Here is a 110863-nt window from a genome sequence, read left to right on the forward strand (position 1 = left end):
ATCCTTCCCCTGCTGGCCCTCGCCCTTCTCGCCTTCGGCACGGTCGCCCAGGCGCAGGACGCCACGACCGAAGCCGCCACGTCGCCCTGGTCGACCGGCGAGCATGCGAGGTTGCGTCTCATCGCCGGCCCGACCACGCCGACCGGCAAACAGCGCGTCGGCGTCGAGATCGTGATGTCGCCGGGGTTCAAGACCTATTGGCGCACCCCCGGCGAGTTCGGCGTGCCGCCCGCCTTCGACTGGAGCGGGTCGACCAATATCGGCGGGCTCGACGTGCGCTGGCCGGTGCCGGAGCGCTTCCAGGACTCGGCCGGCTATTCGATCGGCTATGTCGGCGAGGTGGTGATCCCGATCTCGGTCCAGCCGGTCGATCCGTCGCGGCCGGTCATGGTCGTGCTCAAGCTCGATTATGCGGTCTGCGAGAAGATCTGCATCCCCGCCAGGGGCGAGGCCAGCCTGTGGCTCGAACCGGGCGTGACGACCGTGACCTCGCCGCGCCTGGAGAGCTACGAGGCGCGCGTTCCCGTTCCGGTGAAGCCGGGGCCGCATAACGGCAAGCTCGCCCTCCTCGACGTCGGGCTTGACGACACCGTCGTCGATCCCGGCCTCAAGCTCGTGCTGCAGACGCCGCCCGGGGGCAAGGTCGAGGACATCTTCGTCGAGGGTCCCGGCATGTGGTCCTTCGGCAAAACCCATCTGACGCCGGAGGCCGACGGCACCGTCACGGCCAAGATCAGGATCAACGACCGGCCCAAGGGCGTCGCCGGGCCGATCCCGCTGATCTTCACTGTGCGCGGCTCGCCCAAGCCGGTGGAGACGCGGCTCGACCTCGACATCCCCGCCGCCAAGCCGTAAGCCGTGAACCGGGCGGCGTCGATGCCGCGGGCTTTCTGGAGAACAGGCGCATGACCATCAAGGTGGGTGACAAGCTTCCGCAGGCGACGTTCCGGATCATGACCGCAGACGGCCCCGCCGCCAGGACGACGGACGAGCTGTTCAAGGGCAAGAAGGTCGTTCTCTTCGCCGTGCCCGGCGCCTTCACCCCGACCTGCCACCGCAACCATCTGCCCGGCTATGTCGGCAAGGCGGCCGAAATCAAGGAGAAGGGCGTCGACGCCATCATGGTGACCTCGACCAACGACGTCTTCGTGATGGACGCCTGGTCGAAGGCCACCGGCGGCGCCGGCGTGATCGAGTTCCTCGCGGACGGCAACGCCGATTTCGCCAAGGAGATCGGCCTGTCGATGGACGGCTCGGGCTTCGGCCTCGGCACCCGCTCGCAGCGTTACTCGATGATCGTCGAGGACGGCGTGGTGAAGGCGCTCAATGTCGAGGAAGCCGCCGGCAAGGCCGAGGCCTCCGGCGCCGAGACGATGCTCGGCCAGCTCTGAGCGGTTTTACGACCGAAAATTATCGAGCCCGCGCGATGCAATCGTGCGGGCTTTTTGTTGGGCGGCAGAGGGCAAGCCGTTCGGCAAGGCGAATGCCTGGAGCGGGATGGATGGCCGGGTTTCATGGAGCGCTGCTCGGGGTATCGCCATCGCACCAGGAACGGACCCCGGCTTTGGGCCCAAGGCCTTGCCGTAAACCCGGCTAACGGAGCTTGGCGATCCCAATTCCATCGAGTTTGGCGCGGTCCTTGATGGATTCCTCGCTACGGGTCATCGCTTTCGAAATCGCCTTCAGTGCCATGCCCTTCTTGGCGAGTAACTTTAGCTTCTCAAGTTCCTCATGTGTCCAGGGTTGGCGATGCCGTTCAAATCGCTCGGTCACAATGTGCTCCTGCTCTGCCGGGACATCTTCGGCATTCGCGCCATCTATAGCAGCGATCGCGACGAATTTGGTCGCAGGGATAGATGGTGCCGAATCCAGTGCCGCCAAGTCTGCGCCTCGCTTTCCCACAGCCGCACACCCTTCCGTTGATCCTTCCGATCTCGGCTTGTCATGAGACAAGGCACCAGGCAGGCGCTAGCTTCCTCCTTGGAGGAAGATGCCGATGCCTGAGATCACGATCCGCCCGCTTGCCGCCGCCGACCGCGCCGCCTGGACGCCGCTCTGGCATGGCTATCTGACCTTCTACAAATCGACGCTTCCCGCCGAACTCGACGACGTCACCTTCGGGCGATTGACCGGCGGCACGGAGCCGATGGGCGGCTTCATCGCCTTCCAGGGCGACAAGGCGCTGGGCATGACAAACTGGGTCATCCACCGCTCGACCTGGAGCGAACGGAACATCTGCTATCTGCAGGACCTGTTCACCGTTCCCGAGGCGCGCGGCACCGGCGTCGGCCGCAAGCTGATCGAGGCCGTGAACCAGATGGCCCGCGAGAAGAACTGCTTCCGCGTCTACTGGCAGACGCATGAAACCAATCTCCAGGCGCAGGAGCTCTACAACAAGGTCGCCGACAAATCGGGCTTCATCGTCTACCGGCAGCCGCTCGGCTGAGCGACGCCGCCGCTTGCAGGCGCGAGCATTTCGACTGCGCCGACGCAGAGCCATATTTGCGCCGGCGCAATCCCGATCTTCCACCGCTCGCCTATATGAGGGGCATGCTTTCCTGCGGCGCGTTGCGTAGCGTGTCGTCGGTCAATCCGCTCCCCGAACGCGGCATCGCCCGCGCTCCCTCAGAGGCGTGACGTCATGAAGAAGATCGGCTTCCTGTCCTTCGGCCACTGGACCCCCTCGCCTCAGTCGCAGACGCGCTCGGCCGGCGACACGCTGCTGCAATCGATCGATCTCGCCGTCGCAGCGGAGGAGCTCGGCGCGGACGGCGCCTATTTCCGCGTGCATCATTTCGCCCGGCAGCTCGCCTCCCCCTTCCCGCTGCTGGCGGCGGCCGGGGCGAAGACGAGCCGCATCGAGCTCGGCACCGCCGTGATCGACATGCGCTACGAGAACCCGCTCTACATGGCCGAGGATGCCGGCGCCGCCGATCTCATCGCCGGCGGGCGGCTGCAGCTCGGCATCAGCCGCGGCTCGCCGGAGCAGGTGATCGATGGCTTCCGCCATTTCGGCTACCAGCCCGCGGAAGGCCAGAGCGACGCCGATATGGGCCGCCGCCACGCCGAGGTCTTCCTCGACGTGCTGCGCGGCGAAGGCTTCGCTAAGCCCAATCCGCGCCCGATGTTCCCGAACCCGCCGGGGCTGCTCAGGCTCGAGCCGCATTCCGAGGGCTTGCGCGAGCGCATCTGGTGGGGCGCCGGTTCGAACGCCACCGCCATCTGGGCCGCCAAGCTCGGCATGAACCTGCAGAGCTCGACGCTGAAGAACGACGAGACCGGCGAGCCCTTCCACATCCAGCAGGCGAAGCAGATCCGCGCCTATCGCGAAGCCTGGAAGGAGGCCGGACACAGCCGCACACCGCGCGTCTCGGTGAGCCGCAGCATCTTCGCCCTCGTCGATGACCGCGACCGCGCCTATTTCGGCCGCGGCAATGAGGGCGACGATTCCATCGGCTTCATCGACGACACCACCCGCGCCATCTTCGGCCGCAGCTATGCGGCGGAGCCGGACAAGCTCGTCAAGGAGCTGGCACGGGACGAGGCGATCGCCGAGGCCGACACGCTGCTGCTCACCGTGCCGAACCAGCTCGGCGTCGATTACAACGCCCATGTGATCGAGGCGATCCTGAAGCATGTCGCGCCGCCGCTCGGCTGGCGCTGAGGCAAAAGCCACAGGCACCCCGCGCACGCACCTTCACCGCCCGCGCCGCCGCGTTCGTTCAAGAGTGAGGGCGTAGAACCGGCCGTTCGCAATGACGCCAGAACCAATCTTCGTGTGAAGCGTCATGATGCTTTCCTCGTGCGGGCGCCGATCAGCGGATCAGCGCCCTGACGCGGGACGAAACAAGGTCCGCCACCAGCACCATCGCCAGGATGACAAGGATGCAGGTCGCGGTGTCCTGGTACTTGAACAGCTTCATCGAGGAGACGAGCTCGAAGCCGATGCCGCCGGCACCGACCATGCCGAGGACCGTCGACTGCCGGACATTGGTCTCCAGCCGGTAGAAGATCGTCCCGAGCCAGGTCGGCAGGACCTGCGGCAGCACGCCGAAGAAGAAGGTCTTGAACGGGCCGACGCCAGCCGAACGGAAGGCCTCCAGCGGCCCCTCGTCGATATCCTCCATCGCCTCGGCGAAGAACTTGCCGAGCATGCCGGCGCCGTGGATGGCGAGCGCCAGGACGCCGGCGAAGGGGCCGAGACCGATGGCGGCGACGAAGATCAGCGCCAGGATGATCTCGTTGATGCCACGCAGGCAATTCAGCAGTTGCCGCGTCGCGTGGAAGATCGCCGGGCTCGGGCTGAGATTGCGCGCGGCGAAGAAGCAGATCGGCAGCGAGATGACGACGCCAAGCAGCGTGCCCCAGACCGCGACCTGCAGGCTCTCCAGCGCCGGTTTCCACAAGCGTTCGAGGAATTCCGGGTTGGGCGGCACCATCCGGACGAGGAAATCCCACATATAGGGGATGCCGTTCCAGAGGTTGCTGGCGTTGATCTGGGAGCCGACCGCGGCCCACCACAGGAAGACGAGGATAGCGAGCGCGATCGCGCCGACGCCCCACCAGCCGAAGCGACCCTGCGGCGGGCGAATGACGAGTTGCAGCGTTCCGAAGGACATGGGTCTAGCCTCCCGTCAGGCGATAGCAGGGGCGATGATCGGCGCCAGCACGGGCTGGCTCACCGGACGCGGCTTGAGCACGCGGCTGATGCCGGGATCTTCGAGGCCGGGATAGATCTGGTGGACGATCTCGGAGGTGAGGTGGTCGGGCGTATCGTCGAAGATCACCCGACCTCCGCTCAGGCCGACGATGCGCTCGCCGAACTCGACGGCGTAATCGACCTGGTGGAGGTTGCAGATCACGGCGATCCCCTCCGCCTTGCAGATCGCCTTGAGGTAACCGAGCACGATGCGCGAGGTCTTGGGATCGAGGCTCGCCACCGGTTCGTCGCAGAGAATCACCGCCGGCTGCTGCGCCAGCGCGCGGGCGATGCCGACGCGCTGCTGCTCGCCGCCGGAGAGCTGGTCGCCGCGCGCATTCGCCTTGTGGGCGAGCTCGACCCGCGCCAGGCAGTCCATCGCGATCGCGACGTCCTGCCGCGGGAAGAGCTGCAGCATGCTCAGGAAGGAGGACAGGCCGGCCATGCGGCCGACCAGCACGTTCTTCAGCACCGACAGGCGCTTCACCAGATTATGGTGCTGGAAGATCATCGCCACCCGGCGCTTGCCGGCTGCTCCGCGCTTGAGGTCGAGCACCTTGCCGTCGATGACGGTCCGCCCGGCATCGGGCTGCGCCAACCCGTTGATGCAGCGCAGCAGGGTCGACTTGCCGGCACCGCTGGGGCCGAGCACGACGAGGAACTCGCCGGCTTTGACGCTGAGGTCGATGCCCTGCAGCACCGGGCGGCCGGCATAGGACTTCTTCAGGCCTTCGATCTTGATCATGTCGCGTTCTCCGCCGGTCGCGTCCGCGACTACTTCATCTTGGTGAGATCGAGCTTCAGCACCTTCGCCGTCTCGCGAATGATGTCGTAGGCCTGATCGTTGGTCTCGACGAAGCGGTTGAGCTTGCCCTGGTCGGCCCAGGTGATGTCCCGGATGTTCAGGAAGGCGGATTTGATCTGCGCCTTCAGATCCTCGGGCAGGTTCTTGCGCCAGCAGGTCGGCGATTCCGGGATCGGGTCGGACTGCCAGACGACCTGGATGTCGGCCGGATCGACCAGCTTCTTCTGCACGGCCGTATCGAAGATGCGGTCGGCGATCGTCGCCGCATCCACGCGCTTGTTGGCGACGGCGAGCGCGTTGGCGTCGTGCGAACCGGTGAAGAGGACACGGCCGAAATCCTTCTCGGGATCGAAGCCGAGCTTCATCAGGCCGGCCTTCGGGAAGAGATGCCCCGAGGTCGAGGAGGGATCGACGAAGGCGAAGGTGCGGCCCTTGAGGTCCTTGACCTCCTTGATGCCACTGTCCTTCCGCGTGATGATCAGGCTGCGATAGTAGCTGCGGCTGGATTTGGCCGTCTCGGCGGTCGCGAAGGCCTCGATCGCCGCGACCGTGGTGCCGAGCACATAGGAGAACGGGCCGAGATAGGCGACGTCGACATGGTTCGAGCGCATCGCTTCGATCACGCCGTTATAGTCCGAGGCGACGAAGCCCTGGACGGGGATGCCGAGGTTCTTCTGGAGGGCGTCAAGGAGCTGCTGGCTCGATTCCAGCATCGCCCGCGAATCCTCGGACGGTATCAGCCCGACGCGGACCTGTTTCGTCTCTGCCCGAACCAGAGACGGCATCGCCAGCAGCGTGCCCCCGGCCAGCGAGCTCTTCAAAATCGTCCGACGCGTGATGGTCATGTCATCCTCCCAAGATGATCCGGCGATCTTTTGATCTGCCGGTGAACCGTTGCGGGCGCCGTTGCCCCTTGCTTGATCTCAGGCGGCCATGGCCGCCTGCCTTCCGATGAAGTTGCGACCGCGCTCGCCTTCGAGCGCCTTGCCAACGAGGCGGTTCCACTCGGGCGGCGAGACGCCGTAGGCGGTGGGGTCTGTCGAGACGCCGAGATTGCGCAGGAAGGCGCCGAGCCGCTCGGCGCCCGCTTCGAGGTCCGGGCCGAAGACGCGGCGCAGCGCGGCGTCGCATTGCGGCTCAGCGCCCATCGCCCAGCGCATCACGATCGGCAGCGAGAAGGAGCAGGCGATGCCGTGGATCGTGCCGCTCTTCAGCGTGATGTCGTAGGAGATATTGTGAGCGAGCGCGGTCTTGGTGTTGGAGAAGGCGAGCCCCGCCAGCAGGCTCGCCCGCATCTGCCGCGTCCGGAGCTCGACATCGTCGAGGCGCTCCAGCAGGCGCGGCAAGGTGTCGATGATCTCCCTGGCAGCCTCGACCGCATAATTGGCGGAGACCGGATTGCCATTGACGTTCCAGATGCTTTCCAGCGCATGCGAGAGCGCATCGAGCCCGGTCGCGAGCGTGAGGCCGCGCGGCGCGCCGACCGTCAGGGTGGGGTCGAGAACCGCCGTCTCCGGATAAAGCCGGGGATGGGCGAGCGAGTACTTGCTGCCATTGGCGGCGTCCCAGACCGTCGCCCAGGACGTGACCTCGCTGCCGGTGCCCGCCGTCGTCGGCACGGCGATGATCGGAAGGATCGCGCTCTCGTCGAGCGGCTTCTTCTCGACGAGATGGCGGCGCACGGTCTCGAAATCGCCGCCGCTGGCGGCCAGCACCTTCGCGGCGTCGATCATCGAGCCGCCGCCGAGAGCAACGATCACCTCGGCCGGCTCGGCCGCGCCGAACTGCTGGCAAGACAGCGCGAGGTCGGCGCAGTCCGGGTTGGTCTCGATATTGGTGATCGACACGACAGGTGCGCCGGCGACCGCCGTCAGGCGGGCGGAGAGTTCGCGGAAGATGGGCTGGTCATAGGTGACGAGGGCCCAGCGCCGGTTACCGATCAGGCTTGCGACCTCATCGAGCAGGCCGTTGCCGGACCGGATCTTCACGGGGTTCCAATACGCCCAGGTCATGCGTTTCCATCCTCGCGATGCGCCTTGCCGGCTTTGTTGCGAGGATGCTCTCCGAAGCCAGACCTTATGACAAATTGATTTTTTGATCAGATTGGATAGATTTTTACTATGCGTTACACTCAGCTCAGATCATTCCATCTCGTGGCAGGCTCGGGCGGCTTCAACGCCGCCGCCGACGCCTTCCATATCAGCCAGCCGACCCTGACGGCGCAGGTCGGCGCGCTGGAGGAGGAGTTCGGCGTCGAGCTCTTCGTCAAGCGCGGCCGGCGGCGCGAGCTCAGCGATACCGGCCGGCAGCTTCTGGCCATCACCACCCGGCTTTTCGCCGAGGAAGCCGAGGTGCTCGCCTTCCTGACGGAAACGCGGGAATTGCGGACCGGGCGCCTGTCGATCAGCGCCGTCGGGCCGTTCCACGTCACGGAGATGCTGGCCGCCTTCAACCAGGCCTATCCGGAGATCGAGCTCGCCGTGAAGCTGGGGAACTCCGCCGAGGTCCTCGACGATCTCGCCAGTTACCGATGCGACGTGGCCGTCCTCGCCTATATCGACGAAGACGACCGCCTTCTGACCATGCCCTACAGGCGTCACCCCGTCGCCGTGTTCGTGCGCCGCGACCATCGCTTCGCCGAACGCGACACCATCCGGCTGACGGAGCTGGAGGGCGAGCCGATGATCGTGCGCGAACAGGGTTCGACAACGCGACGCGCCTTCGAGGATGCACTCTCCAGAACCGGCACGAAGCCGCGCTTGATGATGGAGATCGGCAGCCGCGAAGCCATTCGCGAGGCGGTGATCCATGGCCTCGGCATCAGCTATGTTTCCGAAGCCGAATTCGTGCCGGACGAGAACCTCAAACTGATCCGGATCGAAGGTGCCGAAGTCTATACTTACGCGCATGTGGTCGTGCTGAAACAGCGTGAATCCAGCCGGATCATCAAGGCGTTTCTCAATGTCGTGCAGAGCGCCCGCGACGCTTTCGACGCCGTCGCAGCCAAACAGTGATCATCGCGAAGGCGGAATGTTGGCTTCGGCTTCGTCGCATAAAGGACGGCCATGGAGACACGGGCCCGCCCCAGGGCTTGCGAACCTCCGTTCTCGGCGCCTCGCGACCTGTGAACGTTCTCGGTCTCGAACGGCCACTTTGGGCCGAACGAGACATTGATGGATTTCCTACCAACTGACGCGCAGGCCGGCCCGCCCGGTGATGCTGTGGCTGTCGGCGAAATGGGCCAGGCTGGTCTGGGCCTCGACCTCGCCATAGAGTGCATAGCGGCCCGTTTCGTATTTGGCGCCGAGGCCAAGCCCTCCCCAGAGCCGCTGCCCCCGGCTGGTCAACGGCGTGCCGGCGACCGTTACCGTCGTCCCGTCGAGGAATTCGTAATGCAGGTTGGCGATGCCGTAGAGCGAGGCATTGACCTGCCGCCCAGCGCTGTCGCGCCAGCTCTGCCGGTAATCCGCGGAGATGCCGAGCCGCCCGCGCAGGCTGTCGCCGTCGCCGAGCGCGACGCGGGCGCCGAATGGGTCGACGAAGCTGTCCGCATCGACATGTGAGTAAGTCAGTTGCGCCTGTGGCGTCAGCGACCAGGCACCTGACAGCGCGATGCGCTGCCCAATTTCCAGCCCCAGCGCATAGCCGAAGCCGCCCTTGCCCTTGGCGAGCTGACGCCCGGCCGTCGTGGAGGACAGGTCGCTGTCGAACCAGTTCAGCTTGGTCTGCGCATCGGCATAGAAGCCTGACGCGCCGTACCAGGTCAGCGCCCCGCCGAACCCGGTGCCGGAGGCCTTGATCTTGCCGCGCCCGAAGACCGACGAGATATCGGCCAGCGCTTCGCCATGATGCAGCGTCGCGCCTCCGACGAGCGTGCCGGCATCGCCAGCGTAAACCTGCCCGTCGGCGCCGGCCTGCAGGCGCCAGCTATCGATCGCGTAGCTCGTGCCGGTGGTCGAGAAGCCCGGCGTGACGCGGCTGTGGGCTGCATCGATGCGGGCCCAGATCGCCCGGCCTGCCGCATTCGCCGTGTCGTCAGGCCGGCCGTCGAAGCGCTCGCCGACGCGCTGACGCAGCGTCTGCAGCTCGTTCAGGCTCTGCAGGACCTGGCCATAGGCTTCGTAGATGGGGGCTCCGGGCTGGTAGATCGGGCCGATCTCGGTCGGGCCGGTCGACGGTGAGGTAGGAGGCGGTGAAGTTGGAGGTGGTGAGGTAGGAGGCGGCGTCAGATAGGCGGAGCGCAGATACCAATCGCCGTCGTTCGGCGTGCTGATGCCGTTCTTCTGCAGGGTGTAGGCGTAGGCGCCGGCGACGACGGCCGGCTGCCCCTGGAAGACATAGTTGCCCTGGAGCGTGAAGACGCCGTTCGAGGCCCCGCCGACATCGACGACCTTGATGCCCTCGATGGTCTGTGCGCCGGCACCACCCTGGTTCAGCACCGTGACGAGGGTCGAGCCTGCCGTGCTGCCAGTGATGACGAGGCGGTCGGACGGCGAGGCATCGCCGCCGAGCACGGTCTCGATCTCGAGCCGGCCGCCATTGCCGAGATAGTTGCCGTTGATCGTCAGCGTGCCGATCGAATTGCCGGGCGCGATCGTGCCACCCGGCTGGTTGATCGTGGCGCCGACCGTGCCGATGCCCTGCAGGCGGCCGCCGATGACCTCCATCGTCCCGCCGAGGACGCCGTTCACGGCGAGCGTGCCCGCCAAGACGCTGCCGGCGCCGGTGTAGGTCGCGCCGCTGTTGCCGGTCAGCTCCAGCTTGCCTGCGCCATCCTTGATCAGCGCGCCCGCGCCGGTGAAGGTTGGGGAGATGCCGATATCATGGCCATCCGTGTCGATGACGAGGCCATTCGCGCCGATGGCGATGGTGCGGGTGTCGAAATTGTTGAAAAAGTTGGAATTGTTTCGCGTCGCGCGCAGGAGGCCGCCATCGAAGGTGACGCTCGCGATCCCTGAGCCGCCCCGAATGCCGCCGGTTTCCAGAACGCCGCGATTGCTCGCCAAGCCCTGCACAAGCAGCGTCCCGCTGACTCCCGCGTTAACGCCGAGCAGAACACCGCCTTCGGCGCGAACCAGCCCGCCGTTCTCGACCGTCAGCGAACCGGCTCCGAAATTGCCGATGGTGAGGTTGAATGGCGACATCACCCATTTCGACCCCGCGCCTGTCACTGTGACCGTGCCGGTGTCATTGGCGCCGATATAGCCCTGATTGCTGATGACACTCGCGCCGTCTTCGATGCGCAAGGTGCCTGGGCCGAAGCTGCCGACGGTGAACTGTCCGATGGTGGTCCAGGTCGTGCCCACGCCGGTCAATACAGCGTCGCCGCGTGTATCACTGCCGATGACGCCGTCCGCGCTCGAAATGGTCGCACCGCCCTCGGCGCGCAAAGTTCCTGTCGAACCTACTGTGCCGTACTGGCCGACGGCCAGCCGGCCAGTGTTCTGCCAGGACGAGCCAAGCCCGCTAATCAAGGCGCTGCTGCCGCCACCGACGTTGCCGGCGGCGTTTGAAACCCGGCCGCCAGCCAGAATATTCAACGTTCCGGAACCGGAGTATCCGACATAAAGATCGCTGGCATTGGTCCATGTCGAGGCCGTGCCGTTGCTGCCGACGCCCGAAACCGTGACCGTGCCTTGGCTGCCGAGATTGTATCCGATGTAGCCGGCCAGGCTGCTGACCGTGCCACCATTCAGGATGCTCAGCGTTCCGGCGCCGTCGTATCCGACATAGAGCTCGAAGGCGTTGGTCCATGTCGAGGCCGTGCCGTTGCTGCCGATGCCGGAAACCGTGACCGTGCCCCCGCCGCCTGCGCCGGAAATGTAGCCGGCAAAGTTACTGACCGCGCCGCCATTCATGATGCTCAGGGAGCCGGCCCCTAATTGACCGACGACGAGGTCACCGTTGTTGGTCCAGCTGGATGCAATGCCGTTGCTGCCGACACCCGAGACAGTCACCGAGCCGTTGCTGTTCGTACCATCGCCGATGGTGCCGTAATCATTGGTCACGGCGCCGCCAGCCGTGATGTCGAGCTGGCCATCGCTGGTATTGCCGACCTGCAGGTCGCCAGTGATCGTCCAGCTCGGTGCATCGGCAGGTTTAGGATTCAGATCGTTGTTGCCCGTGACCATTTGTGCGCGTGCCGGAAGGCCGGTGGCGCAGACCAGTGCGACGAGCGCTGTCGACAGCAGCAGGGCCTGGCGACAATCGCGAGCGGCAGCCACGCTCTTCATCGCTCGTCTCGTCAATGTTCAGCCCCCACCCGATGATGTCGCCAGATTCCCCGCACAGGCACGTGTTCACGCGGAGAATCATGCCGAGAGCGAATCGCTACCGCCGGTCGCAAAAGGCTAGCATTCAATGGTTAATCATAGTGGTAGGACGCTGCTTCTCGGGACGGTTTTCGGTTCCAGAGAGCAACCGAACGACCTCACTTGGTGGTATAGCCACCGTTGACGAGAATCGTCTGCCCGGTCATCCACCAGCCATCCGAAACCAGAAAGCGGATGAAGGGCACGATGTCCTCGATGTCGGTCAGGCCTGTCTTGGTAAACTTCGACAGAGCTGCCGCCGCCTTGTGATAGGCTTGAGCGTCGGCGGCTTCCGCCGGATAGAAGAACGGCGTGTCCATCGGGCCCGGGCCGATGGCGGTCACCGAGATGCCGCGCTCGCCGAACTCTTTCGAAGCTGCGCGGGTGAAGTGCTCGACCGGCGCCTTCGTGCCGGCATAGGCGGCATAGAAGGGGGTGTAGGCGCCGAGCAGCGAGGTCACGAGCGTGCAGATCTTGCCGTTGTCGTTGACGTGCTTGCCGGCCTCCTTGAGGAAGAAGAAGGCGGATTTCGAATTCACCGCAGTCATTTCGTCGTACTCGGCCTCGGTGATCTCGACGAAGGGCTTCTTCAGAACCTTCCCGACCGTATTGATGGCGATGTCCGGTTTACCGATGGCGACGACGGTGTCGGCGAAGAGCTTCTCGACCGCGCCGGCCGTGGTCAGGTCGGACTGAAGGGCGACGGCCTTTGCACCGGCGGCCTTGATGGCTGCAACCGTCTCATCCGCCGCGGGTTTGGTCGCACTCGTGTTGTAGTGGATGGCCACGGCCTTCGCACCGTGCGCAGCAAGATCGCGGGCAAGCAGCCCGCCGAGGTTCTTCGCTCCCCCAGCAATGAGAACCGTCTTACCCTTGATGCCGTGATCGAGCATGTTCCGTCTCCACTGGTCGCAGCAGCCAAGGCGCGATCCTCGACGGAACTGAACGGGTTTTGGATACCTGACCAGAGCAGCGACAGTATCTGCTCCTGATGTCTCTTGACGGGATGCGTATTTTAAGCCGTGCGTCGGGCGCGGAAAGCTTCACGGCTTTCCGGCTTTCCGGCTTTCCGGCTCTTTCAAGGATCGATGCGAGTATCGGTCACCGCGAACCCGGCCTTGTCCAGGCCCTCCGCGATATGAGCGATGTAATCTTCCTGGAATTTGCGCCCGCGCCAATCGATATAGAATTCAGTGGCGTAGTTGGGCCTCAAATGGCGCAGGATTTGAAGATGCATCTCCGCTTTGGCTGTGGCGCCGAGCTGCCCGCAGATGGCGGCAAGCATAACGTGCAGGAAATAATATTTCTCATCAATGCTGAAATTTGAGGCAAGCTTAAAAGCGCCTTCGTAATCGCGCTTGCGATACAATTCCAGGATCGGGACGCCATATGCCATTGCAGGATGGTAATATCCGTGCGCGTTGGCTTGCCGCACAAGTTCGGCTCCCTCTTCATAGCGCCCCATGACATAGAGGCGATTGCCCAGCATCAATTGGTGTTCTCCGGATCCGGGATTCAAAGCTATGGCCTGCCGCCCCGCCCGCTCGAACTCCTCGAACTTCCCCATGGCGAACAGCACGGTCGAGCGCATGGTGTGCGCCAGAGCCGAGTGCGGTGCCGCGCGGATCGCTTGATCGGCCATGCCGAGAGCTTCTTGTAGTATCTTGCTGCTTTCAGTCAGTTTGGCGTAGAGCCCTCGAACCTCGTTCATGTGAATATAGGACAGCATCGCCCAAGCGTCCGAATAAAGCGGCTCTTTACTGACGGCGGACTCAAGACATTTTCGGATACTAATCTGCTCCGAATCCTCGAGCGTTGTCACATATGTAAAGGCGTGAACGACACAGCTATACGCATCCTGGTGCTTGTCGGGGTGGAGCTTGCGCTCATTCACATTGATGATGCCCCAGCGCTGCCCGATCTGCCTCGCGATGGCCTCGCCGACAGCCTTCTCCGCCGCCATCATCGAGGACGCTCCGGCGGATTCGATTTCCTCGCGCGACGCCAGAATGAGACCCGACCGGTGCTCGCTCAGCATCCAATGGCATCGCAGCACTCGATCCTCGACGTCGGCGGCAATGTCGAGGACATAGAGGCTGCCCGCCCCGCTGGGGCGCAGCGACGTGACGAGCTCCTCAAACGATTTGTGAGGCTCAAGACCGGCGATGCGCAGGCCGTGATAGGGAACGAGAGCCGCAACGACCGAGCGGATCATGCGAGACGATGCCTCGCCGGGGCCGCCGCCGGCCGCGGCCCTGACCACGATGATCGGGATCTTGTGCTCGGGGCCGCGCCGGGCTTCTTCCGGCCGCGCTTCCGCGGACATCGGCCGAAGTCCCGTCCTGACCAGGGTCTCGTTGCGGCCCGAAGACCCGCTCGCTTTCGCCTGGCGACGTTCGAAGCGCGGCACGTATCCGCCGACGGGCAGAAGAATCGCCACGCTCTCCGAGGCACCATCAACAGCGTAATAAAGGGCCAGCGCCGCGCGCAGGCGGGTTGCCTCGTTGCGAACGACGGCATCCTTGGCGGGGTCGAAATCGACGCCTCTGCCAAAGACGTCCACAGCGATCGTGTAGGCCTTCAGCTGGGCGCTTTTTCCTTCGATGGCCTTTTCGACGACATATCGGAGGAAGCGCGCGCCTCGTGCCGAAATCCGCGCGCCCGGCGCATTCAAGAGGTTGTCGAGCGCCGATGCGATTTCCCTCTCTTCAACGCCGTCGATGGGCATATCGCTGCTGGACCCACCCTGCCATGCACCCCGCGTGCGGGGAGCCGATTGCCACGGGGCGCAGTAATCTTTGCCTGACTGCGCGTTACTTCACTGCAGCATAGTGCTCCGCATTCAACAATTGTCCGCCCCTAAAATTTCCGAATATTTTGCTCAGGGTCCCAAATGCGCTCCAAATGGCGCGAGACCATTTCCGCCTTAAGGCGTGCAGCCTTATGCCCCAAGCTGAGGACAGCTTAGGGCTTATCTTCCACCGGGCTTGAACGGCGCCATGCCGGCGCGTGCCAGCGCGTCGGCGCGCTCGTTCATCTCGTCGCCGGCGTGGCCCTTGACCCATTTCCACTCGATCTTGTGGCGGCCCAACGCCGTTTCGAGGCGCTGCCAGAGCTCAGCGTTCTTGACCGGCTTGCGGTCGGCCGTCTTCCAGCCGTTCTTCTTCCAGCCATGTATCCAGCCGGTGATCCCCTGCCGCAGATACTGGCTGTCGGTGTGGAGCGCGACCGTGACGGGCCGCTTCAGCGCCTCCAGCGCAGCGATCGCCGCCATCAGCTCCATGCGGTTGTTGGTGGTCTGGGCCTCGCCGCCGGAGAGTTCCTTCTCGACGCCATTGAAGGTCAGGATCGCGCCCCAGCCGCCGGGGCCGGGATTGCCCGAGCAAGCGCCGTCCGTCCAGACTTCGACCGTATCGCTCATGGCAGGCCCCGCCGGTTTTTGGTCGCGCGAATGGGGCAAGCCCCAAGCGCGCCGGGGCCAGGGCTCCCGGAACAAGCGCCATCCGTCCAGACTTCGACCGTATCGCCGCTCACCGCTTAAGCCCGTATTCGCGCGCGTCGAGCACGCGCTGGTGGAAGACGAGCTTGCGGTCGTATTCGAGCGGATCGAGCGGCTTCACCAATGCATCGGGCGGCACGTTCAGCCAGTCGACGAGGCGGGTCAGCAGGAAGCGCAGCGCCGAGCCCCGGCAGAGCTGCGGCAGCGCCTCGACCTCCGCCTGCTCGAGCGGGCGGACGCTTTCATAGCCCGCCAGAAAGGCCTGCCCCTTGGTGAGGTTGAAGGAGCTGTCGGCCTCGAAGCACCAGGAGTTCAGGCAGATGGCAAGGTCGTAGGCGAAGGCATCGGTGCAGGCGAAATAGAAATCGATCAGCCCCGAGAGCCTGTCGCCGAGGAAGAAGACGTTGTTGGGAAAGAGATCGGCATGGATGACACCGCGCGGCAGGCCATTCGGCCAGCTCGCCTCATGCACCGCGATCTCGGCGGCGACGCGGCGCGCGAGGCCCGGCGAAACCTTGTCGGCCTCGGTGCCGGCCTGCTCGGCGAGCGGGCGCCAGCCCGGCACGGAGAGCGCATTGACGCGCTCCATGGCGAAGTCCGAGCCGGCGGCGTGGAGCTGCGCGAGGCCCCGGCCGAGCTCGTGGCAATGCGCGGCGGTCGGGCGGCGCACCGACAGCCCGTCGAGGAAGGTGACGATTGCCGCCGGGCGGCCAGCGAGACGCCCCAGCATCTCGCCGCGGCTGTCCTCGACCGGCTGCGGACAGATCAGTCCGCGCGCGGCGAGGTGCTGCATCAGCCCGAGGAAGAAGGGCAGATCGTCCGGGTTCACCCGCTTCTCGTAGAGGGTGAGGATATAGGCGCCTTGCGTGGTCCGGATCAGGTAGTTCGAGTTTTCGACGCCCTCGGCGATGCCCTTGGCGGACAGCAGCTCGCCAATGCCGTAGCGCGCCACGAAGGCAGCCATCTCGTCATCGGGCACTTCGGTATAGACGGCCAAGATCGGTCGCTTTCTGGTTGGATTTATTCGGCCGCGGCCGGTGCCGCATCGCCGCGCAATTCGCGCGGCAGCGGGAAGAACACGTCCTCGCTCGCCGTCGAGACCGTCTCGACGCGGACGTCGTAGCGCTCGGCGAAGGCGTCGATGATCTCCTCGACCAGCACCTCGGGCGCGCTGGCGCCGGCGGTGATGCCGAGGCTGCGGATATTCCCGAAGGCGGACCAGTCGATCTCGTCGGTGCGCAGGACGAGGCGCGCCACCGGGCAGCCGGCGCGCTCGGCGACCTCGCGCAGGCGCTGCGAATTCGAGGAATTGGGCGAGCCGACGACGATCAGCCCCTCGACCAGCGGCGCCACGCGCTTCACCGCCTCCTGGCGATTGGTCGTGGCGTAGCAGATGTCTTCCTTGTGCGGCGCGATCAGCTCCGGGAAGCGGAGTTGCAAGGCCTCGACGATCTCGCGGGTGTCGTCGACGGAGAGCGTCGTCTGGGTGACATAGGCCAGCGGCTTGCCCGGCAGAGGCTCGAGCGCGGCGACATCGGCGAGCGTCTCGATCAGCGTGATCGCGCCCTCGGGCAATTGCCCCATCGTGCCGATCACCTCCGGGTGGCCGGCATGGCCGACGAGCAGGATGTGGCGGCCCCGCTTGTGATGGACCTCGGCCTCGCGATGGACCTTGGTCACCAGCGGACAGGTCGCGTCGATGGCGAAGAGGTTGCGCGCCTTCGCCGCCGCCGGCACCGCCTTGGCGACGCCATGGGCGGAGAAGATCACCGGCCTCGTCTCGTCCGGCACCTCGTCGAGCTCGGCGACGAAGACTGCGCCCTTCCGCTTGAGGGATTCGACCACGTATTTGTTGTGCACGATCTCGTGGCGGACATAGACCGGCGCGCCATGCAGCGTCAGCGCCTTCTCGACCGCGTCGATGGCGCGCACGACGCCGGCGCAGAAGCCGCGCGGGGCACAGAGCAGAATGTCGAGCGGCGGCTTGGTCACGCGCGGGAAGATCTCCGGTCGGGTCAGCGTCTTCTTTCGGCGGGAAGACGGCGATGTCAAGGAAACGCGATGCAGGTTTGACATACAGGTTGATATAAACTTATTTTCCCGCACGCCCAACAGAAGCTCCTGCGAGGCGACCCGGCCTGCGCTGGCGATATCCGGCATCTGCCGGCGCAGCGCCCGATATCGCACTCGTCCACGCTTCGACCAAGGGCAGCCGCCGCCCGGCAGGAATGGGCGGCAACGACGAACAGGAGAAAACGCCATGACGATCCATGTCTCCGCCTTCCGCTGGGTGCCGCCCTTCGCCCAGGGCCATGTCCGCGATCTCAGGGTGCGCTGGGCGCTGGAAGAAGCCGGCCTGCCCTATCAGGCGGCGCTGATCGGCCCGGCCGACCAGAGTTCCGAGACCTATCGCGCCTGGCAGCCCTTCGGGCAGGTGCCGGCCTTCCGTGACGGCGAGGTCGAGCTGTTCGAATCCGGGGCGATCGTGCTCTATCTCTCGCGCCAGTCCCCGGCGCTGGCGCCGAAGGACGAGGCCGGCCGCGCCCGGGTCGCGACCTGGATCCTCGCGGCGCTCAACTCGCTCGAGCCGCATGTCGGCCAGCTTGCCCTCACCGATATCTTCCACAAGGGCGAGGCCTGGACGGTCGAGCGCCGGCCGCAGATCGTCGCGATGGTCGAGAAGCGCCTGCAGCAACTCGAGGCATGGCTCGACGGCAAGGACTATCTCGAAGGCCGCTTCACCGCCGGCGACCTCATCATGGCGAGCGTCCTGCGCGACGTGCCGGACGACATCCTGTCGCGTTTCCCGCGGCTTGAGGCCTACCGCGCCCGCTGCATCGCGCGGCCGGCCTTCGTGCGGGCGCTGGAGGCGCAGATGGCGCCCTTCCGCGAGAACGCTCCGGCCGCTTGAGGCCGCTACGCACCGAATGCATGGCGCGAGACAATTCCCCCTCGCGCTCTGCAAGGCGAGCGCCTAGATAAGGGCAGTCGGCCCCCCGAGCCGGCCGTGCCCCCTACAGCGTGAGCCGCCCATGGCCGATGCCGTTTCCCATGCGAGCTACCTGCCGCCGATCCTGACCTTCTGCACTGGTGCGGTGATTGCGGTGCCGCTGTTCCGCAAGCTCGGATTGTCGGCGGTGCTCGGCTATCTGGCGGCCGGCGTCGTGATCGGCCCCTCGCTGCTCGGTGTCATCAAGGATCCCGACGCCATCCGCGGCACGGCCGAGATCGGCGTGGTGCTGCTGCTGTTCCTGGTCGGCCTCGAGCTGCAACCCTCCCGCCTCTACTCGATGCGGCGGGACATTCTCGGTTCAGGACTGGCGCAGATGGCGGTGAGCGCGACCGTCATCGGCCTGGTCGGCTGGCGGTTCGGGCTTTCGGTCGGGGGCGCGATCGCGGTCGGCGTTGCGCTGGCGCTCTCGGCGACCTCCATCGCCCTGCAATTGCTGGAGGAGCGCGGCGACAGCAACGAGACCTATGGCCGGCGCACCTTCTCGATCCTGCTCTTCCAGGACATCGCGATCGCGCCGGTGCTGGCGTTGCTGCCCTTGCTCGCCACCACCGGCGCGGAATCCGGCAGTGCGATGCGGGCGCTGGCGAGCTTCGGCATCGCGATCGCGGCCGTCGTCGCGATCGTCTTCGCCGGCCGCTACCTGCTCAACCCGTTCTTCCGCATCCTCGCCAATAGCGGCGCCAAGGAGGTGATGACCGCGGCTGCCCTGCTCATCGTGCTAGGGGCAGCGCTGCTGATGGAGCATGTCGGGCTCTCCATGGCGATGGGCGCCTTCCTCGCCGGGCTGATGCTGGCCGACTCGCATTTCCGCCACGAGCTCGAAGCCGATATCGAACCGTTCCGCGGCGTGCTGCTCGGCCTGTTCTTCATGGCGGTCGGCATGTCGCTCGATCTCAAGCTGGTCGTCGAAAACGCATTGCTGCTCGCCATCGCGGCGCCGCTGCTCGTGCTATTCAAGATTGCCGTCGTCGCCTCGATCCTGCGGGCGTCCTGCTCGTCGACGCTGGAAGCCATCCGGGCCGGCGCCCTGCTCTCGCCGGCCGGTGAATTCGCCTTCGTGCTCCTGCCGCTCGGCGTGGCGCATGGGCTGCTCAACCCGCAGCAGGCGGCCATCGTCACCGCGCTCGCCGCGATCAGCATGCTGCTCGGCCCGATCGTCGCGAAGCTGATCGACAACGTCCTGCTCGCGCGCATCACGCCCGAGACGATGGACGAGGATTTCGACGGCGTCGGCGACAGCCAGGTGATGGTGATCGGCTTCGGCCGGTTCGGGCAGGTGGTGACGCAGGCGCTGCTGCTCCAGCACGTCAACATCACCGTCATCGATTCCGATGTGGAGCAGATCCGCGCCGCCGCGCGCTTCGGCTTCAAGGTCTATTACGGCGACGGGATGCGGCTCGACGTGCTGCGCGCCGCCGGCGCGGGCAAAGCCCGCGTCATCTGCATCTGCGTCGACGACAAGAACGCCGCCCTGCGCATCCTCGAAATGGTGAAGTCGGAGTTCCCCAATGTGCGGGTGCATGCCCGGGCCTTCGACCGCATCCATGCCATCGACCTGATGAAGGCGGATGTCGACTACCAGATGCGCGAGACCTTCGAATCGGCGCTGGGCTTCGGCCGCGTCACGCTGGAGGCGGTCGGGCTGACCCGCGACGAGGCCGATCTCGTGATCGACCATGTCCGCGACCGCGACGCGCAACGCATGGAAATCCAGTTCAACGAGGGCATTGCGGCCGCCCTCAACCGGGTCCCACGCGTGACGCCGGAGCCGCTGGTCAAGCCCAAGGGCAAGTCCAAGGCGCTCACGGCCGAGACGCAGGAGGTCATCGAGGATGGCGGGGCCGAGGTCGCTGTCGGCGGCGTCGGCGAACCGGAGCGCTGAGCGCCAGCCGGCGCCGCCGTCATGCCCGGGCTCGACCCGAGCATCTCAGGAAAGAAGGGCGCTTGCTCCTGTGAGAGGCGCCCTTTTCTGCAAGAGATTCCCAAGTCTACGCTTCGCTGCGCCCGAGAATGACGCGCCTCGTTCCCAAGGCGACTTGCCGGGGCCCCGCGCGCTGCTATCGTCGCGACAGAGCCAGCAACGGCCCGGGAGGCGTCCATGATGAACCTGTTCGAGATCATGCAATCGGCCCAGAATGGCCAAGCAATGCAGAATCTCGCCCGGCAATACGGGCTGAGCCAGCAGCAGACCCAGGCCGCGCTCGATGCGCTGCTGCCGGCTTTCTCCATGGGGCTGCAGCGCCAGACGCAGAATCCCTATGCCTTCGGCTCGCTGGCGCAGATGATGACCGCCTCGCCCTATGCGCGCTTCTTCGAGACCTCGGGCGGCAGCATCCCGCAAGGCGCGCAGATGGCCGGCAACGATGTGCTGGGCCAGCTCTTCGGTTCGACCGAGGTGAGCCAGGCGATTGCGGCGCAGGCTGCGGCGACGAGCGGCGTCAGCCAGGCCATCCTCAAGCAGATGCTGCCGGTGATCGCCTCGATCCTGATGGGCGGCCTGTTCAAATCCACCAACAACGAGGGGCTCGGCGGCATTCTCGGCCAGTTCGCCGAGATGATGCGCGGCCAGATGCCCGGCATGCAGCCGGCGCCGCAACCGCAGGCCCAGCCGCAGATGCCGGCCAATCCGATGGATGCGATCCTGCGCGGCATGTTCGGCCAGGGCGCGGGGGCAGGCCAGCCTCAGCCACAGCCGCAAGGAAACCCCGGCGCCGCGGCCAACGACCCGTTCGGCGGCATGCTCGGCCAGATCCTCGGCGGCATGTTCGGCGGCGCGGCCGCGCCCGAACCCGCCCCGCAGCAGCCATCTCAGCCCCGCAGCGCGCCGCAGCGCCCCGCGCCTGCCCCGGAGCCCGCGCCGGACGAGTCCGCGCCCTCCGCCTCCGCACCCGGGCCCGGTTCGATCGGCCTCGACGCGCTGAACCAGATGTTCGAGCATGGCCGGCAGATTCAGGACGACCACCAGAGCGCGCTGAAATCGATCCTCGACGCCATGCTCGGCGGCGGCCAGCGGCGCTGAAACGACAGACCGGACGCAGCAGCGTCCGGTCCTGCATTTCCCATCGGCGGTCTCAGACGAGCTTCCGCGGCTTGCGGGCGCTCAAGCCGGCCGGCGCTGCTGCCAGTTCTGGTCCGCCTGCACCATGACCGCGGCCATGCCGCGCAGCTCGGCCGCATCGTCGCGGGTGCGGAAGCTGGCGACGAGATCGTTGAGGCGCTGGATCTGGCTGGCCAGGGCCGTCGCCGAGGCGGCGCTCTGCTCGGCGAGCGCGGCGTTCTGCTGGGTCATCTCGTCCATATGGGCGACGGCCTGGCTCATCTCGTCGATGCCATTCGATTGCTCGGCCGCGGCCGAGGAGATGTCCGAGACCGTGGCGGACACCTTCTGCGAGGCTTCGACGATCCGCTCCAGGGCGGTGCCGGCCGAGCGCACGAGGCCGACGCCCTGCGCGACCTCCGCCCCGGATTCGGTGATGAGCGTCGTGATGCCCTTGGCGGCCTCGCTGGAGCGCTGGGCGAGCGTGCGCACTTCGGAGGCGACCACGGCGAAACCCCGGCCGGCATCGCCGGCACGCGCCGCCTCGACCGCCGCGTTGAGCGCCAGCAGATTGGTCTGGAAGGCGATCTCGTCGATGACGGTGGTGATGTCGGAGATCTTGCGCGAGGCGGTCTCGATTCGCGCCATGGCGTCCACGGCATCCTTGACGATGGCACCGCCCTTGCGCGCGACCTCCATCGCCTCGTCGGCGAGCGCGACCGCCTGCATCGAGGCCTGGGCCGAGGCTTTGACGGAAGCGGCGAGCTCCTCGGTCGTGGCGGCGGTCTCCTCCAGCGAGGAGGCCTGCTCCTCGGTGCGCTTGGAGAGGTCGTCGGCGCCGGTGTTGATCTCCTGGGCGGCGTTGCCGACATCGCCCGAGGTCGACTGGATGGTGCGGATCGTCTCCGCGAGATGGGCGACCGCCATGTTGAAATCGTCGCGCAGCTTCTCGTATTCGGCAGCGAGATCGGCCTCGATCCGGCAGGTGAGATCGCCGCGCGAAAGCCGGTCGAGCCCTTCGGCCAGCGCCTCCATCACCTTGGCCTGCTCGGCGGCGAGGAGCTCGTGCTCGCGGGCGCGGGCGGCGCGCTCCTGCTCGGCGAGGCGGCGCTGCGCCTCCGTCGCGTCGCGGCTCTCGGCCGTCTCCGCCTCGAGACGCCGGACCGCCAGCCCGTTCTCCTTGAAGACCTGCACGGCCCGCGCCATGGCGCCGACCTCGTCGTGCCGGTTCTGGCCGTCGATCTCGACCGTGTAATCGCCGGCGGCGAGATCGTCCATGCGCGCCTTGAGGGTGTCGAGCGGCCTGGTGATGGACTGCCGCGCGAGCAGAATCGCCCCGATCAGGCCGAGCAGGACCCCGGCGACGGAGAGCGCCAGCAGGATCAGGTTGAGCTGCTTCGCCTCCGCGTCAAGCGCCTGCCCGTCGGCTTGGGTCTGGCTCTTGATGTCGCCGTTGAGCTTGACCGCATCAGCGACGATGGCGCCGAAGGCGCGGTCCAGCTCCGACATCACCGACAGCGCCGCCAGATCCTCGTCGCGCGCGGCCTGGGCCAGCACGTCGTCGATCTTCGGCTTCAGCTCAGAAAGCGCCCGCGCGAGCTTGTCGAACTCGGCGTGGCGCTCGGGAAAGCTGATCTTGGCGTTGACGAGCTGCTGGAGCGCGAGATCGTAATCCTTGCGGACATCCGCGATGCTCGTGGTGTTCTGCTTCATGTATTCGGGATAGGCGATCGCCTTATACAGGTCGCGCAGCACATAGCTCGTCACGAGCGTCGACTGCGCCGAATCGAGGATCGCGGCGGAGCGCTGATCGATCAGATCGGAATAGCTCTTGTTGATGCGCTGATATTCGTGCCCGGCATAGATCGCAGTACCGATGCTGATCAGTCCGATCGCAATCAATGGAATGGCGATCTTGGTGCGAATCCTCAGATCCTTGAGGCGCAGAGAGAACTTCATGCCCGTGCCCACCCCGTCAGGCGGCCGGCCGGCCGCATCCGGCGGACACATTTCAGCCAAATGCATAAAATTGCGTTAGGACATGCCTCCGCTGCTCCGGCGCATAAAAAAGGGCGGAAGCACGAAGCTTCCGCCCACAGAGACGCTGACGCCAAGGGGTCAGGCGCAGCGTGCAACCATGAAATCTGCGTTCTTCGCCAGCACCGGCTCCGGCACGGTCGGCTGGGTGCCGGCATGACGGACGGCCTGCTCGCGCCGCGCCTTGGCGATATCGGCATTGGAGCGTGACCGCGCGGCCAGCACCGCGGAGGGATCGTTGAGCCAGGACGTCGCCAGCGCGCCGGCGATATCGGAGCGGACGAGGCCGATATCCTTGAGGCCGCGCTCATCAAGCTCGGCGAGGCGCATCACCTCGCGTCGATGGATCAGGGCGCGCAGGAGGAATACGGGCTTTTGGATTCCAGCGGCGGCGATGCGCACGACACCGGCCGGAACCGATGACAGCGTCTTCGTGGCAATGGTCATGAGCAGCATGACGGCCTCCAATGGAATGCGAGAACGGATCGACGTTCCCCTTCAGCCCGGACGCGCCAACTGGCTGAAATCCCGGAGAACGATTGAACGATAGCGAGACGCTGGCCATCAGCCAAACGAATGGTTATGATGCTTGACAGCACGGATATTGATGAACGCACGACGGGGGATCGCCATGGCCCATGTGCTCGACGCCGACCAGTTGAAGACCTTCGTCGCCATTGCCGACACCGGCTCCTTCACCCGCGCGGCGGAGATCGTGTTCAAGACGCAATCGGCCGTCTCGATGCAGATGAAGCGGCTGGAGGAGCGGGTCGGGCGGCCGCTCTTCGGGCGCGACGGACGCCACGCCAAGCTGACCGAGGATGGCGAGCGCCTGCTCGACTACGCCCGCCGGATCGTCAGGCTGAACCTGGAATGCGTCGCGACCTTCACCGATGCCGATCTGAAGGGGCGCATCCGGCTCGGCGTGCCCGACGATTATGCCGACCGCTACCTGCCCGAGATCCTCGCCCGCTTCGCGCGCTCGAACCCGCGCGCCGAGGTCACCGTCGTCTGCGAGCCGACGCCGATGCTGGCCGAGCGGATCGCCACCGGCGACATCGACCTCGCCATCATCACCCATGTCGAGAGCCGCGGCCAGGGCGAGATCATCCGCATCGAGCCGCTGCTCTGGGTCACCTCCGCCCGCCATACCGTGCATGAGGAAGACCCGCTGCCGCTGGCGCTGGGGCGGCCGACCTGCAACTGGCGGCAGGCGGCGGTCGATGCGCTGGAGGCCAAGGGCCGCCGGTTCCGCGTGCTCTATGCGAGCTGGAACTCGACGGCGGTCGGCGCCGCGGTGGTCGCAGGGCTCGCCGTCTCGGTGCTGCCGGAAAGCGCGGTGAGGCCGGGCATGCGGATTCTGGGACCGTCGGAGGGCTTCGCGACCTTGCCGTCCTGCAAGATCGGCCTGCTGCGCACGCGCTTCGACCCGTCCGTGCTCTCGAATGCGCTGGCCGAGCACATCATCCAGAGCCTCGACAATCTGGCGAGCTTCAAGACCGCGGCGGAGTGAGAGGAGCTTGCGCGACGCGAAGGGCGCGCAGGATCACGGAGAGGGAAAGGCGGCGGCGACCGACTGGAAGAAGCCGAGCACGGTCTGGCCGACTTGCGTCGCCCCGGCGACGATGGAGATTGAGATCAGGACGCCGATAAGGCCGTACTCGATCGCCGTCGCGCCGCGTTCGTCGCGCAGAAAAGCGTCAAGGTTGGGGCCGATCCGATTCATGACGATAGGTTATGGCGGCGAGCTGCGGCCAAATCGTTAATCCGGCCGCTGCAATGCGCCGAATATCGCTTTTTTCCGGCGCGTAAGGGCTTTACAGCGCCAGTTCTGTGAAGACCGGCTCGACCTTGCCACCCCATGAGCCGCGATAGCGCGCTTCCAGGCGCTGCGCGAGCGTCTGCCCGCTGGCCAGGATCTCCTGCAAGGGAGCGAGGTAGACGCTCTCGTCATCGCCAGCCGCGTCGCGGCGGGCCCGGCGGGCGAGGCCGGCACGCGACAATTCCAGCACGTCGCTCGCGATCTCGCCAAGCTTGCGCCCGGCGATGGAGGCATCCAGACCCAGCTTGGGCGCCGCATCGCGCAATCCCTGCCGCTGCTCGGCGCTCCAGCCCTTGACCAGATCCCAGGCGGCGTCGAGCGCGCCGCGGTCATAGAGCAACCCGACCCAGAAGGCGGGCAGCGCCGCCAGCATGTCGGCGGGGCCGGCATCGGCGCCGCGCATCTCGAGGAAGCGCTTCAGCCGGACCTCCGGGAACAGGGTCCCGAGATGGTTGACCCAGTCCGACATCGTGGCGCATTCGCCCGGCAGCTGTTTCAGCTTGCCCGCCATGAGGTCCCGGAAAGAGGCGCCGGCGACGTCGTGATAGGTCTCGCCGCGCTTGACGAAATACATGGGAACGTCGAGCGCCCAATCGACATAGGCCTCGTAGGACATGCCCTCGTCGAAGGCGAAGGCGAGCATGCCGGAGCGGTTATTGTCGGTATCGCGCCAGATCTCCGAGCGCATCGACTGGAAGCCGTTCAGCTTGCGCTCCAGGAAGGGCGAGGAGGCGAACAGGGCCGTCGCGAATGGCTGCAGCGCAAGCGAGACGCGCAGCTTGCGCACCATGTCGGCCTCGCTGGCGAAATCGAGATTGACCTGCACCGTGCAGGTCCGGAACATCATGTCGAGCCCCATCGTGCCGACCTTCGGCATATAGTTCGCCATGATCTTGTAGCGGCTCTTCGGCATCATCGGCGTCTGCGCCCGCGTCCAGAGCGGGGAGGCGCCGAGCGCGGCGAAGCCGATGCCGTGCGGTTCGGCGACCGCCTTGACGTCGGCGAGATGGGCAGCGAGCTCGGCCTGCGTCTGATGGATGGTCTCGAGCGGAGCGCCCGAGAGCTCGAACTGGCCGCCGGGCTCGAGCGAGATCGCCCCGCCCCCGTCGGGGCCGCCGAGACCGATGACGTTGCCGGCGTCGACGATCGGTTCCCAGCCGAGACGCTGCTGCATGCCTTCGAGCAAGGCGCGGATGCCGCCCGCCCCGGCACGGCCCTCATAAGGCACCGGAGCGAGGTCCTCCCGGTAAAACGGGAACTTCTCGTGCTCCGTCCCGATCCGGAAACGCGATTCCGGTTTCTCGCCGGCAGCGATCCAGGCAATCAGCTCCTCCTTGGAGCCGATCGGAGTCGAGTCGGACACATCGCGAGCCATGGGCGCTCCGGCAGAACAGGCAATAAAGCCAAGGCTCCCGGCGGCTGGGAGGCCGCGGGTTCAAGGCGTAGGGCGAACAGACATAGGCGAGAGCCCGGCGCGCGACAACGACCCGGACCTTGCATTCGTGAAAGGGCGGCAAGCGCTGGCGGCAGGTCCGGCGCCGGAACGCTCAGCGCCGCCCCGCCCAATCGCCGAGCACCGCCTGCACGACGGCGAGCGCCGCGACGGCGGCGGTATCGGCCCGCAGGATGCGCGGACCCAGCGAAATCGCCAGCGTCTGCGGGCGCGCGGCGATCAGCCGGCGCTCGGCCTCGTCGAAGCCGCCCTCCGGCCCGATCAGCACCGCGAGCGGGCCGGCGGCATGGGCCTGCAGTGCCGCAATCGGGCTGCCCTGCTCCAGCCCCTCATCGCAGAAGATCAGCAACCGGGCCGGGTCCAGCGCCGCGAGCGCGGCCTCGAGCGAGGTCTCGGCCTCGATGCGCGGCAGGCTGAGGATGCCACATTGCTCGGCGGCCTCGACGGCATTGGCCCGCATCCGGTCGAGGTTGAGCCGCGAGACCTGGGTGCGGCGGGTGATGACGGGCTGGAGCAGGCCCGCGCCCATCTCGACCGCCTTCTGCGCCATATAATCGAGCCGCGCATGCTTCAGCGGCGCGAAGAGATAATGCAGGTCCGAGGGCGGCGGCTGATCCTTCACCCGGCGGTCGAGAATCAGCCGCGCCGCCTTGCGCCCCTCCGGCGCGACGCGGGCCAGCCATTCGCCGTCGCGCCCGTTGAAGACGAGGACCGCCCCATCGGCCTTGAGCCGCAAGACGTTGAGCAGATAATTCGACTGATCCCGCTCCAGCGGCAGTTCACCGCCGGCAGCGAAAGCGGCATCGATGAAGAGCCGATGGCGTGCAAAATCGGGGATGGACATCGGCGAAGCCGCCTCCTGCATCTACAAATTTGTTGTGAGCAGCGCGAAAACCGCCACAATCCTCGCCTAACGGCAAGTGCTTCCTCCGAGATGGCAGATGGACTTGCAAGAGTCGTTGGCGTTAACAGCGCCTGCTGTTAAGGACATGTTCACAGATCGGCGCGACAGGCCGGCAAGCGGAGAAGGGAATCATGCGGCTCAGGACGGCTTCGGGATTGGCAGCGACATTGGGCCTCGCCATGGCATCGCTCGTGATCGCCTCCCCGGCCAGCGCGCAGGTTTCCGGCTGCGAGCCGCTGCAGAAGCTGCTGACGACGCGGCAGGCGATGGTGGCCAAGATCACCGCCGCGCAGAAGGCCAAGCGCAAGATGACGCCGCAGGAGGCATGCAGCACCTTCGGCTCGCTCGTGAACAACGGCAACGAGACGCTGAAATTCGCGTCCGCCAACCAGGACTGGTGCCAGATCCCGGCCACGTTCATCGAGGGGCTCAAGAACGACAACGCGCGAATCGGGACGTTTCGCGGCCAGGCCTGCAATGCGGTGAAGCAGCAGGCGGCGATGCAGCGGCGCGCGCAGCAGCAGGCCCAGAGCGCCAACCCCTTCGGCGGCGCGGATTCGATCACCAGCGGCGCCGGTGGCGGGCTGAAGGTCCCACAGGGCGCGCTCTAAGACGGAAGGCGGGCCGGCCATGGCGGACCCTGTCCACGCCGGTCCCACGCCGGGGCGCGACGCGCTCCATTCCGGCGCGTCCTTGCCGGATGCCCCCCTCCCCGACGCGCTGAGCGGTCACTGGGTCGACACGCGCGCGCCGCGCGCGATCAGGCCCTATCTCAAGCTCGCGCGGATCGAACGGCCGATCGGCTGGTGGCTCATTCTGCTTCCGTGCTGGTGGGCGGCCGGGCTGGCCGCGATCGCGGCCGGCCAGCCATATCCCAATCCCTGGCACTGCCTGCTCTTCCTGATCGGCGCTGTGCTGATGCGCGGAGCCGGCTGCACCTTCAACGACATCATCGATCGCAAGCTCGATGCCGAAGTCGCGCGCACGCGCGGCCGCCCGCTGCCCTCCGGGCAGGTCACGGTCGCGGCGGCAGTGCTGTTCATGGTCGCGCAGGCGCTCGCTGCCCTGCCGGTGCTGCTGCAGTTCAACCGCTTCACGGTCCTGCTCGGCATCGGTTCGCTTGCGATCGTGGCGATCTATCCGTTCATGAAGCGCATCACCAACATGCCGCAATTCGTGCTCGGCCTCGCCTTCTCCTGGGGCGCGCTGCTCGGCTGGAGCGCCGTGTTCGGCCGGCTCGACGCGCCGGCCTACCTCACCTATGCGGCCGCCATCGCCTGGACGGTCGGCTACGACACGATCTATGCGATGCAGGATATCGAGGACGACGCCATCGCCGGCATCAAATCGAGCGCGCGCTATTTCGGCGACCATACGCGCGAGGCCGTCGCGCTCTGCTTCGCCCTGACGGCTGTGCTCAGCGGCATCGCGATCTGGCTGGTCAATGGCGGGGCCTTCGCCTGGCTCGGCTTTGCCGCCTTCGTCGGCCATCTCGGCTGGCAGGTGACGCGGATCGAGGGGGCGAGCGCGGCGCAGGCGCTGATGCTGTTTCGCTCGAATCGGAATGCCGGGCTGCTGCTCGCCGCGGGGCTGGCGCTCGACGCGATCAGCCGGCACGCCTTCGCTTAATCGACCAGGCGCTCATTGGCGAGGACGACCGGCAGATCGGCCAGACGGCCGGGCTTGCGGCGCGTCAGGAAGCGCGGGCGGCGCCCGTTCAGGAAGGCATGGCGGCGGCGGATCCGCACCGGCCCCAGCGCGACGCGGCCGATCTGCGGAAACGGCTCGCTCACCGTGCCGTCGACGGATTCGAGCAGCAGCGGCAAGCCGCTGCGGCGACCGCAATCGCGCCAGAGCGCAACCGCATCGGCCTGATCGGCGCTGGCGATCACGATCGAGCGCCCGTCGCCGGCCGTCAAAGCGAGCTCGAAGCGCTCATCCTCGCCCGTCGGATTGGCAAGCCGCAGCGCGACCCCGCTCCACCCCGCCGAGGCGCGCAAAATCCGCACGGAGCCGACGCGCTCGATGCCCGGCGCCGATGGCTGGCGCGGCATCGGGTTGCGGGGGACGATCGCTGTGGTGAACGGCCCACCGGAGAGATGCGGCACAAAACCGCTCTCTCCGGCGACCGGCGTGACGCTGGCCATCGGTAATAACGCCTTTCCTAATCCCTGCTGCAACGGAGTCCTCTGTCGGATGCGGGACTCTCGTGCTTGCCGGGTGAGGATGTGCCGCAGGCGTGTCCGAGCGCTTAAGGGGTTGGGTTAAAGGAGCGTGATTTCCGCTCTATCGGGGCCAGGATGGCCCCTTTTCTGCATGATGCTTGACGGAATCTTTCAGCGCGATGGCGCATTTTCGGCTTGAAACCGCGGCATTCGCATTCGATAGGGAAGCCATGAGCGCATCCACGCTACCCATCGCCGCCGACCTCCTGAAGGCGGCGAGCGAGAGCTGCCTCGAAGCCGGAAGCCTCGCCCTCGATCTGTTCCGACCGGGAGAGCAGACCGCCGCGCGGACCTGGGCCAAGAGCGGCGGCTCACCGGTGACGGAAGCCGATATCGGCGTCGACACCTTCCTGCGCGTGCGCCTCTCGGCGCTACTGCCCGAAGCCGCCTGGCTCTCCGAGGAAACGGTGGACGACGCGCTGCGCCTGACGCGCCGCTTCGTCTGGGTGGTCGACCCGATCGACGGTACGCGCGCCTATATGAGCGGCTCGCCGGACTGGGCCGTCTGCGTGGCGCTGCTCGACGAGGGCGTGCCGATCCTCGGCGTCGTGCATGCTCCGGCCTGCGCCGCGACCTACACCGCCATTGCCGGGAGCGGCGCGAAGCGCAATGGCGAAGCCATCCGGGCTTCGTCGGGCCGGACGCTCGCCGGCGCCAGGATCGCCGGGCCGAAGCCGATGCTCGACGCGCTGGCGCGGGTGCAGCCTTTCGAGGCGGTCGGCAAGATCCCCTCCCTCGCCTTGCGGCTCACCCGCATCGCCGACGGCACGATCGATGCCGGGTTGATCTCGCCCGATGCGCGCGACTGGGACCTCGCCGCGGCCGACCTCGTGCTGCGCGAGGCCGGCGGCCGGCTGAGCGGCGGCGATGGCGGGCCGGTGACCTATAACCGCCCCGTGCCGGTTCACGGCATGCTGGTCGCCAGTTCCGATGCGCTCGCGGCGCCCTTGCTCAATGCTCTCGAGCAATTGCGCGGTCAGCCGCAGCCGAGCTGAACTTTTTCATCGAAGACGCGGCCACCCGGCTCGCGCCCGCGCGCGGGATGGCTTATGGGGGCGCGGACCAATCCTGCTGGAGAGAACGATGAGCGCGGAACCGGACCAGAAGCAGCTTCTCCATCTCGTCTTCGGCGGCGAGCTCGACTCGCTCGACGGCGTCACCTTCAAGGACCTGTCGAAGCTCGACATCGTCGGTATTTTCCCGAACTACGCCAGTGCCCATATGGCCTGGAAGGCCAAGGCGCAGCAAACGGTCGACCAGGCGCAGACACGTTATTTCGTCGTGCATCTGCACCGCCTGCTCGATCCCGACGCGACCAAGGCCTGAGACCGAGATACCGATTCCCGATTCCGCATCGGGCCGAAAGCCGAAAGCGTTTTTTCGGCCCGATGCATGAGACAAGAGGCAGATGGGTTTTTCGATCCTCAAGACACGCGTGGCGCAGGAAGCGCTCGGCCGGCTTCTGGCCGGCTATCTGCGCCTGGTGCGGCGCACGAACCGGATCGTATTCGAGCCTGCCGACATCTATGACCATGTCCGGCCGGAGCTGCCGGTCATCTATGCGATGTGGCACGGCCAGCACATCATGATCCCCTTCGCGCGGCCGGATTGGATGCCGGCGGCCTCGCTGGTCTCGCGCCATGGCGATGGCGGCTTCAACGCCGTGGCGCTGCGCGAACTCGGCATCGGCTCGATCCGCGGCTCGGGCGCGCGCGGCCGCCGGAAGGTGCGCGAGAAGGGAGGCGCCGGCGCCTTCCTCGCCATGGTGAAGCGGCTCGCAGCCGGCGTCTCGATGGTGCTGACGGCCGATATCCCGAAGCAGGCCCGCGTCGCCGGGCCTGGCATCGTGGCGCTGGCGCGCGCCTCCGGCCGGCCGATCCGCGCCGTCGCGGTGGTGACCAGCCGCCGCGTCGATTTCAACAGCTGGGACCGTGCCTCGATCGGCCTGCCCTTCGGGCGCTGCGCCATCGTGGTGGGCGAACCGATCACGATCGCGCGCGATGCCGACGAGGCAACGCAGGAGGCGACGCGGCTCGCCGTGCAGGCCAGCCTCGACGCCGTCCATGCCCGCGCCTACGCGCTCGTCGGCAGCCGGGATCCCGGCGCCGGCCTGCGCGACGAGCAGGAAGCCCGGCGAACTCTGGCCGAGACGCCGGCATGAGCGGCAAGGGCGCCCTGATCCGAAGCTACCGGCTGGCGACCGCCCTGCTCGAACCGGCCGCGGCCGGACTGCTGCAATGGCGCCGCCGCCAGGGCAAGGAGGATGCGGAAAGGCTCTCCGAGCGGCGTGGCTACGCCACCGTCAAGCGTCCGAACCGCCCGCTGGTCTGGCTGCACGGGGCCAGCGTCGGCGAGACCGTGACGCTGCTGCCGCTGATCGCCAGGCTCCAGAAGCGCGGGCTCGCCGTGCTCGTGACCTCCGGCACGGTGACCTCGGCGCGGCTTCTCGCGGCGCGCCTGCCGGCCGGCGCCATCCACCAATATCTCCCGCTCGACGTGCCACGCTACATGCGTCGCTTCCTCGATCACTGGCAGCCGGAACTCTGCCTGATCTGCGAATCCGAGATCTGGCCGAACCTGCTGATCGAGGCGCAGCGCCGCAGCGTCCCGGTCGTGATGGTCAACGGGCGGATGTCGGAACGTTCCTTCGCGCGCTGGTACAAGCGGCCACGGGCGGCGCGCTTCCTGCTCTCCTGCTTCGAGGCGTGCCTGGCGCAGTCGCAGGCCGATGCGGAGCGGCTGGCGCAGCTCGGCGCGCCACGCGTCAGCGTCGCCGGCAACCTCAAATTCGACGTGCCCGCCCCGCCGGCCGACCCCGACACGCTCGCCATCCTCGACGGCATGACGACGGGGCGCCCGGTCTGGATCGCCGCCAGCACGCATCCGGGCGAGGACGAGCTCGTGCTCTCCGCCCATCTCGCGCTGAGATCCCACCTGCCGAAGCTGCTCACCATCGTCGCCCCGCGCCATCCGCAGCGCGGTGCCGAGATCGAGGCGCTGGCGCAGGCCAACGATGTCGGCGTCGCGCGCCGCGCCGCCGGCGAAAGCCCGGAACGCGATGTCGAATTCTACGTCGCCGATACGCTGAACGAGCTCGGCCTGCTCTACAGGCTCTCGCAGGTCGCCTTCCTCGGCGGCTCGCTGGTGGAAGGCATCGGCGGGCACAACCCGATCGAGCCGGCCAAGCTCGGCTGCGCGCTGCTGCACGGCCCTTACGTGCACAACAATGCCGAGATCTTCGCCGCCTTCGACAGCGACGGCGGTTCGCGCGAGGTCGCCGATGCGCAGGCGCTCGCCGGGGCGGTGCATCGCTGGCTGAGCGACCCGGCCAGCGCCCGGCAGGCGGCGCGCGCGGCGGCGCATACGGCGAGCGAGCTCGGCGGGGCGATCAACCGCACGCTGCAGGCCATCGAGCCGCTCCTGATGCGCGCCGCGCTCGGCCAGCGCGAGAGCGCGCCCTGATGTCTGGATCACAGGCGGGATCCAAGCGAAAAACCGGTTTCCACTTTTTCGCATCCCGCCTCAGTGCGCCGCGCTTCTGGTGGCGCGACCGGCCGGGGCTGCTGGCCCGGCTCTTCTCCCCGCTCGGGCTGGTCTATGGCGCGATCACGCTGCGGCGCATGCGCAAACCCGGCGCGGAAGCGGGCGTGCCGGTGATCTGCGTCGGCAATTTCATCGCTGGCGGCGCCGGCAAGACGCCGACCGCGATCGCGCTGGCCGGGCTGCTGCGCGCGCGCGGCGAGACGCCCTTCGTACTGATGCGCGGCTATGGCGGGAGCTTGCCCGGCCCGGTCGAGGTCGATCCCGCGCGGCATGGCCCCACCGAGGTCGGCGACGAGGCCGTGCTGATGGCAGGCCATGCCCGCACGGTCATCGCCCGCGACCGCATCGCCGGCGCGGCGCTGGCCCGTGCCCGTGGCGCGAGCGTGATCGTCATGGATGACGGCTTGCAGAATCCGGCGCTCGCCAAGCAGCTGCGACTGGCGGTCGTCGACGGCGCGAGCGGCGTCGGCAACGGCCTCAGCCTGCCGGCGGGGCCGCTGCGGGCACCGCTGGCGGGCCAGCTCGATTGTACCGATGCGGTGATCGTGATCGGACCGGGAGCGGCAGGCGCGCGCGTCGCCGAGGCGGCCGCAAGGCAGGGCAAGGCGGTCATCGCGGCGCGGCTCGAACCCGACGGGCAGATCGCCGGGACGCTGCGCGGACGGAAGGTCCTGGCGCTCACGGGCATCGGCCGGCCGGAGAAATTCCGGGCCACGCTGGAATCCATCGGCGCCATCATTGCGGTCGAACGGGCTTTCGGCGACCACCATGCCTATTCGGCAGCGGATGTCACGGGCGTTATCGCGCAAGCGCGGTCAGGCGACCTGCTTGTCGCCACCACCGAAAAGGACATGACCAAGTTGGCGGCGCTCTGGCCGCAGAGCGAAAGGCAGCGGCTCGTCGTGCTGCCCGTCAGGCTGGTCTTCGACGCGCCGGAGCGGATCGCAAAGCTATTGGAAACGCCCTCAGCCGCGGCCGGCGCGACGCAGCCTTAGCAGGGCCGCCTCGGGCGAGGCATAGGCTTCCTGCCACTCGACCGACCAGTAGCGCAGATCGTCCAGGCGGATCGGCGCGCCGGTGACGGCGCAGCGCACGAAGCCGCCCGGCTTGATCACGCGGAATTCGCCGTGACCGTAATCGACGACCGCTTCGGGAGCGGGAGTGGGAAGGCGCTCGCTGATATTCATCAAAATCGTATTAAATCATTGATTGCGAAACGGAAAGCCGGGATAATCACTGCGCGGTGTCATTTTCCGGTCGGCGATGTCCAGTGTCCTGCGCCTGTTGGCGCGTGTGGTGTGTCTCGTTCTGCTTGCAACCTCGGCGGTCCATGCCGGCGGCTATGAGCGTGTCTCCATCGCGATGGACGGCGGCCATCTCGACGGCGTTTTCTTCCGCCCGCCGGGGCCGGGGCCGTTTCCGGCGGTCGTCGCATTGCATGGTTGCGGCGGTCTGTGGCGCGAGCAAGGCAAGCTCTCGATACGCCATCTGGATTGGGGCGAACGGCTCTCCAATGCGGGCTTCGCCGTGCTGATGCCGGACAGCTATGGCTCGCGCGGGCTCGCCTCGCAATGCGGCGTGAAGGACCTCACCGTCCGGGCCGGGCGCGAGCGGGTCGCCGACACCATGGCCGCCCGCCTCTGGCTGCTGCAGCGCAACGACATCCGGCCCGGCCAGCTCTCCCTGATCGGCTGGTCCGGCGGTGGCTCGACGGTACTCACCGCCATCCGCAAGGACAGGCAGCCGGCAGACCAGATGCCGGATTTCACACGGGCGGTCGCTTTCTATCCGGGTTGCCGCATCCAGTCGGAATCGCCGAGCTTTGCCGTGCGGATGCCGCTGCTGATCCTGATGGGCGAGGCCGATGACTGGACGCCGGCCGCCCCTTGCGGCTACCTCGCCAAGGCGGCGCAGGCGCGCGGCGAGAAGGTCGAATTCGTGACCTATCCCGGCGCGGTCCATGATTTCGATCATCCCCGCCTCGAGGTGAAGGAGCGCGAGAACGTCGCCTTTTCCGCCAATGGCACCGGCAAGGTGATGGTCGGCACCAACCCGGCCGCGCGGGAGGATGCACTCAAGCGCGTCGACGCCTTCCTGAAGGCACCTTGATTCCCTTCAGCGAACCGCTCAACCCTCATGCTGAGGAGCCATTTCGCCGGAAATGGCTCCTCAGCATGAGGGCTCTAGGCTTTCCAACGGCCTGTCAGAACAAATCGCCCTGAGCGGATTTCGGCGGCTCCGATCGCGGCGCCTCCTTGCGCGCCGGACGGGGCTGCGGCCTCGGTGCGGTTCCGCCGCTCCCGGACACCACGGCGCCGAAGCGGCCGTCGCTGACCTCGACGGTCAAGGCCTGGCCCGCCTGCGCCTGGGTGACGCTGCGGATCAGTGCGCCGGCCTCGTCGCGGATCAGCGCATAGCCGCGGGCGAGCACCGCTTCGGGGCCGAGCGAACGGATCAGCGTCCAGAGCGAGTCGAGGCGGTCCTGCCGGCGATGCAGCCCCTGCGCGAAAGCGCGCGTGGCTCGGTCGGCGAGCAGGTTGCCGCGTTCGCGACGCTGGATCAGGCTCTGGCCGAAGGCGTTGCGCGCTCGCGCTTCGAGCGTCGCCAGCCGGTCGCGGGCATGGGCGATGCGGGTACGCTCGCTCGTGATCGCGTTGCCGCGCGCGGCGGCCAGCACGCGCGCGAAACCGTCGAGCTGGGCGCGCAGCCGGGCGAGCGCGATGCGCGGCGAGCGGGCCTCGAGCCGGCGCGCCAGACCTTGCAGGGCCTGTTCATGGGCGCGGGCGTTGCGGGCGAGCGCGGGAGCGAGCCGCGTGGCGGCGAGGTCGAGCCGCTGGCGCGGAGCGGAGAGCACCGCCTCCGGCCCCGGAAGCGCGCGCGCCAGGGCGCGCAAATCGCTGCGGCGCCGATCCGAGAGCCGGCGCATGGCGCCGCCATGCCGGCGGGCGAGGTCGGCGACCAGCGCCATCAATTCGGCGCGGACCGGCACGACCTTCTCGGCCGCGCCGGTCGGGGTGGGCGCACGCAGATCGGCGGCGAAATCGATCAGCGTCGTATCGGTCTCGTGACCGACGGCCGAGACCAGTGGGATGGTCGAGGCGGCGGCGGCGCGGACCACGGCCTCCTCGTTGAAGCCCATCAGGTCTTCGAGCGAGCCGCCGCCGCGCGCGACGATGATGACGTCGGGGCGCGGGATGCGTCCGCCTTCGGGGAGAGCGTTGAAGCCGGTAATGGCGTTGGCGACCTCGGCGGCGCTGGTCTCGCCCTGCACGCGCACCGGCCAGACCAGGACGTGGCGGGGAAAGCGGTCCTCCAGCCGGTGCAGGATGTCGCGGATGACCGCGCCGGTCGGCGAGGTGACGACGCCGATGACGCGCGGCAGATAGGGGATGAGCTGCTTGCGTTCCTCGGCGAAGAGGCCCTCGGCAGCGAGCCGCTTGCGCCGTTCCTCCAGCAGCGCCATCAGCGCGCCGATGCCGGCCGGCTCCAGCGAATCGATGACGATCTGGTAGCTCGACTTGCCGGCGAAGGTGGTGATCTTGCCGGTGGCGATGACCTCCAGCCCATCCTGCGGACGCGTCTTCAGCCGGCCGAAGACGCCTTTCCAGATCACCGCGTCGATCTTGGCGTTCGTGTCCTTCAGCGAGAAATAGACATGGCCCGAGGCGACCGGGCCGCGATAGCCGGAAATCTCGCCGCGCACGCGCACGAAGCCGAAGGAATCCTCGATGGTGCGCTTCAGCGCGCCGGAGAGGTCCGAGACGGTCCATTCGGGCGCATTGCCGGTGGGAACGGTCGATTCGCTGTTCATGGCCGGACCATAGCGGGCGGACCCGACGAGCAGAAGCGTTGCCGTCGCCGCGCCGGGCAGGTATTGCGCAAGGATCCTTTCGGCCGACCTCAGCCCTCATCCTGAGGAGCCACGTCAGCGGCGTCTCGAAGGATGGTCCAGGGGGCGCTGGAGCATCTTTCGAGACGCGTTCCTCCGGAACGCTCCTCAGGATGAGGGCTCACAAACCCGCCAACGCGGATGGGAGCCAGCATGAAGATTCTTCTGATCGGTTCGGGGGGCCGCGAACACGCGCTCGCCTGGGCGATATCGGCCTCGCCGCTCTGCGAGCAGCTCTTCATCGCGCCGGGCAATCCCGGCACCGCGCAATGCGGCGAGAACGTCGCGGTCGATATCGCCGACCATGCCGCGGTCGTCGCTTTCTGCCATCTTCAGGCTATCGGCCTCGTCGTCGTCGGCCCGGAAGGGCCGCTGGTTGCCGGCATCGCCGACGATCTCAGGGCCGCCGGCATCAAGGTGTTCGGCCCCTCGAAGGCCGCCGCCCAGCTCGAGGGCTCGAAGGGCTTCACCAAGGAGCTCTGCGCCCTGTTCAATATCCCGACCGCCGCTTTCGGCCGCTTCACCAGCGCCGACACCGCCAAGGCCTATGCCGCCCGCCAGGGTGCGCCGATCGTGGTCAAGGCCGACGGCCTCGCCGCCGGCAAGGGCGTGGTGATGGCCGAGACGCTCGACCAGGCCAATGAAGCGATCGACATGATGTTCTCGGGCGGTCTCGGCAGCGCCGGCGCCGAGGTCGTCATTGAGGAATGGATGATCGGCGAGGAGGCGAGCTTCTTCGCCATCTGCGACGGCACCAATGCGCTGGCGCTGGCCTCGGCGCAGGACCACAAGCGCGTCGGCGACGGCGACACCGGGCCGAACACCGGCGGCATGGGCGCCTATTCGCCCGCTCCCGTGATGACGCCCGCCATGGAAGAGCGCGTCATGGCCGAGATCATCCGGCCGACGCTCGTCGGCATGGCCAAGCGCGGCATGCCGTTCCAGGGCGTGCTCTTCGCCGGGCTGATGATCACCGCCGAGGGGCCGAAGCTGATCGAATACAATGTCCGCTTCGGCGACCCCGAATGCGAGGTGCTGATGCCGCGCCTCAAGAGCGACATCGTGCCGGCCCTGCTCGCGGCCTGCGACGGCGTGCTCGGCTCCTTCGACCTGCGCTGGGCGGAAGAGGCGGCGCTGACCGTCGTGCTCGCGGCGAAGGGCTATCCCGGCAAGCCCGAGACCGGCAGCGTCATCCGCGGCGTCGAGAAGGCGGATGCGCTGGACGACGTCCTCGTCTTCCATGCCGGAACCACGCTCCGGGATGGTGATCTCGTCGCGCATGGCGGGCGCGTGCTCAATGTGGTCGGCCTCGGCAAGAGCGTGCGCGAGGCGCAGGCGAAAGCCTATCAGGCCGTCGACCTGATCGACTGGCCGGAGGGCTTCTGCCGCCGAGACATCGGCTGGCAGGCGGTGAAGCGCGAGCAAGGCTGACAAAACCGGGCACCCCGCGCGCCTCAATCTCGGCGATTGCTTCTCCTACGCTCTTGCCAAATCCTTGAACGCTCCCCTGCTTTACAAGGGAGAGGATTTCGGCCGGACGGACATCGTCTCCGCCGCCACGGCAAGGGCGCAGCCATGAGCAACATCGACAGCCTGTTTCCCGGTTTCAAGGCCCATTGGGTCGACGGTCCGGTCGGCAAGATCTTCGCCCGCGTCGGCGGTGAAGGGCCGCCGCTCGTGCTGATCCACGGTTTTCCGCAGACCCATGCCGAATGGCACAAGATCGCGCCGGAGCTGGCGAAGACGCATACCGTCGTCTGTCCTGACCTGCGCGGCTATGGCTGGTCGGCGGCACCGCATGGCGATGGCGGGGCAGCGACCTACACGAAGCGCGGCATGGGCGAGGATATCGTCGCCGTGATGCAGGCGCTCGGCTATCTGCGCTTCGGCGTGATCGGGCATGATCGCGGGGCGCGCGTCGCCTATCGCCTCGCGCTCGACCATCCCGGCCGGGTCGAGCGGCTCGCGCTGCTTGATATCCTGCCGACCGTCTCGATGTGGGAGGGCATGGACGCGGCGCGTGCCATGCAGGTCTATCACTGGACTTTCCTGGCCCAGCCCGAGCCGACGCCTGAAAATCTGCTCAAGGCCGATCCGGTCGGCTGGCTCGACCACACCATCGCGAGCTGGAGCCGGGCGAAGAAGCTCGACCTCTTCGACCCGCTGGCGCTGCGCTCCTACGCCGAATCCTTCAGCGACCCGACACGCATCCACGCGTCCTGCGAGGATTATCGCGCCGGCGCCACCACCGATATCGCGCATGACAAGGCCGATCTCGCCGCAGGCAAGCGCATCCTCTGCCCGACGCTGATCCTGTGGGGCGAGGCCGGCATCCCGGCCAAGGGCGCAAGCCCGCTCGAGATCTGGCACGAGACCTTCGCGCCGCAGGCCGAGGGGCAGGCCATCGACAGCGGTCATTTCCTGCCGGAGGAGAATCCGCAGGCGACGCTCGCCGCGCTGAAGCCGTTCCTCGCGCAGCCGCTTGCCTGAAACACCGGCAATGGCCAGATTCGGCTGATGTCGCCGCGCCACGCCGCCCATCGAACCGAAGCCGCGAAGCCTGCCGGCGAATTCGCGCTGGTACTCGGCGCCGGCGGCGCGCGGGGCTTGAGCCAGATTCCGGTCCTCGAAGCGCTCGACGAGCTCGGCGTGAAGCCTTCGCTGATCGCCGGCTGCTCGATCGGCGCGATCATCGGTGCCGCTTATGCGGCCGGCATCCCGGGCTCCGCCTTGCGCGAGCATGTGCTCGGCAGCTTCCGCGACCGGGCCCGGGTCGTGGCGAAGCTGCTCGATGCCCGCGTCGGCAAGCTCGCCGATCTGGTGCGCGGCCTCGGCAACCCCGCCCTGATCGATGGCGAACGCCTGCTCGACCTGTTCTGGCCGGAGGCGGTTCCCGACCGTTTCGATGAACTCGCCATCCCCTTCAGCGCGACGGCGGCCGACTACCACCGCCATGTCGAGGTGACGCTGTCGGAGGGGCCGCTGACGCCGGCGGTCGCCGCCTCGCTCGCCATTCCCGGGCTGGTGCGACCGGTCGCGCTCGGGGGGCATGTGCTGATCGATGGCGGGGCGATCAATCCCCTGCCCTATGAGCGCCTGATGGCGCCGGGCCGGATCGTGCTGGCGATCGATGTCAGCGCGGCGCCGCTTGCCACGAGCGACAGCCGCATTCCCGGTGCGATGGAGACGATCGTCGGCGCCTCGCAGATCCTGACCCGCACGCTGGTGCAGCGCATGGTCGAGCGGCAGCCGCCGGACATCCTGATCCGCAGCGGGCTCGACGGGATCGGCGGGCTCGACTTCTTCAAGGCGAAGGCGATCCTCGCCGCCGCCGAGCCGGTCAAGGACGAGGTCAAGCGAGCGCTGGAACGGGCTCTCGCCGCAGCGGGCTGACGGAAGGCTCGGGCGCATCGCAGCGGAAACCGGGCAAGGCGGCTTCGAGCATCGCGCGCCCCTCCTCCGTCAGCGTCACGGCGCGGCTGTCCTTGCGGCGGCGCGTCCAGCCCATCTCGAAGCAGCGGCAGGCCAGCGCAGCGGCGAGATGGCCGGCGAGATGCGGCCGGCGCTCGCTCCAGTCGAGGCAGGGGCGAAGCGCCGCGCGGCGGGTCTTGCCGCTCTGGCCGGGCTCGACGCCGAGCCGGGCGAAGACCGCCTTGCCCGAGGCTGTCAGCGCATAGCCTCCCTCGCTGGCAGCGAGATGGCCCCCCGTCATCAGCGCATCGTGGATGCCGATGCCGAGCCGGCCGGCGAAATGGTCGTAGCAGGTGCGGGCGAAGCTCAGTTCCGCGCCGACGCGGGACGGCAGGCGGCGCGTCGTTCCTTCCATATTCGCCAGCACCATCAGCCCTTCCAGCGCCGTCGCGACCTCCGGCCCGGCAAGGCGGTAATAGCGATGGCGCCCCTGTGCGGTGACGGCGAGCAGACCGCCCTGCATCAGCTTGGCGAGATGGCCGCTCGCCGTCTGCGGCGCGACGCCGGCGAGCCAGGCGAGTTCCTTCGCCGTCAGCGCCCGGCCATCCATCAGCGCGTGCAGCATGTTGGCGCGGGCCGGGTCGCCCATCAGATGGGCGATCTCCGCGAGATAGGGACCAGAGTAGGCATTTGGCGTGCTCATGGCACCATGATGCGCCGTTCGCGCGCTGCCGCAAGCCAGGACGCTACGGTCAGGGCCGTAGTATCGATCCGAGACAGACCTGCCTCGGAATGCCAGAAGCGGGACATGGACAACACGGCTCTCCTCCTCTTCGTCACCGCGACCTTCGTGCTCGCCGGCTTCGTCAAGGGCGTAATCGGGCTGGGGCTGCCGACCATCGCGGTCGGCATTCTCGGCGTCGTCATGGCTCCGGCCCAGGCCGCCGCGCTGCTGGTCGTCCCCAATCTCGTCACCAATGGCTGGCAGATCGCGACCGGGCCGAAGCTCGTCAAGACGCTGCGCAGGCTCTGGCCGATGCTCGCCACCATCTGCCTCGGCACCTGGGCCGGCGCCGGCCTGCTGCAGCAGCAGAAGGACGGCAGCGCGACGCTCTGGCTCGGCGCGGCGCTGATTCTCTACGCACTGGTCGGCCTCAAGGCGGCGAAGCTGCGGGTGCCGCCCGGCTGGGAGGTCTGGCTCGGGCCGGTCATCGGCTTCGTCACCGGCGTCGTCACGGCCGCGACCGGCGTCTTCGTTTTGCCGGCCGTGCCCTATCTGCAGGCGCTCGGCTTCGACAAGGACGAGCTGGTGCAGGCGCTCGGCATCTCCTTCATCGTCTCGACGCTGGCGCTCTCCTTCGGGCTGATCGGGGCCGGCGCGCTCAACGGCACCGTCGCCTGGCAATCGCTACTGGCCCTGCTGCCGGCCCTGCTCGGCATGGGCGCCGGCCAGTTCATCCGCAACCGCATCTCGCCCGCGACCTTCAAGATCTGCTTCTTCACAGGTTTGCTGGCGCTGGGCGCCTATCTCTGCTGGCGCAGTCTTGCCTGACGGCGCGGATCTTGCTTGGCTGTCCCTGCCGCTTCGCCTGCCGTTAACCGCTCGCTAACCCTATCAGCGCAGCCTCAACCCGAAGCGACAGGAGCATGCCCCGCTATGGATGCCTTCACCATGGTCATCATGGCCTGCGTCTCGGGAGAGCCGCACTGCACCACCTCACGCATCAGCGAGATGGACTTCACCACCGCGCAGGCCTGCGAGGCGCGCATCGACGACATCACGCGCACCATGACCAAGGAATTCGGCAAGCGCCCCGAGTTCAAGGGGCGGCAGGTGACCTATGACGTCTCCTGCATGGACCGCACCCAGCTCGCCCAGAAGTTCGGCATCACCTCGTCCGATACCTGAGCGGCGTTCAGCCATCCCATAGCCCGCATCCTTCGCGACGCCGCTGACGCGGCTCCTCAGGATGAGGGCTGGGCTGTTCCCAAGCCCTACCGCCGCTCGCGGAAGAACTCCCGCAGCAGCGCCGCCGCCTCGCTCTCGCGCAGGCCGCCATAGATTTCGGGCTGATGGTGGCAGGTCGGGCTCTCATAGAGCCTGACGCCGTTCTCGACGGCCCCGCCCTTGGGATCAGCCGCCCCGAAATAAAGCCGCCGGATGCGGGCAAACGAGATCGCCGCCGCGCACATCGGGCAAGGTTCGAGCGTGACGTAGAGATCGCAGCCGATCAGACGCTCGCTGCCGATCGCTTCGCAAGCCAGCCTGAGCGCCAGCATCTCGGCATGGGCGGTGGGGTCCTTCAGCTCCAGCGTGCGGTTGCCGGCGCGGGCCAGCACCGCGCCGTCGCGCATCACCACCGCGCCGACCGGCACCTCGCCACGCGCGGCGGCCGCGCGCGCCTCGTCGAAGGCCAGCGCCATGGCATCGGTCACGGAAGGTGCTTGCGACAGAGACATCGAAAAACCCCAGCTTTGGCGCTCGCGGCGAGGAAAAGCCTCTGCTACAAGCGCCGGTCATAGCGAATAAGCGAGCCAGGCCCTTCCCGCAAAGCGGATGTGCAAAGGCCGGGCTCAGGAGCAGTCATGAAAGACGACGACAACAGCAGAGGCCGCGGCCCCCGCAAGGGCGGCGGAGCCGGCGGCCGTGGCGACGGCAAAGGTTTCGGTGGCAAAGGTTTCGGCGGCAAGAGCTTCGGTGGCAAGGGCCCGGGAAGCAGGAGCCCGGCTGGCCGCAGCGGCGAGGGTCGCGCGCCGGCCCGCGACGGCGCCGAGCGCAAGAACTTTGGCGAAGCCGGCGAGCGCCGCTCGTTCCGCGGCCATTCGGAGGGGGCTGAGCGCCCTGCCCGCCGCTTCGACAAGCCGGCCGAGGGTCGCGCTCCGCGCGCCGAGCGCCCCGCAGGCGACAGGCCGGCGCGGTTCAGGCCCGAGGGTGGGGCCCGCCCCTTCCGCGAACGCACCGGCGAGGATCGCCCCCGTCGCAGCGAGCGCGACGGCGAACGTCACGCCGAACGCCCCTTCCGCGCGCGCGGCGAGGCGGGAGACCGGGCGGAGCGTCCGGCACGGGGCGGGTTCGGCCGCCCGCCGCGCCGCAACGAGACCGGCGACGGCGAAAGGCGCTTCGAGCGTCCGCGCCCGCAACGGGCAGAGCGCGAGCCCCATCGCGAGGACCGGCCACGCCGCCCGCGCGAGGAGGCGCCCACGGAAGGCAAGCTGATCGCGGCGCAGGAGCCGGAGCGGATCGCCAAGGTGATGGCGCGCGCCGGCGTCGCTTCGCGGCGCGACAGCGAGGCGATGATCGCCGAGGGCCGCGTCAGCGTGAACGGCACGGTGCTGGAAAGCCCCGCCCTCGACGTCAAGCCGACCGACGTCGTGCTGGTCGATGGCGAGCCGCTGCCGGCGCGCGAGCGCACCCGGCTCTGGCTCTACCACAAGCCGCGCGGCCTCGTGACCACCAACTTCGACCCGGAAGGCCGCCCGACCGTGTTCGAGGCGCTGCCGGAAGACCTGCCGCGCGTGCTCTCGATCGGCCGGCTCGACATCAACACCGAAGGGCTCCTGCTGCTCACCAATGATGGCGGGCTGGCACGGGTGCTGGAGCTGCCCGAGACCGGCTGGCTCCGGCGCTATCGCGTGCGCGCCTTCGGCGAAGTCACGCAGGACAAGCTCGACACGGTTCGGGACGGCGTCGAGATCGACGGCATCCATTATGGGCCGGTGATCGCCCGCTTCGAGCGCCAGCAGGGCTTCAACACCTGGCTGACCGTCGATCTGCGCGAGGGCAAGAACCGCGAGGTCAAGACCGTGCTCGAGCATCTCGGGCTCGCGGTGAACCGGCTGATCCGCATCTCCTTCGGGCCCTTCCAGCTCGGCGAGATCGCGGAAGGCGAGGTCGAGGAAATCCGCTCGCGCGTGCTGCAGGACCAGCTCGGGATCGAGCTCGCGGCCAAGGCCGGCGCCGATTTCGAGGCGCCGCGCCGCGACATGCTGCCGACCGCCCCGCCCCGCGCCCCGGCCGGGGACGATCGTCCCCGTCGACGCCGCGACGAAGCCCGCCGCGACGACGAGAGCCCACGCCAGCTCCCGCGCGGCGACAAGCCCTGGACCCGAACCGTCTGGCGCGACGCCGAGGCCGCGCCGCAGCGCGAGCGCAAGGCGCCGCCCCGGCGCGGCGCCGATCCGAAGCTGGAACGCGAGACCCGCGAGGCGACCGGCACGGTCGCTCGCAAGCGCGACAAGGCGATCGCCGACCCCAAGGGCCGGCGCGTGCTGGTCGAGCGCATCAGCGCCGCACCGCGCGAGGAAACCGCTCAACCGGAGAGCCGGCGCAGGCCGGACCGCAAGCCCCGCAACGAGCGCGGCAGCGAGGATCGCGCGCCGCGCTCCTTCGAGCGCAGCGGCGGCGACAGGCCGGCGCGGCGCCCGCGCGAGGATGCCGGCGGACGCGACCGCTCCGATGAGCGCCCCTGGCAGGACCGCGCGCCGCGCGGCGAACGCCCCGAGCGCGCGCCGCGTGACGGCACTGAGCGCCCTGCCCGCCGCTTCAGCGAACGGCCGGCCGGCGACAAGCCGCGCGGCCGCAGCTTCGGCGACAGGCCCGGTGGCGGCGAGAAGAGCTTCGGCGCCCGCTCCTCCGAACGCCCGGCCGGGCGCAGCAGCGGCGAGCGCGGCGGCGGCAAGCCGTTCGGCGCACGCCCGTTCGGCAGCAAGCCGGGCGGCGGCGGACGTCCTGGCGGCGGCAAGGGCCCGCGTCCCGGCGGCCCGCGAGGCAAGCGCGACTAAGCGATGCGGATCGTCGGCGGACGTCTCGGCGGCCGGCCATTGGCCGGCCCGAAACCGGGGATCGGCAGCATCAGGCCGACCTCGGACCGCCTACGCGAATCCCTCTTCAACGTGCTCGTCCATGCCTATGACGAGGCGGTCGAGGGTGCGCGCGTGCTCGACCTCTTCGCCGGCACGGGCGCGCTTGGCTTCGAGGCGCTCTCGCGCGGGGCGGGCTTCGCGCTGCTGGTCGATGACGGCACCGAAGCGCGCGGCCTGATCCGCGAAAACCAGATGGCGCTGGGGCTGGCCGGCTTCAGCCGGATCTTCCGCCGCGATGCGACGAAGCTCGGGCCGATCACCGGCATGGTGCCCTTCGGCCTCGTCTTCTGCGACCCGCCCTATCGCAAGGGGCTGGGCGAGAAGGCGCTGGCCTCGGCCCGCGATGGCGGCTGGCTGGAAAAGGACGCGCTCGTCGTGCTGGAAGAGGCCGCGGATGCCGAGCTTGTCTTGCCGGAGGGTTTCGAAGAGCTGGAGCGGCGAGCCTATGGCGAGACGCAGGTGGTGATGCTCCGGGCCTTGTAACCCGCGCGAAGCGCTGAGCGGGGATTGGCGGCGACTTTATCCCCGGCCCCGCTGACGTGCTTAAGCTCCGTATCCGTCGCGGAGATCACACGCACGGATGCCCCTTCTCTCATCGATACAAGACCGGGCGCGAGCCGCTCGGCTGCGCCAAAGCAGGATCGCCAGCAATCTCGCCGGTGAGCGCATGATACGTGCGCTCGCACGGCTGGGAACGCTCGTCGGAAAGGCGGGCTTCAACGAAGATCAGCCCCGCGTTCCCGGTGGCAATGGGCGCGACAGCGGACGATGGAGGTATGTCGAGGGCTACGCACAGAGCCGGCAGCCCGGCATCGGCGACAATGGCGGCCCGTCGCTCGATCCGCCCAAGGACCCAACGAAAGATCGGTCACCGAAGATCAAGGCCGCCAAGGCGCTGGCCAAGGCAATCGCGCGCCAGGCGCTGAGACGCGCCGGCCCGATCGGCGCCGTCGTCACGGCGATCGAAGCAGGGCACTGGCTCTATACGGAGTGGCCCTCGATCCGCTCCTACCAGGACCAGCCGAAATCGCTTGAAGAGCTCAAGGAACAGGCCGGTAAGAAGCGACCAGGCTATGACGACCATCATATCGTCGAGCAAGGCGCGGGCGGACGCGAAGGTTTTCCGCGCTCCGGCATCGACGGCGTCGACAACGTTGTCAGTATTCCGCGATACAAGCATCATGAGATCACGGGATGGTACAGTCGCCCCAATCTGGAATTCGGGATGCAAGCGCCGCGTGACTACCTTCTTGGTCGAGATTGGTCCGAGCATGTCCGGGTGGGTCACCAAGCGCTACGGCAGTTCAAGGTGCTGAAATGAGCCGAAAGCACGATCTCAAGTCGCTGTCGAATGCAGAAATCCTTCAACTCTTCGAGCAGCTCTGCATCGAGCAATATGACGCCATCGAAGGCAACGAGAACGCGCGAGCCAACCGCCTGATCACAAGTACTTTTGCCATGGAAAACGAGCTCAAGTCTCGCCCGGGTGACCAAAGGCGCATCCTCATGAAGCTGTTCGGCCACCCCAACATGCAGGTTCGCTTGGCTGCCGCACGTGCCAATCTCGCCGTGGATTACCTAGCCGCGCGACGTGAGCTTGAAGCCATCGTCGACGAGCAATGGTTTCCGCAGGCCGGCGACGCCGGCATGACACTTTGGAATCTCGACCGCGGCTTCTACCGCCCGACCTGACCCTCACCCCCGCCTTGCCGCCTCGATCGCCGCCACGTCGATCTTGCGCATGTCCATCATCGCGGTGAAGGCGCGCTTGGCTTCCTCGCCGCCGGCCGCCATGGCCTCGGTCAGCACGCGCGGCGTGATCTGCCAGTTGACGCCCCATTTGTCCTTGCACCAGCCGCAGGCGCTCTCCTGGCCGCCATTGCCGACGATGGCGTTCCAGTAGCGGTCGGTCTCGGCCTGGTCGTCCGTCGCGATCTGGAAGGAGAAGGCCTCGCTCTGCTTGAAGGCCGGCCCGCCATTGAGCCCGATGCAGGGGATGCCCGCGACGGTGAAATGGACGACCAGCACGTCGCCCGCCTTGCCGGAGGGGAAATCCGTCGGCGCACGATGCACGGCCTGCACGGCGCTGTCGGGAAAGGTCTCGGCGTAGAAGCGCGCCGCGGCTTCGGCATCCTTCTCGTACCAGACGCAGATCGTGTTCTTGGCGATGGCCATGGTTCGTCCCTTCGCGTTCGATTCGGTTCCGGCCGTCCACGGCCGGGGTGGCGTTCGGCCTCCCTCAGCATGCTCATGGAATGCGCAATCGCCCGCAGCGTTCCATGAGAAGCGCGAAAGGTTGATATCATCATATTTACAACGGCGCTACCGCCGTCCGAACAGCCGCTCGATATCCGCCAGCTTGAGCTCGACATAGGTCGGCCGGCCGTGATTGCACTGGCCGGAATTGGGCGTGATTTCCATCTCGCGCAGCAGCGCGTCCATTTCCTCGGGGCGCATGCGCCGGCCGGCGCGGACGGAGTTGTGGCAGGCCATCGTCGCCAGCACATGGTCGAGCCGTCTTTCGAGCGAACCGGCCGTGCCGTGCTCGGCCAGCGCGTCGGCGACATCGCGGACGAGGCGCTGGAGATTGCCGCCGGCGAGCTGGCTGGGAGCCTCGCGGACCAGCACCGCGCCGGGGCCAAAGGGCTCGATGACGAGGCCGAGGCCTTCGAGCTCGCCAGCCGCCGTGTTGAGGCGGTCGGCATCGACCGGGTCGAGCTCGACCACCTCCGGCAGCAGCAGGGGCTGGCGGGCGATGCCGGAGCGGGCGCGCTCGGCCTTGAGCCGCTCATAGACCAGCCGCTCATGGGCCGCGTGCTGGTCGACGATGACGACGCCCTCGCGGGTCTGGGCGACGATATAGGTTTCGTGAAGCTGGGCCCGCGCCGCTCCGAGCGGCCGGTCGAGCGCATCCGCCGAGGGTTCGGCCAGATGCGCGCGGGCATCGGCCGAGGCCGCGGCGAAATCGGCGAAGCCGGCTTGCGGGGCTGAAAACGATGTCGGCTGCGGCGCGCTCCAGCCGGATGTCTCCGGGAAGGCCGGGCGCGGGATGGCGTTGCCGCTGCCACCCATCGAGAGCACCGCGCGGAAAGCGTCGAGCGTGCGGGCGCCGCCGGTCGTGGTGGCGCGGTGGCCGGCGGCGGCGAGCGCGGCCTTCAGCCCCGAGACGACGAGGCCGCGCACCAGGGCGGGATCGCGGAAGCGCACCTCGGTCTTGGCCGGGTGGACGTTGACGTCGACCGAGCGCGGATCGCAGCCGATATCGAGGAAGAGCACCGGGTGGCGGTCGGAGGGGACGACGTCGGCATAGGCGCCGCGCACCGCCGAGAGCAGGAGCTTGTCGCGCACCGGCCGGCCGTTGACGGAGAGGTGCACGCCGGCCGAGGTGCCGCGGTGGAAGGTCGGCAAGCCGGCGAAGCCGCTGATGCCGAAGCCTTCGCGCTCGGCTTCGATGCGCAAGGCGTTTTCCGGAAAGTCGCGGCCGAGCGCGCGGCCGAGGCGGCGCAGCAAACCCTCCTCGCCGATGGCTTCCGCCGGCCAGTCGAAATTCCCGGCATGCTCGCCTTCGAGCGAGAAGCGGATCTCGGGATGGGCGATGGCGAGGCGCCGCAGCATCTCGGAGACGGCCTGCGCCTCGGCCCGGTCGCTCTTCAGGAATTTGAGCCGTGCGGGGGTGAAGATGAAGAGGTCGCTGACCTCGATGCGCGTGCCGGGCGCGGCCGCGACGGGACGGACCACGCCCTTCTCGCCGGCCTCGACGACGAGGCCCGCGCCTTGCGGGGCATCGTGGCGGCGGGTCGCGATGGAGAGCCGCGCGACCGAGCCGATCGAGGGCAAGGCCTCGCCCCGGAAGCCAAGCGAGCGAATCGCGAAGAGGTCGCCATCCGGCAGTTTCGAGGTGGCGTGGCGCTCGACGGCGAGCGCGAGGTCGTCGGGCGTCATGCCGGCGCCGTCATCGACGACGCGGATCAATTCGCGCCCGCCGCCGGCGATGGTGACGGCGACCGAGCGCGCGCCGGCGTCGATGGCGTTTTCGACCAGCTCCTTCACGGCCGCAGCCGGGCGCTCGATCACCTCGCCGGCGGCGATGCGGTCGACGAGAACAGGGTCGAGGCGGCGAACGGTCATGATTTGCAGGCGATTCCAGCTCTGCCGCAGTCTAGCGCCGAACGGACCGCTCAGGCGAGCCCGACCGGCCGCCCGACCGCCTGGACCAGCAGATCCGGATGGCCGAACAGGCGCTGCGCCACCCGCTTCACATCGGCGAGGGTGACGGCGGCGAAGCGCTCGTTGCGGGTCGCGAGGAATTCCGGCGTGTCGCCGCGCAGGGCCAGATTCAGCAACTCGCCGGCGATCTTGGGCGAGGTGTCGAAGCGCAGCGGATAGGAGCCGATGATGTAGCGCTTGGCCTCCTCGACCTCGTGCTCCGTCGGTCCTTCGGTCGCGAGCTTCAGCATCTCCTCGCGGATCACGGTCATCGACTCGGCCGCGCGGTCGTTGCGGGTCGCGGTCCCGCCGACCAGCATGGCGCTCTCGCGCAGCGGCAGAAGGCTCGAGGAGACGCCATAGGCGAGGCCACGCTTTTCGCGCACCTCCATGAACAGGCGCGAGGTGAAGGCCGAGCCGCCGAGGATGTGGTTGAGCACGCTCGCGGAGACAAAGTCGGGATCGTGCCACATCAGGCCGGGTCCGACGAAGCGCAGCACGGTCTGCGGCACGTCGAGGTCGATGACATGGGTCTGGCCGAGGCCCTGGATCGGCAGCGGCTGCGCGATCTCCGGGCGCGGCTCGCCCTTCGGCAACGCACCGAACAGCGCGTCGAGCCGCCCGGCAAGCTCATCGGCGCCGATATCGCCGACGACGACGATCCTGAGTCCGCTCCGGTCGAGAAGCGTCGGGGTCAGGGCATGCAGCGCCGGGGCCTCCAGCCGTGAGACGCTGTCGATGTCGCCCTTCTCCGGGCGGCCATAGGCATGGCCGGGGAAGGCCGCCGCATAGAGCGCGTTGCGGCAGAGCGATTCCGGATTCTGCGCCTGGCGCTGCAGGCCGGCGATGACCTGCGCCTTGACGCGGGCAACCGCATCGGGATCGAAGCGCGGCTTGTTGAGCGCGAGGCCGAGCAGCTCGAAGGCGGTCTCGCGATGGCTGGAGAGCGTCTGGAGATAGCCGTGGAAATCGTCGCGGCGGGCGTCGAAGCCGAGATTGATCGCATGATCGGCCATGCGGCCCTGGAAGGCCTCGGCATCGAGATCGCCGGCGCCCTCGTCGAGCAGGCCGGAGACCAGATAGGCGCCGCCGGCGGCATCGGCCGGGTCGCGCGACGAGCTGCCGTCGAAGGCGAAATCGATGGCGATCAGCGGGAGGCTGTGTTCCTCGACCAGCCAGGCTTCGACGCCACCGGGCGAGCGCACGGTCTTGACGTCGATGGCGGGGCCGGCGGTGTTGAGCTTCGGAGTCGGAATGGGCGCGTTCATGGCGTTTCCTGTCGGCAGGGCTCGAAGCCCCACCCTTCTCGGCATCGGAGGAGCGACGTCAGGCCGGCAGCAGCAGGCCGGTGACGCTGCGGTCGGGCCTGAGATAGCGGCGCGCCGCCTCGACGACCGCCTCGCGCGGCACCGCCTCGATGCGCTGCGGCCAGGCGAGCACATCGGCGACGGTCTCGCCGACCGCCAGCGCCGAGCCGAAGATCCGGGCGAGCGAAGCCTGGTTGTCGCGGGCGAAGACCGTCTCGGCGACGAGGCGCGTGCGGGCGCGGGCAAGCTCCAGCTCGCTCGGACCGTCGGCGAGGAAGGCCGCGAGCGCGGTGTCGAGCCCGGCCTCCAGCACCGCCATCGCGACGCCCGGGCGCGGGCTCACCGAGAGCTGGAAGGCGGCGCGGTCGACCATCGAGCCCATGAAATAGGCGCTGGCGCCGGCCGCCAGCTCCTCCTCGACGCAGAGCCTGCGATAAAGCCGCGAGGTGGTGCCCCCGCCCAGGATCTCGGCGACGAGCTCGAGCGCGAAGACCTCCTCGGCATTGCCGCTGGTATAGGTGGGCGTCAGCCAGCCGCGGCGCAGGGAGGGCTGCTGCACGCGCGGATCGTTGAGCTGGACGCGGCGCGAGGCGCGCGGATCGGGCTCGATCGGGCGCTCACGCACGGGGGCAGCGCCCCGCGCGGCGATCCTGCCATAGGTCTCCTCCGCGAGGCGGCGCACCTCGGCGGCGTCGGTATCGCCGGCGACGACGAGGATCGCGTTCTCGGGCGTATAGAAGCGCTGGTAATAGGCGAAGGCGTCGTCGCGGTTCAGCCGCTCGATCTCGTGCTCCCAGCCGATGATCGGCGTGCCATAGGGATGATGGAAGAAGAGCGAGGCCGAGAATTCCTCGCCGAGCTGGGCGGCGGGGTCGGAATCGACACGCATGCGCCGCTCTTCCAGCACCACGTCGCGCTCGGGCGCCACCACGCTCTCGTCGAAGGAGAGACCGGTCATGCGGTCGGCCTCGTAATCCATCATCGCGCGCAGATGCTCCTTCGGCACGCGCTGGAAATAGGCGGTGTAGTCGTAGGAGGTGAAGGCGTTCTCCTGGCCGCCAAAGCCAGCGACGATCTTGGAGAACTCGCCCGCCGGCCAGCGCTGCGTGCCCTTGAACATCAGATGCTCGAGGAAATGCGCGATGCCGGACTTGCCCGCCGGATCATCGGCCGAGCCATTGCGGTACCAGACCATATGGGTGACCACCGGCGCGCGCCGATCCGTCACGACCACGACGTCGAGGCCGTTGCCGAGCCGGAAGGATTCGACGGGCTCGGCCAGCCCGGGCTGGCGCGCATGAATGTTCACCGGATGCCGTCTCCCCACTCGGACAGAAAAGGGCGGGCACGATGCGCCCGCCCTGAAAGGAACTTGGTCAGGCGATGCGGTTTCGGCAAGGGGTCCCCTGCCGATCCCGCAACTCGGCCTATTCGGGCTGGATTTGCATCACCGGGCCCTGGCCCGTCACGAACTCGCGCTGGCCGACGGCCTGCTTGTCCTCGACCGGGCCACCGCGGCCGGGGCCGAGCACGGCGGTGTCGGCAGGCCGGCGATACCCCATCGGCGGCTCGATGAGCGTGGTGCGCTGCGGCTCGCTGCCATAGGTGAGGTTGTCCTCGGCTGCCTGGTCGCGCCGCGCGGCAACCTCCTTGCCGACCCGGATCGGCTTGATCTGGTTGTCGTAGTTGCTGTTGTCGCCCTCACGGATCTCCGGCTGCTGCGGACCGCGCGCCGAGGTGCGGCCCTTGCGCAGTTCTTCCTGCGACAGCATCGGGTTGTTGCGCGCCTTCTCGGTCAGCACATAGGGGGTGACGTTCTTCGCGTTCCTGCGGCGCTCGACATCGGGATCGGTCGGCCAGGCGGCGTTGCGGGCGCTCCCGGCGTCCTGCGGACGCGGCAAGGCGGAGTTCGGCGGCACCACGAGCGGGGCGCGCTCGCGATAGTCGATGTCGTCGCCCGGCCCCTTGCCGCCGACGACACCTTCCAGCAGGTTCTTGAACAGCATGCCTTCCTGAGCGAGGGCAGGCTGGGCCGCAAGCACAAGCCCGCCGGCGAGCAGCAGATGCGTCACGCGGATGCGTTGCGCCATGTCATATCTCCCTTTGGACAATCTCACCCTCGCCTCAACCACAGACGAACGGCGAAAGGATGGCGAAATCGTCGTCAAGCCGTCTTTTCCCCAGCCGGCCGGAAGGACTCATACAGGAGACCCAGCACGCCGACAACGATCGCGACATCGGCGATGTTGAAGATATACCAGCTGAAATTGCCCCAGTGGAGATGGACGAAATCGACGACCGCCCCGTACCAGGCCCGGTCGAGCCCATTGCCGAGTGCGCCGCCGATGATCAGCGCCAGGCTGAAGACGGTGAAGCGGCTTTCAGTCCGCCACATCCAGCGCCAGAGCCAGATCGCGGCGACGAAGGAGATCGCCACCAGGAGCCAGCGTCCGAGATCCGTGCCCTGCTGGAAGAGCCCGTAGGAGATGCCGCGATTCCAGGCGAGCACGATCGTCAGGAACGGGGCGAGGTCGAACGGGCCGTTCTCCGCCAGCCCGACGCCGTAGAGCAGCCAGCATTTCAGGAGCTGATCCGAAATGAAGATGATCAGGACCGTGAGCAGGCCGAGGCGGCGGGCGGACGTCATCAGGCGCGCACCCCGAGTTCCTTGAGCGCCTTGGCGTCGCGCGGCGTCACCTCGGGATAGGCCGGATCGGCCGTCGCGGGATCGAAATACTTCCAGGAGCGGGCGCATTTGATGCCCTCGGCGCGATGCGGCACGACCGCGACGCCCGGCACCTCGGCGAGACGGAAGGCCTCCGCCGGCCCCTCCCCGCTCTCGATGCGGATGTCCGAGGTGATGCTGACTTCGGCGAGGTCGACGCCGGAGAGCGCCGCATAGAGATCGGCATCCGCAACGAAGACCTGCGGCGCAGCCTCCAGCGAGGAGCCGATGCGCTTGGCGGCGCGCTCCAGCTCCAGCGCGCCGGTGACGACGCGGCGGACGCGGCGGATCTTGGACCAGCGCTCGGCGAGTTCGGGATCGAGCCAGCCCGCCGGCGCCTCGGCGAAGAGCTCCAGATGCACCGAGCCGTCCTGCGCCTTGGTGTCGGGATAGCGCTCAAGCCAGGCTTCCTCGGCGGTGAAGACCAGGATCGGCGCGAGCCAGGTCGTCAGGCAGCGGAAAAGATGGTCGACCACGGTCAGCGCGCTGCGGCGGACATGGCTCGACCGGGGATCGCAGTAGAGCGCGTCCTTGCGCACGTCGAAATAGAAGGCCGAGAGCTCGGTGTTCATGAACTGCGAGAGCAGGAACACGACCTTCTTGTAGTCGTAGGTGCGGTAGGCTTCCTCGACCTGCGGGCCGAGCTCGGCGAGGCGGTGCAGCATCAGCCGCTCCAGCTCCGGCATGGTCTGCGGCTCGACGACGCGGATCTCCTCGCTGAAATGGGCGAGCGTGCCGAGCATCCAGCGCATGGTGTTGCGCAGCTTGCGATAGGTCTCGACGAAGGTCTTGAGGATCTCCTTGCCGATGCGCAGATCGTCGGAATAATCGGCCGCCGCGACCCACAGGCGCAGGATGTCGGCGCCGGAGTCCTTGATGATGTCCTGCGGCGCGGTGACGTTGCCCTTCGACTTCGACATCTTCTCGCCCTTCTCGTCCAGGCAGAAGCCATGGGTGAGGACAATGTCGAAGGGCGCGCGGCCGCGCGTGCCGCAGCTTTCCAGCAGGCTCGAATGGAACCAGCCGCGATGCTGGTCCGAGCCTTCAAGATACATCACCCGGTCCTTGCCGCCATCGACGATGCGATGGGTCTTGAGGTCGGCGCGCTTCTCCAGGGTGAAGGCATGGGTCGAGCCGGAATCGAACCAGACGTCGAGCACGTCGGTGACGCGCTCGTATTTCGCCGGATCGTAGCCGAAGGGCTTGAGGAAGCGGGCGCCGTCCGTGTCGGTGAACCAGGCGTCGGCGCCCTCGGCCTCGAAGGCCTCGGCGATGGCGGCGTTGACGGCCGGGTCGACAAGGATGTCCTTGCTCTCCTTCTCGACGAAGACGGTGATCGGCACGCCCCAGGCGCGCTGGCGCGAAACCACCCAGTCAGGCCGGTTGGCGATCATGCCGTTGATGCGGTTCTCGCCGGCGGCGGGCACCCATTCGGTCTGCTTGATCGCCTTCAGCGCGCGGTTGCGCAGCGTGTCGGCATTGCCGCCGGCAACCGGCTTCGGATCGGCCGCGTCCGGCACGCCGGCCTCGCCGATCGGCTTGTCCATGGCGATGAACCATTGCGGCGTGTTGCGGAAGATGACCGGCTTCTTCGAGCGCCAGCTATGCGGATACTGATGCTTCAGGCGGCCGCGCGCGACGATGTTGCCGGCCTCGACCAGCGCCTTGATGACGACATCGTTGGCGTTGCCCTTCTCGCCCTTGTCGGTGATGACCTGCGCGCCCTCGAAGCCCGGAGCCTCCTTGGTGAAACGGCCATCGGCGTCGACGGTGTAGGGGATGCGGGTCTCGATGCCGCGCTCGTGAAGCTGGCGGCCATTCGCGGTCCAGACATCGAAGTCCTCGCGGCCATGGCCCGGCGCGGTGTGGACGAAGCCCGTGCCGGCGTCGTCGGTAACGTGGTCGCCATCCAGGAGCGGGACATCGAAATCATAGCCGTGACCGCGCAGGGGATGGGCGGCGGTCAGACCGGCAAGCTGCTCGGCCGGGACATCCGCGACCAGCTCGAACGCCTCGACCTTGGCCGCCTTGAAGACGCTCTCGGCCAGGTTCTTGGCGAGGATGTAGGTCGCGCCGACCTTCGCCCAGTTGTTCTCGGCAGCCGCCGTGACCTTGTAGAGACCATAGGCGACCTTGTGGTGATAGGCGATCGCGCGGTTGCCGGGGATCGTCCAGGGCGTGGTCGTCCAGATGACAATCGCGGCGCCGGCAAGCGGCGCCGGCGCGTTCAGCACCGGAAAGGCTGCATAGACCGTATCGCTCGTATGCTCCTCATACTCGACCTCGGCCTCGGCGAGCGCGGTCTTCTCGACCACCGACCACATCACCGGCTTGGAGCCGCGATAGAGCTGGCCGGTCTCGGCGAACTTCATGATCTCGCGGGCGATCTGCGCCTCGGCCGGATAGGCCATCGTCAGATAGGGGTTGGCCCAGTCGCCCTCGACGCCGAGGCGCTTGAATTCCTCGCGCTGGATGTCGACCCATTTCTCGGCGAAGGCACGGCATTCCTTGCGGAACTCGACGACATCAACGTCGTCCTTGTTCAGGCCCTTGGCGCGATACTGCTCCTCGATCTTCCACTCGATCGGCAGGCCGTGGCAGTCCCAGCCCGGCACGTAGTTGGAATCATGACCGAGCATCTGCTGCGAGCGGGTGACGAGATCCTTCAGGACCTTGTTGAGCACGTGCCCGATATGGATGTTGCCATTGGCATAGGGCGGCCCGTCGTGGAGCACGAATCTGTCGCGCCCCTGCCCGGCTTCACGAAGCTTGCGATAGAGATCGATCCTCGCCCAGCGGGAGAGCAGCTCCGGCTCGCGCTGCGGCAGGCCCGCGCGCATCGGGAACTCGGTCTGGGGCAGGAACAGCGTCTGCGAATAATCGACGCTTGCGGCAGGCTGGGCGGTCTTCGTCTGTTCGGTCATGTTCCGGCTCGGGCCATCGGGACGGCGGGCCCTTCATCGGGCTCCGGCGCATCCTCGTTTGAAACGGGAAAAGCGGTCTTCAACCCGGACTGCGCAAGCGCCCGCGCCTTGGTTCAGCGCGAGGCGGCAGCCGGGCCCGTAATTCGCCGGGACAAATCGATCGACAGGGCGCGTTCAGCGAGCATGGGGGGCTTCTATAGCATCGGACCGAAAAGTGGAATCCACTTTTCGGAATCGATCCGATGCAATCGACATCCTGATCGAGCGCCTTTTTCGCGCCCTATTGGGCGCGCGGCGATCGAGCAGGCGGGGCTTACGGAAGGAAGGGCGGCGTTTTCGCCAAGATGTCGCGTGCGCGGGCGCTGTCGGCGTCCATCTGCGCGATCAGGGCCTCGAGCGAGTCGAATTTCGCTTCGCCGCGCAGCCAGTCGACGAAGGCGACATCGACCTGGCGGCCGTAGAGGTCGCCCGAGAAATCGAAGACGAAGGTCTCCAGCCGCGGCGCGCCGTCGTCGAAGGTCGGGCGGCGGCCGAAGCTCGCGACGCCGTCACGCCAGGTGCCGTCGATCCTTATCCGCACCGCGTAGATGCCGTGGCGGAGCTTGCAATCGCGGGCCAGATGCATGTTGGCGGTGGGGTAGCCGAGGTCGCGGCCGCGCTTGTCGCCATGGGAGACGAGGCCGCGCACGAACCAGGGATGGCCGAGGAATTCGGCGGCACGGGCGACATCGCCCTCCTCCAGCGCCACGCGAATCAGGGTCGAGGAGACAGGCTCGCCGTGCCAGGAATAGGGCGGGACGACCGTGACGGGGATGCCGGCGGCGAGTCCATGGGCCTGCAGCATCTCGGGCGAGCCGGTGCGGCCCTTGCCGAAATGGAAATCATAGCCGCAGACGAGGCCGGCAGCGCCGAGCCGGCCGACGAGCAGCTCATCGACGAAGCGCTCGGCCGGGATGGCCGCCGTATCGAGATCGAAGGGCAGGACAAAGGTCCGGGGAAGGCCGATCGCGGCGAGCAACTCGACCTTGAGCTGCGGCGGCGTCAGGCGGAAGACCGGCTGGTCCGGCCGGAAGACGCTGCGCGGATGCGGCTCGAAGGTGAAGGCGGCCGGCCGCGTGCCAAGGCCGTGTGCCATCGCGGCGGCGGTCCGCCCGAGTTCGGCATGGCCGCGATGCACGCCGTCGAAATTGCCCAGCGCGAGCACGGCGCCACGCAGGCTGCCGGGGAGCTGCTTGTCGAGGTCGAGGACCAGAGCCGCCGGCTCGTCGCGCGGCGCCGCCTCGGTTTCAGTTGTCATCGATCGCAAAAATCCAGCACCCGGCCGTAGCCGCGTCGTCACCGTCTTTGCGGCCAAGCCCGGTGGGCGTCAAGCGCGCGAACGAGATGTCGCCATGCCGGCAAGTCGCCCCGCAGGTCGTCGCCGCAGCTGCCGGCCGCCGCTCCCGTCAGCGCCTCGGCGTCGGCGGCATGGCCACCCAGGCCTCGCCTTCCATGACGGGCTTGCCGTCGACGAGGCACTCGCAGAACAGCCGGGCCCGGCGGCGCTCGGAGACAAGCTCGACCACCTCGACGCGGGCGGTCACCACATCGCCGATCCGCACCGGAGACAGGAAGGTCAGGGTCTGGGACAGATAGACCGCGCCCGGCCCCGGCAGCCGGGTTCCGAGCAAGGCCGAGATCAGGCTCGCGGTCAGCATGCCATGGGCGATGCGCTGGCCGAATTTGGTGCTGGCGGCGAATTGCTCGCAGAGATGGATCGGGTTGGCGTCGCCGGAAAGCTCCGCGAACAGCGCGATGTCGCGCTCCATCACGGTCCGCATCAGGCTTTCGCTCTGGCCGACCGCCAAATCCTCGAAGGCATGGACGGTGTAGAGCCCGCCCGGCACCGGCTGTACTGTCATGAGCTTTGTGCGACGCGGCGCAATCGCCGCCCCTTTCCCTGTGCGAATGCTAACCATCTCGCACTCGCAGCATTGCGGCAATTGGACTTTGGTGCCGGCTCCGCCGCCTCAAAAATGCCGGGTTGTCTGAGATCGGATTAACCGCTTCGCAACGCGCCCCGGCTATCACCGCTGAAACAGAGCTGTCTTCCCAAGGCAGCGCGTCGCCGGTATGTCCCGGCACGAAACCACTGTGCCGGAGCATTGCAATGGCGCTCGACCCGTCCATGCCGATCCTGGTCGTCGACGATTATCAGACCATGATCCGGATCATCCGCAACCTGCTGAAGCAGCTCGGCTTCGAGAATGTCGACGACGCCTCGGACGGCTCGGCCGCCATCGCGAAGATGCGGGACAAGCAATACGGGCTCGTCATCTCGGACTGGAACATGGAGCCGATGGGCGGCTTCGAGCTGCTGCAGCGCGTGCGCGAGGAGGCGAAGCTGGCGGAGACGCCCTTCATCATCGTCACCGCCGAATCGAAGACCGAGAACGTCATCGCCGCCAAGAAGGCCGGCGTCAGCAACTACATCGTCAAGCCGTTCAACGCCCAGACGCTGAAGACGAAGATCGAGTCCGTCTGCTCGGCGGCCTGACCCCCCGGTCTCTCGCGGCCCAGGCACGATGCCGGGGCCTCCCCGCTCGAAGCTTCGCTTCGCCTGGGAATGACGGCCCGTTTCACCAGACCAGGTGCGGAATGGCGTAGTCGGGCCGGTGCGTCTGCCGGCCGAACCAGCCGTGACGCTCCTCCCACGAAACCTGCATCAGATCCTGCGCATGGATGCCGGCCAGCACCATGATGCCGGCGGCGCCAAACGCGGCCGCTCCCGCGATATCGGTGCGGATCGCATCGCCGATGGCGCAGATCCGGTCGCGGGCGACGGCCCCGCCGCGCTTCTCCTCGGCGAGCCCGAGCGCGACCTCGTAGATCGGCCTATGCGGCTTGCCGGCATAGGTCACCGTGCCGCCGATCTCCTCATAGGCGAGCGCGACCGCCCCCGCGCAGGGGACGATATGGCCGCCGCGCTCGACGACCAGATCGGGATTGGCGCAGATCATGGGAAGATCGCGCGCCGCGAAACCCGCGAGCAGGTCGGCATAGGTCGCAGGCGTGTCGGCCTCGTCGTCGAAGAGGCCGGTGCAGAGCACATAGGAAGCCTGGTCGGGCCCGGTCTCCGGCGCATCGAGCCCGGCGATCAGCGGCAGGTCGCGGTCGGGCCCGAGCCGGAACATCGGCTGGCCGGCGCGCGCGCCGATCAGCGCGCGGCAGACATCGCCCGAGGTGACGATCGCATCCCAGGCGGCGCGCGGCACGCCGAAGCCGTCGAGCTGGCGGATGATCGCATCCCGCGGGCGCGGCGCATTGGTGATGAGGACGACGCTGGTGCCGCGTTCGCGCATCCGCGTCAGGGCCTCGATCGCTTCCGGAAAGGCGGCGACGCCGTTATGGACGACGCCCCAGACATCGCAGAAGCAGAGATCGAAACGATCGGCGATCTCGGAAAACCCCGAAAGGGCGGCAACCGGTTCGGAGCCCGTCATCGGCACAGTCATTCTCCTACGGATGAGGCGAGGTAGCGGCGCGCCACGCTCTAGACGGTATTCGCGCGGGGTGGAACCCTGCGTCCGCCATTCTTCGCGGTGCGTGGCGGCTCAGGCGCTGGCGCGGCGCAGCACGGCACGGAAGGGCAGCCGCTCAGGCCGCCGCGGCGCGTCCTCCGCCGGTGCGGCGGCAGGCTGCGGATAGCCCAGCACCTCGGCGGAGGGCCGGGGCGGCGGCGGCGCGGGTTCGGTCCGGGCAGCGGCTGCGGATTCGGGCGCAGGCTCGGCGAAGACCTCCGGCTTCACCGGGCGCGGCGGCGAAAAGGCATTGCCCTGCCCCATCGCGATACCGAGCTCGATCATGTCCGCCGCCATCGGATTGTCCTCGACGGTTTCCGCAACCAGCGTGATCGAGGCACGGGCGAGCATGGCGGCGAGATCGCCGGCCGCGATGTCGCTCGCGACGCGCCCTTCGGCATGAACCTGGAGGAGCGCCGCCCTGACCTTGATGAAACGCACGCCGCGATCGAACAGGGCCTGCGGATCGAAGCGCAGATCCGCGACCTGATCGAGCGCGAAGCGCACGCCGCTGGCCGACATCGCGCCGAGCAGGCCAAGGCTCGTCGGATCGAGCGCGCGGAAGACCGCCTGCGGCATCTCGATGACGAGGCGGCTGCTGTGCTCGCGATATTTGTCGAGGATGCGGGTCAACGCCGCCAGCGCCCGCGAAGCCCCCCAGGTCGCGGAGCTGAAGTTGCAGGTCACGAAGATGTCGCCGTCCCTCGAAGCGAGGTGACGGGCGATCGCCAGGGCTCGCGTGAGGACGAGCGCGTCCAGCGTCGGCCCGAAGCCGCGCTCCTCGACGATCTCCAGGAATTCATGCGGCAGCAGCAGCGTGTTCTCGTCGATGCGCAAGCCGACCACCGCCTCATAGCCACGGGTCCGGCGCTGCGGCAGCGAGACGATCGGCTGCAGATGCACCTCGATCCGCCCCTCGCGCAGGGCGGCGCTGATGATGCCCGCGCGCTCCGCCTCGGCCTCCTCCTGCGCGGCCCTGGCCGCCGCGGCACGCTCCGCTGCCAACTTTTCGGCGTGCTCGCGCCGCGCGGCCTCGGGGTCGATGCGGACCTCCGGTGCGGAGGCCCTGGCCGGCGCCGGTGCCTGCACGGGCGCCGCCGGCAGCTTCGCGAGCTTGTCGTCATGGTCGGCGAGCGTCGTCGCGACCTGGTGAATGAGATCACCGAGCAGGCCGACCTCGGCGGTCAGCTCGTTGATGGCAGCGCGGGCCGGCGCGGCATCGACGTCACGCATGGGCATCTGCTCGACACGCTGGGACAGCGCATCGATCCGGATGGCGTTGGTCGCGAGCCGGACCTTGACCTCGCCGAGCCCGGCCAGGAGCAATTCGCGCTGGCCCAGATTGCGTCGTTCCAGGGCCCAGAGGCTCGTCGCCAGCCCCGCACCGGCTGCGATCAGGCCCAATGCCGGCCCCAATGCTCCCGGCATCAGGATGGCGACGATGGCGCCAGCCGAAACACCGGTCACGGCACCGGCGAGGGGATGCAGGGCTTTCAGGCGCACAGGAGCCAAGGCAGCGCTCGCGCGTCGAGGGGTTGATCGGGGGTGGAAACGAATCACAACGCTGCGCGGTAGAGTACCTCCCGACAGGCAGACACGCGAGCGATACCGCTCGATTCATCGCCTCTCGCCCGGACTTCGCTCGAAAATGCTCTAGCGCCCGGCGATGCCGAGATCGCCGACGATCCGCTGTGTCACGTCCTCGCTGAAGCCCCTGCGCGCCAGATAAAGGCGAGGATCGCTTCCGAAGAGCGGAGAGCGCCTCGCAAGTTCGCTCAAGGCGAAGTCGCGCCGGGTGGAATCGCCGCTCATGCTCGCCTGCAAAGCCTGCCCCAGCAAACTGAACGGCGTGCCATCCGCTTCCAGAACCGCCGAATAGGTTTCCGACAGGCGCCTGGCGCCGGTCAGATAGGCCGCCAGGAAGGCATAGAAATCATACCAGGGGGGACGCCCGGCGCTGATCTCAATGGCGCGCTCCAACAAGGGCAGGCCCTCGGCGGGACGGTTGAGACGGACATAGAGCGAGCCGAGAGTGGCCATGATGTCCGGATCGTAGGGATTCCGATTCACGGCCTCGCGGCCGGCCCTGATCGCGTCGGCGGCACTGCCACGCAGGAACAGGATCTCCATCATCGCCTGCTGGGCACGGGCCCCGGAGGGCGCCAGCCTGATCGCGGTCAGGGTCGCCGCCATCGCCCGGTCGAGCGAGGCACTCCGGCCGGCATCGGGGGCCGCGGCATATTCGCCAGCCATGAGCAGCGCGAACTGCGCCCAGGCGGGATAAAATCCGGGGTCCCGCTCGACCAGCTGCTCCAGGCAGGTGCGGGCCGCGACCCGCTTCTCAGGCGTCATGAAGCGACGGTAATCGAAGGCCTGGAAGATGCACTGCATCGCCGGCGCGGATGAATTCTGCCGGAAATCGGCATGAATGACACCGAAAGGCTCGGCCAGCCGCGTTCCGACGCGCCGGGCGAGATCCACCAGATCCTGATCCTGCAACAATTCGCCGACAGGCCGGCTCGACGAGGCCGTCCAGACGATCCGGCCGTCCTTGGCGGCGCGCAGCCGGCCGAAGCCCTCCAGTGCCCCCTCGGTCGAGAGAATGCTGATCTCGAAGACGTAATCCACCCCTTCGGGCGGCGGCGCTCCGGGAGCCGGCGCCTTGATCACAAGGAGATCGTCGAAGCGCGCCGTCACGTCCACGAGCACTTCCGCGACACGGCGGACCGCCTCGGCGAGCTTGGGGTCGGTCGGCACGCGCGGGATGACGATCGCGACCGAGACGAGCTGGGCCGAGGGCGCGGTCGAACGGTCACGCGCCACCTCCGGCGGGGAGGTGTCCGCCGGGCGGCTGGTCTGCGTCACCAGATTGCTTTGCGGCGTCTCGCCGAACGGCTCCAGATACCAGACGAGAAGCGCGAGGAGCGCGCAGGCGAGCACCGCCAGGGCCACGAGGAGCCAGCGCCGGGCCGCCGCGTCCCGCTCAGCGATGTCCGCGCGCATATCCTGTCCGTCGACCGGGCCGCCCGGAGGAACGAACGGCTCCGGCCCGAGGCGATCGCCCGGCTCGACAAAGGCGAAGACCGGGGCATAGCCGCCGACCGGCATGGTCATCCGCACCGGATCGTCCTGTCCCTCTCCGGCATAGTACTGGGTCAAGGCGCGGCGCAGGCGGCCGGCCTCGACGCGCACGATCGGATCGGCCTGCGGATCGAAATCCGCCGGGCGGCCGAGTGCCTCGACGGCAATGGTGTAGCCCTTCAGCTCGGCGCGCCGGCCTTCGACCGCCCGCTCGACGACGAAGCTCAGGAAAGCGGAGAGTTGCGGCGCGGCGCTGAAGACATCCGACGCAAGGATGCGGGCGAGGCCAGCGCGAATCGACGCGACGGCCTGCTCATCCAGCCGTTCGTTGTCCTCGACACTATCGCCCATCGGGGTCCGTTCAGTTCATGCCCCAGAGGGTAAGCTACGCTATCGACGACCTAACGTCATCCGACAAATCGGGCTGCGGCAGCCATGTCGCGGCCCGCACTCATGCCTCGCTCGGCGGCGATTTACACCCTGCATCGACCTGCTAGGTTGAACGAACGTTAATCCACAGGATGCCCCGATGACCGCTGCCTCGTCGCCGATCGCCACGCCGAACGATCTCGAAGCCTATTGGATGCCGTTCACGGCGAACCGGTCGTTCAAGAAGAACCCGCGCATGGTCTCCCGCGCCGAGGGCATGTTCTACTACACGCCGGAGAACAAGCCGGTCATGGACGGCACGGCGGGCCTGTGGTGCTGCAATGCCGGCCATGCGCGCGAGCCGATCATCCAGGCGATCCAGGCCCAGGCGCGCGACCTCGACTACGCTCCCTCCTTCCAGTACGGCCATCCCAAGGTCTTCGCCGCCGCTGCCCGCATCGCGGCGCTGGCGCCGGGCGATCTCGACCATGTCTTCTTCGCCGGCTCGGGCTCGGAGGCCGCGGATTCGGCGCTCAAGATCGCGCTGGCCTATTGGAACGTCTCGGGCAAGGCCGCCAAGACCCGCCTCATCGGCCGCGAGCGCGGCTATCACGGCGTCGGCTTCGGCGGCATCTCGGTCGGCGGCATGTCGAACAACCGCAAGTTCTTCGGCTCGCTGCTCACCGGCGTCGACCATCTCGCCCATACCTATGACCGCGAGAAGCAGGCCTTCAGCAAGGGCGAGCCGGACTACGGCGCGCATTTCGCCGATGATCTTGAGCGCATCGTCGCGCTGCACGACGCCTCGACCATCGCCGCGGTGATCGTCGAGCCGATGGCGGGCTCGACGGGCGCGCTGCCGCCGCCGAAGGGTTATCTCAAGCGCCTGCGCGAGATCTGCGACAAGCACGGCATCCTCTTGATCTTCGACGAGGTCATCACGGGCTTCGGCCGCCTCGGCTTCGCCTTCGCGGCCGAGCGCTATGGCGTGATCCCCGACATGATCACCTTCGCCAAGGGCGTGACCTCCGGCACCGTGCCGATGGGCGGCGTGATCGTGCGCAAGCACATCTACGACGCCTTCATGGGCGGCCCGGACAATGTCATCGAGCTGTTCCACGGCTACACCTATTCCGGCCATCCGCTGGCGGCGGCCGCCGCGCTCGCCTCGCTCGACATCTATCGCGACGAGGGGCTGTTCGAGCGCGCCCGCGCCATGGAAGGCGCCTGGGCCGATGCGGTGATGAGCCTGAAGGGTGAGCCGAACGTCGTCGACATCCGCACGCTCGGCATGGTCGGCGCCGTCGATCTCGCGCCACGGGCGGAGGGCGCCGGCAAGCGCGGCTACGAGGCGATCGAGCGCGGCTTCCACGAGGAAGGGCTGATGATCCGCACCGCGGCCGACACCATCGCCTTCTCGCCGCCGCTGATCATCACGGAGTCGCAGGTCGAGGAGCTGATCGGCAAGCTGCGCCGGGTGATCCGGTCGGTCGCGAACTGAAGCGGCGAGCACGCGCGCCAGTATTTCCAGCGGCATAACGCCAAGGGCCGCCTCCCCGGGGAGGCGGCCCTTCACGCATCTGTCAGCGCGCGACGCGCCAGGCGACCAGCAGAGCGAGCAAGGCCGGCACGGCGAAGACCAGGACAAGGATCGGCAATTCCGCGCGCACGGAGTAGCCCGCCTTGGCGACGCCGACCCACATGTTGAGCAACGCCACGGCAAGCCAGACCGGCACGAAAAGCTTGGCAGCGAGAGCATAATCCGGCTCAGCCCCGCCCCACAGCTTTCCGAAGAGCAGGAACAGGCCCAGCAGCACCACGCCGCCGCCGATCACCATCGCCATATGCATATGCCTGCTCCTCACCGTCGAAAACAGATACAGATACTGCGAGCTTACGACGCCCGCACTCCAGCCGGGCGAAGGCAGGCAAAGCTCACCTGCGCTCAGCCGCGCCGCAGCTTGTTGTAGCGCGCAATCAGCCTGTCGCGCTTGAGCCGCGACAGGCGGTCGATCCAGAAGAGGCCATCGAGCTGGTCGATCTCGTGCTGATGGCAGACGGCGAGCAGCCCGTCCGCGTCCTCGACATGTTCGACGCCGTCGAGATCGCGGTAGCGCACGCGGACATGAGCATGGCGCTCCAGCTCGTCGGTCACACCCGGCATCGAGACGCTGCCCTCGACATGGCGGATGGTCTCGCGCGAGACATTGTCCAGCACGGGATTGACGTAGGTCCGGACATCGCCCGGCGTCAGCTCCAGCACCACCAGCCGCAAGAGCACGCCGACATGCGGCGCGGTGATGCCGATGCCGGGCGCCTCTCGCATCGTGTCGAGCAGGTCCGCCGCCAATTCCCGCAGGTCGGCATCGAAACGCGTGACGGACGCCGCCGCCACCCGCAGACGCGGGTCGGGAAAGTTCAGGATCGGCCTGGACGGCATATGCTCATTCCGACTTCTTGCGTGCAGTCGCGTTTCCGACCTTCCCGGAACCGGCGCCAACCAACAAACCGCTTCCCGATGTTATCGGGAAGCGCATCATGCGACCGAACGACGACAGCCGCTTCATCGGCCTGCGGCTGCATCAACGACACACTCACTTCGTCGTGTAGCCGCCGTTCACCAGGATCGTCTGGCCGGTCATCCACCAGCCGTCCGAGACGAGGAAGCGCAGCCAGGGCACGATGTCCTGAATGTCGGTCAGCCCCGTCTTCGAGAAGGGCGAGAGCGCCGCCGCGCTCTTGTGATAGGCGACCGCATCGGCGCCTTCCGCGGGATAGAAGAACGACGTGTCCATCGGGCCCGGCCCGATCGCGGTCACCGAGATGCCGCGCGCGCCGAATTCCTTGGAAGCCGCGCGGGTATAGTGCTCCACCGGCGCCTTGGTGCCGGCATAGCTCGCATAGAACGGCGTGAAGGCGCCGAGCAGCGAGGTCACCAGCGTGCAGACCTTGCCGTTGTCGCTGACATGCTTGCCGGCTTCCTTGAGGAAGAAGAACGCCGTCTTCGAGTTGACCGCGCTCATCTCGTCGAACTCGGCCTCGCTGATCTCGACCATCGGCTTCTTCAGCACCTTGCCGACGGTGTTCACGGCGATGTCGATCGCGCCCATCGCCGCCTTGGCGTCGGCAAAGAGCTTCTCCATCGCTGCCGCCGAGGTCAGGTCGGCCTGGAAAGCATAGGCTTGCGCACCCGCAGCCTTGATCGCGGCCATCGTCTTCTCGGCTTCGGCCTTGACCGGAGCGCTGTTGTAATGAATGGCGACCGCCTTTGCGCCCTGCGCCGCCAGGTCCTTCGCCAGCAGGCCGCCCAGATTCTTGGCGCCGCCGGCGATCAGAACCGTCTTACCCTTGATGCCGTGATCGGCCATCGCATGCTCCTGTTCGCTGCAATCGATGGCGACAAAATATCGTCCAAAAATCAGATATAAAGATTTTGATCAGGACATCACTAGTCAGAATTTCCGAACAATCTGGAGCGCCGATTTGGACCGCATCGACCTCTTCCGCATCTATGCCCGCGTCGTCGAGTGCGAGAGCTTCACCCAGGCGGCCAAGGCGCTCGGGCTGCCGCGCTCCTCGGTCTCGGCGGCGGTCGCGGCACTGGAGCAACGGATCGGCACAAGGCTGCTCCAGCGCACGACGCGGCGCGTCTCCGCCACGCAGGACGGCGCGGCCTTCTACGAGCATTGCGCCCGGCTCGTCGCCGATGTCGAGGAAACCGAGGCGCTGTTCCGCCACAGCGCCGCGCGCCCTGCCGGGCGGCTCAGGATCGACGTGCCCGGCCGCATCGGGCGCCTGATCATCGCGCCCGCCCTGCCGGATTTTCTCACCCGCTATCCCGAGATCGACATCGATCTCAGCGTCACCGACCGGGCGAGCAATCTGATCGAGGACGGCATCGATTGCGTGCTGCGCGTCGGCGCGTTGAGCGATTCAGGTTTGATCGCGCGCTCGGTCGGGGAGTTGCCGCTGATCAATGTCGCCAGCCCCGGCTATCTCGCGGCGCATGGCGTGCCCGGGCATCCCGGCGAACTCGATGGGCATAAGGCCGTCAACTACGCCTCGCCGTCGACGGGGCGGATCGAGCCTTGGGAATGGCTGGAGAATGGCGCGCTGCACGACCGCCCCCTGCCGGGCCGCGTCACCGTCAACAGCGCGGAGGCCTATATCGCCTGCTGCCTCGCCGGGCTCGGCCTGATCCAGATCCCGGCCTATGATGTGGCCGAGCATCTCGCTGCGGGCGATCTCGTCGAGGTGATGCCCCGGCACCGGGCTGCGCCGATGCCGATGACCCTGCTCTATCCCCACCGCCGGCACCTGTCGCGCCGGCTGCAGGTCTTCGCGGACTGGCTCGTGGCGCTGCTGCGCACAAGGCTGGCGAACTGAGCCCTAAGGCTCAGGCCGCCTTCGTCTCGGCCGTGCCGTAGAAGCTCTCGCCGGTCTTGGCCATGCGCTTCAGCAGGCGGTTCGGCTTGAAGCGCTCGCCATGGCTCTTGGCCAGCTTCTCGCAGAGCTTCACGAAGGTCGCCGCCCCCATATTGTCGATATAGGACAGCGTGCCGCCCGAGTAAGGCGCGAAGCCGAAGCCGATGATCGAGCCGACATCGGCCTCGCGCGGATCGGTGACGACGCCTTCCTCATAGGTCTTGGCGGCTTCCAGCGCCTGCGTCACCAGGAGGCGGTGCTTCAGCTCCTCCATGTCGACGCTCTCGGGATCGAGGCGCTTGCCGACGAGCTCGGCGAGCCCCGGCCAGAGCCGCTTCTGCCCGCCTTCCGGATAGTCATAGAAGCCCTTGCGGTTCTTGCGGCCCAGCCGCCCATGCTTCTCGACCATGTCGGCGAGCAGCTTCTCCTGTGCCGGATCGACGGCGCCCTCGCCGAGCTGGGCCTTGGTCGCCTTCAGCACCTTCCAGGCCAGATCGACGGCGACCTCGTCATTGAGCGAGAGCGGGCCGACCGGCATGCCGGCCTGCTTGCCGGCGGCCTCGATCATGGCCGGCGGCACGCCTTCCATCAGCATCAGGTGGCCTTCGCGGATGTAGTTGCCGACGCAGCGATTGGCGTAGAAGCCGCGGGTGTCGTTGACGACGATCGGCGTCTTCTTGATGGCGCGGACATAGTCCAGCGCCATGGCGAGCGCCTTCTTGCCGGTCTTCTTGGCCATGATGACCTCGACCAGCAGCATCTTCTCGACCGGCGAGAAGAAATGGATGCCGATGAAGTTCTTCGGGCGCTGGCTGGTCTCGGCGAGGCCGGTGATCGGCAGGGTCGAGGTGTTGGAGCCGAAGATCGTGCGCGGTCCGACGACCGCCTCGACCTTGGCAATGACCTCGGCCTTGACCTTCGGGTCCTCGAAGACCGCCTCGACGATCAGGTCGCAGCCCTTGAGATCGGCATAGTCGGCGGAAGCCTTGATGCGGCCGAGCAGCGCGTCGCGATCGGCGGTCTTGGCACGGCCCTTCATGATCTGGTCGGAAACCAGCTTGTGCGAATAGGCCTTGCCCTTCTCGGCCGCCTCGACGTCCTTATCGACCAGGACGACCTCCAGCCCCGCCTGCGCCGTCACGTAGGCGATGCCGGCGCCCATGAAGCCCGCGCCGATGACGCCGACCTTCTTGAGCTTCGACGGCGGCACGTCGGCCGGGCGGCGGGCGCCCTTGTTGAGCTCCTGCATTGAGACGAAGAGCGAGCGGATCATCGAGGCCGCCTCCTTCGTCCGGAGGATCTTGGCGAAGTAGCGGCTCTCGACCTTGAGGCCGAGATCGATGGGCAACTGCAGGCCCTCGTAGACCGCCGAGAGGATGGCCCGCGCCGCCGGGTAGTTGTCGTTGGTCTCGCGGCGATAGATCGCATTGGCCGGCGGCCAGATCTGCATGCCGGCCGGCGAGTGCACCTTGTTGGAAGGCAGCTTGAAGCCCTTCTGATCCCAAGGTTGCGTCGCCTGCGGATTGGCCTTGAGCCAGTCCTTGGCGTTCTGGACGATGTCGGCGCGGGCTGCGACCGCATGGACGAGGCCGGAATTGCGCGCCGGGAGCGCCTTCACCTGCTCGCCCTTGAACATCATCTGGAGCGCGTCGCCGGTCTGCATCAGGCGTGAAACGCGCTGGGTACCGCCGGCGCCCGGAAACAGCCCGACCTTGATCTCGGGCAGGCCGACGCGGGTCGAGGCATCGTCCGAGACGACGCGGTACTGGCAGGAGAGCGAGAGCTCGAAGGCGCCGCCGAGGCAGACCCCGTGGATCGCGGCGGCAAACGGCTTTCCGCAGGTTTCGAGCTTGCGATAGAGCAGCGAGAGCTTGCGGCTCTCGTCGAAGAAGCTCTGCATCGCGACCGCCTCGCCCTTCTCCTTGGCGAGCTTCACATAGAGGTCGCGCAGGCCCTGGAGCATGGTGAGGTCGGCGCCGCCGGAGAAGCTCTCCTTGCCGGAGGTGATGACGCAGCCCTTGATGGCTTCATCGCCCGCGACCTTGTCGACGATCTGGTTGAGCTCTTCCATCACCTCGGGGGTGATGACGTTCATCGAGCGGCCGGGCATGTCCCAGGTCGCGACAGCGATGCCGTCAGCGTCGGTCTCGAAGCGGAAATTGGTGAGGTTCATGATGTCTCTCCCTGCCCTTCCGCTCAGACGCGTTCGATGATGGTGGCGACGCCCATGCCGACGGCGACGCAGAGCGTCACCAGCGCGGTCTGCTTGTCCTGCCGCTCCAGCTCGTCGAGCACGGTGCCCAGCACCATCGCGCCGGTCGCGCCAAGCGGGTGGCCCATGGCGATGGCGCCGCCATTGACGTTCAGGATGGCGTCGTCGATGTCGAGCGCCTGCTGGTAGCGCAGCACCACGGAGGAGAAAGCCTCGTTCAATTCGAAGAGGTCGATGTCCTTCATGGTCATGCCGGCCTTCTTCAGCACGAGCTGGGTCACGTCGATCGGACCGGTCAGCATCAGCGCGAGGTCGGAACCGACGGTCGCGAAGGCCTTGATGCGGGCGCGGGGCTTGAGGCCTGCCGCCTTGCCGGCCCGCTTCGAACCGACGAGCACAGCCGCCGCGCCATCGACGATGCCGGACGAGTTGCCGGCATGATGGACGTGGTTGATGAACTCGACATCGGGATGCGCGGCGGTCCCGACCGCATCGAAGCCGCCCATCTCGCCCATCTGGACGAAGGAGGCCTTCAGCGCGGCCAGCGCCTGCATGTTGGCGTCGGGGCGGATCGTCTCGTCATGGTCGAGGATGACGAGGCCGTTGACGTCGGTGACGGGGATGACCGATTTCTTGAAGCGGCCTTCCTTCCAGGCCTTGGCGGCGCGCTGGTGCGAGCGCACGGCGAAAGCATCGACATCGTCGCGCGAGAAGCCGTATTTCGTCGCGATCAAATCGGCCGAGATGCCCTGCGGCATGAAATAGGTGTCGATGGCGACGCTGGGATCAACCGCGATGCCGAAGCCGGAGGCGCCCATGCCGACGCGGGACATGGATTCGACGCCGCCGCCGATCGCCATCTCTTTCTGGCCGGACATGACCTGGGCGGCGGCGAGGTTCACCGCGTCGAGGCCCGAGGCGCAGAAGCGGTTGATCTGCACGCCCGGCACTTCCTTGCCGTAGCCGGCCTTGAGCGCGACGGTGCGGGCGATGTCCGCCGCAGCCTCGCCGACCGGATCGACGCAGCCCAAGACGACGTCCTCGACGAGGAGCGGATCGAGGTCGTTGCGCTCCTTGATGGCGCGCAGCGCCTGCGTGCCGAGCTCGATCGCCGTGACCTCGTGGAGCGAACCGTCGGCCTTGCCCTTGCCGCGCGGCGTGCGGACGTGGTCGTAGATGAATGCGTCTGCCATTTGGTGGCCTCCCGGGGCGCCGTCGGACGGCGCGTTCTGGTGCCGGACGTCATGGTCGGGCTTGACCCGACCATCTCGTCATCCAGCGGGTTCTGCAAGAGATGCCCGGGTCAAGCCCGGGCATGACGGCGTTTTCGTCAGAACTGCTCGACGCTGAGCGCCATGGTCGTGTCCGCGCCGGAGGTGATGCGCGCCAGATGGGCGGCAGTCTCGGGCAAGGTGCGCTCCATGAAGAAGCGGGCGGTGACGAGCTTGGCACTCATCCGCTCGTCGGCACCGGCCTTGAGCTTCTCCTGCGCGGCCTTGGCCATCTTCACCCACATGTAGCCGAGCGAGACCAGGCCGAGCAGGTGCATGAAATCGCTGGCGCCGGCGCCGGCATTGTCCGGCTTGGCGAGCGCGTTGTTCATGAACCACATCGCCGCCTGCTGGAGATGGCCGAGCGAGACCTGGAGCGGCCCGAGCAGGGGCTTCAGCGCCTCGTCCTCGGCATTTTCCTTGAGGAAGCCACCGACCTCGTTGAAGAAGGCCATGATGCCGCGGCCGCCGTCGCGGCCGAGCTTGCGGCCGACGAGATCCATGGCCTGCACGCCGTTGGCGCCCTCGTAGATCATCGCGATGCGGGCATCGCGGACGAACTGCTCGACGCCGGTCTCGGCGATATAGCCATGGCCGCCGAACATCTGCTGCGCCTTCACGGCGTTGTCGAAGCCGATATCGGTGAGCACGCCCTTGAGTACCGGGGTCATCAGGCCGAGTTGGTCGTCGGCCGCCTGACGCTCGGCCGCGTCGCCGGAGCGATGGGCGATGTCGGATTTCAGCGCGTTCCAGAGCACGAAAGCGCGGGCGGCCTCGTTGAAGGCCTTGATCGACATCAGCGTGCGGCGCACGTCGGGGTGGACGATGATCGGGTCGGCCGGCTTGGCGGGCTCCTTGGCGCCGGTCAGCGCGCGGCCCTGCAGGCGCTCCTTGGCGTAGGCGACAGCGTTCTGATAGGCGACCTCGGACTGGGCGAGCCCCTGGATCGCGACGCCGAGGCGGGCCTCGTTCATCATCACGAACATGGCGTTGAGGCCGCGATTCTCCTCGCCGACCAGCCAGCCCTGCGCGCCGTCGTAATTCATCACGCAGGTCGCATTGCCGTGGATGCCCATCTTGTGCTCGATCGAGCCGCAGGACACGCCGTTATTGGCGCCGACCGAGCCGTCCGCACCCAGCTTGTTGCGCGGCACGACGAAGAGCGAGATGCCCTTCACGCCGGCCGGCGCGCCCTCGATGCGGGCGAGCACGAGGTGGATGATGTTCCCGGTGATGTCCTGCTCGCCGGCCGAGATGAAGATCTTGGTGCCGGAGATGGCGTAGGAGCCGTCGCCGTTCGGCACGGCCTTGGTCTTGAGCAGGCCGAGATCGGTGCCGCAATGCGGCTCGGTCAGGTTCATGGTGCCCGACCAGGTGCCGTCGATCATCTTCGGCAGATAGGTGCGCTTGATCTCGTCGGAGCCGTGGACATAGAGCGCGGCGATCGCGCCCATGGTCAGGCCCGGATACATGGCGAAGGCCATGTTCGCGGCCGAGGCATATTCGTTCATCACGGCGCCGAGCGTGTAGGGCAGGCCCTGGCCGCCATATTCCGGGTCCATGGCAAGGCCGATCCAGCCGCCGCCGGCATAGGCCTCATAAGCCTCCTTGAAGCCCTTCGGCGTGGTGACGCGGCCGTCTGGGTGGCGGGTGCAGCCCTCCTGGTCGCCGGAATAGTTGATCGGCTGGAGCACTTCCTCGCAGAGCTTGGCGCCCTCGCCGAGCACGGCCTCGATCACGTCCGAGGACGCGTCGGCGAAGCCCGGCAGGTTGTTATAGCGCTCGATATTGAAAACGTCGTTGAGCAGGAAAAGCGTATCGTCGACGGGCGCCTTGTAGACCGGCATTGTGGTCCTCCCTCACCTCGCGCGGCGGCGCTCATGGGTGCACCGCTTCAAGATAGTTCACATATAAACAATCTCACCCGGCATGCAATGGGTGTCCGGCGAATTTGTCCTCCCGCGCGTGACCGTTCGATGGCAAGGCAATAAAAAACCCCGGCAAAGCCGGGGTTCTGGGACAGAGCGTCGCGCATCCATCCGGAGACGGGAGGTGACCCCGCGCTTTTCGCCGGAAACCGGATTCGGCCCGACGCGGTGCGGTCTCAGGCGGCGCTGAGCCGGGTGAGCGAGCCCTCGAGCTCCTTGATGGCGTCCTCGATCTCGGCGCGCTGGCTGCGCAGCAGCTCGAGCTGCTCGACGATCTGATCGCGGCTGAGATGCAGGCCGCCGACCGAGGCCGACTTGCCCGCCGAGCCCGCCTTCTTCTCCTCATTGGCAAGCATGGCGCGAATCTCGACCAGGGTGAAGCCGAGCTGCTTGCCCTTGAGGATGAGCGCGAGCCGGGCACGATCACGCGCCGAATAGATGCGCATCATGCCCGAGCGGGCCGGCGCAAGCAGGCCGCGGGATTCGTAGAAGCGCAGGGTTCGCAGCGTCACGCCGAAATCACGGGCGAGATCGCTGATGGTGAAGCCCCCGGCATCGGAATCCGCGACCGGGACATTGTCAGCGCGGGTCTCATGAATCGAGGAACCCGCCATAGCTGAGCTTTGGCGCGACATGAGCATTCATTCCTTGAAAGATGGACGGCGGTACCGGCACATACTGGCGGCATCGCCTTGCTGAGATGTCTTCTTACGGCACCCCCTCCCCTAGCGTCAGGTAATACGCCCCCAGGGTGGGGTAAGTTACGGTTATACGAACCCCGACAAGGCGGCAGAAAAGCGGCGCTTCGGAAAAAATTAACGGATCGGTCGGAATTCTTAACCCGCTGTTTACCATGCCGGCGAAATCTCAGGGGCGCGGACCGGCGTTGCGACTTCGTCAACGTTCTTTTCACGGATCGCCGGATCGAGCGGAAGCGGCGGCGTCAGGGAGCTGCGCCTTCGTTAACAACGGGCCCTGGAGGCGAGCACAATCATGGCGAACAGCTTGCCCTGGAGCGTCAAGGGGGTCGACCCGAGGACGCGCGATGCGGCTAAGGCGGCGGCTCGCCGCGCCGGCATGACCTTGGGCGAATGGCTCGATCACAAGATTCGCGACGAGAGCGAGGAGGCGCAGCCGGCGATGGCCGCCACGGCGCCGCCGGAGCAGCTCGATATCGCCGCCCTCTCGGAGCGGCTCGCACGGCTCTCCCAGACGCAGACCGAAACCGCCGCGCGCGCACCGACCCCTCAGCCCTCGCGCAATGAGATCGACGTCCTGCTCCGCCAGGCGGCGGCGACCGAGAGGCTGACGCGCGAGACGAGCGCACGCACCGCCGGGGCGCTCGATTCGATCACGCGCTGGATCGAGAAGACCGAGGACCGCCTGTCCTCGGGCGAGCGGACGGCCGCCGAACGCCAGGAGCGGGCGACCAGCGTCATCGCCGAGGCCATCAAGTCGATCGGCGAGCGGATCGTCGAGATCGAGCGCCGCGCCGTCGAGCCCCGGCAGCAGGCCGGCGAGGATCGCTCTCCCCGGCTTGCGTTCAGCCGCGACGGACTCGCCGCCGCCGTCACCGATATCCGCACGCGCCAGCGCCTGCTCGATCGCGACGAGAGCGAGGCGCCTCGGCCGGCTCAAGCTTCGCAGGACCGCATCTCGGCGCTGCGCGAGGATCTGCGCGACCTCAGCGCACGCCTCTCGCCGGATGCGCGGCGCGCGGCCGCGCCGCAGCAGCGGCCCGCAGCCCCCTTCGGCAGCGATCTCGCCCATACGATCGAGACCAAGATCGCCGCTCTCGGCGAGCGCCTCGACAGGCTCGCCGGCCGCGATCATTTCGAACCGGTGCTGAAGCCGCTGGCCCGCCTCGAGGCGGAGGTTTCACGCCTGTCGCAGGATCGCTCGGGCGGTGGCTACCAGCATGTCCAGCGAGAGATCGCGCATCTGGCGAACAAGATCGACGCGCTCGCATCGGCTGGCGGCATCGATCCGACGCCGCTGGCGCGCGATATCGCCGAACTGCGCGAGCTGGTCGCGCAGAACGGCAACGACCACCGGCTGGAAGAGCTCTCGCAGCAGATCGCCTCGCTCGGCTTCGAAATCAGCCGGCTGCGCGAGATCGAACCCGACATGCGCGAGATGCGCAACCTGTCCTCGGCCATCGAGGATGTGCGCAGCGCCGTGCTTTCGGGCCGCCCGCGCGAGTTCGAGCTGGGGCCGCTCTCGGCGCTGGCAGGCCAGATCGACCGGCTGTCGCAGCGTTTCGACGAAATCGCCGAGCGTCGCCCCGATAACCAGATCGACCATCGCCTCGACCTGCTCCAGCAGCATGTCGAGCGGCTCGCCGAGAACAGCCCGGTCGCCGTCACGCGCCAGATCGAAGCCCTGGCCGGGCGCATCGAGAGCCTCGCGGCCTCGAGCGAGCTTGTCCGCATGACCGAGGGCGCGGACGGGCGCGTGCCGGCTGCTCTCAAGCCGATCGAAGACATGCTGCGCCACCTCGCCGAGAAGATCGACGAAGCTGGCGCGCCTGAAGCGAATTCGGAGTCCTTCGAGGCGCTCGAGCAGCAGATCTCGGGGATCGCCGCCCGGCTCGACGAGGCGGCCGCGACCCGCCACGCCGAGAGCGGCATCGAGCGGACGCTGCAGGATCTGGTCGTGCATCTGCGCTCGATGCGGGAGGAAACGGCAGCCGAGCGCGCCGCGCTCGTGCAGGCCACCAGCGCGGTGACGCCGGGCAAGGGCATCGTCGAGCTCTCCGGCCTGGTTTCCGGCATGCGGGACACCCAGATCTCCTCGGAACGGCAGACGCATGACGCGCTCGGCGCCCTCAACCAGACGCTCGAAGCGATCATGGGCCGCCTGTCGAACCTCGAAGGCGAATTGCTGGCGGAGCGCCATGGCGCTTCCGGCCGGCCAGCCGCGCCGCGGGCCCAGGAGCCGGCGACGCGCCAGGAGCCGACCAGGCGCTTCTCGACGTCTCGCGAGCCGCTCGTCGCGGCTCCCGCCGCTCAGGACCGGCCGGTTGCCGGCGAGGCGCCCCAGCGCACCGAGCCGACCCTCGCCATGCCGAGCGCGGCCTTCGACCTGCCGCTCGAGCCGGGCTCCGGCCGCCCCCGCCCCGAGGCGACCGCCAATGCCGGCCAGGATGCGCAATCGGTTCGCCAGAGCCTGATCGCCGCCGCGCGCCGCTCGGCCAAGGCCGCCAGCGAAGCCGCCGCGACCGCGCCCACCACGGCGGCCGAACCCGCCGCGAAGAGCCCAGGCCGGCTGCGCGAGATCATGGAGAAGCGCAAGCGCCCCCTCCTGCTCGGCCTCGCCGCGGTGATCCTCGCGCTGGGAACCGCCCAGGTCGTCACCAGCTCGCTGGGCGGCAAGGATACGAAGACGGCCAGCAACGAGAGCCAGAACCTGCTCGCTCCCCCGGCCGCCCTGCCGGAAACAGCGGCGGCATTGTCGCCGCCAGCACCGGCGGAACAGGCTCCCTCCAAGGACCAGTCCTCGCTCGCTCTCTCATCGCCCGCCGCGAATGCGAACGGCGCCATCAACGCGGATGCGGGCAATGCCCCCGCCGCCCCGGCTCCGGCGACCGTATCCGCCGCCACGGAACCGGCGCAGGCGACGCCGGAAACGGCCAGCGCCACGCTGCCCGCCTCCGAGCCGGTGCAGGCCGTGACCGGCCTCGGCGATCTGCCGACCGGGCTGGGCAGCGCCGGGCTGCGCAAGGCCGCGCTCGATGGCGACGCACGCGCCGTCTACGAACTCGCGACACGCGCCGCCGACGGCCCCACCGGCTCGCGCGACCCCAAGCTCGCCCTGCGCCTGTTCGAGCGGGCGGCCGTCGCGGGGCTCGCGCCGGCACAGTTCCGCCTCGGCAACATGTTCGAGAAGGGCGTGGGAGCTCCGCGCGACCTGCCCCTCGCCCGGATCTGGTATCAGCGCGCCGCCGAGCGCGGCAACGCCAAGGCGATGCACAACCTCGCGGTGCTCTATGCCGAGGGTGCCGCCGGCAAGCCGGATTATGCCACCGCGAACACCTGGTTTGCGAAAGCGGCCGAGCTCGGCGTGCGCGACAGCCAGTACAATCTCGCCGTGCTGCTCGGCCGCGGGCTCGGCGCGCCGGCCGACCTGGCGCAGTCCTATGTCTGGTTCGCGATCGCGGCCGTGCAGGGCGACGAGGACGCCGCCCGCAAGCGCGACGAAGTCGCCCAACGCCTGAAGCCGGAAGAGCTCGCCGCCGCCAAGGCCCGGGCGACGGGCTGGAAGCCGAAAGTGCTCGACACCGCCGCCAACGAAGTCACCCCGCCGCCGAAGGGCTGGGATGCCGGCCCGACAGCCTCGATGGCGAAGCCCGGCAAGCCGAGCCGGAGCTGAAAGCCCTGAAACACGTCATGCTTACGACGTGTTGACGCGGCAGGAAGAATGACCGTCTCTGGGACGGGCCGGTGGAAGGCCCGTCCTTCGTCGTTTCGACAATTTGCCTTAACCCGGACCGCGTAGCCTGGGATCATCGGCGCAAGCGACTGCTCAAGCGCCGTCCATGAGGGGTAGAAGTGCAGATTTACCTGCCGATCGCCGAGCTTCCGATCAGCGTGCTGATGGTGCTGGGCTTGAGCGGCGCGGTCGGCTTCATCTCCGGGCTGTTTGGCGTGGGCGGCGGCTTCCTGCTGACGCCGCTGCTGATCTTCCTCGACATTCCGCCGGCGGTCGCGGTGGCGACGGTGGCGGCGCAGGTCGCCGGCTCCTCGATGACCGGCGTCCTGACCTATTTCCGGCGCAAGGCGCTCGATCTCAAGCTCGGCGGCGTCCTGGTTTCCGGCGGCATCGTCGGCACCGTGCTGGGCGTGGCGTTCTTCAACGCGATGCGCCGCCTCGGCCAGCTCGAGCTGGTCATCACCCTGTCCTACGTCACGCTGTTCTCGATCATCGGCGGGCTGATGCTCTACGACGCCGTGCGCGCGATGCTGCGCGTCAGGGCCGGCAAGCCGGCGCGGCGCAAGCGGCGCGGCGGCATGCATCCCTGGTGGATGGGGCTGCCGTTCCGCCAGCGCTTCTACCGCTCCGGCCTGTATTGCAGCATCATCCCGATCGCGCTGCTCGCGGTCGTGATCGGCTTCATCGGCGCGGTGCTCGGCGTCGGCGGCGGCTTCATCCTCGTGCCGGCGCTGATCTATTTCTTCCGCATCCCGCCCTCCGTCGTGGTCGGCACCTCGCTCTTCCAGATCCTGGTGACGATGACCGGCGCGACATTGCTGCACGCCATTACCAACCAGTCGGTCGACATCATCCTCGCCGCCCTGCTGCTGGTCGGCGGCGTCGTCGGCGCCCAGTTCGGCGGCCGCGCCGCGCGCAACCTCAACGTCGAATCCTTCCGGCTGCTGCTCGCCCTGCTGATCCTCTCGGTCGGGCTGCGCTTCGCGATCGAGCTGTTCATTCCGCCGAGCGAGCCCTTCTCGGTCGTCGTGCCGGAGAGCGCGCGATGAGAGGGGCCTGCCTCCACGCCGCCACCTTGCTGACCGCCCTGCTGGCCCTCGCCATGCCCGCGCGGGCCGAGACGCTGATTGCGGCGATGTCGAGCCACCAGATCCAGATCACCTCGAACTATACCGGCAGCCAGCTCACCGTCTTCGGCCTCGTCGAGCGCGACGGGCGCAGCGTCGCCCGCGGCGACCCGCACGACATCATCATCACCGTGCGCGGGCCGCGCCGCATGCTGCTGGTGCGCCAGAAGGAACGGTTCGGCCCGATCTGGATCAACCGCACGCAGCGGCGCTTCCCCGAGAGCCCGGTCTTCCTGCTGGTCGCGACCAACCGGCCGATCAGCGAGATGATGAGCGCGGAAACGGCGAGGCGCGACCGGGTCGGCCTCGCCAATGCCGAACGCCCGGCGCAGAACTGGTTCGACGACAGCAGCGTGGCGACGTTCCGCGACAGCCTCGTGCGCATCATGCAGGGCAAGGACCTCTATGCCTATCAGCAACGGGGCGTGACCTTTCTCTCGAACTCCCTGTTCAGCGCGCCGATCGACGTCCCCGCGACGGCGCCGACCGGCTCCTATACCGTCGATGTCGTGCTCTATGCCGGCGGCGTGCCGCTGGCGCGCCAGCAGACGAATTTCGAGGTGATCAAGACCGGGGCCGAGCAGCGCCTCGCCTCCGGCGCCTATGACTGGCCGTGGCTCTACGGGCTCGCCACCATCCTGCTCGCGCTGTTCCTCGGCTGGGGCGCCAGCGTCGTCTTCCGGCGGGATTGAGGCTCTCTTTTTCGATCCGTCGCGGCCTTGAACCGGCTGGCCCCTCAGCCGAGAAGCGCGGAATAGGGCAGGAAGGGCTGGATGCTGCCTTCCTCGGCCAGCGCCGGATCCTCGGCCAGCTCGACGAGCCCGTCGGACTGGGTCAGCGAGGCCAGCGAGCCCGCCCCCTCGCCCGGATGCCTGCGGGCCAGCGGAACGGCATCCGCCCCGGGCTCGACCGAGACGCGCAGGAATTCGCGCCGCCCCGGCTTGCCCCGATGCGAAAAGCCGAGCCGCACCGGCAGACGCAGAAGCGGGTCGCACGCCGTGCCAGCCAGCCGCGCGATCATCGGCCGCGCGACGAAGGCGAAGGTGACGAAGACCGCGACCGGATTGCCGGGCAGGCCGAGGAAAGGCGTCTCCGCGATCGTGCCGACGGCGACCGGCTTGCCGGGCTTGATCGCGATCTGCCAGAAATCGAGCGAGCCCAGCGTCGCCAGCGCCGCCCTGACGTGATCCTCCTCCCCGACCGAGACCCCGCCCGAGGTGATGACGAGGTCGCAATCGCGCGCGGCTTCCTTCAGCCGTGCCGCCAGACCGTCGCGGTCGTCGCGCAGGATGCCGAGATCGACAGGCTCCGCGCCGGCGCGCGCCAGCAGGGCGCGCAGCATGGGCCGGTTGGCGTCGTAGATCGCGGCCGGAGGCAGTGTCCCGCCGGGCTCGGTCAATTCGTCGCCGGTCGAGAACAGCGCGACGCGCGGGCGGCGCCGGAGCGTGACACGTTCCAGCCCGAGCGCTGCCAGCAGGCCGAGATCCTGCGGGCGCAGACGGTGCCCAGCCGCGAATGCGCGAGCGCCCCGGGCGACATCCTCGCCGGCCGGCCGCAGATTGGCGCCGCGCCTCAGCCCCGGCGGCAGCAGGACCGCGTCGCCCTCGCGCCTCACATCCTCCTGCATGACGACCGTATCGGCACCTGGCGGGATAGGGGCGCCGGTGAAGATGCGCAGCGCGCCGCGTCCGAACTCCGATGGCGCCGTCTCGCCCGCGGCGACGCGGCCGAGCACCGGCAGGCGGGTTTCGGCATCGGGCGCGAGGTCGTCGAAACGCAGCGCGTAGCCATCGACGGCCGAATTGGCGAAGGGCGGCAGGGGCAAGCCGGCGAAAACATCCCGCGCCAGGACACGGCCATCGGCTTGCGACAAAGGCAGCGCCTGCGTGCCGGCGACCGGAGCGACCAGGGAAACCGCCCGCGCGCCGGCCTCGGCGAGCGTCATCGGCGCATGGCCCGGCCCGATGCCTTTCAGGCGCGCCATGGCCGTTCCCGCCGCTCGCGGCCACCCGCTTCCATCGGTCTCCGCCTCTCCCCGGCTTCGCGGCATCGTCCGGGACGTTGCCGCGTTATCCCTCCCCCTTCTCCCTTGCCATGCGGGGATGGGTCAAGCGCATGGCTGCGGCGCAGGTTGCCCCTGCCCGAAAAGCCATCATATGAGACATGACGACGACAACGACCCGAGCGGGCGCGACCATGGACACCATTGCGCTCGATCTGCGCGGCCTGAAATGCCCCCTGCCCGTGCTGCATGTGCGCAAGGCGCTCGATGCGGCGGTGGCCGGCAGCCTCCTCGTCGTGCAGTGCACCGATCCGATGGCGGCGATCGACCTGCCGAATCTGGCGCGCGAGACGGGCGATGCGATCGAGCGGCAGGATGGCGCGGGGCGCATCCTCGTCTTCCACATCCGCAAGGCAAGCTGAAGCCCCAAGCAAGGAACGGAGACTTCCGACGTGAGCCTTTCCCAAGCCGACATCCTGCGGGCGCTGGAACTGGTGAAACTGCCGGCGAGCGGGCAATCGCTCGCAGCGTCCGGCCGGGTCGCGAACATCCTGATCGATGGCGGCAAGGTGATCTTCGCCATCGGCATCGACGCGACCGAAGCTGCAGCGATGGAGCCAGTGCGCAAGGCGGCGGAAAGCGCGGTTAGCGGCCTGCCGGGCGTAACCCAGGTACTCGTCGGGCTGACCGCCGACAAGGCCGCGCCTTCCGCCGGGATGCAGGCCCGCCAGCAGGCGCACCGCCCCGCGCCCGGCGGGCCGCCGCCGAAGCCGGCCGGCGTGCCCGGCGTGAAGCAGATCATCGCCGTGGCGAGCGGCAAGGGCGGCGTCGGCAAGTCGACCACCGCCGCCAATCTCGCCGTGGCGCTTTCGACCCTGGGGCTCAAGGTCGGCGTGCTCGATTCCGACATCTACGGCCCCTCGATGCCGAAGCTCTTCGGCATCACCGGCAAGCCGCAGATCGTCTCCGGCCGCACGCTCGGCCCCATGGAGGCCTATGGGCTGAAGGTGATGTCGATCGGCTTCCTCGTCGACGAGGAGACGCCGATGATCTGGCGCGGGCCGATGGTGATCTCGGCGATCACGCAGATGCTGCGCGAGGTCGCATGGGGCGAGCTCGACGTGCTCGTCGTCGACATGCCGCCCGGCACCGGCGACGCCCAGCTCACCATGGCCCAGCAGGTGCCGCTGGCGGGGGCGGTCATCGTCTCGACGCCGCAGGACCTCGCCCTGCTCGACGCAAGGCGCGGCGTGGCGATGTTCAGGAAGGTCGCGGTGCCGATCCTCGGGCTCGTCGAGAACATGAGCTATTTCATCTGCCCGGAATGCGGGCACCGCTCCGACATCTTCGCCCATGGCGGCGCGCGGCACGAGGCGGAACGGCTCGGCATCCCCTTCCTCGGCGAAATCCCGCTCGCCATGCCGATCCGCGAAACCTCGGACGGCGGGCGTCCGATCGTCGCCAGTGACCCTTCGAGCGCCCATGCCAAGGCCTATATCGCCCTGGCGCGGCAGGTCCAGGCGGCCTTGGGTGGCGCGACACGGGCGGCACCGCGCATCGTCATCGAGTAGAGCCCAGGCTCCGGCCGCAGGAAGCGGCTTGCATGGACGCCACTTGACATGGCGGTGATCATGTTCTTCTTTTGTTCTATATCGAACCTAGGAGGCATGTGATGGCCATCCATCGCGCCCGGCATATCGGCATCGGCGTCGCGCGCCCGGCCGAGGAGGTCTATGCCTTCCTCGCCGATCCCGTGAATTTTCCGCGATGGGCCGAAGGGCTCGGCCACAGCTTCGTCCATGTCGAGGGCATGACCTGGCGGGCGGAGACGCCGATGGGGCCGATGCGCATCCTGTTCAGCGAGCCGAACCAGCACGGCGTGCTCGACCATGCCGTCATCCCCGATCACGGCGCCGCCATGCACAATCCGATGCGGGTCGTGCCCAATGGCGACGGTGCCGAGGTGGTGTTCACCCTGTTCCAGCGCGACGGCATGTCCGACGACGACATGGCGGCCGATGCGGGCATGATCGCGCGCGACCTGGCCGCGCTGAAGGCGCTGCTGGAGCGCGGAGGAGCCTGAGGCGCCATTGCGAGCTAACCCAGGCGCCGGAGGATGTCCTGCGCCTCGGCCAGATCGTTCGGCGTGTTGATGTTGAAGAAGGGATCGACCGGCTCCGCCTGCCATTCGGCGACGGCGACCCCATGCTTCGCCGTCCAGTGGCCGAGCCGGCGTTCGCCGCCCGCCAGCGCTGCCCGCAAATCCTCCCGCAGCGCCACCGGCCAGAGCCCGATGGCGTGGTGCTGCCGGCCGGCCGATGCGGCACAGGCGAGCGGCGTTCCGGCGGCTGCGCGCGCCGCATGCAGGCGGGCGACCAGATCGGCCGGAATGAAGGGGGTATCGGCCGCGACGCTGACGAGCCAGCCATCGTTCGGCCGATGCGCGACAAGCCAGTCCAGCCCGGCGAGGATGCCCGCAAGGGGGCCGGCGAAATCGGGCACGGAATCGGCCACCACCGGCAGGCCATGGGCGGCGAAGCGGGCGGGATCGCCATTGGCGTTGAGCAGCAGGCCGTAGCACTGGCCGCGCAAGCGCTCGACGACATGGTCGAGCACGGACCTCCCGGCCAGGAGCCTGAGCGGCTTGTCGCCGCCGCCCATGCGCCGGGCGAGGCCGCCAGCAAGGATAAGCCCGAGGGGAGGCGCAGGCGGGGCGCTGCTCATGACGGTGCACGCGAGGACGCCATCAGCCCGTGCCGATCAGGCCGCAAGCCGCATCGCATCCACCACCCAGCGCTCGATCTGCTCCTCATCGACCGCCAATTCGATCCAATCATCACCGACGAAAGCGCGCCAGGCCGGCAGGACATCATGGCGCACCGCGAGCAGGACGGGCAGGCCGGCCATGACCGCCTTCGCGATCTCGTCGCGCAGCCCCCCGCCCAGCGCCTCCTGCTTGCCGAACTTGTTGACGACGACGAGATCGGCCCGCTCCGTCAGCGCGCCCGAAAACGCCGCCGCGGCGGCGGCCAGCCCGGCCGCGTCGAGCCGGCAGCCCTCGGCGGAAGGTCCGAGATCCTGGCTGATCGGAAAGCGGGTGCCGTTGGCAAGGTCCTCGAGCGACATCGCCATGCAGCGGTCTTCGCAAGCCTCGTCATTATGCTGGATGACGCCGCCGAGCCGCAGGCCGCGGCGCCTCAGCCGCGCGACGACGCCTTGCATGAAGCCGTCGATTCCGAAATTGCTCGCATAGGGGATGGCGGCCAGCCGGATCATGGCCGATTCATCTCACGAAGCCCCCTGTCGCGCCAGTGGTTCGCGGTGGCCGGCGGACTCGCAAGATGCCGGCGCAGTGTTGCGCCGCACCTACAGTCGCGCGCGCCCTCTCTCGCTAGGGTAGCGACGGCTCAATCCGGGCGGCCGGGCTGGCCGAAGGCCTGTCATCGATCCGGGACGCATGAACCGACCTCCTTCCAAGGCCCAGCTCGACCCCGCTACCGACGCAGCGAGACTGCTGCGACGCATCGGCTTCGCGACGCTCGCACTCGTGCTGCCGCTGGCCGCGCTGGTTTCGCGCCGCGCCGCCGTGGTGCTGGTGCCGATCGGCATCGCGCTGCTGATCATCGCCGCGCTCGTGGAGGAGCCACGCCATTTCCTCGGCGGGCTGAAGGCGGCGCTGCTCAGCCGCCCCGGGCTCATCCTGCTCGGGCTGATCGCCTGGGCGGCGCTGTCGCTGATCTGGAGCCCCTATCCCGGCACCGCCGCCGAGAAGGCCGGCAACCTGGCGCTCGCCGTCGCGCTCGGCTTCGTCGGCCTGTCGGCGCTGCCCGAGCGAATGCGTGCCTCCAACCTCAATCTCGTGGCGCTCGGCACCAGCGTCGCCGGCGTCTTCGCGCTGGGCCTCATCATCGTCGCGGCACTGCGCCATGCGGCAGCGCCGCCCGGCGCGGTCGAGCGCGGCGTCTCGATCATCCTGATCATGGCCTGGCCGGCACTGGCCTGGCTCTTGTCGCGCGAGCGCGGCATGACCGCGCTCGGGCTCGCGCTCATCGTCGGCCTGCTGGCGCTGACCCGCTTCGAGGATGGCGAGACGGTGGCGATGATCTTCGGCGCCGTCGCCTTCGGCGCGGTCACGGCCAGCCGCGAAGGCGCGACCAAGGTCATCGCCGCGATCATCGCCGGGCTGATGCTGTTCGCGCCGCTCCTGCCCTTCCTGCTCGCGCCGCTCGTCTCGGCCCTGCCGGACAGCAGCAGCGACTTCGCCCAGATGCTGTCGATCTGGGCCGACGTCATCCGGCAATCGCCGGTGGAGCTGATCACGGGCCATGGCCTCGACACCGTCCTGCGCGGCCAGATGACCGGCGTCCTGCCGCAGCCGGCGCCGGTGACCCTGCTGTTCGAGACCTGGTACGAGCTCGGACTGGTGGGGGCCGCCACGGCCGCCGCCTGCCTCTATTTCGCGATCCGCGCCGCGGGGCGCATGTCCGGCGCCCTCTCGGCAGGCGGCGTCGCGGCCTTCACCACCGCCTTCGCGCTCGGCACCTTCGGCTTCGCGCCGCTGCTGCCCTGGTGGCTGATGACGCTGACCGCCGTCGTGCTGATGTTCGGCGCGATCGCGCGCGGCCAGTACCGCACGGACCGCCCGGCCGTACCGCTGCCGATGCGCGCCACGAACCATACGCGGCCGAAGGCTGGAGAGCCGCCGGCGTCCGCGACTTAAGATCACCATAGAGGCAAGCTTCGCGGCGCGGCTCACTGCCCGCGGGCAGCGACCAGCTTCAGCTTCGGCGTGTTGGCGACGTCGACGGGTATCTCATACGCCTCCTTCGTCGCGTAGCTGAGCATCTGGTGGAACAGCGGCAGGTAGATCGTCTGGTTGCGCAGCTTCTGCCAGAGTTGCGCGACGAGCCCGGCGCGCCGGCTCCGGTCGATTTCCCCGGAGATCCTGTCGATCAGCGCATCGGTTTCCGCATCGCTGTACCCCGTGGCGTTGTAGGTGCCGCGTTGCCCGTCGCGGCTGTGATAGAGCGACGAGAAAAGGTATTCGCTGTCATAGGTCAGCGTCCCCCAGCCGGCGAGGAAGACATCGGGACCGGGCGTGCGCCGCAGCGCCTGGGACTGCGCCGCCTGCGGCTGGGCGACAAGCGTGACCCGGATTCCAATCCGGGCCAGCATCGGAATCAAAGCGCGACAGGTCTCCTCATCGTAGACGTAGCGATCGTTCGGGCAGTAGAGCGTGGTCGAGAAGCCCTCGGAATAACCGGCTTCGGCCAGAAGCTGTCGGGCCTCCGGGAGCGAGAAAGGCGGCGGCATGTCGAGCTCGCGCGTCCAGCCATCGACGAATGGCGGGATGATGATGCCGCTCGGCAGCGCCTCGCCGCGCATGACGGCACGCCGGATATAGTCGCGATCGATGGCGAGGTTCATCGCGCGCCGGACGCGCAGATCGGCGAAGGGGTTGCGGCCGCCGGCATCGGTGCCGCGTGGCGCCGGCGAGGCGACGTCGAAGCCGAGGAAGATCGTTCGGTTCTCGACACCCGTCGTGACGGTGAGGCCGGGCCGGGCGCGCAGGCGCGGCAGATCCTGAATCGGCACGTCCTGCAGGAAATCGACCGTACCGGCGAGCAGGGCCGCGACGCGCGCGCTCGCCTGCGGCACCGGCAGATAGGTCAATTCCGCGATGCCGAGCGGGACGCGGCCGCGATTCCAGTAGGCCTCGTTGCGCTTCAGCACGGTCCTGACCTGCGGCTGCCGCGACACCAGCGCGAAGGCGCCGGTGCCGTTGGCATGGGCATTGGCGAAATTGGCGTCGGAGATCGGGCTGTCCGGGATCGCGGCGGTCCCGTGCCGCTCCGCCCAGGCCTTGCTCATGATCAGGATCGCCGGGGTATTGGCGATGAAAACCGGATTGGGCCTGCGCGTCCTGATCCGGACCGTGGTGTCGTCGACCTTCTCGATATCGGCAACCGAAGCGAGATGGTCGCGAAAACCGGAATTCGGCTGTAGCGCGCGCCGATAGGAGAAGACGACGTCATCCGCCGAGAAGCGGCTGCCATCCTGGAAAACCACGCCTTGGCGCAGCTTGAACTCCCAGATCGTCGGGTCCTCCGGCAGCATCCGCCAGGACACCGCCAGAAGCGCGCCGAGGCGCCCTGTCCGATCGCGCTCGGTGAGACCTTCATAGATGTTCTGGACGAGAGCCGTGGTCGGCCCCTCATTGGCGACATGGGGGTCGAGCGTCAGCGCATCGCTCGAGCGCGCCCAGACAAAGGCCTGCGCAGCGGCCGGCAGCAGCAAAGCCAGCAGCGCGAACAGAAGAGCAGCGGCACGGCTGCGCGACATCCCTCCCCCCCTCAGGGTCCCGACCCTCATCCCGCCGCGCCTGGCATCCTGCGGCGAGGCCTCTTCTTGGCGATCCGGGCATCGGCACACGCCGATGGCCCGAAAACCGCTTGCTCGCGAGCCGCCTCCTGCGGCCCACCCGATCCTCAGCGCGACAGATCCGCGATCAAGCCCCGGACGAAGCGCTCCCCCGCCTCGAGCTGCTCCACCGCGATGAACTCGTCCGGCTGATGCGCCTGCGCGATATCGCCCGGACCGCACACCACCGTCGACCAGCCGGCGCCCTGGAAGAGCCCGCCCTCCGTACCATAGGCGACGACATGCCGGCCATTGTCACCGGTCAGGCGCCGGCAGAGTGCCTCCGCCGCCCCATCCGTCTCCGGCCCCATGGCCGGCGTGCTGGAGGTGATCTCGAGAGCGATGCCGGTCTCCGGAGCCACCGCCTTCATCCCGGCCTCGACCTCGGCGAGCTTTGCCCTGTAGCGCTCGGCATAGGCCTCCTGCAATTCGCCGGGAATGCAGCGCACCTCATGGGCGAACGTGCAATGCTCAGCGGCGATGTTGACCGCCGTCCCGCCCTGCACGACGCCGACATGCAGCGTCGAATAGGGCGGCTCGAAGCCGTTTCCGGCCGGGGTGCGCGCCTTGTTCTCGGCCATCGTGGTGTTGTGCCAATGGATCAGCTCGCCCGCCACCATCACCGCCGAGACGCCGACATCGATGCGGCTGGAATGCACCGCATGGCCGCGAATCGTCGTGCGCATGCGCAGGCCGCCCTTGTGGCCGGTCACGACCTTCATCATCGAAGGCTCGCCGACGATCACGGCCGAGGGCTTCAGCCCCTCCTGCTGCATCGACGCGATCATGACGCGCGCGCCGAGGCAGCCGACCTCCTCGTCATAGGACAGCGCGATGTGGATCGGCCGCTCGAGCGGCGCGGCCAGCATCTCCGGCACCAGGGCCAGCGCGAGCGCGTCGAACCCCTTCATGTCGCAGGCGCCCCGGCCATAGAGCCTGCCGTCGCGCTCGGTCAGCGTCCAGGGATCTGAGGTCCAGTCCTGCCCTGCGACCGGCACGACATCGGTGTGGCCGGAGAGAACGACACCGCCCTCGCGCCTGGGGCCGATGGTCGCGTAGAGATTGGCCTTCTGCCCGTCCGGGCTCGGCGCGAGCCGGCTCTCGACGCCGAGCGAGGCGAGGTAGTCCCGGCAGAAATGGATCAGGTCGAGATTGCTGCGTTGCGATTCCGTGTTGAACGAAACCAGCTTCGCCAGCATCTCTTTCGGCGTCATCGTCACGAAGGCTTCTCCCAAAATCCCGCCAGACGCAGGTTCCATGCCGACAGGCTAAAGCGGTTTTCGATCCGAGTGAAACCCGAACCCGCCATTGCGAGGAGCGAAGCCACGACGCAACGCAGGAGCGGTGGCGTTCGACGCCCTGGATGGCTTCGCTACATCCGCAATGACGATTCAGCCGGGTCGAAAATCGCTCCCGAGCTCACTGTGATTCCGGACAAGCCGCGGCACTGACCATGCTTGACGCAGGATGCCGCGACGGGCTCTCGTGTCGCCCTGACCCGACGAAGCAGCACAGGATTGCCGCCATCATGGATTTCGATGTCACCCTCGCCGATGTGCAGGCGGCCGCGACGCGCATCGCCGGCAAGGTGCGCCGCACGCCGACCTATCACAGCGCCGGGCTTTCGGCCCGGCTCGGCGTCGAGACCTGGGTGAAGGTGGAGAGCCTGCAGCTCGGCGGCTCCTTCAAGGTGCGTGGCTGCTACAACCGGTTGATGGGGTTGAGCGAGGCGGAGCTGAAGCGCGGGGTCGTCACCGTCTCGGGCGGCAACCATGCCATCGCGGTTTCGCTGGTCGCCCATGCCATGGGTGCGCGTGCGCTCGTCCTGATGCCGAAGGCGACGCCGGAGCTCAACATCGCGCTGACGCGGCAGGCCGGAGGCGAGGTCGAGCTCTGCGAGGATTCGGTCGCAGCCTTCGCCAAGGCCGAGGACTACGCCGCGCAGGGCATGGTCCATGTCCATTCCTATGACGATCCGGCCATCATCGCCGGGCACGGCACGCTCGGCCTCGAACTCGCCAGCGACGCCGGCGGCCGGCTCGACCATGTCTTCATCTCGGTCGGTGGCGGCGGCTTCTCGGCCGGTGTCGGCGCGGCACTGAAAGGCCTCGACCCGGCCGTCAGGCTGCACGGCGTCGAGACCGAGGGCGCGACGACGATGACCCAGGCGCTGGAAGCCGGCAAACCGGTGCCTATCCGCCCGACCTCGATCGCACGCACGCTCGGCGCGCCCTTCGCGACCGAGCGGACCATGGCCGCCGCCCGGCAGTTTCTGGAGGAGATCGTGCTGGTGCCGGATGCGGAAGCCGTGCGCGAGCTCGTCTGGGTGCTCCAGAACGGGCGCGTGCTGCTGGAACCGGCGGCCGCCTGCGTGGTCGCCGCGGCACTGGCCCGCAAGGACAGCTTCAGGCCGGGGGAACGCATCTGCCTCGTGCTCTGCGGCTCCAACGTCGCGCTGGAGGACATCGCCCGCTGGCGGACGGAATTCGGGGTCTAGCCTGCGAGGCGGCGCGGCTCTAGAAGCCGCCCCATGAGCCAGTCCCCTGTTCCGACATTGCAGACGCTGCGCCTCACGCTGCGCCCCATGACCGAGGCGGATTTTCCTGCCTATGCGGCGTTTCTGGCGTCGCCCCGCTCCAGGTGGATGGGCGGCCCGCTGACGACGCGAGAGGCCTGGGGCATGTTCTGCCACGACATCGCCTGCTGGCCGCTGTTCGGGCATGGCGCGCTGATGATCGCGCTGAGCGCGAACGGGGCCTGTATCGGGCAGGTCGGCATCAATGCCGGCCCGCTCTTCCCCGAGAAGGAGCTCGGCTGGCTGCTCTATGACGGCCATGAAGGGCAGGGCTATGCCACGGAGGCCGCGCGCGCCATGCTGGACTGGGCGGCACGAACCCTCCAGCTCTCAAGCCTCGTGAGCTATGTCGAGCCCGGCAACGCCGCCTCGATCGCCGTTGCCGAACGGCTCGGGGCGGTCCGCGATGCGCGCGCCGAAAGGCCCGACCCGGAGGATCTGGTCTATCGGCACGCGCTGAGCGCTCTATCCGGCTGAACGCCGATCAGCCGCCGTTGCGGGCGAGCCTCGCATAGCGACCGCGCTTGGCGGCGGAGGCATAGCGGCTGCGCTTGTGACCGTACCAGGACGCCTCGCGCTGGCCGACATCGGCGTGGACGAGACCATTCGAATACGTGCCGACGCCACCGACGCTTGCCAGCGAACGGGCGGCGGCGGCCGCCTTGCGCGACGAGACCGCCAGCGGACGGAAGTCGATGGCGCGGCCGAGATAATGCTGGGAATGCCGGGCGTGGCGTCCGCCGCAGGTCGAGGTGATCTGGATGGGGCCGATCTTGTCGACGAGCGCCGTGATCATGGACCGGGTTTCCGGCTTCAGGCAGCCCAGGCCTTTGACCTGCGGCTGGAAGGATATTTTCTGGATCGGCTCATCAGCCAGAGCGACAGCAGGCAAGAACGCGGACACGCACGCAAGCAACATCAATCGACGCATAATCAACCAAACATGAAGGGGGATGTGAGCCAATTCAGATCGGCAAATGCAAACGATCTGAGCGGAGATGATGGCTCACTATTGCCTGTAAAAGGCGAAATCATGGCTGGTGTGATTTTCTTCTATTGATCGTTTCATTCGCAATCGATGAACGGCTCCTCGGACCACAAGGGCACCCCTTCCAGCCGGCCGCTGCCATGCCATCCGTGCCCACCGCCTGCGCGCCGGCCGGCTTGGACAGGCACCGGGCGACTGGTCTAGCTTGCGCACGGCACCCGCTTTCTGCGTGGTTGCTCAATTCATCTCAGAGGATACGATGCCCAAGACCGACATCATCGCGACGCTGACCCCCGAAATCACCGCGATCCGCCGCGACATCCATCGCCATCCCGAGCTGATGTACGACGTTCACAGGACCGCCGGTCTCGTCGCCGACAAGCTGAAGGAATGGGGCGTCGACGAGGTCGTGACCGGCATCGGCCAGACCGGCGTCGTCGGCGTGATCAAGGGCAAGGGCCAGGGCTCGGGCAAGGTCATCGCCATGCGCGCCGACATGGATGCGCTGCCGATCCATGAGGAGACCAATCTCGAGCACCGCTCGACCGTGCCGGGCAAGATGCACGCCTGCGGCCATGACGGCCACACCGCGATGCTGCTCGGCGCCGCCAAATACCTGACGCAGACCCGCGATTTCGACGGGACCGCCGTACTGATCTTCCAGCCGGCCGAGGAAGGTGGCGCCGGCGCCAAGGCGATGATCGACGACGGGTTGATCACTCGTTTCGGCATTCAGGAAGTCTACGGCATGCACAACAAGCCGGGCGTCCCGGTCGGCAAGTTCGAGATCACCAAGGGCCCGGCCATGGCCGCGGCCGACCGCATCCACATCAAGATCGAGGGCCTGGGCGGGCATGCGGCCGCGCCGCATCGCGTCAACGACCCGATCGTCGCTTCCTGCGCCCTGGTCAGCGCGCTGCAGACCGTCGCCTCGCGCAATGCCGACCCGCTCGAGTCGATCGTCGTCTCGGTGACCGCACTCAATGCCGGCGAGGCCTTCAACGTCATCCCGCAGACGGCGGAGATCAAGGGCTCGGTGCGGACGCTGACGCCGCAGACCCGCGAGCTCGCGCAGAAGCGCATCACCGAGATCGTCGACGGCGTGATGAAGGCCTTCGGCATGAAATACGATCTCGAATACCATCTCGGCTATCCCGTCACCTTCAACCATCACGGCCAGACCGACTTCGTGACCAGCGTGACCAAGGAAGCCTTCGGCTCCGACGCGATCACCACCGACGTCCCGCCGACGATGGGCTCGGAAGACTTCTCCTTCATGCTGGAGGAACGGCCGGGCGCCTTCATCAATATCGGCAACGGGGACTCGGCCGGGCTGCATCACCCCGCCTACGAATTCAACGACAAGGCGATCCCGGTCGGCGTGAACTACTGGGCGAGCCTGATCGAAATCTCGATGCCGCAGCGCAGCTGAGCGCAGCGAAGTCGGCTTTCGCCGATTTCGGCACCCAAAACTGCCCATCTCGGACGCGCCGAGATGGGCCGGAGAAGCGGTATGAGCGATATCGATTGCCTGGTTGTCGGGGCCGGCGTCGTCGGCCTCGCGGTGGCCCGCGAGCTTGCGCTCGGCGGTCGCGAGGTCGTCATCGCCGAGGCGGCCGAGGGCATCGGCACCCAGACCTCGGCGCGCAATTCCGAGGTCATCCATGCCGGGCTCTATTATCCGCCCGGCTCGCTGAAGGCCCGCGTCTGCGTGGAAGGCCGCAAGAAGCTCTACGCCTATCTCGAAGGGCGCGGCCTGCCGCACAAGGCCTGCGGCAAGCTGATCGTCGCGACCTCCGAAAGCCAGAAGCCGGCGCTGGAGACGATCATGGCGCGCGCGAAAGCCTCAGGCGTCGACACGCTGCGCTGGCTCAGCGGTGCTGAGGCGAAGGCGCTGGAGCCGGAGGTGCGTTGCGAGATCGCCCTGCTCTCGCCGGAGACCGGCGTCGTCGACAGCCATGCGCTGATGCTGTCACTGCTCGGCGAATGCGAGGCGGCCGGCGGTTCGCTCGCGCTCAACACGCCGATCACGGGGTGGCGGCGCGAGGCGAGCGGCTTCAGCGTCGATTTCGGCGGGGCGGAGCCTGCGACCTATACGGTGCGAACCGTGATCAACTCGGCCGGCCACGGCGCGCCGAAGCTCATCGGCATGCTCGCGGGCTTTCCGGCCGAGCATGTGCCGGTGCAGCACTATGCCAAGGGCAACTACTTCGCCCTGACCGGCAAGCAGCCCTTCACGCATCTGGTCTATCCGGTGCCGGAAGCAGCGGGCCTGGGCATCCACGCCACCATCGACATGGGCGGACGGGTGAAGTTCGGCCCCGATGTCGAATGGGTCGAAAGCGACCAGGACCTGGTCGTCGATCCCGGTCGCGGAGATAAGTTCTACACCGCGATCCGAACCTATTGGCCGGCACTGCCGGCCGGGGCGCTGGTTGCCGATTATGCCGGCATCCGGCCCAAGCTCCACGGACCGACCGAGCCGATGCCGGATTTCCGCATCGACGGGCCGGAGGTGCATGGCGTAGCGGAGCTGGTCAATCTGCTCGGCATCGAGAGCCCGGGGCTGACGAGCTCTCTCGCGATTGCGGAGATCGTGCGGGAGAAGCTGCGGTAACCTCGTCCCCCGCGTCCTTCTCCCCTCGGGGGAGCAGGTGGCAGCGCGAAGCGCTGACGGATGAGGGAATGCAGGCGCCGAACCGCCCTCATCCGCCTGCCGGCTCCTTCTCCCCCAAGGGGAGAAGGGCGCAGGGGAACGCGGGCGCGCCCTACCCCCTGAACTTGAGGAACGCTTCCTTCGCCTCGCGCGCCAGCGTCTCGATCCGCTTCCAGTCCCCCGCAGCGATGGCATCGGCCGGGACGAGCCAGGAGCCGCCGACGCAGATGACCTGCGGCAAGGCCAGATAATCGCCGAGGTTCTTCAGGCCGACACCACCGGTGGGGCAGAAGCTCATCTGCGGGAAGGGGCCGGAGAGAGCCTTGAGCGCCGGCGGGCCGCCGGCCTGCTCGGCCGGGAAGAATTTCGCGGTGGTGCGGCCGGCCGCGACGGCGCGCATGCAGTCGGAGGCCGTGGCGACGCCCGGCAGCCAGGGCAAACCAGCCTTGCGCAGGGCCTCGTCGACGCTCTCGCTGAAGCCGGGGCTGACGACGGCCTGCGCGCCGGCATCCTTCACCTGCGAAACCTGGGCGGGGGTCACGACCGTGCCGGCGACGGCAAGCGCCTTCGGCACCGATCTGGCGATGGCGGCGAGCGCCTCGATCGCGGCGGGACGGCGCAGCGTGACCTCGACGACATCGATGCCGCCGGCGACCAGCGCATGGGCGAGATCGACGGCGCGCCCCGCATCCTCGATCACGACGACGGGGATGACCCCGCAGCTCTTCAGCCGGGCAATCGCGGCAGCTTCGTCCATGGTCTCATCTTTCAATCGATTTGGAGGCGGCGGATGGGCTCTACTCCTTCGCCCAATAGACGTCGAGCCCTTGCGGGCGGCCGAGCAGCATGTCCACCGGCAGCGGCGCGGCGCGGGTTCCGGCATCCTTCAGCACCGCCTCCTTGGCGGCGCCGGAGACGAGCAGGCTCACCCAGCCGGCCTCGATCAGGCGCTTGGGCGAGAGCGAGAGCCGCGGCGGCAGGCCCGGCGGTCGCGCCACGACGATGCCGCTGTCGGGCACGGCGTTGAAGATCGCCTCCCCGCCCGGAAAGAGCGAGGCGATGTGGCCGTCCGGCCCCATGCCGCTGACGACGAGATCGAGCGGCGGCAATTCGGCGAGCTCGGCGCAGAGCAGCGCGGCGGCGGCCTCGATGTCGCTGCCATGGCCGTGAAAGGACAGGAAGCGGACACGGCCCTGCGTGAGCGGAGCGAATTGCTCGCGCAGCATCCGTTCGTTGGAAGCCGCGTCGTCAGCCGCGACGAAGCGCTCGTCGGTCGGCAGCAGCGTGACCTTCTCCCAGGGCAGATCCTGCCGGCCGAGCGCCGCGAGGAAGCGCGCCGGCGTGGTGCCGCCGGGCACGACCAGCGAGGCATGCTCCTTCCCGGCGAGCAATTCCTTCAGCCGGACCGCAACCGCCTCCGCCAGCGCCTCGGAGGCGTCGGCCAAGGCGGCGAAGCGATGCCAGGCGACGGGCCCCGCCGCCATCAGACGAGATCCGGATCGGCCCAGGAACGGCCATCGCGCTCGATCAGCCCGATCGCCTGCGACGGCCCCCAGGAGCCGGCGGCATAGCGATGCGGATGCGGGCTGTAGTCCTGCCAGCCGGCGATGATCGGATCGACCCAGCTCCAGGCCTGCTCGACCTCGTCGCGATGCATGAACAAGGTCTGGTCGCCGCGGATGACATCGGTCAGCAGGCGCTCATAGGCATCGGGCGTGCGCTCGTCGAAGGCGGTGGAGTAGCGCAGGTCGAGCTGGCGCGGCACGATCTTGAGCCGACCGGAGCCCGGCACCTTCATCATCAGCTGGAGCTGGACGCCGTCATTCGGCTGCAGGCGGATGAACAGGCGGTTGGCGTCGAGCCGGTCGCAAGTGCCGTTGCCGAAGATCGAATGCGGCACCGGCTTGAAGGTGACGGCGATCTCGGAATAGCGCTGCGCCATGCGCTTGCCCGTGCGCAGATAGATCGGCACGCCGGCCCAGCGCCAGTTGTCGACCTCGCAGCGGATGGCGACGAAGGTCTCGGTGTTGGAGGCGTGGCCGAGCTCCTCGGCATAGCCCCTGACACGCTGGCCGTCGATCTGGCCCGGCCCGTACTGGCCGCGCACGGTGAAGCGCTGGACATCGGGGCCGACGATGGGCCTGAGCGCCTTCAGCACCTTGATCTTCTCGTCGCGGACCGCGCCGGCCTCGAGCATGTTCGGCGGCTCGATGGCGAAGAGGGTCAGCAACTGCATGAGATGGTTCTGCACCATGTCGCGCATATGCCCGGCCTTGTCGTAATAGCCGGCGCGGCTTTCGAGACCGACGGTCTCGGCCACGGTGATCTGGACATGGTCGATGTCGCGGCTCGACCATGACCGCTCGAACAGGGTGTTGGCAAAGCGCAGGACGAGCAGGTTCTGCACCGTCTCCTTGCCGAGATAATGGTCGATCCGGTAGGTCCGGCTTTCCGGCAGGATGCGCGCGACGGCGTCGTTGATCTGGCGGGCCGAGGCGAGGTCGCGGCCGAGCGGCTTCTCCAGGATGACGCGCGAGGTCGGCGTCAGGATATGGGCCTTGGCGAGGTTCTCGCAGATCGGGATGAAGAGGTCCGGCGGCGTCGAGAGATAGAAGGACCGCACGCGCTCGCTGTCGCCCAGCGCGGTCTTCAGCGCCTTGTAGGTCTCCGGCTTCAGCGCATCGAGCAGCACCATGGTGAGCCTGCGCAGGAACGTCGCGACCTGATCCTTCGGAATGCCTTCCTCATGGAGCCGCTGGGCGATCTGCTTGGGCAGGCCCTCGACGTCCTCCTCCTTGCGGACGACGGCGAGGATGCGGCTGTCCTCCGGCAGCACGCCTTCGCGGTTGCGCTGGGCCAGCGCCGGAAAGAGCTTGCGCAGCGCCAGATCGCCGCCGGCACCGAAGATCACCAGATCGAAGGGCGGAACCGGCGTGCGCTCGGGAATGGTCTCGGGGCGAAGCCCCTGATCGGCAATGGCGTCCATGACACTCGAAACTCCGTACGGCTCACCAGATTCGATTAGCCGATCGCTGCGACCAGAGTGAGACGGTTCGGAGCGCTTGCAAAGGGGAAACAGCGGGCAGCGGCCATGCCATGCCGCCGGCCTGCAACAGCCCAAGCCTTGGGCAACCGCTCGCCGCCCTGCCGTTTCCACGGGCAGGATGGCGCTTTGCGCTGGGGACAAGCGCCGTTAACCTGAATCTGCGGCGGTCTGTCCGCGGACGACTAGCAGGTGCCGAGCCTTGGCCATCATCGCCGCGCTGAATCACGTCACCCATTACAGCTATGATCGCCCGGTCACGCTCGGGCCGCAGATCATCCGGCTGAGACCGGCGCCGCATTGCCGGGCGGCGATCAAGAGCTATTCGCTCAAGGTGACGCCGGCGCAGCATTTCGTGAACTGGCAGCAGGACCCGGCCGGCAACTGGCTTGCGCGCTTCGTCTTTCCGGAGCCGGTCAGCGAATTCCGCATCGAGGTCGACGTCGTCACCGAGCTTTCGGTGATCAATCCCTTCGATTTCTTCGTCGAGACCGAGGCCGAGACCTTCCCCTTCTCCTATGCGCCGGAGCTGCGCGACGAGCTCGCGCCCTATCTGGCGACGGAGCCGGCCGGACCGCTTCTGGAAGCCTTCCTTGCCGCGCTGCCGAGGGAACCTACCAACACCGTCAATTTCGTCGTCGATCTCAATGCGCGGCTGCAGGGGATGATCACCTACGGCATCCGCATGGAGCCGGGCGTGCAGGAGCCCGAGCATACGCTGTCGATCGGCTCCGGCTCCTGCCGCGACACGAGCTGGCTCTTGGTCCAGGCATTGCGGCATCTCGGCCTCGCGGCGCGCTTCGTCTCCGGCTACCTGATCCAGATGAAGGCCGATATCGACCCGCTGGAAGGGCCGCGCGGCACCGACAAGGACTTCACCGACCTGCATGCCTGGGCCGAGGTCTATATTCCCGGCGCGGGCTGGATCGGGCTCGACCCGACCTCGGGCCTGCTCACCGGCGAGGGCCATCTGCCGCTGGCGGCGACCGCGCATTACCGCTCGGCCGCGCCGGTCTCCGGCGTGGCGAGCTATGCCGAGACCACCTTCGACTTCCAGATGAGCGTGGCGCGGGTGCACGAAGTGCCGCGCATCACCCTGCCCTTCTCCGACGAATCCTGGCAGGCGCTCGATGCCCTCGGCGAGACCGTCGAGGCCGATCTCAAGGCGCAGGATGTGCGGCTCACCATGGGCGGCGAGCCGACCTTCGTCTCGATCGACGACCAGACCGGGGCGGAATGGAACATCGCGGCGGTCGGGCCGACCAAGCGCGAGCGCGCCGATGTCTTGATCCGCCGCTTGCGCGAACGCTTCGCGCCGGGCGGGATGCTGCATTACGGACAGGGCAAATGGTATCCGGGCGAGAGCCTGCCGCGCTGGGCCTTCGCGCTCTACTGGCGCCGGGACGGCGAGCCGATCTGGCGCAATGCCGCGTTGATCGCCCGCGAGCCCGGCGCAAAGACCGGCGGCGATCGCGAGCTGGAGGCGGGCGCGACGATCCAGGACGCGGAGTCGCTGGCGCGCGGATTGTCCGAAAAGCTCGGCCTCGGAGCCGATTACGTCCTCCCCGCCTATGAGGATACCGGCCACTGGCTGCTCAAGGAGGCGCAGCTTCCCGACAATGTCGACCCGCTCGATTCCCGCCTCGCCGACCCGGAGGAGCGGGCGCGGATGGCGCAGGTTTTCCAGCTAGGCCTCGGCCATCCCCGCGGCTTCGTCATCCCGGTTCAGCGCTGGCAGGCGGCGGCGAATGACCGGCGCTGGCGCTCGGAGAAATGGCGGCTGCGGCGCGGCAAGCTCTTCCTCGTGCCCGGCGATTCGCCGGTCGGCTACCGGCTGCCGCTCGGCTCCCTGCCCGACATCCCCAAGGCCGAATATCCGCATATCCATCCGCAGGACCCGATGGAGCCGCGCGGTCCGCTGCCGCCGGCCGGCAGCTCGCAGGCCGCTCCGGCGCCCGGCGCCGGAACGCCGCCATCGCCGGCGGCTCCGACCAGCTTCGGCGCACCTCCCCCGCAAATGGCGGTTTCTGCCGATCCAGGCGGCACGAGCACGGCCCAGCAGCGTACCGAGCAGGAGATTGGCGGCGAGCATGTCCGCACCGCGCTCAGCCTCGAGATCCGCGACAATGTGCTCTGCGTCTTCCTGCCGCCGGTCGAGCGGCTGGAAGATTATCTCGACCTCGTCGCCTCGGTGGAGGCCACGGCCGAGGAAACCGGCCTGCCTGTCCATATCGAGGGCTATGCCCCGCCCTCCGATCCGCGCCTCGACGTCATCAAGGTCACGCCCGATCCCGGCGTGATCGAGGTCAACATCCATCCGGCGACGGACTGGCGCGAGGCGGTGGCGATCACGCAGGGCGTCTATGAGGAGGCGCGGCTGTCGCGGCTCTGCGCCGAGAAGTTCATGGTCGACGGGCGCCATACCGGAACCGGCGGCGGCAACCATGTCGTGCTCGGCGGCGTGACGCCGGCCGATTCACCCTTCCTGCGCCGGCCGGACCTGCTCAAGAGCATCGTGCTCTACTGGAACCGGCATCCGTCCCTCTCCTATCTGTTCTCCGGTCTGTTCATCGGCCCGACCAGCCAGGCCCCGCGCATCGACGAAGCCCGGCAGGACCAGCTCTACGAGCTGGAGATCGCCATGGCGCAGGTGCCGAAGCCCGGCGAGGCGCCGATCCCGCTCTGGCTGGTCGACCGCTTGTTCCGCAACCTTCTGGTCGACGTCTCCGGCAACACGCACCGCACCGAGATCTGCATCGACAAGCTCTATTCGCCGGACGGGCCGACCGGCCGCCTGGGGCTGCTGGAGTTCCGCGGCTTCGAGATGCCGCCGGATTCGCGGATGTCGCTGGCACAGCAACTGCTGCTGAGGGCCCTGATCGCCTGGTTCTGGCGCGAGCCGCAAGGCGGCAAGCTGGTGCGCTGGGGCACCGCGCTGCATGACCGCTTCATGCTGCCGGAGCTGGTCTGGCAGGATTTTCGCGATGTGCTCGCCGATCTCGACCGCGCCGGCTATCCCTTCGATCCCGTCTGGTTCGAGGCGCAGGCCGAGTTCCGCTTTCCCTTCTTCGGCAAGGTCGAGCATGGCGGCGTCGAGATCGAGATCCGGCAGGCGCTCGAGCCCTGGCATGTGCTCGGCGAGGAGGGCGCGGCCGGCGGCACGGTGCGCTATGTCGACTCGTCGGTCGAGCGGCTGCAGGTCAAGGCGAAGGGCTTCGTGCCCGGGCGGCATCTCGTCACCTGCAATGGAAGGCGCCTGCCGATGACGGAGACGGGAACCTCCGGCGAGGCGATCGCGGCGGTGCGGTTCAAGGCGTGGCAGCCGGCCTCCGGCCTGCATCCGGCGCTTCCCGTGAATGCGCCGCTGACCTTCGACATCGTCGACACCTGGGTCGGGCGCTCGCTCGGGGGCTGCGTCTACCATGTCGCCCATCCCGGCGGTCGCAATTACGAGACACCGCCTGTGAATTCCTACGAGGCGGAGGCAAGACGGCTCGCGCGTTTCGAGGCGATCGGTCATAGTCCCGGCACTCTGGCGATTCCGCCGGAGGAACGCAGCGCCGAATTTCCGCTCACGCTGGATCTGAGGCGCCCGCTTTGATTTGCGCGGTTTCTCGTCGTTCGGCTGAGTCCGGCCGAGCGAATGGCGCGCCGGCAGGGGTCTAGAGCTTTTGGCAGTGCAGGGCCGCATCCGGTCTGGACGCACCAAGGCGGAGCGGCGCGCGGCGCTGCTTGCCGGCTATCGCCCCCTGCCCGGCGCCCGTGACGAGTTCGTCGACGCCGAGGGCGCCGTCCGGCCGCATTGGGAGCCCTTCCTGCAGGAATGGTGCGCGCTGTCGCAGGACGAGCTGCTGCAACGCTTCGGCCTGGCCGACCGGCATGTCCACGACACCGGCGTCTCCTATCGCGTCCATGGCGACATCGACGAACGCGACCCGAGCGCGGGCGAGCGCCCCTGGCCGCTGAGCCATGTGCCGCTCGTCATCCCCGGCGCGGAATGGCAGACGATCGCCGCCGGCGTGGCGCAGCGGGCGCAACTGCTCTCGACCCTGCTCGACGACATCTACGGGCCGGGCGAGATCGTCGCGAAGGATCTGCTCCCGGCCGCGGTGGTCAGCGGCAGCCCCGATTATCTGCGCCCCCTGCACGGCGCCCCGGGCGGCGGCACGCTGCAGCTCTACGCCGCCGATCTCGGCCGGGGCCCGGACGGGCGCTGGTGGGTGCTGCAGGATCGCGCCCAGGCCCCTTCGGGCACGGGCTATGCGCTGGAAAACCGGCTGGCGCTGACGCGCGCCTTTCCGGACATGTTCCGCAGCATGAACATCGAGCGGCTGGCGGCTTTCTTCCAGAGCTTCCGCGCCGGGCTGGTCGCGCGCTCGAAGCGGATCGAGCCGCGCATCTGCCTGCTGACGCCAGGCCCGCTCAACGAGAGCTATTTCGAACAGGCCTATCTCGCGCGCTATCTCGGCTTCCTCCTGGTGGAGGGCGGCGACCTCCTGATGCGGGAAGGGCGCGTGCATGTGCGCACCATCGCGGGCTTAAAGCGCGCCGATGTGATCTGGCGGCGCATCGACGGCGACTTCGCCGATCCGCTCGAGCTCAACGCGCAATCGGCGCTCGGCGTCGCCGGCCTCGTCGAGGCGGTGCGGGAGGGCAATGTCCATATCGCCAACGGCCTCGGCTCGGGCGTCGTCGAGGCGCGCGCGCTGATGGGCTTCCTGCCGGCGGTGGCGCGCCAGCTCCTCGGCGAGGAGCTGATCCTGCCCAATATCGCGACCTGGTGGTGCGGCCAGCGGCGCGAGCGCGAGGCCGTGCTCGACCGCCTCGACGAGATGAGCATCGCGCCGGCCTTCCGCAGCGCCGGCGGCGGGCTCGACATCGGCCCCGTGCTCGCAGGCGATCTGCCGGCAGCGGAGCGCGAGGCGCTGCGCGCCCGCATCGCCGCACGCGGCATGGATTATGTCGGGCAGGAGATCGTCCGGCTCTCGACCATGCCGGTGTTCCAGAACGGCCGGCTCGAACCGCACCCGATGACGCTGCGCGTCTTCGCCGCCGCGACCCCGGACGGCTGGAAGGTGATGCCCGGCGGCTTCTGCCGGATCTCGGATGAGCCGGATGCGCGCGCCGTCAGCCTGCGCAACGGCGTGCGCTCCAGCGATGTCTGGGTGACGGCCGATGCACCGGTCGAGCCTCTCACGCTGCTGCCGACGCCGGACCGCATCGCCATCCGCCGCATCACCGGCACCTTGCCGAGCCGCGCGGCGGACAATCTGTTCTGGCTCGGACGTTACCTGGAGCGCTGCGAGGCGACCTTGCGCCTCGTGCGCGCACTGCTCGGCCGGCTGATCGATTCCGATCCCGCTCCGGGACGCAGCGGGACCGTGCGCCGGCTGGGTGATCTGCTCGTGGCCTGGGGCTCGGCCCAGCGCGGCCGCAGCCAGAGCCCGGCGACGCAAGCTTATTCGGCGCTCTACAGCCTCGACGATTACGGCTCCGCCGCGGCCTCGGTGCGCGAGGCCCGGCGCACCGCCTCCGTGATCCGCGAGCGGCTCTCGGTCGATGCCTGGCGGCTGTTCGGCGATCTGCAGAGCCAGCTCACGCCGAAGGAAGGGCGCAAGCCCTCGGAGGGCGAGGCCTATGAGATCGCAGACCGCGCCCTGAAGACGCTCGCGGCCTTCTCCGGTCTCAGCCAGGAGAACATGGTGCGCGGAGCGGGCTGGCGCTTCCTCGATATCGGCCGGCGGCTGGAACGCGGCGTCGGCACCTGCCGCTTCGCCCGGCAATTCGCCGAGAACGACGCGTCGGTCGACTCGCTCGACGCCTTGCTCGACCTGACGGATTCGCAGATCACCTACCGCTCGCGCTATCTGCTCGGCGCGAGCCTCCAGCCCGTGCTCGATCTGGTGATGCTCGATCCCTACAATCCGCGCTCGGTCGCCTTCCAGATCGAGCGGCTCGAGGCCGAGATCGCGGATCTGCCCTCCCTGACGGAGGACGGCATGCTGGAGGCGCCGCGCCGGCTCATCCTGCGGCTCGCCGCCGATTGCCGCACCGCCGAGGCCAGCCGGCTCGACCGCACCAGCATCCTGCTGTTCGAGCAGTTGCTGATGGGGATATCCAGCGCCATCGCCGACCGCTACTTCCTCCAGAACAGCGGCCCCGAAGGGTCGCGACTGACAGGCATCGCGTGATCTACGACGTCCGCCACGTCACCACCTACGGCTACAGCCGGCAGGTGCCCTTCGCGCGCTGCATCATGCGGCTGCTGCCGCGCGACGGCTCCGGCCAGAGCGTGCAGAAGAGCGAGCTCTCGGTCATGCCGCGCCCGGCCGAACGCAGCGACGCGGCCTGCTTCTTCGGCAACCGGATGACGACGGTGACGATCACCAAGCCGCATCGCGAGCTGAAGGTCGAGATGCGGGCGCGCCTCTCCGTCGAGCGCTCTGCCCCGCCGCATCCCGGGCTGACGCGCGGCTGGGAGGAGGTCGCAGCGCTGGCGCTCGCCTCCGACAGTCTCGCGCCGGCGTCGCCGACGCATCACATCTATCCCAGCCGGCTGGTGCCCGAGGTCGGCGCCGTCGTCGCCTATGCGCGTACGAGCTTCGGCAAGGGACGGCCGGTGCTGGAAGCGGCGAGCGAATTGATGGCACGGATCCGGCACGACTTCACCTACGACCCCGCCGCAACGGAGGTCTCGACCCCGTTGGCGGAGGCTTTCGCCCAGCGCCACGGCGTCTGCCAGGATTTCGCGCATATCATGATCGCGGGCTTGAGGGGGCTCGGACTGCCCGCGGCCTATGTCAGCGGCTATATCCGCACCATTCCGCCCCCGGGCCAGAAGCGGCTCGAAGGCGCCGATGCCAGCCATGCCTGGGCGCTGCTCTGGTGCGGCCCCGAGACGGGCTGGGTGGGGCTGGACCCGACCAACGACCTGATCGTCGCCGACGACCACATCGTCACAGCCATCGGCCGCGACTATGCCGATGTCGCACCGCTCGACGGGGTGCTGATCGGGCCGGGCTCGCAGAAGATCGGCGTCGCGGTGGACGTGATCCCGGTCGGCTGAAGAGCGCTCAGGCCGCTTCCTCGGACGGGTGAGCCGGCGCCGGCATCCGCGCATGCGCCTCGCCCCAGGCCTTCAGCGCCATGATGACCGGCTCGAGCGTGCGGCCCTTGGCCGAGAGGCTGTATTCGACGCGCGGCGGCACTTGCGGATAGACCACGCGGACGATCAGCCCGTCCGCCTCCAGCTCGCGCAACTGATTGGTCAGCATGCGCTGCGTCGCGCCCGGCATGCGGCGGCGGATTTCGTTGAAGCGCAAGGTGCCGGCCGTGAGCAGGTGATAGAGCGCGATGCCCTTCCACTTGCCGCCGATGAAGCCGAGCGCCGCCTCGACGGGGCAGCCCGGCGAACAGTAAGGCTCCTGGAAACGCGGCGGCATGACGGTATCCTTTTCGACACTATGGGCTGAATTTGTGCGTTCTTGCGCTATTTGCAGGTTAAGCTCATCTGGCCTCCATCGCAACGCAGGAGAGACGCCATGCGCGCCGTCGGATACCGCCAGTCACTGCCCATCACCGCGGAAGACAGCCTGATCGACCTCGACCTGCCGAAGCCGACCGCCGGGGCGCGCGACCTGCTCGTCGCGGTCAAGGCCATCTCGGTCAACCCGGTCGATACCAAGGTGCGGATGCGCAGCCAGCCTGCGGCGGGCGAAAGCGCCGTGCTCGGCTGGGACGCGGCGGGGATCGTCGAGGCGGTCGGCTCCGAGGTCACCGGGTTCAAGCCGGGAGATGCCGTGTTCTATGCCGGCGCGATCAACCGTCCCGGCAGCAACGCCGAATTCCACCTCGTCGACGCGCGCATCGCCGGGCCGAAGCCCGCCTCGCTCGGCTTCGCGGAAGCCGCCGCGCTGCCGCTGACCGCGATCACCGCCTGGGAGATGCTGTTCGACCGGCTGAAGATCCGCGATGCGGTGCCGGGCGCCGCGAACGCGCTTGTGATCGTCGGCGGCGCCGGCGGCGTCGGCTCGATCGCGATCCAGCTCGCGCGCCGGCTGACCGACGTCACGGTGATCGCCACCGCCTCCCGCCCCGAGACGCAAGCCTGGGCCAGGGAACTCGGCGCCCATCATGTCGTCGACCACACCAAGGCGCTGCCGGAGCAAATCGCCGCGCTCGGCCTCGGCGCGCCAGCCTTCGTCTTCTCGACGACGCATACCGACACCCATCTCGCCGGTATCGTCGAGCTGCTGGCACCACAGGGGCGGCTCGGCCTGATCGATGATCCCAAGACGCTCGACGTCACCCTGCTGAAGCGCAAGAGCCTCTCGCTGCATTGGGAGTTCATGTTCACCCGCCCTGTGTTCCAGACGGCCGATATCGCAGAGCAAGGCAGGCTGCTGGCGGAGGTCTCGCGTCTCGTCGACGCCGGCACGATCCGCACGACGCTCGGCGAGCATTTCGGCGCGATCAACGCGGCCAATCTGAAACGGGCTCACGCGCTGATCGAGAGCAACCGCGCGAAGGGCAAGATCGTGCTGGAAGGCTTCTGACGACGCCCTTATCCGACACCCGGCACATCACCTGCGGTTTCCGAAGTCTCGCGACTGGAGTCGCGCGGCAGGGAATGCTAGCGAGCCCCGGTCACGCCGGGGTCCGCTCGTTCATGTTCATCCTGAAACCGCTGGGCGACAAGCGCATCGGCCTGCTCTGGTCTTCGCAGCTCCTCTCCGCCACCGGTGCGGAATTCTACATGGTGGCGGTGATCTGGATCGCCTCCTCGCTGATCGGCCGCGACGCCGGCTATGTCTCGGCGTTGCAATCGGGCGCCCTGCTTTTCGGCAGCCTGTTCGCCGGAGCCCTCACCGATCGCTGGCGGCATGCGACGACGATGGTCGGGGTCAGCCTGTTCCGGGCGGCGCTTCTCCTGCTGCTGGCAGCGGCGAGCGCCTTCGGCTTCATGAGCCTGCCCCTGCTCGCAGTGACCGCGGGCGCCGTCGCGCTCGCCACCTCAGTCTATGACCCCGCCTTGCAGGCGACGCTGCCGATCCTGGCGCCCGGCACCTCGATCCGCCACGCCGTCAACGGGCTGTTCGACGCGACGCGGCGCATGGCGCGTATCCTCGGCCCCAGCCTGATCGCCCTCGTCAACGGCCTCGTGCCGATCGGCCAGTTCTTCGCCATCACGGCCGGCGGGTTCCTGCTCTCGGCGCTCGGCGTCCGGGCCGCCCTGAAGGGGGCGCCGTTGCCCGCGCCACCCGAGACGCGCCGCGGCCTGTCGTCGGTGCTCGACGCGATCATGGGCGGGGCGCGTGCCGTGCGGCATCACCGCCTGATGCATTTCGGCCTCATCGCCGACTTCGTCGGCAACGTCACCTGGTCGATGGGCGTTCTGCTCGGCATGGCGCTTTATCTGCGCATGACGAGCGCCGAGCCGCTGACCGCCTACAGCCTGATGATGACCGCCTATGGCGCCGGCAATCTCGCCGCGAACCTCGTCCTCGCCGGGATCACGCCGAAGCGGCCGCTGCTGTGGCTCGTGATGTCGAAGCTCACCTTCGGGCTGGGCGTGCTGCTGATGCCCTTCGCACCGAATACGGCGGCCTTGATGGCCTGCGCGGCGTTGGCCGCGGTCAACGGCCCGTTCGAAAATCTGGCGCTTCTGCACATCATCCAGCACGATTTCCCGCCGCAGCGGATCGCACAAGTCTACCGCCTGCAGATGTGCGCCGTGTTCGGCGGTTCGCTCATCGGCTATCTCGCCGCGCCGAGCCTGTTCGCCGCCTTCGGCCTCGCGCCCATGATCGCCACGCTCGGCGCCGTCACGCTGGCGACGGGGCTGGTCGGGCTGGCGCTGTCGCGCCTGCTGCACGGGCCCAGGCCGATATGAAAACGGCCCCGTCCGAAGACGGGGCCGTATCGTTCCTGCCTGATGCAGCCGGTCAGGCCAGCGTGTAGGCCGTCTTGACGGTGGTGTAGAACTCCTTGGCGTAGGCACCCTGCTCGCGCGGGCCGTAGCTGGAGCCCTTCCGGCCGCCGAACGGCACGTGATAATCGACGCCCGCGGTCGGCAGGTTGACCATCACCATGCCGGCTTCGCTGTTGCGCTTGAAATGCGTCGCATACTTCAACGAGGTCGTGCAGATGCCCGAGGAGAGGCCGAACTCGGTGTCGTTGGCGACGGCCAGCGCCTCGTCATAGTCCTTGACGCGGACGATGTTGGCGACCGGGCCGAAGACCTCCTCGCGCGAGATGCGCATGGCGTTGGTGGTCTCGGTGAACAGTGCCGGCTGAAGGTAGAAGCCGGGGGTATCGCGCTTCAAGAGCTCGCCGCCGAAGGCGAGCTTGCCGCCCTCGTCCTTGGCGATCTGGATGTATTTCAGGTTCTGGTCGAGCTGGCTCTGGTCGACCACCGGGCCGATATGGGTGCCGGCCTTGAGCGCATCGTCGACACTGAGCCCCTTCAGCCGCTCGATGCAGGCCTCGACGAACCTGTCATGGATGCCGGCCTGGACGATCAGGCGCGAGGACGCGGTGCAGCGCTGGCCGGTGGAGAAGAAGGCGCCGTTCACGGCGACCTCGACGGCGACCTTCAGGTCGGCGTCATCCAGCACGACGAGCGGGTTCTTGCCACCCATCTCGAGCTGGACCTTCTTCATCGGGTTGCCCGCGATGCAGGCGGCCGCGACCTTGCGCCCGGTCGCGACCGAGCCGGTGAAGGAGATGGCGGTGACGTCCTTGTGCTCGAGGAGCGCCTGGCCGACGACCGAGCCGCGGCCCATGACGAGGTTGAGCACGCCCTTGGGCAGGCCGGCGCGCTGGATGATGTCGACCAGCGCCCAGGCCGAGCCCGGCACCAGATCGGCCGGCTTGATGACGACGCAATTGCCCCAGGCGAGCGCAGGCGCGATCTTCCAGGCCGGGATCGCGATCGGGAAGTTCCAGGGCGTGATCATGCCGACGATGCCGAGCGGGTCGCGGGTGATCTCGACGCCGACGCCGGGGCGCACCGACGGGACCATCTCGCCGGAGAGGCGCAGGCATTCACCGGCGAAGAAGGCGAAGACCTGGCCGGCGCGGCCCGCCTCGCCGATGCCCTCGGCCAGCGTCTTGCCCTCCTCCCGCGAGAGCAGCCGGCCGAGCTCGTCCTTGCGGGCGAGGATCTCGTCGGAGGCCTTCTTCAGGATGTCGTAGCGCTCCTGCGGCGTGGTGCGGCTCCAGGCCGGGAAAGCAGCCTTGGCGGCGGCGACGGCGTTGTTCAGATCCTCGACCGAGCCTTGAGCATACTCGCCGACGACGTCGTTGGTGTTCGAGGGGTTGATGTTGCGCGAGGCGTTGACGCCGCCAGCCCATTCGCCGGCGATCAGGTTCTTGAAGGGCGCGTTCATCTGCATCTCTCCCGGGGCAATGAATCCTCGCGGGCGGTGTTAGCGCCTTTGCCCCCGGAAGGCCAATGCCCCCGCGACTGCCTGCCACCCGCCTGCCGCAAGGCGATCGAAAACGGCGCGCCTGCCTACTTCTTCTCGATCGAGAGACCGTTCTTTCCGAGATTGATCTCGACCCCTTCGGGCCGCTTCTTTTCCTGGTAGAGCGAATAGCCGGTCACCGCGAGGGCAGCGACGAGAACGACGACGAGAATGGCGAGCAGATTGCGCGATGCGGGCATATGTTTTCCTGAAACGGGCGGCGGAGGCCGCGGCGCAGGGCAAACCCCTATTGCGGCGCAAAGGTTCCCTCGCGATGGAACGTCGCCCTCCTCCAGGCGTTTCCATCGGCCGCGCGGCATGAGATAGTCGCGTGGTGCAGGAGCGAGCGATGCCGGACACGGAATTGCAGGAGCGGATCTGGGCGGCGCTCGACGCGCACCCGGTCTATATGGTGTCGCTGATCGCGGAGGACGGGCTGAGGACGCGGCCGATGTCGGGCCATCTCGACCGGGAGCATCACCGCCTGCTGTTCATCACGCATCGCCATACCGGGATCATCGGCGAGGCGCTGCGATCGCCTTCGGTCTCGATCGCGATCAGCCATGAGGATCGCAACTTCTACGCGGCCATCGCCTGCTCGGCCTCCGAGTTGCCGAGCCGTGATCTCCTGCGGGAGGTTTGGACACCGATGGCGAGCGCCTGGTTCCCGAACGGCCCGGACGATCCGGACGCCACGCTGCTGGCGCTGACGCCGGTCTCGGCCGAGATCTGGGAGGGGCCGTCCAGCGGCGTGCTGGTGGCCTTCAAGCTCGCGACCGCCAAGATCCTGGGCCGGACACCCGATCTCGGCGTCAACGCCACCATCGACATGCGCTGAACGGAGCTTCCGGACGATCCCGCCGGCGATGGTCAGCCCGGACCGGAGGCCGCCGCCCAGCGGCCGATCCAGGCCGTGGCGACGCTCGACCAGACGACGCCAAGGGACCAGCCGCCGAGCACGTCGGTCGGCCAGTGGACTCCGAGATAGATGCGGCTGAGGCCGATCAGCAGGATCATCACCCAGGCGAGGACAAGGCACAGCAGGGCGATGTCATCGCGCCGCGAGGCGATGCCGACACAACCGGCGATGCTCAGCATCGTCGCGGCCGAGAGGAAGGCGTGGCCGCTGGGGAAGCTCGCCGTGAAGGTCAGCGCGGTGTGGGCGACGATGTCCGGTCTCTCCCGGCCGATCGCGATCTTCAGGCCGTTGCTGACCAGGAGTGCCGTCAACACGCTCAGGACCAGCCCGGCCGCGAGGCGGCGATAACCGCAGAGCCACAGCGCCAGCGCCGCAGCCGTCGTGATGAAGAAGAGCCCGACGAAGCTGCCGAACGCCGTCATGTCCCGCACCGCCTCCTGGAACCAGGCCGGGCCGAGCGGCTGGGCTGGATTGCCCTGCTCGCGAAACAGCAGGATCAGGCTCCGGTCGAAAGCGAAGCTGTGGCCAGACGCGATGAAGCCGGCCAGCGCGACGAAGACCAGGCCGGCGAGGACGGGAACGACCAGCCGCGGACGTAGCGGAGAAGGAATCTGGCCGGGTACGGGGCGGGACATCGGGGCGTCGATTCTCATAAACTCAGGACCGTTGCCTCGTCGCATTGCCTTCACGCAAGCCGGTTGCCCGCCTCGCTCGACAAGGCTCTCGAGGAGCGAGCGGCAATGACGCGAAAGGCCCGCGGCAGCAAGCGGTATGTCAGGGAGCCGGACCGGCGCTCGACCTCGCCGTCGAAGGTGACGTGGCCACGGCGCTTGTCGCGCCGCCGCAGCACCACCTCGTCCCCGGTGAAGGAGGTGAGGTTCCGTGAGGAGCGCCAACGACCGGAGACGACCGAGAGCGCCGCCTTGCTGCGGGAATAGAGGCCGCCGGCATTCAGCACATGGACCTCGAAGATGCCGGCGTCGAGCCGCTCGCGGCGCCATTCCGCGCCGTCGAAGCGATTGACGGTGACCAGCACCGCATCCGCATCGACGACGAGATGCTCGCTGCCGATGCGGATATCGACCGAGATTGGACGGGTGAACAGGATCGAGCGCGTCGCCGCGACGCCGAAGGCAGCGACGCGGCTGAAGGGAAAGCGCCGGCGCGCATATTCGCGCTCGCGCGCCATCAGGCTGAAGAAGCCCAGGCCGGAGATCGAATGAAACAGCCTGTCATTGACCCGGCCGACATCCATCTCGACCGGCTCGCCCTCGCACAGCGCCGCGACCTGCTGCTCCAGCGGGCCCAGCAATCCGAGATCGCGCCCCAGCACATTGACCGTCCCCATCGGCAGGATGCCGACGGGGCAGGCCGCCTGGATCAGGACCGGCAGGACGCGGTTGATCGTGCCGTCGCCCCCGGCGATGACCGGGACGGCGTCGCTGGTTTGGACCGCGAGCGCCAGGGCGTCGTCCAATTCGCGCGGCGCGACGAGCTTGACCTCGGCGGTCGAGCCATGCGCCGCGAAGGCGGCTGTCAGCCGCTCGGAAAAAGCGTGGGCTCCGACTTCGAGGACGGTGCCCGCGCGGGCGTTGACAATCACCGTATGACGCATCGCCCGGTCGAGATGGGGCGCCCGGAGCCGTTCGCAAGGCGCCTCGGACGGGAGCGATGCCTCAGGCCGCGGCAGGGCGGGCATCGAACTGCGGCGGCAT

Annotated in this window: 101 protein-coding genes (2 of these 101 only partly in view); 46 read left to right on the forward strand and 55 right to left on the reverse strand. The window is 68.0% G+C overall.

Features of this window, described 5'->3' with window-relative positions:
* Positions 1-855 carry the 3' portion of a protein-disulfide reductase DsbD domain-containing protein gene (locus tag GGC47_RS03430; RefSeq protein ID WP_051987684.1) on the forward strand. Its footprint begins 9 nt before the window's first position, so the window shows 855 of its 864 coding nt (coding positions 10-864); its start codon lies beyond the left edge, outside the window; its stop codon occupies positions 853-855.
* Between the two features lie 50 nt (positions 856-905).
* On the forward strand, positions 906-1391 hold the full coding sequence (locus GGC47_RS03435; protein WP_038360910.1) for a peroxiredoxin: 486 nt from the start codon (positions 906-908) through the stop codon (positions 1389-1391).
* A 202-nt stretch (positions 1392-1593) separates the two neighbouring features.
* Here GGC47_RS03435 and GGC47_RS03440 read toward each other — a convergent pair whose 3' ends face one another.
* A complete protein-coding gene (locus GGC47_RS03440; protein ID WP_210323606.1) occupies positions 1594-1881 on the reverse strand; it encodes a hypothetical protein in 288 nt (95 codons plus the stop codon).
* 115 nt (positions 1882-1996) lie between these two features.
* On the opposite strand from GGC47_RS03440, the gene GGC47_RS03445 reads away from it, so the two are divergent.
* Positions 1997-2446, forward strand: coding sequence for a GNAT family N-acetyltransferase (locus tag GGC47_RS03445; protein WP_112762909.1), 450 nt, complete (start codon positions 1997-1999; stop codon positions 2444-2446).
* A gap of 195 nt (positions 2447-2641) precedes the next feature.
* Complete coding sequence (locus tag GGC47_RS03450; RefSeq protein ID WP_133562249.1) at positions 2642-3664, forward strand: LLM class flavin-dependent oxidoreductase; 1023 nt, start codon at positions 2642-2644, stop codon at positions 3662-3664.
* A gap of 151 nt (positions 3665-3815) precedes the next feature.
* On the opposite strand, the gene phnE is transcribed toward GGC47_RS03450, so the two are convergent.
* The 4 genes from phnE to psrA form a co-directional block, all read right to left on the reverse strand.
* Positions 3816-4619 carry a phosphonate ABC transporter, permease protein PhnE gene (gene phnE / locus GGC47_RS03455; RefSeq protein WP_133562251.1) on the reverse strand — a complete coding sequence of 268 codons (804 nt, stop codon included), beginning with the start codon at positions 4617-4619 and terminating at the stop codon, positions 3816-3818.
* A gap of 15 nt (positions 4620-4634) precedes the next feature.
* Positions 4635-5444 (reverse strand): phosphonate ABC transporter ATP-binding protein, encoded by an 810-nt coding sequence (gene phnC, locus GGC47_RS03460; protein ID WP_112762913.1) that lies wholly within the window; start codon positions 5442-5444, stop codon positions 4635-4637.
* Between the two features lie 29 nt (positions 5445-5473).
* Complete coding sequence (gene phnD / locus GGC47_RS03465; protein ID WP_112762914.1) at positions 5474-6349, reverse strand: phosphonate ABC transporter substrate-binding protein; 876 nt, start codon at positions 6347-6349, stop codon at positions 5474-5476.
* 78 nt (positions 6350-6427) lie between these two features.
* Positions 6428-7516 carry an iron-containing alcohol dehydrogenase PsrA gene (gene psrA / locus GGC47_RS03470; RefSeq protein ID WP_142020144.1) on the reverse strand — a complete coding sequence of 363 codons (1089 nt, stop codon included), beginning with the start codon at positions 7514-7516 and terminating at the stop codon, positions 6428-6430.
* Between the two features lie 108 nt (positions 7517-7624).
* Here psrA and GGC47_RS03475 point away from each other — a divergent pair, with 108 nt between their 5' ends.
* The gene (locus tag GGC47_RS03475; RefSeq protein ID WP_038360894.1) at positions 7625-8518 is read left to right on the forward strand and encodes a LysR substrate-binding domain-containing protein; all 894 of its coding nucleotides are present in this window, start codon (positions 7625-7627) and stop codon (positions 8516-8518) included.
* A gap of 168 nt (positions 8519-8686) precedes the next feature.
* On the opposite strand, the gene GGC47_RS03480 is transcribed toward GGC47_RS03475, so the two are convergent.
* The 6 genes from GGC47_RS03480 to ispH all read right to left on the reverse strand — a co-directional run bounded on the left by GGC47_RS03480 (position 8687) and on the right by ispH (position 17366).
* A complete protein-coding gene (locus GGC47_RS03480; RefSeq protein WP_142020142.1) occupies positions 8687-11737 on the reverse strand; it encodes an autotransporter outer membrane beta-barrel domain-containing protein in 3051 nt (1016 codons plus the stop codon).
* Between the two features lie 197 nt (positions 11738-11934).
* Entirely contained in the window at positions 11935-12708 is a 774-nt protein-coding gene (locus GGC47_RS03485) for an SDR family oxidoreductase (RefSeq protein WP_142020141.1), read from the reverse strand.
* A gap of 185 nt (positions 12709-12893) precedes the next feature.
* The gene (locus GGC47_RS03490) at positions 12894-14543 is read right to left on the reverse strand and encodes a tetratricopeptide repeat protein (protein ID WP_142020140.1); all 1650 of its coding nucleotides are present in this window, start codon (positions 14541-14543) and stop codon (positions 12894-12896) included.
* Between the two features lie 243 nt (positions 14544-14786).
* Positions 14787-15236: a ribonuclease HI gene (gene rnhA, locus GGC47_RS03495; protein ID WP_142020139.1), complete on the reverse strand. Its 450-nt coding sequence runs from the start codon at positions 15234-15236 to the stop codon at positions 14787-14789.
* Between the two features lie 109 nt (positions 15237-15345).
* Positions 15346-16311, reverse strand: coding sequence for a homoserine kinase (locus GGC47_RS03500; RefSeq protein ID WP_142020138.1), 966 nt, complete (start codon positions 16309-16311; stop codon positions 15346-15348).
* Positions 16312-16334: 23 nt separating this feature from the next.
* On the reverse strand, positions 16335-17366 hold the full coding sequence (ispH, locus tag GGC47_RS03505) for a 4-hydroxy-3-methylbut-2-enyl diphosphate reductase (RefSeq protein WP_370954679.1): 1032 nt from the start codon (positions 17364-17366) through the stop codon (positions 16335-16337).
* 208 nt (positions 17367-17574) lie between these two features.
* Here ispH and GGC47_RS03510 point away from each other — a divergent pair, with 208 nt between their 5' ends.
* The 3 genes from GGC47_RS03510 (at position 17575) to GGC47_RS03520 (ending at position 21346) form a co-directional block, all read left to right on the forward strand.
* Positions 17575-18225, forward strand: a complete 651-nt coding sequence (locus GGC47_RS03510) for a glutathione S-transferase family protein (protein ID WP_142020136.1) — start codon at positions 17575-17577, stop codon at positions 18223-18225.
* 121 nt (positions 18226-18346) lie between these two features.
* The gene (locus GGC47_RS03515; protein WP_142020135.1) at positions 18347-20209 is read left to right on the forward strand and encodes a monovalent cation:proton antiporter-2 (CPA2) family protein; all 1863 of its coding nucleotides are present in this window, start codon (positions 18347-18349) and stop codon (positions 20207-20209) included.
* Between the two features lie 216 nt (positions 20210-20425).
* Positions 20426-21346 carry a DUF937 domain-containing protein gene (locus GGC47_RS03520; protein ID WP_112762923.1) on the forward strand — a complete coding sequence of 307 codons (921 nt, stop codon included), beginning with the start codon at positions 20426-20428 and terminating at the stop codon, positions 21344-21346.
* A gap of 81 nt (positions 21347-21427) precedes the next feature.
* On the opposite strand, the gene GGC47_RS03525 is transcribed toward GGC47_RS03520, so the two are convergent.
* Together GGC47_RS03525 and GGC47_RS03530 are read right to left on the reverse strand one after the other, a co-directional pair.
* Positions 21428-23323 (reverse strand): methyl-accepting chemotaxis protein, encoded by a 1896-nt coding sequence (locus GGC47_RS03525; RefSeq protein WP_142020134.1) that lies wholly within the window; start codon positions 23321-23323, stop codon positions 21428-21430.
* Positions 23324-23482: 159 nt separating this feature from the next.
* The gene (locus GGC47_RS03530; RefSeq protein ID WP_133562269.1) at positions 23483-23857 is read right to left on the reverse strand and encodes a DUF1127 domain-containing protein; all 375 of its coding nucleotides are present in this window, start codon (positions 23855-23857) and stop codon (positions 23483-23485) included.
* A gap of 175 nt (positions 23858-24032) precedes the next feature.
* Between GGC47_RS03530 and GGC47_RS03535 the strand changes: the two genes are divergently transcribed.
* Complete coding sequence (locus GGC47_RS03535) at positions 24033-24914, forward strand: LysR substrate-binding domain-containing protein (RefSeq protein WP_038360870.1); 882 nt, start codon at positions 24033-24035, stop codon at positions 24912-24914.
* Between the two features lie 33 nt (positions 24915-24947).
* On the opposite strand, the gene GGC47_RS03540 is transcribed toward GGC47_RS03535, so the two are convergent.
* The 3 genes from GGC47_RS03540 to GGC47_RS03550 all read right to left on the reverse strand — a co-directional run bounded on the left by GGC47_RS03540 (position 24948) and on the right by GGC47_RS03550 (position 27520).
* Positions 24948-25127: a Flp family type IVb pilin gene (locus tag GGC47_RS03540; RefSeq protein ID WP_112762925.1), complete on the reverse strand. Its 180-nt coding sequence runs from the start codon at positions 25125-25127 to the stop codon at positions 24948-24950.
* A 91-nt stretch (positions 25128-25218) separates the two neighbouring features.
* Complete coding sequence (locus GGC47_RS03545; protein ID WP_142020133.1) at positions 25219-26598, reverse strand: glutamate--cysteine ligase; 1380 nt, start codon at positions 26596-26598, stop codon at positions 25219-25221.
* A gap of 172 nt (positions 26599-26770) precedes the next feature.
* A complete protein-coding gene (locus tag GGC47_RS03550) occupies positions 26771-27520 on the reverse strand; it encodes a 16S rRNA (uracil(1498)-N(3))-methyltransferase (RefSeq protein ID WP_133562275.1) in 750 nt (249 codons plus the stop codon).
* A gap of 191 nt (positions 27521-27711) precedes the next feature.
* On the opposite strand from GGC47_RS03550, the gene GGC47_RS03555 reads away from it, so the two are divergent.
* Positions 27712-28191: a hypothetical protein gene (locus tag GGC47_RS03555; RefSeq protein ID WP_133562277.1), complete on the forward strand. Its 480-nt coding sequence runs from the start codon at positions 27712-27714 to the stop codon at positions 28189-28191.
* A gap of 19 nt (positions 28192-28210) precedes the next feature.
* A complete protein-coding gene (gene ubiA, locus GGC47_RS03560; RefSeq protein WP_429066901.1) occupies positions 28211-29209 on the forward strand; it encodes a 4-hydroxybenzoate octaprenyltransferase in 999 nt (332 codons plus the stop codon).
* On the opposite strand, the gene GGC47_RS03565 is transcribed toward ubiA, so the two are convergent.
* Positions 29206-29727, reverse strand: a complete 522-nt coding sequence (locus GGC47_RS03565) for a DUF6101 family protein (protein WP_429066903.1) — start codon at positions 29725-29727, stop codon at positions 29206-29208. The genes ubiA and GGC47_RS03565 overlap by 4 nt on opposite strands.
* A gap of 248 nt (positions 29728-29975) precedes the next feature.
* On the opposite strand from GGC47_RS03565, the gene GGC47_RS03570 reads away from it, so the two are divergent.
* From GGC47_RS03570 to lpxK, 5 genes are all read left to right on the forward strand, one after another.
* On the forward strand, positions 29976-30800 hold the full coding sequence (locus GGC47_RS03570; RefSeq protein WP_112762930.1) for a 3'(2'),5'-bisphosphate nucleotidase CysQ: 825 nt from the start codon (positions 29976-29978) through the stop codon (positions 30798-30800).
* A gap of 88 nt (positions 30801-30888) precedes the next feature.
* Positions 30889-31131 (forward strand): DUF4170 domain-containing protein, encoded by a 243-nt coding sequence (locus GGC47_RS03575; RefSeq protein ID WP_038360861.1) that lies wholly within the window; start codon positions 30889-30891, stop codon positions 31129-31131.
* 82 nt (positions 31132-31213) lie between these two features.
* The gene (locus tag GGC47_RS03580; protein ID WP_112762931.1) at positions 31214-31966 is read left to right on the forward strand and encodes a lysophospholipid acyltransferase family protein; all 753 of its coding nucleotides are present in this window, start codon (positions 31214-31216) and stop codon (positions 31964-31966) included.
* Positions 31963-33267 carry a 3-deoxy-D-manno-octulosonic acid transferase gene (locus GGC47_RS03585; RefSeq protein WP_112762932.1) on the forward strand — a complete coding sequence of 435 codons (1305 nt, stop codon included), beginning with the start codon at positions 31963-31965 and terminating at the stop codon, positions 33265-33267. The genes GGC47_RS03580 and GGC47_RS03585 overlap by 4 nt, the downstream gene beginning before the upstream one ends.
* Positions 33267-34343: a tetraacyldisaccharide 4'-kinase gene (gene lpxK, locus GGC47_RS03590; RefSeq protein WP_142020131.1), complete on the forward strand. Its 1077-nt coding sequence runs from the start codon at positions 33267-33269 to the stop codon at positions 34341-34343. The genes GGC47_RS03585 and lpxK overlap by 1 nt, the downstream gene beginning before the upstream one ends.
* Here lpxK and GGC47_RS03595 read toward each other — a convergent pair.
* Positions 34314-34535, reverse strand: a complete 222-nt coding sequence (locus GGC47_RS03595) for a DUF2093 domain-containing protein (RefSeq protein WP_038360852.1) — start codon at positions 34533-34535, stop codon at positions 34314-34316. The two genes, lpxK and GGC47_RS03595, sit on opposite strands and share 30 nt — an antisense overlap.
* Before the next feature lie 109 nt (positions 34536-34644).
* On the opposite strand from GGC47_RS03595, the gene GGC47_RS03600 reads away from it, so the two are divergent.
* Complete coding sequence (locus tag GGC47_RS03600; protein ID WP_185747776.1) at positions 34645-35457, forward strand: dienelactone hydrolase family protein; 813 nt, start codon at positions 34645-34647, stop codon at positions 35455-35457.
* 94 nt (positions 35458-35551) lie between these two features.
* On the opposite strand, the gene xseA is transcribed toward GGC47_RS03600, so the two are convergent.
* Entirely contained in the window at positions 35552-37159 is a 1608-nt protein-coding gene (gene xseA, locus GGC47_RS03605) for an exodeoxyribonuclease VII large subunit (RefSeq protein ID WP_142020129.1), read from the reverse strand.
* A 231-nt stretch (positions 37160-37390) separates the two neighbouring features.
* Between xseA and purD the strand changes: the two genes are divergently transcribed.
* The 3 genes from purD (at position 37391) to GGC47_RS03620 (ending at position 40630) form a co-directional block, all read left to right on the forward strand.
* Positions 37391-38668, forward strand: a complete 1278-nt coding sequence (gene purD, locus GGC47_RS03610) for a phosphoribosylamine--glycine ligase (protein ID WP_142020127.1) — start codon at positions 37391-37393, stop codon at positions 38666-38668.
* Positions 38669-38812: 144 nt separating this feature from the next.
* Positions 38813-39727, forward strand: coding sequence for an alpha/beta fold hydrolase (locus tag GGC47_RS03615; RefSeq protein WP_142020125.1), 915 nt, complete (start codon positions 38813-38815; stop codon positions 39725-39727).
* A gap of 27 nt (positions 39728-39754) precedes the next feature.
* Positions 39755-40630, forward strand: coding sequence for a patatin-like phospholipase family protein (locus GGC47_RS03620; RefSeq protein ID WP_142020123.1), 876 nt, complete (start codon positions 39755-39757; stop codon positions 40628-40630).
* Here GGC47_RS03620 and GGC47_RS03625 read toward each other — a convergent pair.
* Positions 40590-41351, reverse strand: coding sequence for an ArsR/SmtB family transcription factor (locus GGC47_RS03625; protein WP_142020121.1), 762 nt, complete (start codon positions 41349-41351; stop codon positions 40590-40592). The two genes, GGC47_RS03620 and GGC47_RS03625, sit on opposite strands and share 41 nt — an antisense overlap.
* Positions 41352-41456: 105 nt before the next feature.
* On the opposite strand from GGC47_RS03625, the gene GGC47_RS03630 reads away from it, so the two are divergent.
* Positions 41457-42200 (forward strand): sulfite exporter TauE/SafE family protein, encoded by a 744-nt coding sequence (locus GGC47_RS03630; RefSeq protein ID WP_142020119.1) that lies wholly within the window; start codon positions 41457-41459, stop codon positions 42198-42200.
* A gap of 105 nt (positions 42201-42305) precedes the next feature.
* Positions 42306-42557 (forward strand): hypothetical protein, encoded by a 252-nt coding sequence (locus tag GGC47_RS03635; protein ID WP_038360843.1) that lies wholly within the window; start codon positions 42306-42308, stop codon positions 42555-42557.
* 86 nt (positions 42558-42643) lie between these two features.
* On the opposite strand, the gene GGC47_RS03640 is transcribed toward GGC47_RS03635, so the two are convergent.
* The gene (locus tag GGC47_RS03640; RefSeq protein ID WP_142020118.1) at positions 42644-43108 is read right to left on the reverse strand and encodes a nucleoside deaminase; all 465 of its coding nucleotides are present in this window, start codon (positions 43106-43108) and stop codon (positions 42644-42646) included.
* A gap of 126 nt (positions 43109-43234) precedes the next feature.
* On the opposite strand from GGC47_RS03640, the gene GGC47_RS03645 reads away from it, so the two are divergent.
* The 4 genes from GGC47_RS03645 to GGC47_RS03660 all read left to right on the forward strand — a co-directional run bounded on the left by GGC47_RS03645 (position 43235) and on the right by GGC47_RS03660 (position 47203).
* On the forward strand, positions 43235-45430 hold the full coding sequence (locus GGC47_RS03645) for a pseudouridine synthase (protein WP_142020117.1): 2196 nt from the start codon (positions 43235-43237) through the stop codon (positions 45428-45430).
* 3 nt (positions 45431-45433) lie between these two features.
* Positions 45434-45994, forward strand: a complete 561-nt coding sequence (rsmD, locus tag GGC47_RS03650) for a 16S rRNA (guanine(966)-N(2))-methyltransferase RsmD (protein ID WP_142020116.1) — start codon at positions 45434-45436, stop codon at positions 45992-45994.
* A 97-nt stretch (positions 45995-46091) separates the two neighbouring features.
* Positions 46092-46832, forward strand: coding sequence for a hypothetical protein (locus GGC47_RS03655; protein WP_429066914.1), 741 nt, complete (start codon positions 46092-46094; stop codon positions 46830-46832).
* Positions 46829-47203, forward strand: coding sequence for a DUF2019 domain-containing protein (locus GGC47_RS03660; protein ID WP_142020113.1), 375 nt, complete (start codon positions 46829-46831; stop codon positions 47201-47203). Before GGC47_RS03655 ends, GGC47_RS03660 begins: the two co-directional genes overlap by 4 nt.
* 3 nt (positions 47204-47206) lie before the next feature.
* Here the strand turns inward: GGC47_RS03660 and GGC47_RS03665 are convergent, their stop codons facing one another.
* From GGC47_RS03665 to GGC47_RS03705, 9 genes are all read right to left on the reverse strand, one after another.
* Positions 47207-47686, reverse strand: coding sequence for a VOC family protein (locus GGC47_RS03665; protein WP_038360837.1), 480 nt, complete (start codon positions 47684-47686; stop codon positions 47207-47209).
* 147 nt (positions 47687-47833) lie between these two features.
* On the reverse strand, positions 47834-49639 hold the full coding sequence (gene mutL / locus GGC47_RS03670) for a DNA mismatch repair endonuclease MutL (protein WP_142020111.1): 1806 nt from the start codon (positions 49637-49639) through the stop codon (positions 47834-47836).
* 50 nt (positions 49640-49689) lie between these two features.
* Positions 49690-50985 (reverse strand): M16 family metallopeptidase, encoded by a 1296-nt coding sequence (locus GGC47_RS03675; RefSeq protein WP_429066917.1) that lies wholly within the window; start codon positions 50983-50985, stop codon positions 49690-49692.
* Between the two features lie 58 nt (positions 50986-51043).
* Positions 51044-52333, reverse strand: coding sequence for a M16 family metallopeptidase (locus tag GGC47_RS03680; RefSeq protein WP_051987673.1), 1290 nt, complete (start codon positions 52331-52333; stop codon positions 51044-51046).
* 118 nt (positions 52334-52451) lie between these two features.
* Positions 52452-53114 carry a hypothetical protein gene (locus GGC47_RS03685; RefSeq protein ID WP_038360834.1) on the reverse strand — a complete coding sequence of 221 codons (663 nt, stop codon included), beginning with the start codon at positions 53112-53114 and terminating at the stop codon, positions 52452-52454.
* Between the two features lie 74 nt (positions 53115-53188).
* Positions 53189-53671 (reverse strand): signal peptidase II, encoded by a 483-nt coding sequence (gene lspA / locus GGC47_RS03690; protein WP_038360833.1) that lies wholly within the window; start codon positions 53669-53671, stop codon positions 53189-53191.
* The gene (gene ileS / locus GGC47_RS03695) at positions 53671-56673 is read right to left on the reverse strand and encodes an isoleucine--tRNA ligase (protein ID WP_142020107.1); all 3003 of its coding nucleotides are present in this window, start codon (positions 56671-56673) and stop codon (positions 53671-53673) included. The genes lspA and ileS overlap by 1 nt, the downstream gene beginning before the upstream one ends.
* A gap of 313 nt (positions 56674-56986) precedes the next feature.
* Positions 56987-57970 (reverse strand): bifunctional riboflavin kinase/FAD synthetase, encoded by a 984-nt coding sequence (locus tag GGC47_RS03700; protein ID WP_142020104.1) that lies wholly within the window; start codon positions 57968-57970, stop codon positions 56987-56989.
* 148 nt (positions 57971-58118) lie between these two features.
* Entirely contained in the window at positions 58119-58574 is a 456-nt protein-coding gene (locus GGC47_RS03705; RefSeq protein WP_051987672.1) for a MaoC family dehydratase, read from the reverse strand.
* Between the two features lie 248 nt (positions 58575-58822).
* Between GGC47_RS03705 and GGC47_RS03710 the strand changes: the two genes are divergently transcribed.
* Positions 58823-59209 (forward strand): response regulator, encoded by a 387-nt coding sequence (locus GGC47_RS03710; RefSeq protein WP_038360830.1) that lies wholly within the window; start codon positions 58823-58825, stop codon positions 59207-59209.
* A gap of 82 nt (positions 59210-59291) precedes the next feature.
* Here GGC47_RS03710 and GGC47_RS03715 read toward each other — a convergent pair whose 3' ends face one another.
* The 3 genes from GGC47_RS03715 to GGC47_RS03725 form a co-directional block, all read right to left on the reverse strand.
* Positions 59292-60155 (reverse strand): TIGR01459 family HAD-type hydrolase, encoded by an 864-nt coding sequence (locus GGC47_RS03715; RefSeq protein ID WP_142020102.1) that lies wholly within the window; start codon positions 60153-60155, stop codon positions 59292-59294.
* A 111-nt stretch (positions 60156-60266) separates the two neighbouring features.
* Complete coding sequence (locus GGC47_RS03720) at positions 60267-61736, reverse strand: EAL domain-containing protein (RefSeq protein ID WP_370954824.1); 1470 nt, start codon at positions 61734-61736, stop codon at positions 60267-60269.
* A gap of 150 nt (positions 61737-61886) precedes the next feature.
* On the reverse strand, positions 61887-63665 hold the full coding sequence (locus GGC47_RS03725; RefSeq protein WP_142020097.1) for a tetratricopeptide repeat protein: 1779 nt from the start codon (positions 63663-63665) through the stop codon (positions 61887-61889).
* Positions 63666-63843: 178 nt separating this feature from the next.
* Here GGC47_RS03725 and aptA point away from each other — a divergent pair, with 178 nt between their 5' ends.
* Positions 63844-65184 (forward strand): omega-aminotransferase AptA, encoded by a 1341-nt coding sequence (gene aptA, locus GGC47_RS03730; protein WP_112762951.1) that lies wholly within the window; start codon positions 63844-63846, stop codon positions 65182-65184.
* 82 nt (positions 65185-65266) lie between these two features.
* Here the strand turns inward: aptA and GGC47_RS03735 are convergent, their stop codons facing one another.
* From GGC47_RS03735 to GGC47_RS03745, 3 genes are all read right to left on the reverse strand, one after another.
* Positions 65267-65533: a hypothetical protein gene (locus GGC47_RS03735; protein WP_113253945.1), complete on the reverse strand. Its 267-nt coding sequence runs from the start codon at positions 65531-65533 to the stop codon at positions 65267-65269.
* Between the two features lie 95 nt (positions 65534-65628).
* Entirely contained in the window at positions 65629-66123 is a 495-nt protein-coding gene (locus GGC47_RS03740; RefSeq protein WP_142020095.1) for a peptide deformylase, read from the reverse strand.
* 154 nt (positions 66124-66277) lie between these two features.
* Positions 66278-67051, reverse strand: a complete 774-nt coding sequence (locus GGC47_RS03745) for an SDR family oxidoreductase (RefSeq protein ID WP_142020094.1) — start codon at positions 67049-67051, stop codon at positions 66278-66280.
* 115 nt (positions 67052-67166) lie between these two features.
* Between GGC47_RS03745 and GGC47_RS03750 the strand changes: the two genes are divergently transcribed.
* Positions 67167-68069 carry a LysR family transcriptional regulator gene (locus tag GGC47_RS03750; protein ID WP_142020092.1) on the forward strand — a complete coding sequence of 301 codons (903 nt, stop codon included), beginning with the start codon at positions 67167-67169 and terminating at the stop codon, positions 68067-68069.
* 10 nt (positions 68070-68079) lie between these two features.
* Here GGC47_RS03750 and GGC47_RS03755 read toward each other — a convergent pair whose 3' ends face one another.
* The 4 genes from GGC47_RS03755 to GGC47_RS03770 all read right to left on the reverse strand — a co-directional run bounded on the left by GGC47_RS03755 (position 68080) and on the right by GGC47_RS03770 (position 74133).
* Positions 68080-70281 (reverse strand): FAD-dependent oxidoreductase, encoded by a 2202-nt coding sequence (locus tag GGC47_RS03755; protein ID WP_142020090.1) that lies wholly within the window; start codon positions 70279-70281, stop codon positions 68080-68082.
* A gap of 23 nt (positions 70282-70304) precedes the next feature.
* Positions 70305-71513 carry an acetyl-CoA C-acetyltransferase gene (locus GGC47_RS03760; protein ID WP_142020088.1) on the reverse strand — a complete coding sequence of 403 codons (1209 nt, stop codon included), beginning with the start codon at positions 71511-71513 and terminating at the stop codon, positions 70305-70307.
* Between the two features lie 137 nt (positions 71514-71650).
* Positions 71651-73438 (reverse strand): acyl-CoA dehydrogenase C-terminal domain-containing protein, encoded by a 1788-nt coding sequence (locus GGC47_RS03765; protein WP_142020086.1) that lies wholly within the window; start codon positions 73436-73438, stop codon positions 71651-71653.
* Positions 73439-73695: 257 nt separating this feature from the next.
* Positions 73696-74133, reverse strand: coding sequence for a MerR family transcriptional regulator (locus GGC47_RS03770; RefSeq protein WP_142020084.1), 438 nt, complete (start codon positions 74131-74133; stop codon positions 73696-73698).
* A gap of 379 nt (positions 74134-74512) precedes the next feature.
* Here GGC47_RS03770 and GGC47_RS03775 point away from each other — a divergent pair, with 379 nt between their 5' ends.
* The 3 genes from GGC47_RS03775 to GGC47_RS03785 all read left to right on the forward strand — a co-directional run bounded on the left by GGC47_RS03775 (position 74513) and on the right by GGC47_RS03785 (position 79769).
* Positions 74513-77890: an SEL1-like repeat protein gene (locus GGC47_RS03775; RefSeq protein WP_142020082.1), complete on the forward strand. Its 3378-nt coding sequence runs from the start codon at positions 74513-74515 to the stop codon at positions 77888-77890.
* 179 nt (positions 77891-78069) lie between these two features.
* A complete protein-coding gene (locus GGC47_RS03780) occupies positions 78070-78999 on the forward strand; it encodes a sulfite exporter TauE/SafE family protein (RefSeq protein ID WP_038360816.1) in 930 nt (309 codons plus the stop codon).
* On the forward strand, positions 78996-79769 hold the full coding sequence (locus GGC47_RS03785) for a TIGR02186 family protein (protein ID WP_142020080.1): 774 nt from the start codon (positions 78996-78998) through the stop codon (positions 79767-79769). The genes GGC47_RS03780 and GGC47_RS03785 overlap by 4 nt, the downstream gene beginning before the upstream one ends.
* Positions 79770-79813: 44 nt before the next feature.
* Here the strand turns inward: GGC47_RS03785 and GGC47_RS03790 are convergent, their stop codons facing one another.
* A complete protein-coding gene (locus GGC47_RS03790; RefSeq protein ID WP_370954688.1) occupies positions 79814-81061 on the reverse strand; it encodes a molybdopterin molybdotransferase MoeA in 1248 nt (415 codons plus the stop codon).
* A 179-nt stretch (positions 81062-81240) separates the two neighbouring features.
* Between GGC47_RS03790 and GGC47_RS03795 the strand changes: the two genes are divergently transcribed.
* From GGC47_RS03795 to GGC47_RS03805, 3 genes are all read left to right on the forward strand, one after another.
* Positions 81241-81501 (forward strand): sulfurtransferase TusA family protein, encoded by a 261-nt coding sequence (locus tag GGC47_RS03795; RefSeq protein ID WP_051987671.1) that lies wholly within the window; start codon positions 81241-81243, stop codon positions 81499-81501.
* Between the two features lie 30 nt (positions 81502-81531).
* Positions 81532-82650 (forward strand): Mrp/NBP35 family ATP-binding protein, encoded by a 1119-nt coding sequence (locus GGC47_RS03800; protein WP_112762962.1) that lies wholly within the window; start codon positions 81532-81534, stop codon positions 82648-82650.
* A gap of 101 nt (positions 82651-82751) precedes the next feature.
* A complete protein-coding gene (locus tag GGC47_RS03805) occupies positions 82752-83162 on the forward strand; it encodes an SRPBCC family protein (protein ID WP_038360811.1) in 411 nt (136 codons plus the stop codon).
* 14 nt (positions 83163-83176) lie between these two features.
* Here GGC47_RS03805 and mobA read toward each other — a convergent pair whose 3' ends face one another.
* Both mobA and GGC47_RS03815 read right to left on the reverse strand, forming a co-directional pair.
* Positions 83177-83803, reverse strand: a complete 627-nt coding sequence (mobA, locus tag GGC47_RS03810; RefSeq protein ID WP_142020076.1) for a molybdenum cofactor guanylyltransferase MobA — start codon at positions 83801-83803, stop codon at positions 83177-83179.
* Positions 83804-83839: 36 nt separating this feature from the next.
* Positions 83840-84355, reverse strand: coding sequence for a DUF2478 domain-containing protein (locus GGC47_RS03815; protein ID WP_142020074.1), 516 nt, complete (start codon positions 84353-84355; stop codon positions 83840-83842).
* A gap of 181 nt (positions 84356-84536) precedes the next feature.
* Here GGC47_RS03815 and GGC47_RS03820 point away from each other — a divergent pair, with 181 nt between their 5' ends.
* Positions 84537-85799: a peptide ABC transporter permease gene (locus GGC47_RS03820; RefSeq protein ID WP_133562331.1), complete on the forward strand. Its 1263-nt coding sequence runs from the start codon at positions 84537-84539 to the stop codon at positions 85797-85799.
* A 32-nt stretch (positions 85800-85831) separates the two neighbouring features.
* On the opposite strand, the gene GGC47_RS03825 is transcribed toward GGC47_RS03820, so the two are convergent.
* Together GGC47_RS03825 and argE are read right to left on the reverse strand one after the other, a co-directional pair.
* Positions 85832-87421, reverse strand: coding sequence for an ABC transporter substrate-binding protein (locus GGC47_RS03825; protein ID WP_429066934.1), 1590 nt, complete (start codon positions 87419-87421; stop codon positions 85832-85834).
* A gap of 146 nt (positions 87422-87567) precedes the next feature.
* Positions 87568-88713, reverse strand: coding sequence for an acetylornithine deacetylase (gene argE / locus GGC47_RS03830; protein ID WP_370954825.1), 1146 nt, complete (start codon positions 88711-88713; stop codon positions 87568-87570).
* A gap of 314 nt (positions 88714-89027) precedes the next feature.
* Here argE and GGC47_RS03835 point away from each other — a divergent pair, with 314 nt between their 5' ends.
* Together GGC47_RS03835 and GGC47_RS03840 are read left to right on the forward strand one after the other, a co-directional pair.
* Entirely contained in the window at positions 89028-89996 is a 969-nt protein-coding gene (locus tag GGC47_RS03835) for a threonine ammonia-lyase (RefSeq protein ID WP_370954690.1), read from the forward strand.
* Between the two features lie 33 nt (positions 89997-90029).
* A complete protein-coding gene (locus tag GGC47_RS03840) occupies positions 90030-90551 on the forward strand; it encodes a GNAT family N-acetyltransferase (RefSeq protein ID WP_370954691.1) in 522 nt (173 codons plus the stop codon).
* 7 nt (positions 90552-90558) lie between these two features.
* On the opposite strand, the gene GGC47_RS03845 is transcribed toward GGC47_RS03840, so the two are convergent.
* Positions 90559-90870, reverse strand: coding sequence for a peptidoglycan L,D-endopeptidase MepK (locus GGC47_RS03845; protein WP_051987668.1), 312 nt, complete (start codon positions 90868-90870; stop codon positions 90559-90561).
* Between the two features lie 451 nt (positions 90871-91321).
* On the opposite strand from GGC47_RS03845, the gene GGC47_RS03850 reads away from it, so the two are divergent.
* Complete coding sequence (locus GGC47_RS03850; RefSeq protein WP_142020065.1) at positions 91322-92494, forward strand: M20 aminoacylase family protein; 1173 nt, start codon at positions 91322-91324, stop codon at positions 92492-92494.
* An 81-nt stretch (positions 92495-92575) separates the two neighbouring features.
* On the forward strand, positions 92576-93679 hold the full coding sequence (locus GGC47_RS03855; RefSeq protein ID WP_429066939.1) for an NAD(P)/FAD-dependent oxidoreductase: 1104 nt from the start codon (positions 92576-92578) through the stop codon (positions 93677-93679).
* Positions 93680-93830: 151 nt separating this feature from the next.
* Here the strand turns inward: GGC47_RS03855 and eda are convergent, their stop codons facing one another.
* Genes eda through zwf form a run of 3 tightly spaced genes read right to left on the reverse strand, consistent with a single transcriptional unit; the run spans position 93831 to position 96704 of the window.
* The gene (gene eda, locus GGC47_RS03860; protein ID WP_142020060.1) at positions 93831-94475 is read right to left on the reverse strand and encodes a bifunctional 4-hydroxy-2-oxoglutarate aldolase/2-dehydro-3-deoxy-phosphogluconate aldolase; all 645 of its coding nucleotides are present in this window, start codon (positions 94473-94475) and stop codon (positions 93831-93833) included.
* 40 nt (positions 94476-94515) lie between these two features.
* Positions 94516-95202 carry a 6-phosphogluconolactonase gene (pgl, locus tag GGC47_RS03865; protein WP_142020058.1) on the reverse strand — a complete coding sequence of 229 codons (687 nt, stop codon included), beginning with the start codon at positions 95200-95202 and terminating at the stop codon, positions 94516-94518.
* Positions 95202-96704, reverse strand: a complete 1503-nt coding sequence (zwf, locus tag GGC47_RS03870) for a glucose-6-phosphate dehydrogenase (protein WP_112762972.1) — start codon at positions 96702-96704, stop codon at positions 95202-95204. The genes pgl and zwf overlap by 1 nt, the downstream gene beginning before the upstream one ends.
* 259 nt (positions 96705-96963) lie before the next feature.
* On the opposite strand from zwf, the gene GGC47_RS03875 reads away from it, so the two are divergent.
* The 3 genes from GGC47_RS03875 to GGC47_RS03885 all read left to right on the forward strand — a co-directional run bounded on the left by GGC47_RS03875 (position 96964) and on the right by GGC47_RS03885 (position 103827).
* Positions 96964-100362, forward strand: a complete 3399-nt coding sequence (locus tag GGC47_RS03875; protein ID WP_142020056.1) for a transglutaminase family protein — start codon at positions 96964-96966, stop codon at positions 100360-100362.
* Between the two features lie 76 nt (positions 100363-100438).
* Positions 100439-102952: a circularly permuted type 2 ATP-grasp protein gene (locus GGC47_RS03880; RefSeq protein WP_185747773.1), complete on the forward strand. Its 2514-nt coding sequence runs from the start codon at positions 100439-100441 to the stop codon at positions 102950-102952.
* A complete protein-coding gene (locus tag GGC47_RS03885; RefSeq protein ID WP_038360801.1) occupies positions 102949-103827 on the forward strand; it encodes a transglutaminase family protein in 879 nt (292 codons plus the stop codon). Before GGC47_RS03880 ends, GGC47_RS03885 begins: the two co-directional genes overlap by 4 nt.
* A 7-nt stretch (positions 103828-103834) precedes the next feature.
* On the opposite strand, the gene GGC47_RS03890 is transcribed toward GGC47_RS03885, so the two are convergent.
* A complete protein-coding gene (locus GGC47_RS03890; RefSeq protein ID WP_038360799.1) occupies positions 103835-104203 on the reverse strand; it encodes a winged helix-turn-helix transcriptional regulator in 369 nt (122 codons plus the stop codon).
* 99 nt (positions 104204-104302) lie between these two features.
* On the opposite strand from GGC47_RS03890, the gene GGC47_RS03895 reads away from it, so the two are divergent.
* Complete coding sequence (locus tag GGC47_RS03895; protein ID WP_142020054.1) at positions 104303-105316, forward strand: zinc-binding alcohol dehydrogenase family protein; 1014 nt, start codon at positions 104303-104305, stop codon at positions 105314-105316.
* Positions 105317-105429: 113 nt separating this feature from the next.
* Entirely contained in the window at positions 105430-106653 is a 1224-nt protein-coding gene (locus GGC47_RS03900) for an MFS transporter (RefSeq protein WP_113254152.1), read from the forward strand.
* A 52-nt stretch (positions 106654-106705) separates the two neighbouring features.
* On the opposite strand, the gene GGC47_RS03905 is transcribed toward GGC47_RS03900, so the two are convergent.
* Both GGC47_RS03905 and GGC47_RS03910 read right to left on the reverse strand, forming a co-directional pair.
* Positions 106706-108151 (reverse strand): aldehyde dehydrogenase family protein, encoded by a 1446-nt coding sequence (locus GGC47_RS03905; RefSeq protein WP_429066947.1) that lies wholly within the window; start codon positions 108149-108151, stop codon positions 106706-106708.
* A gap of 125 nt (positions 108152-108276) precedes the next feature.
* A complete protein-coding gene (locus tag GGC47_RS03910; RefSeq protein WP_166652960.1) occupies positions 108277-108429 on the reverse strand; it encodes a hypothetical protein in 153 nt (50 codons plus the stop codon).
* Positions 108430-108578: 149 nt separating this feature from the next.
* Here GGC47_RS03910 and GGC47_RS03915 point away from each other — a divergent pair, with 149 nt between their 5' ends.
* Positions 108579-109067 (forward strand): pyridoxamine 5'-phosphate oxidase family protein, encoded by a 489-nt coding sequence (locus GGC47_RS03915; protein ID WP_038360790.1) that lies wholly within the window; start codon positions 108579-108581, stop codon positions 109065-109067.
* Between the two features lie 32 nt (positions 109068-109099).
* On the opposite strand, the gene GGC47_RS03920 is transcribed toward GGC47_RS03915, so the two are convergent.
* From GGC47_RS03920 to GGC47_RS03930, 3 genes are all read right to left on the reverse strand, one after another.
* On the reverse strand, positions 109100-109783 hold the full coding sequence (locus GGC47_RS03920) for a phosphatase PAP2 family protein (protein ID WP_429066949.1): 684 nt from the start codon (positions 109781-109783) through the stop codon (positions 109100-109102).
* A 50-nt stretch (positions 109784-109833) separates the two neighbouring features.
* Positions 109834-110763, reverse strand: coding sequence for a diacylglycerol/lipid kinase family protein (locus tag GGC47_RS03925; RefSeq protein ID WP_162737907.1), 930 nt, complete (start codon positions 110761-110763; stop codon positions 109834-109836).
* A gap of 61 nt (positions 110764-110824) precedes the next feature.
* Positions 110825-110863: the 3' end of a transglutaminase-like domain-containing protein gene (locus GGC47_RS03930; RefSeq protein ID WP_051987836.1), read on the reverse strand. 849 nt of this gene lie beyond the right edge of the window; 39 of the gene's 888 nt are visible here — the last part of the coding sequence; its start codon lies off the right edge, out of view; its stop codon occupies positions 110825-110827.

Source organism: Allobosea sp. OAE752, assembly GCF_050433265.1.
In the GTDB taxonomy this organism is placed as follows: domain Bacteria; phylum Pseudomonadota; class Alphaproteobacteria; order Rhizobiales; family Beijerinckiaceae; genus Allobosea; species Allobosea spartocytisi.

What these genes read in the sequence shown, in the direction of transcription:
- GGC47_RS03845 (WP_051987668.1), bottom strand. Translation starts at nt 90,870, where the DNA reads ATGATCACGGCGCTCGTCGACAAGATCGGCCCCATCCAGATCACCTCG.
- GGC47_RS03685 (WP_038360834.1), bottom strand. Translation starts at nt 53,114, where the DNA reads ATGGCGCAACGCATCCGCGTGACGCATCTGCTGCTCGCCGGCGGGCTT.
- GGC47_RS03655 (WP_429066914.1), top strand. Translation starts at nt 46,092, where the DNA reads ATGCCCCTTCTCTCATCGATACAAGACCGGGCGCGAGCCGCTCGGCTG.
- GGC47_RS03570 (WP_112762930.1), top strand. Translation starts at nt 29,976, where the DNA reads ATGAGCGCATCCACGCTACCCATCGCCGCCGACCTCCTGAAGGCGGCG.
- GGC47_RS03775 (WP_142020082.1), top strand. Translation starts at nt 74,513, where the DNA reads ATGGCGAACAGCTTGCCCTGGAGCGTCAAGGGGGTCGACCCGAGGACG.
- GGC47_RS03755 (WP_142020090.1), bottom strand. Translation starts at nt 70,281, where the DNA reads ATGAACCTCACCAATTTCCGCTTCGAGACCGACGCTGACGGCATCGCT.
- GGC47_RS03645 (WP_142020117.1), top strand. Translation starts at nt 43,235, where the DNA reads ATGAAAGACGACGACAACAGCAGAGGCCGCGGCCCCCGCAAGGGCGGC.
- GGC47_RS03900 (WP_113254152.1), top strand. Translation starts at nt 105,430, where the DNA reads ATGTTCATCCTGAAACCGCTGGGCGACAAGCGCATCGGCCTGCTCTGG.
- GGC47_RS03710 (WP_038360830.1), top strand. Translation starts at nt 58,823, where the DNA reads ATGGCGCTCGACCCGTCCATGCCGATCCTGGTCGTCGACGATTATCAG.
- GGC47_RS03620 (WP_142020123.1), top strand. Translation starts at nt 39,755, where the DNA reads ATGTCGCCGCGCCACGCCGCCCATCGAACCGAAGCCGCGAAGCCTGCC.
- GGC47_RS03815 (WP_142020074.1), bottom strand. Translation starts at nt 84,355, where the DNA reads ATGATCCGGCTGGCCGCCATCCCCTATGCGAGCAATTTCGGAATCGAC.
- lspA (WP_038360833.1), bottom strand. Translation starts at nt 53,671, where the DNA reads ATGACGTCCGCCCGCCGCCTCGGCCTGCTCACGGTCCTGATCATCTTC.
- GGC47_RS03555 (WP_133562277.1), top strand. Translation starts at nt 27,712, where the DNA reads ATGCGGCTCAGGACGGCTTCGGGATTGGCAGCGACATTGGGCCTCGCC.
- GGC47_RS03910 (WP_166652960.1), bottom strand. Translation starts at nt 108,429, where the DNA reads ATGCCCGCATCGCGCAATCTGCTCGCCATTCTCGTCGTCGTTCTCGTC.
- GGC47_RS03585 (WP_112762932.1), top strand. Translation starts at nt 31,963, where the DNA reads ATGAGCGGCAAGGGCGCCCTGATCCGAAGCTACCGGCTGGCGACCGCC.
- pgl (WP_142020058.1), bottom strand. Translation starts at nt 95,202, where the DNA reads ATGGCGGCGGGGCCCGTCGCCTGGCATCGCTTCGCCGCCTTGGCCGAC.
- GGC47_RS03805 (WP_038360811.1), top strand. Translation starts at nt 82,752, where the DNA reads ATGGCCATCCATCGCGCCCGGCATATCGGCATCGGCGTCGCGCGCCCG.
- phnC (WP_112762913.1), bottom strand. Translation starts at nt 5,444, where the DNA reads ATGATCAAGATCGAAGGCCTGAAGAAGTCCTATGCCGGCCGCCCGGTG.
- GGC47_RS03735 (WP_113253945.1), bottom strand. Translation starts at nt 65,533, where the DNA reads ATGCATATGGCGATGGTGATCGGCGGCGGCGTGGTGCTGCTGGGCCTG.
- GGC47_RS03625 (WP_142020121.1), bottom strand. Translation starts at nt 41,351, where the DNA reads ATGAGCACGCCAAATGCCTACTCTGGTCCCTATCTCGCGGAGATCGCC.
- GGC47_RS03765 (WP_142020086.1), bottom strand. Translation starts at nt 73,438, where the DNA reads ATGCCGGTCTACAAGGCGCCCGTCGACGATACGCTTTTCCTGCTCAAC.
- GGC47_RS03665 (WP_038360837.1), bottom strand. Translation starts at nt 47,686, where the DNA reads ATGGCCATCGCCAAGAACACGATCTGCGTCTGGTACGAGAAGGATGCC.
- GGC47_RS03485 (WP_142020141.1), bottom strand. Translation starts at nt 12,708, where the DNA reads ATGCTCGATCACGGCATCAAGGGTAAGACGGTTCTCATTGCTGGGGGA.
- ileS (WP_142020107.1), bottom strand. Translation starts at nt 56,673, where the DNA reads ATGACCGAACAGACGAAGACCGCCCAGCCTGCCGCAAGCGTCGATTAT.
- GGC47_RS03595 (WP_038360852.1), bottom strand. Translation starts at nt 34,535, where the DNA reads ATGAATATCAGCGAGCGCCTTCCCACTCCCGCTCCCGAAGCGGTCGTC.
- GGC47_RS03435 (WP_038360910.1), top strand. Translation starts at nt 906, where the DNA reads ATGACCATCAAGGTGGGTGACAAGCTTCCGCAGGCGACGTTCCGGATC.
- GGC47_RS03550 (WP_133562275.1), bottom strand. Translation starts at nt 27,520, where the DNA reads ATGTCCATCCCCGATTTTGCACGCCATCGGCTCTTCATCGATGCCGCT.
- GGC47_RS03715 (WP_142020102.1), bottom strand. Translation starts at nt 60,155, where the DNA reads ATGACGGGCTCCGAACCGGTTGCCGCCCTTTCGGGGTTTTCCGAGATC.
- GGC47_RS03565 (WP_429066903.1), bottom strand. Translation starts at nt 29,727, where the DNA reads ATGGCCAGCGTCACGCCGGTCGCCGGAGAGAGCGGTTTTGTGCCGCAT.
- GGC47_RS03795 (WP_051987671.1), top strand. Translation starts at nt 81,241, where the DNA reads ATGACGACGACAACGACCCGAGCGGGCGCGACCATGGACACCATTGCG.
- GGC47_RS03740 (WP_142020095.1), bottom strand. Translation starts at nt 66,123, where the DNA reads ATGCCGTCCAGGCCGATCCTGAACTTTCCCGACCCGCGTCTGCGGGTG.
- GGC47_RS03520 (WP_112762923.1), top strand. Translation starts at nt 20,426, where the DNA reads ATGATGAACCTGTTCGAGATCATGCAATCGGCCCAGAATGGCCAAGCA.
- phnD (WP_112762914.1), bottom strand. Translation starts at nt 6,349, where the DNA reads ATGACCATCACGCGTCGGACGATTTTGAAGAGCTCGCTGGCCGGGGGC.
- GGC47_RS03890 (WP_038360799.1), bottom strand. Translation starts at nt 104,203, where the DNA reads ATGCCGCCGCGTTTCCAGGAGCCTTACTGTTCGCCGGGCTGCCCCGTC.
- GGC47_RS03450 (WP_133562249.1), top strand. Translation starts at nt 2,642, where the DNA reads ATGAAGAAGATCGGCTTCCTGTCCTTCGGCCACTGGACCCCCTCGCCT.
- GGC47_RS03635 (WP_038360843.1), top strand. Translation starts at nt 42,306, where the DNA reads ATGGATGCCTTCACCATGGTCATCATGGCCTGCGTCTCGGGAGAGCCG.
- GGC47_RS03820 (WP_133562331.1), top strand. Translation starts at nt 84,537, where the DNA reads ATGAACCGACCTCCTTCCAAGGCCCAGCTCGACCCCGCTACCGACGCA.
- GGC47_RS03480 (WP_142020142.1), bottom strand. Translation starts at nt 11,737, where the DNA reads ATGAAGAGCGTGGCTGCCGCTCGCGATTGTCGCCAGGCCCTGCTGCTG.
- GGC47_RS03490 (WP_142020140.1), bottom strand. Translation starts at nt 14,543, where the DNA reads ATGCCCATCGACGGCGTTGAAGAGAGGGAAATCGCATCGGCGCTCGAC.
- ubiA (WP_429066901.1), top strand. Translation starts at nt 28,211, where the DNA reads ATGGCGGACCCTGTCCACGCCGGTCCCACGCCGGGGCGCGACGCGCTC.
- GGC47_RS03615 (WP_142020125.1), top strand. Translation starts at nt 38,813, where the DNA reads ATGAGCAACATCGACAGCCTGTTTCCCGGTTTCAAGGCCCATTGGGTC.
- purD (WP_142020127.1), top strand. Translation starts at nt 37,391, where the DNA reads ATGAAGATTCTTCTGATCGGTTCGGGGGGCCGCGAACACGCGCTCGCC.
- GGC47_RS03525 (WP_142020134.1), bottom strand. Translation starts at nt 23,323, where the DNA reads ATGAAGTTCTCTCTGCGCCTCAAGGATCTGAGGATTCGCACCAAGATC.
- GGC47_RS03705 (WP_051987672.1), bottom strand. Translation starts at nt 58,574, where the DNA reads ATGACAGTACAGCCGGTGCCGGGCGGGCTCTACACCGTCCATGCCTTC.
- GGC47_RS03850 (WP_142020065.1), top strand. Translation starts at nt 91,322, where the DNA reads ATGCCCAAGACCGACATCATCGCGACGCTGACCCCCGAAATCACCGCG.
- GGC47_RS03825 (WP_429066934.1), bottom strand. Translation starts at nt 87,421, where the DNA reads ATGTCGCGCAGCCGTGCCGCTGCTCTTCTGTTCGCGCTGCTGGCTTTG.
- GGC47_RS03725 (WP_142020097.1), bottom strand. Translation starts at nt 63,665, where the DNA reads ATGGGCGATAGTGTCGAGGACAACGAACGGCTGGATGAGCAGGCCGTC.
- GGC47_RS03510 (WP_142020136.1), top strand. Translation starts at nt 17,575, where the DNA reads ATGACGATCCATGTCTCCGCCTTCCGCTGGGTGCCGCCCTTCGCCCAG.
- GGC47_RS03580 (WP_112762931.1), top strand. Translation starts at nt 31,214, where the DNA reads ATGGGTTTTTCGATCCTCAAGACACGCGTGGCGCAGGAAGCGCTCGGC.
- GGC47_RS03895 (WP_142020054.1), top strand. Translation starts at nt 104,303, where the DNA reads ATGCGCGCCGTCGGATACCGCCAGTCACTGCCCATCACCGCGGAAGAC.
- rnhA (WP_142020139.1), bottom strand. Translation starts at nt 15,236, where the DNA reads ATGAGCGATACGGTCGAAGTCTGGACGGACGGCGCTTGCTCGGGCAAT.
- GGC47_RS03540 (WP_112762925.1), bottom strand. Translation starts at nt 25,127, where the DNA reads ATGAATCGGATCGGCCCCAACCTTGACGCTTTTCTGCGCGACGAACGC.
- GGC47_RS03925 (WP_162737907.1), bottom strand. Translation starts at nt 110,763, where the DNA reads ATGCGTCATACGGTGATTGTCAACGCCCGCGCGGGCACCGTCCTCGAA.
- GGC47_RS03760 (WP_142020088.1), bottom strand. Translation starts at nt 71,513, where the DNA reads ATGGCAGACGCATTCATCTACGACCACGTCCGCACGCCGCGCGGCAAG.
- GGC47_RS03770 (WP_142020084.1), bottom strand. Translation starts at nt 74,133, where the DNA reads ATGGCGGGTTCCTCGATTCATGAGACCCGCGCTGACAATGTCCCGGTC.
- GGC47_RS03920 (WP_429066949.1), bottom strand. Translation starts at nt 109,783, where the DNA reads ATGTCCCGCCCCGTACCCGGCCAGATTCCTTCTCCGCTACGTCCGCGG.
- zwf (WP_112762972.1), bottom strand. Translation starts at nt 96,704, where the DNA reads ATGGACGCCATTGCCGATCAGGGGCTTCGCCCCGAGACCATTCCCGAG.
- psrA (WP_142020144.1), bottom strand. Translation starts at nt 7,516, where the DNA reads ATGACCTGGGCGTATTGGAACCCCGTGAAGATCCGGTCCGGCAACGGC.
- GGC47_RS03840 (WP_370954691.1), top strand. Translation starts at nt 90,030, where the DNA reads ATGAGCCAGTCCCCTGTTCCGACATTGCAGACGCTGCGCCTCACGCTG.
- GGC47_RS03530 (WP_133562269.1), bottom strand. Translation starts at nt 23,857, where the DNA reads ATGCTGCTCATGACCATTGCCACGAAGACGCTGTCATCGGTTCCGGCC.
- GGC47_RS03675 (WP_429066917.1), bottom strand. Translation starts at nt 50,985, where the DNA reads ATGAACGCGCCCATTCCGACTCCGAAGCTCAACACCGCCGGCCCCGCC.
- GGC47_RS03745 (WP_142020094.1), bottom strand. Translation starts at nt 67,051, where the DNA reads ATGGCCGATCACGGCATCAAGGGTAAGACGGTTCTGATCGCCGGCGGC.
- GGC47_RS03835 (WP_370954690.1), top strand. Translation starts at nt 89,028, where the DNA reads ATGGATTTCGATGTCACCCTCGCCGATGTGCAGGCGGCCGCGACGCGC.
- GGC47_RS03660 (WP_142020113.1), top strand. Translation starts at nt 46,829, where the DNA reads ATGAGCCGAAAGCACGATCTCAAGTCGCTGTCGAATGCAGAAATCCTT.
- GGC47_RS03905 (WP_429066947.1), bottom strand. Translation starts at nt 108,151, where the DNA reads ATGAACGCGCCCTTCAAGAACCTGATCGCCGGCGAATGGGCTGGCGGC.
- GGC47_RS03855 (WP_429066939.1), top strand. Translation starts at nt 92,576, where the DNA reads ATGAGCGATATCGATTGCCTGGTTGTCGGGGCCGGCGTCGTCGGCCTC.
- eda (WP_142020060.1), bottom strand. Translation starts at nt 94,475, where the DNA reads ATGGACGAAGCTGCCGCGATTGCCCGGCTGAAGAGCTGCGGGGTCATC.
- aptA (WP_112762951.1), top strand. Translation starts at nt 63,844, where the DNA reads ATGACCGCTGCCTCGTCGCCGATCGCCACGCCGAACGATCTCGAAGCC.
- rsmD (WP_142020116.1), top strand. Translation starts at nt 45,434, where the DNA reads ATGCGGATCGTCGGCGGACGTCTCGGCGGCCGGCCATTGGCCGGCCCG.
- GGC47_RS03575 (WP_038360861.1), top strand. Translation starts at nt 30,889, where the DNA reads ATGAGCGCGGAACCGGACCAGAAGCAGCTTCTCCATCTCGTCTTCGGC.
- mutL (WP_142020111.1), bottom strand. Translation starts at nt 49,639, where the DNA reads ATGACCGTTCGCCGCCTCGACCCTGTTCTCGTCGACCGCATCGCCGCC.
- mobA (WP_142020076.1), bottom strand. Translation starts at nt 83,803, where the DNA reads ATGAGCAGCGCCCCGCCTGCGCCTCCCCTCGGGCTTATCCTTGCTGGC.
- GGC47_RS03475 (WP_038360894.1), top strand. Translation starts at nt 7,625, where the DNA reads ATGCGTTACACTCAGCTCAGATCATTCCATCTCGTGGCAGGCTCGGGC.
- GGC47_RS03515 (WP_142020135.1), top strand. Translation starts at nt 18,347, where the DNA reads ATGGCCGATGCCGTTTCCCATGCGAGCTACCTGCCGCCGATCCTGACC.
- lpxK (WP_142020131.1), top strand. Translation starts at nt 33,267, where the DNA reads ATGTCTGGATCACAGGCGGGATCCAAGCGAAAAACCGGTTTCCACTTT.
- GGC47_RS03790 (WP_370954688.1), bottom strand. Translation starts at nt 81,061, where the DNA reads ATGGCGCGCCTGAAAGGCATCGGGCCGGGCCATGCGCCGATGACGCTC.
- GGC47_RS03915 (WP_038360790.1), top strand. Translation starts at nt 108,579, where the DNA reads ATGCCGGACACGGAATTGCAGGAGCGGATCTGGGCGGCGCTCGACGCG.
- GGC47_RS03640 (WP_142020118.1), bottom strand. Translation starts at nt 43,108, where the DNA reads ATGTCTCTGTCGCAAGCACCTTCCGTGACCGATGCCATGGCGCTGGCC.
- GGC47_RS03785 (WP_142020080.1), top strand. Translation starts at nt 78,996, where the DNA reads ATGAGAGGGGCCTGCCTCCACGCCGCCACCTTGCTGACCGCCCTGCTG.
- GGC47_RS03445 (WP_112762909.1), top strand. Translation starts at nt 1,997, where the DNA reads ATGCCTGAGATCACGATCCGCCCGCTTGCCGCCGCCGACCGCGCCGCC.
- GGC47_RS03535 (WP_038360870.1), top strand. Translation starts at nt 24,033, where the DNA reads ATGGCCCATGTGCTCGACGCCGACCAGTTGAAGACCTTCGTCGCCATT.
- phnE (WP_133562251.1), bottom strand. Translation starts at nt 4,619, where the DNA reads ATGTCCTTCGGAACGCTGCAACTCGTCATTCGCCCGCCGCAGGGTCGC.
- GGC47_RS03545 (WP_142020133.1), bottom strand. Translation starts at nt 26,598, where the DNA reads ATGGCTCGCGATGTGTCCGACTCGACTCCGATCGGCTCCAAGGAGGAG.
- argE (WP_370954825.1), bottom strand. Translation starts at nt 88,713, where the DNA reads ATGACGCCGAAAGAGATGCTGGCGAAGCTGGTTTCGTTCAACACGGAA.
- GGC47_RS03700 (WP_142020104.1), bottom strand. Translation starts at nt 57,970, where the DNA reads ATGACAACTGAAACCGAGGCGGCGCCGCGCGACGAGCCGGCGGCTCTG.
- xseA (WP_142020129.1), bottom strand. Translation starts at nt 37,159, where the DNA reads ATGAACAGCGAATCGACCGTTCCCACCGGCAATGCGCCCGAATGGACC.
- GGC47_RS03630 (WP_142020119.1), top strand. Translation starts at nt 41,457, where the DNA reads ATGGACAACACGGCTCTCCTCCTCTTCGTCACCGCGACCTTCGTGCTC.